This window comes from Pseudundibacterium arcticum, assembly GCF_042646465.1.
In the GTDB taxonomy this organism is placed as follows: domain Bacteria; phylum Pseudomonadota; class Gammaproteobacteria; order Burkholderiales; family Burkholderiaceae_D; genus Undibacterium_A; species Undibacterium_A arcticum.
Window position 1 is genome coordinate 1 of record NZ_JBHRTP010000023.1, and the last position, 114,431, is coordinate 114,431.

At 58.8% G+C, this 114,431-nt stretch carries 96 protein-coding genes, 2 tRNA genes and 2 pseudogenes; 36 read left to right on the forward strand and 64 right to left on the reverse strand.

Annotation, left to right across the window (positions count from 1 at the left end; all coding sequences use genetic code 11):
• Positions 1-201 precede the first annotated feature (201 nt).
• Entirely contained in the window at positions 202-1,389 is a 1,188-nt protein-coding gene (locus ACFOFO_RS08160) for an acyltransferase family protein (protein WP_390323871.1), read from the forward strand.
• 606 nt (positions 1,390-1,995) lie between these two features.
• Here ACFOFO_RS08160 and ACFOFO_RS08165 read toward each other — a convergent pair.
• The 11 genes from ACFOFO_RS08165 to ACFOFO_RS08215 all read right to left on the reverse strand — a co-directional run bounded on the left by ACFOFO_RS08165 (position 1,996) and on the right by ACFOFO_RS08215 (position 14,554).
• Positions 1,996-3,666, reverse strand: coding sequence for a peptide chain release factor 3 (locus ACFOFO_RS08165; RefSeq protein ID WP_390323867.1), 1,671 nt, complete (start codon positions 3,664-3,666; stop codon positions 1,996-1,998).
• A 348-nt stretch (positions 3,667-4,014) separates the two neighbouring features.
• Positions 4,015-5,778 carry an ABC transporter substrate-binding protein gene (locus ACFOFO_RS08170; RefSeq protein ID WP_390323865.1) on the reverse strand — a complete coding sequence of 588 codons (1,764 nt, stop codon included), beginning with the start codon at positions 5,776-5,778 and terminating at the stop codon, positions 4,015-4,017.
• A gap of 510 nt (positions 5,779-6,288) precedes the next feature.
• Positions 6,289-6,672 (reverse strand): MerR family transcriptional regulator, encoded by a 384-nt coding sequence (locus ACFOFO_RS08175; RefSeq protein WP_390323863.1) that lies wholly within the window; start codon positions 6,670-6,672, stop codon positions 6,289-6,291.
• 8 nt (positions 6,673-6,680) lie between these two features.
• Positions 6,681-7,094, reverse strand: coding sequence for an integration host factor subunit alpha (locus ACFOFO_RS08180; protein WP_390323861.1), 414 nt, complete (start codon positions 7,092-7,094; stop codon positions 6,681-6,683).
• Positions 7,095-7,198: 104 nt separating this feature from the next.
• Positions 7,199-9,628, reverse strand: coding sequence for a phenylalanine--tRNA ligase subunit beta (gene pheT, locus ACFOFO_RS08185; protein WP_390323860.1), 2,430 nt, complete (start codon positions 9,626-9,628; stop codon positions 7,199-7,201).
• Positions 9,629-9,769: 141 nt separating this feature from the next.
• Entirely contained in the window at positions 9,770-10,786 is a 1,017-nt protein-coding gene (pheS, locus tag ACFOFO_RS08190) for a phenylalanine--tRNA ligase subunit alpha (protein ID WP_390331325.1), read from the reverse strand.
• Between the two features lie 164 nt (positions 10,787-10,950).
• The gene (gene rplT, locus ACFOFO_RS08195; protein ID WP_390323859.1) at positions 10,951-11,310 is read right to left on the reverse strand and encodes a 50S ribosomal protein L20; all 360 of its coding nucleotides are present in this window, start codon (positions 11,308-11,310) and stop codon (positions 10,951-10,953) included.
• Positions 11,311-11,337: 27 nt separating this feature from the next.
• On the reverse strand, positions 11,338-11,535 hold the full coding sequence (gene rpmI / locus ACFOFO_RS08200; protein ID WP_390323857.1) for a 50S ribosomal protein L35: 198 nt from the start codon (positions 11,533-11,535) through the stop codon (positions 11,338-11,340).
• A 153-nt stretch (positions 11,536-11,688) separates the two neighbouring features.
• Positions 11,689-12,210, reverse strand: a complete 522-nt coding sequence (gene infC / locus ACFOFO_RS08205; RefSeq protein ID WP_390328020.1) for a translation initiation factor IF-3 — start codon at positions 12,208-12,210, stop codon at positions 11,689-11,691.
• 59 nt (positions 12,211-12,269) lie between these two features.
• Positions 12,270-14,177 (reverse strand): threonine--tRNA ligase, encoded by a 1,908-nt coding sequence (gene thrS / locus ACFOFO_RS08210; RefSeq protein WP_390331327.1) that lies wholly within the window; start codon positions 14,175-14,177, stop codon positions 12,270-12,272.
• 300 nt (positions 14,178-14,477) lie between these two features.
• Positions 14,478-14,554, reverse strand: a tRNA-Val gene (locus ACFOFO_RS08215).
• A 132-nt stretch (positions 14,555-14,686) separates the two neighbouring features.
• Here ACFOFO_RS08215 and ACFOFO_RS08220 point away from each other — a divergent pair.
• A complete protein-coding gene (locus ACFOFO_RS08220) occupies positions 14,687-16,105 on the forward strand; it encodes a cation:proton antiporter (RefSeq protein WP_390331329.1) in 1,419 nt (472 codons plus the stop codon).
• 2 nt (positions 16,106-16,107) lie between these two features.
• Here ACFOFO_RS08220 and ACFOFO_RS08225 read toward each other — a convergent pair whose 3' ends face one another.
• The 22 genes from ACFOFO_RS08225 to ACFOFO_RS08330 form a co-directional block, all read right to left on the reverse strand.
• The gene (locus ACFOFO_RS08225; protein ID WP_390323856.1) at positions 16,108-16,815 is read right to left on the reverse strand and encodes a 4'-phosphopantetheinyl transferase family protein; all 708 of its coding nucleotides are present in this window, start codon (positions 16,813-16,815) and stop codon (positions 16,108-16,110) included.
• A 37-nt stretch (positions 16,816-16,852) separates the two neighbouring features.
• On the reverse strand, positions 16,853-18,082 hold the full coding sequence (locus ACFOFO_RS08230) for a beta-ketoacyl-ACP synthase (protein WP_390323855.1): 1,230 nt from the start codon (positions 18,080-18,082) through the stop codon (positions 16,853-16,855).
• Positions 18,079-18,858, reverse strand: a complete 780-nt coding sequence (gene fabG, locus ACFOFO_RS08235) for a 3-oxoacyl-ACP reductase FabG (protein ID WP_390323853.1) — start codon at positions 18,856-18,858, stop codon at positions 18,079-18,081. Before fabG ends, ACFOFO_RS08230 begins: the two co-directional genes overlap by 4 nt.
• Positions 18,855-19,319: a hotdog family protein gene (locus ACFOFO_RS08240; protein WP_390323852.1), complete on the reverse strand. Its 465-nt coding sequence runs from the start codon at positions 19,317-19,319 to the stop codon at positions 18,855-18,857. Before ACFOFO_RS08240 ends, fabG begins: the two co-directional genes overlap by 4 nt.
• A 1-nt stretch (position 19,320) precedes the next feature.
• The gene (locus ACFOFO_RS08245) at positions 19,321-20,511 is read right to left on the reverse strand and encodes a beta-ketoacyl-ACP synthase (RefSeq protein ID WP_390323851.1); all 1,191 of its coding nucleotides are present in this window, start codon (positions 20,509-20,511) and stop codon (positions 19,321-19,323) included.
• 2 nt (positions 20,512-20,513) lie between these two features.
• A complete protein-coding gene (locus ACFOFO_RS08250) occupies positions 20,514-21,098 on the reverse strand; it encodes a DUF3261 domain-containing protein (RefSeq protein ID WP_390323849.1) in 585 nt (194 codons plus the stop codon).
• The gene (locus ACFOFO_RS08255) at positions 21,080-22,327 is read right to left on the reverse strand and encodes an NAD(P)/FAD-dependent oxidoreductase (protein WP_390323848.1); all 1,248 of its coding nucleotides are present in this window, start codon (positions 22,325-22,327) and stop codon (positions 21,080-21,082) included. Before ACFOFO_RS08255 ends, ACFOFO_RS08250 begins: the two co-directional genes overlap by 19 nt.
• A gap of 174 nt (positions 22,328-22,501) precedes the next feature.
• A complete protein-coding gene (locus ACFOFO_RS08260; RefSeq protein WP_390331374.1) occupies positions 22,502-24,820 on the reverse strand; it encodes an MMPL family transporter in 2,319 nt (772 codons plus the stop codon).
• Positions 24,821-24,905: 85 nt separating this feature from the next.
• Positions 24,906-25,523, reverse strand: coding sequence for an outer membrane lipoprotein carrier protein LolA (locus ACFOFO_RS08265; RefSeq protein WP_390323846.1), 618 nt, complete (start codon positions 25,521-25,523; stop codon positions 24,906-24,908).
• An 8-nt stretch (positions 25,524-25,531) separates the two neighbouring features.
• The gene (locus ACFOFO_RS08270; protein WP_390323845.1) at positions 25,532-25,972 is read right to left on the reverse strand and encodes an acyl-CoA thioesterase; all 441 of its coding nucleotides are present in this window, start codon (positions 25,970-25,972) and stop codon (positions 25,532-25,534) included.
• Positions 25,965-27,521, reverse strand: a complete 1,557-nt coding sequence (locus ACFOFO_RS08275) for an HAL/PAL/TAL family ammonia-lyase (protein WP_390323843.1) — start codon at positions 27,519-27,521, stop codon at positions 25,965-25,967. Before ACFOFO_RS08275 ends, ACFOFO_RS08270 begins: the two co-directional genes overlap by 8 nt.
• The gene (locus ACFOFO_RS08280; RefSeq protein WP_390323841.1) at positions 27,508-28,512 is read right to left on the reverse strand and encodes an LpxL/LpxP family acyltransferase; all 1,005 of its coding nucleotides are present in this window, start codon (positions 28,510-28,512) and stop codon (positions 27,508-27,510) included. Before ACFOFO_RS08280 ends, ACFOFO_RS08275 begins: the two co-directional genes overlap by 14 nt.
• The gene (locus tag ACFOFO_RS08285) at positions 28,509-29,279 is read right to left on the reverse strand and encodes a glycosyltransferase family 2 protein (RefSeq protein ID WP_390328015.1); all 771 of its coding nucleotides are present in this window, start codon (positions 29,277-29,279) and stop codon (positions 28,509-28,511) included. Before ACFOFO_RS08285 ends, ACFOFO_RS08280 begins: the two co-directional genes overlap by 4 nt.
• On the reverse strand, positions 29,269-31,125 hold the full coding sequence (locus ACFOFO_RS08290; RefSeq protein ID WP_390323840.1) for an AMP-binding protein: 1,857 nt from the start codon (positions 31,123-31,125) through the stop codon (positions 29,269-29,271). Before ACFOFO_RS08290 ends, ACFOFO_RS08285 begins: the two co-directional genes overlap by 11 nt.
• On the reverse strand, positions 31,118-31,702 hold the full coding sequence (locus ACFOFO_RS08295; protein ID WP_390323839.1) for a COG4648 family protein: 585 nt from the start codon (positions 31,700-31,702) through the stop codon (positions 31,118-31,120). Before ACFOFO_RS08295 ends, ACFOFO_RS08290 begins: the two co-directional genes overlap by 8 nt.
• The gene (locus tag ACFOFO_RS08300) at positions 31,699-31,935 is read right to left on the reverse strand and encodes an acyl carrier protein (protein WP_390323836.1); all 237 of its coding nucleotides are present in this window, start codon (positions 31,933-31,935) and stop codon (positions 31,699-31,701) included. Before ACFOFO_RS08300 ends, ACFOFO_RS08295 begins: the two co-directional genes overlap by 4 nt.
• 30 nt (positions 31,936-31,965) lie before the next feature.
• On the reverse strand, positions 31,966-32,232 hold the full coding sequence (locus ACFOFO_RS08305) for a phosphopantetheine-binding protein (protein WP_390323835.1): 267 nt from the start codon (positions 32,230-32,232) through the stop codon (positions 31,966-31,968).
• The gene (locus ACFOFO_RS08310; protein WP_390323834.1) at positions 32,219-32,998 is read right to left on the reverse strand and encodes a lysophospholipid acyltransferase family protein; all 780 of its coding nucleotides are present in this window, start codon (positions 32,996-32,998) and stop codon (positions 32,219-32,221) included. Before ACFOFO_RS08310 ends, ACFOFO_RS08305 begins: the two co-directional genes overlap by 14 nt.
• The gene (locus ACFOFO_RS08315) at positions 32,991-33,758 is read right to left on the reverse strand and encodes a beta-ketoacyl synthase chain length factor (RefSeq protein ID WP_390323833.1); all 768 of its coding nucleotides are present in this window, start codon (positions 33,756-33,758) and stop codon (positions 32,991-32,993) included. The genes ACFOFO_RS08310 and ACFOFO_RS08315 overlap by 8 nt, the downstream gene beginning before the upstream one ends.
• 668 nt (positions 33,759-34,426) lie before the next feature.
• Positions 34,427-36,211, reverse strand: coding sequence for a chemotaxis protein CheA (locus ACFOFO_RS08320; protein ID WP_390323830.1), 1,785 nt, complete (start codon positions 36,209-36,211; stop codon positions 34,427-34,429).
• A 3-nt stretch (positions 36,212-36,214) separates the two neighbouring features.
• Positions 36,215-36,970 carry a protein phosphatase CheZ gene (locus ACFOFO_RS08325; protein ID WP_390323828.1) on the reverse strand — a complete coding sequence of 252 codons (756 nt, stop codon included), beginning with the start codon at positions 36,968-36,970 and terminating at the stop codon, positions 36,215-36,217.
• A complete protein-coding gene (locus tag ACFOFO_RS08330) occupies positions 36,967-37,212 on the reverse strand; it encodes a hypothetical protein (RefSeq protein ID WP_390323827.1) in 246 nt (81 codons plus the stop codon). Before ACFOFO_RS08330 ends, ACFOFO_RS08325 begins: the two co-directional genes overlap by 4 nt.
• Before the next feature lie 664 nt (positions 37,213-37,876).
• Between ACFOFO_RS08330 and ACFOFO_RS08335 the strand changes: the two genes are divergently transcribed.
• The 4 genes from ACFOFO_RS08335 (at position 37,877) to ACFOFO_RS08350 (ending at position 41,596) form a co-directional block, all read left to right on the forward strand.
• Positions 37,877-38,350 (forward strand): universal stress protein, encoded by a 474-nt coding sequence (locus tag ACFOFO_RS08335; RefSeq protein ID WP_390331331.1) that lies wholly within the window; start codon positions 37,877-37,879, stop codon positions 38,348-38,350.
• A gap of 133 nt (positions 38,351-38,483) precedes the next feature.
• Positions 38,484-39,599: a PAS domain-containing sensor histidine kinase gene (locus ACFOFO_RS08340; RefSeq protein WP_390331333.1), complete on the forward strand. Its 1,116-nt coding sequence runs from the start codon at positions 38,484-38,486 to the stop codon at positions 39,597-39,599.
• Positions 39,600-39,603: 4 nt separating this feature from the next.
• Complete coding sequence (locus ACFOFO_RS08345; protein ID WP_390323821.1) at positions 39,604-40,248, forward strand: response regulator; 645 nt, start codon at positions 39,604-39,606, stop codon at positions 40,246-40,248.
• Positions 40,249-40,774: 526 nt separating this feature from the next.
• Positions 40,775-41,596: a Crp/Fnr family transcriptional regulator gene (locus tag ACFOFO_RS08350; protein ID WP_390323819.1), complete on the forward strand. Its 822-nt coding sequence runs from the start codon at positions 40,775-40,777 to the stop codon at positions 41,594-41,596.
• A 67-nt stretch (positions 41,597-41,663) separates the two neighbouring features.
• On the opposite strand, the gene ACFOFO_RS08355 is transcribed toward ACFOFO_RS08350, so the two are convergent.
• Positions 41,664-42,452: a phasin family protein gene (locus ACFOFO_RS08355; protein WP_390323818.1), complete on the reverse strand. Its 789-nt coding sequence runs from the start codon at positions 42,450-42,452 to the stop codon at positions 41,664-41,666.
• A gap of 77 nt (positions 42,453-42,529) precedes the next feature.
• On the opposite strand from ACFOFO_RS08355, the gene ACFOFO_RS08360 reads away from it, so the two are divergent.
• Complete coding sequence (locus tag ACFOFO_RS08360; protein ID WP_390323817.1) at positions 42,530-42,895, forward strand: TraR/DksA family transcriptional regulator; 366 nt, start codon at positions 42,530-42,532, stop codon at positions 42,893-42,895.
• Between the two features lie 213 nt (positions 42,896-43,108).
• Here the strand turns inward: ACFOFO_RS08360 and ACFOFO_RS08365 are convergent, their stop codons facing one another.
• Entirely contained in the window at positions 43,109-43,621 is a 513-nt protein-coding gene (locus ACFOFO_RS08365) for a DUF1269 domain-containing protein (protein WP_390331335.1), read from the reverse strand.
• 342 nt (positions 43,622-43,963) lie between these two features.
• Here ACFOFO_RS08365 and ACFOFO_RS08370 point away from each other — a divergent pair, with 342 nt between their 5' ends.
• Positions 43,964-45,988: a S9 family peptidase gene (locus ACFOFO_RS08370; protein ID WP_390323813.1), complete on the forward strand. Its 2,025-nt coding sequence runs from the start codon at positions 43,964-43,966 to the stop codon at positions 45,986-45,988.
• Positions 45,989-46,175: 187 nt separating this feature from the next.
• Here the strand turns inward: ACFOFO_RS08370 and ACFOFO_RS08375 are convergent, their stop codons facing one another.
• A complete protein-coding gene (locus ACFOFO_RS08375; protein WP_390331337.1) occupies positions 46,176-48,857 on the reverse strand; it encodes a M1 family metallopeptidase in 2,682 nt (893 codons plus the stop codon).
• A 283-nt stretch (positions 48,858-49,140) separates the two neighbouring features.
• On the opposite strand from ACFOFO_RS08375, the gene ACFOFO_RS08380 reads away from it, so the two are divergent.
• The 6 genes from ACFOFO_RS08380 (at position 49,141) to ACFOFO_RS08405 (ending at position 57,520) form a co-directional block, all read left to right on the forward strand.
• Positions 49,141-50,862, forward strand: coding sequence for a diguanylate cyclase (locus ACFOFO_RS08380; RefSeq protein ID WP_390331339.1), 1,722 nt, complete (start codon positions 49,141-49,143; stop codon positions 50,860-50,862).
• Positions 50,863-51,366: 504 nt separating this feature from the next.
• On the forward strand, positions 51,367-52,800 hold the full coding sequence (locus ACFOFO_RS08385) for a sensor histidine kinase (protein ID WP_390331341.1): 1,434 nt from the start codon (positions 51,367-51,369) through the stop codon (positions 52,798-52,800).
• Positions 52,801-52,964: 164 nt separating this feature from the next.
• Positions 52,965-53,717 carry a LytR/AlgR family response regulator transcription factor gene (locus tag ACFOFO_RS08390; protein WP_390323802.1) on the forward strand — a complete coding sequence of 251 codons (753 nt, stop codon included), beginning with the start codon at positions 52,965-52,967 and terminating at the stop codon, positions 53,715-53,717.
• 209 nt (positions 53,718-53,926) lie between these two features.
• The gene (locus tag ACFOFO_RS08395) at positions 53,927-55,867 is read left to right on the forward strand and encodes an MASE3 domain-containing protein (RefSeq protein WP_390331344.1); all 1,941 of its coding nucleotides are present in this window, start codon (positions 53,927-53,929) and stop codon (positions 55,865-55,867) included.
• A gap of 153 nt (positions 55,868-56,020) precedes the next feature.
• The gene (locus tag ACFOFO_RS08400) at positions 56,021-56,671 is read left to right on the forward strand and encodes a phosphoribosyltransferase (RefSeq protein WP_390323801.1); all 651 of its coding nucleotides are present in this window, start codon (positions 56,021-56,023) and stop codon (positions 56,669-56,671) included.
• 168 nt (positions 56,672-56,839) lie between these two features.
• Complete coding sequence (locus tag ACFOFO_RS08405; protein WP_390323799.1) at positions 56,840-57,520, forward strand: hypothetical protein; 681 nt, start codon at positions 56,840-56,842, stop codon at positions 57,518-57,520.
• Positions 57,521-58,036: 516 nt separating this feature from the next.
• On the opposite strand, the gene ACFOFO_RS08410 is transcribed toward ACFOFO_RS08405, so the two are convergent.
• The 4 genes from ACFOFO_RS08410 to ACFOFO_RS08425 all read right to left on the reverse strand — a co-directional run bounded on the left by ACFOFO_RS08410 (position 58,037) and on the right by ACFOFO_RS08425 (position 61,493).
• On the reverse strand, positions 58,037-59,038 hold the full coding sequence (locus ACFOFO_RS08410; RefSeq protein ID WP_390323798.1) for a S49 family peptidase: 1,002 nt from the start codon (positions 59,036-59,038) through the stop codon (positions 58,037-58,039).
• A gap of 21 nt (positions 59,039-59,059) precedes the next feature.
• Positions 59,060-59,467 (reverse strand): Rieske (2Fe-2S) protein, encoded by a 408-nt coding sequence (locus ACFOFO_RS08415; protein ID WP_390323797.1) that lies wholly within the window; start codon positions 59,465-59,467, stop codon positions 59,060-59,062.
• 27 nt (positions 59,468-59,494) lie between these two features.
• Positions 59,495-60,154 carry an HAD-IIIA family hydrolase gene (locus tag ACFOFO_RS08420; RefSeq protein WP_390323794.1) on the reverse strand — a complete coding sequence of 220 codons (660 nt, stop codon included), beginning with the start codon at positions 60,152-60,154 and terminating at the stop codon, positions 59,495-59,497.
• A gap of 310 nt (positions 60,155-60,464) precedes the next feature.
• Positions 60,465-61,493 carry an RluA family pseudouridine synthase gene (locus ACFOFO_RS08425; protein WP_390323792.1) on the reverse strand — a complete coding sequence of 343 codons (1,029 nt, stop codon included), beginning with the start codon at positions 61,491-61,493 and terminating at the stop codon, positions 60,465-60,467.
• Positions 61,494-62,076: 583 nt separating this feature from the next.
• Here ACFOFO_RS08425 and ACFOFO_RS08430 point away from each other — a divergent pair.
• The 3 genes from ACFOFO_RS08430 to moaA all read left to right on the forward strand — a co-directional run bounded on the left by ACFOFO_RS08430 (position 62,077) and on the right by moaA (position 67,861).
• Positions 62,077-65,070, forward strand: a complete 2,994-nt coding sequence (locus ACFOFO_RS08430; protein WP_390323790.1) for an Rne/Rng family ribonuclease — start codon at positions 62,077-62,079, stop codon at positions 65,068-65,070.
• Between the two features lie 215 nt (positions 65,071-65,285).
• Positions 65,286-66,647 carry a chromate efflux transporter gene (gene chrA, locus ACFOFO_RS08435; RefSeq protein WP_390323788.1) on the forward strand — a complete coding sequence of 454 codons (1,362 nt, stop codon included), beginning with the start codon at positions 65,286-65,288 and terminating at the stop codon, positions 66,645-66,647.
• A gap of 98 nt (positions 66,648-66,745) precedes the next feature.
• Positions 66,746-67,861 carry a GTP 3',8-cyclase MoaA gene (gene moaA / locus ACFOFO_RS08440; protein ID WP_390331376.1) on the forward strand — a complete coding sequence of 372 codons (1,116 nt, stop codon included), beginning with the start codon at positions 66,746-66,748 and terminating at the stop codon, positions 67,859-67,861.
• A 40-nt stretch (positions 67,862-67,901) separates the two neighbouring features.
• On the opposite strand, the gene ACFOFO_RS08445 is transcribed toward moaA, so the two are convergent.
• On the reverse strand, positions 67,902-68,123 hold the full coding sequence (locus ACFOFO_RS08445; RefSeq protein ID WP_390323786.1) for a hypothetical protein: 222 nt from the start codon (positions 68,121-68,123) through the stop codon (positions 67,902-67,904).
• Between the two features lie 402 nt (positions 68,124-68,525).
• Between ACFOFO_RS08445 and mobA the strand changes: the two genes are divergently transcribed.
• The 6 genes from mobA to ACFOFO_RS08475 all read left to right on the forward strand — a co-directional run bounded on the left by mobA (position 68,526) and on the right by ACFOFO_RS08475 (position 72,841).
• Positions 68,526-69,149 (forward strand): molybdenum cofactor guanylyltransferase MobA, encoded by a 624-nt coding sequence (mobA, locus tag ACFOFO_RS08450; protein WP_390331346.1) that lies wholly within the window; start codon positions 68,526-68,528, stop codon positions 69,147-69,149.
• Entirely contained in the window at positions 69,136-69,462 is a 327-nt protein-coding gene (locus ACFOFO_RS08455) for a putative quinol monooxygenase (RefSeq protein ID WP_390331348.1), read from the forward strand. The genes mobA and ACFOFO_RS08455 overlap by 14 nt, the downstream gene beginning before the upstream one ends.
• Before the next feature lie 21 nt (positions 69,463-69,483).
• A complete protein-coding gene (locus ACFOFO_RS08460; protein WP_390331350.1) occupies positions 69,484-69,984 on the forward strand; it encodes an SRPBCC family protein in 501 nt (166 codons plus the stop codon).
• 190 nt (positions 69,985-70,174) lie between these two features.
• Positions 70,175-71,461 (forward strand): molybdopterin molybdotransferase MoeA, encoded by a 1,287-nt coding sequence (moeA, locus tag ACFOFO_RS08465; RefSeq protein ID WP_390323782.1) that lies wholly within the window; start codon positions 70,175-70,177, stop codon positions 71,459-71,461.
• Positions 71,462-71,557: 96 nt separating this feature from the next.
• Positions 71,558-72,334: a transporter gene (locus ACFOFO_RS08470; RefSeq protein WP_390323780.1), complete on the forward strand. Its 777-nt coding sequence runs from the start codon at positions 71,558-71,560 to the stop codon at positions 72,332-72,334.
• 177 nt (positions 72,335-72,511) lie between these two features.
• Positions 72,512-72,841: a hypothetical protein gene (locus ACFOFO_RS08475; RefSeq protein WP_390323778.1), complete on the forward strand. Its 330-nt coding sequence runs from the start codon at positions 72,512-72,514 to the stop codon at positions 72,839-72,841.
• A gap of 123 nt (positions 72,842-72,964) precedes the next feature.
• Here ACFOFO_RS08475 and ACFOFO_RS08480 read toward each other — a convergent pair whose 3' ends face one another.
• From ACFOFO_RS08480 to ACFOFO_RS08495, 4 genes are all read right to left on the reverse strand, one after another.
• Positions 72,965-73,447 carry a hypothetical protein gene (locus ACFOFO_RS08480; protein WP_390323777.1) on the reverse strand — a complete coding sequence of 161 codons (483 nt, stop codon included), beginning with the start codon at positions 73,445-73,447 and terminating at the stop codon, positions 72,965-72,967.
• A gap of 127 nt (positions 73,448-73,574) precedes the next feature.
• Positions 73,575-75,044 (reverse strand): DNA recombination protein RmuC, encoded by a 1,470-nt coding sequence (locus tag ACFOFO_RS08485; protein WP_390331352.1) that lies wholly within the window; start codon positions 75,042-75,044, stop codon positions 73,575-73,577.
• Between the two features lie 78 nt (positions 75,045-75,122).
• The gene (locus ACFOFO_RS08490; RefSeq protein WP_390323773.1) at positions 75,123-75,524 is read right to left on the reverse strand and encodes a group II truncated hemoglobin; all 402 of its coding nucleotides are present in this window, start codon (positions 75,522-75,524) and stop codon (positions 75,123-75,125) included.
• Between the two features lie 213 nt (positions 75,525-75,737).
• Positions 75,738-78,275, reverse strand: a complete 2,538-nt coding sequence (locus tag ACFOFO_RS08495; RefSeq protein WP_390331354.1) for an ABC transporter permease — start codon at positions 78,273-78,275, stop codon at positions 75,738-75,740.
• Between the two features lie 272 nt (positions 78,276-78,547).
• Between ACFOFO_RS08495 and ACFOFO_RS08500 the strand changes: the two are divergent.
• Positions 78,548-79,544: pseudogene (locus ACFOFO_RS08500) on the forward strand (catalase); the annotation flags it as partial.
• 354 nt (positions 79,545-79,898) lie between these two features.
• Here ACFOFO_RS08500 and ACFOFO_RS08505 read toward each other — a convergent pair.
• From ACFOFO_RS08505 to ACFOFO_RS08540, 8 genes are all read right to left on the reverse strand, one after another.
• Positions 79,899-79,988 (reverse strand) — tRNA-Ser (locus tag ACFOFO_RS08505).
• 128 nt (positions 79,989-80,116) lie between these two features.
• On the reverse strand, positions 80,117-82,156 hold the full coding sequence (locus tag ACFOFO_RS08510; protein ID WP_390323772.1) for a putative bifunctional diguanylate cyclase/phosphodiesterase: 2,040 nt from the start codon (positions 82,154-82,156) through the stop codon (positions 80,117-80,119).
• A 2-nt stretch (positions 82,157-82,158) separates the two neighbouring features.
• Positions 82,159-83,280, reverse strand: a complete 1,122-nt coding sequence (locus tag ACFOFO_RS08515; protein WP_390323771.1) for an EAL and HDOD domain-containing protein — start codon at positions 83,278-83,280, stop codon at positions 82,159-82,161.
• A 359-nt stretch (positions 83,281-83,639) separates the two neighbouring features.
• On the reverse strand, positions 83,640-84,917 hold the full coding sequence (gene hemW, locus ACFOFO_RS08520; RefSeq protein ID WP_390323769.1) for a radical SAM family heme chaperone HemW: 1,278 nt from the start codon (positions 84,915-84,917) through the stop codon (positions 83,640-83,642).
• A complete protein-coding gene (gene rdgB / locus ACFOFO_RS08525) occupies positions 84,914-85,498 on the reverse strand; it encodes an RdgB/HAM1 family non-canonical purine NTP pyrophosphatase (RefSeq protein WP_390328006.1) in 585 nt (194 codons plus the stop codon). The genes hemW and rdgB overlap by 4 nt, the downstream gene beginning before the upstream one ends.
• Before the next feature lie 131 nt (positions 85,499-85,629).
• On the reverse strand, positions 85,630-86,367 hold the full coding sequence (gene rph, locus ACFOFO_RS08530; protein ID WP_390323768.1) for a ribonuclease PH: 738 nt from the start codon (positions 86,365-86,367) through the stop codon (positions 85,630-85,632).
• Positions 86,368-86,371: 4 nt separating this feature from the next.
• On the reverse strand, positions 86,372-87,313 hold the full coding sequence (locus ACFOFO_RS08535) for a PP2C family protein-serine/threonine phosphatase (protein ID WP_390323766.1): 942 nt from the start codon (positions 87,311-87,313) through the stop codon (positions 86,372-86,374).
• 46 nt (positions 87,314-87,359) lie between these two features.
• Positions 87,360-88,370, reverse strand: a complete 1,011-nt coding sequence (locus ACFOFO_RS08540; protein WP_390323765.1) for a serine/threonine protein kinase — start codon at positions 88,368-88,370, stop codon at positions 87,360-87,362.
• Positions 88,371-88,457: 87 nt separating this feature from the next.
• Between ACFOFO_RS08540 and ACFOFO_RS08545 the strand changes: the two genes are divergently transcribed.
• The 4 genes from ACFOFO_RS08545 (at position 88,458) to ACFOFO_RS08560 (ending at position 92,789) form a co-directional block, all read left to right on the forward strand.
• Positions 88,458-89,366, forward strand: coding sequence for a YicC/YloC family endoribonuclease (locus ACFOFO_RS08545; RefSeq protein ID WP_390323764.1), 909 nt, complete (start codon positions 88,458-88,460; stop codon positions 89,364-89,366).
• A 218-nt stretch (positions 89,367-89,584) separates the two neighbouring features.
• Complete coding sequence (gene gmk / locus ACFOFO_RS08550) at positions 89,585-90,229, forward strand: guanylate kinase (RefSeq protein WP_390331356.1); 645 nt, start codon at positions 89,585-89,587, stop codon at positions 90,227-90,229.
• A 19-nt stretch (positions 90,230-90,248) separates the two neighbouring features.
• Positions 90,249-90,452 carry a DNA-directed RNA polymerase subunit omega gene (gene rpoZ / locus ACFOFO_RS08555; RefSeq protein WP_390323762.1) on the forward strand — a complete coding sequence of 68 codons (204 nt, stop codon included), beginning with the start codon at positions 90,249-90,251 and terminating at the stop codon, positions 90,450-90,452.
• A 42-nt stretch (positions 90,453-90,494) separates the two neighbouring features.
• Positions 90,495-92,789, forward strand: a complete 2,295-nt coding sequence (locus tag ACFOFO_RS08560; protein WP_390323761.1) for a RelA/SpoT family protein — start codon at positions 90,495-90,497, stop codon at positions 92,787-92,789.
• Positions 92,790-92,793: 4 nt separating this feature from the next.
• Here the strand turns inward: ACFOFO_RS08560 and ACFOFO_RS08565 are convergent, their stop codons facing one another.
• From ACFOFO_RS08565 to ACFOFO_RS08580, 4 genes and pseudogenes are all read right to left on the reverse strand, one after another.
• A complete protein-coding gene (locus ACFOFO_RS08565; RefSeq protein WP_390323759.1) occupies positions 92,794-94,152 on the reverse strand; it encodes a DUF3422 family protein in 1,359 nt (452 codons plus the stop codon).
• Between the two features lie 262 nt (positions 94,153-94,414).
• The gene (gene greB / locus ACFOFO_RS08570) at positions 94,415-94,984 is read right to left on the reverse strand and encodes a transcription elongation factor GreB (RefSeq protein ID WP_390323758.1); all 570 of its coding nucleotides are present in this window, start codon (positions 94,982-94,984) and stop codon (positions 94,415-94,417) included.
• Between the two features lie 91 nt (positions 94,985-95,075).
• A complete protein-coding gene (locus tag ACFOFO_RS08575; RefSeq protein ID WP_390328361.1) occupies positions 95,076-95,831 on the reverse strand; it encodes a hypothetical protein in 756 nt (251 codons plus the stop codon).
• A 111-nt stretch (positions 95,832-95,942) separates the two neighbouring features.
• Positions 95,943-96,119, reverse strand: a pseudogene (locus tag ACFOFO_RS08580) (zinc-ribbon domain-containing protein); the annotation flags it as partial.
• A 541-nt stretch (positions 96,120-96,660) separates the two neighbouring features.
• On the opposite strand from ACFOFO_RS08580, the gene ACFOFO_RS08585 reads away from it, so the two are divergent.
• The 3 genes from ACFOFO_RS08585 (at position 96,661) to ACFOFO_RS08595 (ending at position 100,718) form a co-directional block, all read left to right on the forward strand.
• Positions 96,661-98,106 (forward strand): PAS domain-containing sensor histidine kinase, encoded by a 1,446-nt coding sequence (locus tag ACFOFO_RS08585; RefSeq protein ID WP_390331358.1) that lies wholly within the window; start codon positions 96,661-96,663, stop codon positions 98,104-98,106.
• A gap of 34 nt (positions 98,107-98,140) precedes the next feature.
• Positions 98,141-98,794, forward strand: coding sequence for a response regulator (locus ACFOFO_RS08590; protein ID WP_390323755.1), 654 nt, complete (start codon positions 98,141-98,143; stop codon positions 98,792-98,794).
• A 307-nt stretch (positions 98,795-99,101) separates the two neighbouring features.
• On the forward strand, positions 99,102-100,718 hold the full coding sequence (locus ACFOFO_RS08595) for a GGDEF domain-containing protein (RefSeq protein WP_390331360.1): 1,617 nt from the start codon (positions 99,102-99,104) through the stop codon (positions 100,716-100,718).
• A gap of 232 nt (positions 100,719-100,950) precedes the next feature.
• Here ACFOFO_RS08595 and ACFOFO_RS08600 read toward each other — a convergent pair whose 3' ends face one another.
• Positions 100,951-102,213, reverse strand: a complete 1,263-nt coding sequence (locus ACFOFO_RS08600) for a YihY family inner membrane protein (protein ID WP_390331362.1) — start codon at positions 102,211-102,213, stop codon at positions 100,951-100,953.
• 147 nt (positions 102,214-102,360) lie between these two features.
• Here ACFOFO_RS08600 and wrbA point away from each other — a divergent pair, with 147 nt between their 5' ends.
• The 4 genes from wrbA to ACFOFO_RS08620 are packed head-to-tail and all read left to right on the forward strand — an operon-like array spanning position 102,361 to position 105,222.
• Positions 102,361-102,969 carry an NAD(P)H:quinone oxidoreductase gene (wrbA, locus tag ACFOFO_RS08605; RefSeq protein WP_390323749.1) on the forward strand — a complete coding sequence of 203 codons (609 nt, stop codon included), beginning with the start codon at positions 102,361-102,363 and terminating at the stop codon, positions 102,967-102,969.
• Positions 102,969-103,364, forward strand: coding sequence for a DUF2069 domain-containing protein (locus ACFOFO_RS08610; protein ID WP_390323747.1), 396 nt, complete (start codon positions 102,969-102,971; stop codon positions 103,362-103,364). The genes wrbA and ACFOFO_RS08610 overlap by 1 nt, the downstream gene beginning before the upstream one ends.
• The gene (locus ACFOFO_RS08615) at positions 103,361-104,767 is read left to right on the forward strand and encodes an FAD-binding oxidoreductase (protein WP_390323746.1); all 1,407 of its coding nucleotides are present in this window, start codon (positions 103,361-103,363) and stop codon (positions 104,765-104,767) included. Before ACFOFO_RS08610 ends, ACFOFO_RS08615 begins: the two co-directional genes overlap by 4 nt.
• Before the next feature lie 26 nt (positions 104,768-104,793).
• Positions 104,794-105,222 (forward strand): DUF4124 domain-containing protein, encoded by a 429-nt coding sequence (locus ACFOFO_RS08620; RefSeq protein ID WP_390331363.1) that lies wholly within the window; start codon positions 104,794-104,796, stop codon positions 105,220-105,222.
• A gap of 411 nt (positions 105,223-105,633) precedes the next feature.
• Here ACFOFO_RS08620 and ACFOFO_RS08625 read toward each other — a convergent pair whose 3' ends face one another.
• The gene (locus ACFOFO_RS08625) at positions 105,634-106,614 is read right to left on the reverse strand and encodes a hypothetical protein (protein ID WP_390331364.1); all 981 of its coding nucleotides are present in this window, start codon (positions 106,612-106,614) and stop codon (positions 105,634-105,636) included.
• A 587-nt stretch (positions 106,615-107,201) separates the two neighbouring features.
• Between ACFOFO_RS08625 and ACFOFO_RS08630 the strand changes: the two genes are divergently transcribed.
• A complete protein-coding gene (locus ACFOFO_RS08630; protein WP_390331366.1) occupies positions 107,202-107,768 on the forward strand; it encodes a class I SAM-dependent methyltransferase in 567 nt (188 codons plus the stop codon).
• A gap of 194 nt (positions 107,769-107,962) precedes the next feature.
• Here the strand turns inward: ACFOFO_RS08630 and ACFOFO_RS08635 are convergent, their stop codons facing one another.
• The 5 genes from ACFOFO_RS08635 to ACFOFO_RS08660 form a co-directional block, all read right to left on the reverse strand.
• Positions 107,963-108,766: a uroporphyrinogen-III synthase gene (locus ACFOFO_RS08635; protein WP_390331368.1), complete on the reverse strand. Its 804-nt coding sequence runs from the start codon at positions 108,764-108,766 to the stop codon at positions 107,963-107,965.
• Between the two features lie 341 nt (positions 108,767-109,107).
• Complete coding sequence (locus ACFOFO_RS08640) at positions 109,108-110,493, reverse strand: porin (protein WP_390331370.1); 1,386 nt, start codon at positions 110,491-110,493, stop codon at positions 109,108-109,110.
• An 842-nt stretch (positions 110,494-111,335) separates the two neighbouring features.
• Positions 111,336-113,045, reverse strand: coding sequence for a putative bifunctional diguanylate cyclase/phosphodiesterase (locus ACFOFO_RS08650; RefSeq protein WP_390323736.1), 1,710 nt, complete (start codon positions 113,043-113,045; stop codon positions 111,336-111,338).
• Positions 113,046-113,170: 125 nt separating this feature from the next.
• Positions 113,171-113,380, reverse strand: coding sequence for a DUF6494 family protein (locus ACFOFO_RS08655; protein ID WP_390323734.1), 210 nt, complete (start codon positions 113,378-113,380; stop codon positions 113,171-113,173).
• A 209-nt stretch (positions 113,381-113,589) separates the two neighbouring features.
• A partial coding sequence (locus ACFOFO_RS08660) for an NAD(P)(+) transhydrogenase (Re/Si-specific) subunit beta (RefSeq protein ID WP_390331372.1) occupies positions 113,590-114,431 on the reverse strand: 842 nt, incomplete at its 5' end.

Genomic DNA, 114,431 nt, shown 5'->3' on the forward strand with positions numbered 1-114,431 from the left:
TGTAGCGCATATTCGGCAACTTTCGACTGGCTGGTCAAAAGGCGCGAATGCTACCGCATCTGGCCCTTCAACCGAATAATCAAAGTTGCACTTCGTGTCTGAATCCGCGGGATAATTAGCGCATTTTTTGCACGGCATCATCGCCAACGCTGTACAGGCCGCGCCAGAGCAGCATACCGAACAACAAGAAAGGACCTGGTCTTGCCCGTTTCAGTCCCCATCACGCCTGCGCCGAAGCGCTCCACCATCGCCTTTATCCAGATGCTGCGCGGCATTGCCGCGGTATTGGTGGTGCTGTATCACTACCGGCATGACGTGACCAATCCGTTTGCCGCCTACGGTTTCCATTCGCTGTTTGTGAACGCGCCGGTCGGGGTCGATATCTTCTTCGTGGTCAGCGGCTTCATCATGTGGGTCACTACCAGCAAGTTGACGGGCGGGCTGGCCGATGCGGCATCTTTCGTAAGCAAGCGTTTTGCCAGAATTTGGCCGATGTACGCGCTGTTTTCGCTGGCGTTCGTGTTCGCGGTGCCGCATGAGGCAGGTTATCTCGCCAATCCGGCAACCTACGACAATCTGCTCAGCAGCCTGCTATTTCAGCCGCTGGCGACCAATAACGGCCCCTGGCTCGGCTTTGCCAGCCTGTTCGTCGGCTGGTCGCTCAATTACGAAGCCTGGTTTTACCTGGCGCTGGGCGCATCCTTGTTGTTCAAGCGACTGCGCTGGCCGGCATTTGCCGCGCTCATCGGCTATTTCCTGGTCGTGCTGCCGCTCATGCACGGCAGGCTGTCCTTCGACGGCTACAACGACTATTTCTTCCCCGAGCGTTATTTGAACGTAGTCGCCAATCCGATCATCTGGGATTTCGTGTTTGGCCTGATGATCGGCTGGCTGTATCAGTCGCGCTTTAACCTGCCTGGCCAGCGCAGTGCGCGCGCGCTGCTGGCGCTGGCCGTGACGCTCTTCGTCGCGCAATTTCTGACCGGCTTCCAGGCTGGCCACGGCATCACCCGCTGGGGCCCGTCGGTGATCCTGCTGGTACTGGCGCTGGCGGCTACCGACAAGCTGGCGCCGCTGCGCATCCCGCCGCTGTTTGTGTGGCTGGGCAATATCTCGTATTCACTGTACCTGGTGCACATCATCGCGCGCGACTGGCTCGGCGCAGCATTTCGCGCCATCGGCGAGGAATCATTCACCCATATGCTCAGCTTTGCGACACTGTCCCTGCTGGCGTCGATTGCACTGGCGACGCTCAGTTACCGTTACCTGGAGCAGCCGCTGGCACGCCTGATCAAGCGGGTCGGCGTCTGGATCGATAACAAGCTTAGCGGCGCCGTCGCTGTGAAAACACCGCGCTACCAGCCGGATCTTGTGTATCCGCAGACCTGAAAATTCGGCCGTCATCCTGCCCCACGACATCTCAGGATAAACTGACCTGCGGCCACGGAGGGATCCAGTGGCGTTCTCCGCAATGGCGCGCGACCGTTGACAGAGCCGACACATGGGAAACACCCATGATTGCCCAATCCGATGCTGCTGCCGCCACCGGGCAATCGACGGAAGACACTGGATTCCTGCGTGCGCAGGAATGACAGCTAATCACACATCGGCGGTGCATTGCAAACTCCCGTCGACACTCCTTTACCAGCGGTATGTTTTGTATCCATGAACCAGAAAATAGCACCGTCATCCCTGCGCACGCAGGGATCCAGTGGCGTTCTTTGCAATGGCGCGACCGTTGACAAAGCCGATGCATGGAAAACACCCATGATTGCCCATTCCCATGTTGCTGCTGCCACCGGGCAATCGACATAAGACACTGGATTCCTCCATGGCCGCAGGCCAGTTTATCCTGACCATGTCGAAAAGCAGGGATGACAACTAATCGCAATTCAGCGTGCGTTATGTTGCTTTATTGCCATAAAAAGGCAAAAAAATTGGCGAAGCTGCAATGCAACTTCGCCAATCGATTATTCCAGCCAGCGCTGAAACCGACTACGCCAGCTTCACCGCATGTTCGCGCGTCGCATGGAAGGTCAGCTTCGGCCAGCGCTCCTGCGTCAGCTTCAGATTGACGCCCGACGTTGCCAGGTAAGCCATGTTGCCGGCCGCATCGTAGGCGACGTTGTGGCCGAGCGCCCTTTCAAAATCCGCCAGAACCCGCTTGTCGTCGCCGCTGACCCAGCGTGCGCTGCTGATGCTGGTGCCTTCGAATACCGCGTCGACGCCGTATTCGTTCATCAGGCGACTGGCGACCACTTCAAACTGCAGCACGCCGACCGCACCGAGTACCAGTTCGCCGCCCTGCACCGGCTTGAACACCTGCACCGCGCCCTCTTCGCCCAGCTGCTGCAAGCCCTTGTGTAGCTGCTTGACCTTGAGCGGGTTGCGAATCCGCACCGAGCGGAAAAAGTCCGGCGCGAAGTACGGGATGCCGGTGAACTGCAGCAACTCCCCTTCGGAGAAGCTGTCGCCGATCTGCATGTTGCCGTGATTCGGCAGGCCGATGATGTCGCCGGCATACGCCTCCTCGACTTGTTCACGGCTCGACGCCATGAAGGTCACTACGTTCGATACCTTGATTTCGCGATTCAGGCGCAGATGCTTGATCTTCATGCCGCGCTCGAAGCGGCCGGAGCAGACCCGCAGAAACGCGATACGGTCGCGATGAGCCGGGTCCATATTGGCCTGGATCTTGAACACGAAGCCGGAAAACAGCGCTTCGGTCGGCGCCACCGCGCGCACCGTCGCGTCGCGCTCGCGCGGCGGCTGAGCCCAGTCGAGCAGCGCATTGAGGATCTCGCGCACGCCGAAGTTGTTGATGGCCGAGCCGAAGAATACCGGGGTCTGGGTACCGGCCAAAAACGCCTCCAGATCGAACGGATGCGAGGCGCCATGCACCAGCTCGACTTCCATCTTCAGCTGCTCGATCTCGAGCGGGAACATCTCGGCCAGGCGCGGGTTGTCGATGCCCTTGATCACTTCAAAAGCCTGGTCGGCCTTCTCGCTGCCGGCGGCAAACAGCATGATCTCGTCGCGCAGCAGGTGGTACACGCCGCGGAAAGTCTTGCCCATGCCGATCGGCCAGGTCACCGGCGCGCACCGGATGTCGAGCACCGATTCCAGCTCGTCCAGCAGTTCCAGCGGATCGCGGGTCTCGCGGTCCATCTTGTTCATGAAGGTGATGATCGGCGTGTTGCGCATGCGGCAGACGTTGAGCAGCTTGATCGTTTGCGCTTCCACACCCTTGGCAGCGTCGATCACCATCAATGCCGAGTCGACCGCGGTCAGCACGCGGTAGGTGTCTTCCGAGAAATCCTGGTGACCCGGCGTGTCGAGCAGGTTGACCACGTGGTCGCGGTATTCGAACTGCATCACCGAGCTGGCGACGGAAATTCCGCGCTGCTTCTCGATCTCCATCCAGTCCGAGGTCGCGTGACGGCCGCTCTTGCGCGCCTTGACAGTGCCGGCCAACTGAATCGCGCCCGAGAACAGCAGCAGCTTTTCGGTCAGCGTGGTCTTGCCGGCGTCGGGGTGGGAAATGATGCCGAAGGTACGGCGGCGCTGCACTTCGCGTGCGATTTGCGCGGCCGGCGCATTGCGCGTTGGGGTCGCCTCGGGCGCGGTGCCGGTGTCGATTTCCGGCAGGTCTGAATCGGTGGCCATGTTAGCCCTTGCAAAAAGCCCTCAAGTCTACCGACTCTTGCCGGTTTCGTCTAATGCCTTGATTAAAAAAGAGAATCGATGAATTGCCTTGGCGCGGTTCTGGGTATCGGCAGCTCATTTAAACGCAGATAATGTGAGCCGGGTCCAGCATACTTGCCGGCCTCAGAGTTTTTGCTCAAAGCGAGGTTGACGTTTTGATATATTGTCAATTATCTGCATTACCGCCGCAGGGCAATCGCATCAAAAAGGTAGGATGGGTGTAACCCATCATTACGGACGTGGGTGATGGGTTACACCCATCCTACTGCGCTACGCCCTGATTACAGCCGCCGGCAACCTCGCATTGCGTCATTTTCCCGCCTGGCGCTGCGCCAGATCGATGTCCAAGTAGCGCCAGGTGGTGTTCTCCACCGGATGCCGTTTGTAATTTCGCAACCACGGCTGGCAGACGTCGGCCGACAACGGAATGATGCCGAGCACCCACGGCGTATAGGCCAGGATGGTCTGGGTCATCGCGCTGTACAGACGGCGCCGCTCGGGCGATTCCGGCAATGGGCGCGACTGCAGGTACAGCTTGTCGTAGGCCGCCAGATTGAAGCGTGCGTAGTTGGCGCCACCGACATTGGCGCTGTACAGCAGCTGGAAGTAATTCTCGCCATCGGGAAAATCGGCGACCCAGCCGGTGTCGAACATCTGCACCTTGCCCAGGCGCGAGGCCTTGATGATCTCGGTGTATTTGTCGTTCTTGAACACGATGCGGATGCCGATTGCGTCCAGGCTGCGCCGCCACAATTCGTCACGCAAGCGGCCGGTGGTCGACGCAATGGTGTGCATCACCAAGGTCAGCGGCTTGCCGTCGGGCATCTCGCGATAGCCGTCACCATCGCGGTCGACATAGCCGAAACGCTCGAGCAACTGGCGCGCCAGCGCCGGGTCATAACGGAGGGCGCTACGGAACGCCGGATCATAGCCCAGCACGTCCGGCGGCAACGGCGTAGTCGCCGGCAGCGCCAGCCCTTTTTGCAGGATGCGGATATCCTCGGCGCCGTTGTAACTGAGCGCAATCGCGCGCCGCAGCGCCACTTTCTCCGTGGTATAGCCGCCGAGCACCGGGTCTTCCATGTTCATCCACATGTAATTGGTCTGCAGCAGCGGAAACAGCGTCAGCCTGATGCCGCGTTGCGCCAGTTCGGGCCTGAGCTTGCCATCCTTTAACACCATGTCCGACAGCGGCGCCGGCACCTGATTCAGGTAGTCGAATTCGCGGTTCAGAAAGCCCAGCACCCGCGGCTGCTGTTCTTCGATCACCTTGACCTCGATCCGGCCAATGATCGGCATGCGTTTACCTCGTAAAGCGGCGGCCAGCTTGCGGTCCTCGTCATTGTCTCCCGGCGTGCCGTCGAAGAACATTTCGCGATAGTCGGGATTGGCTTCCAGCAAAATGCGGCTGGCACGCTGCCATTCCTTGATCAAATATGGGCCGGTGCCGACCGGATGCGAGCCGGTGTCGCCGGCATACGCCTCCATCACTTCGCGCGCCACCGCGCCGGTGGCCGGCATGGCCATCTTGAACAGGAAATTGCTATCCCGCTCGGTCAGCTCGATACGCAGCGTGTAACGATCCAGCGCGCGCACGCCCGGCACCCGCGTCTGGGTGTCGAAGCGGCCGTGCTTGCGCATCTGCAGCAGCGACTGATCGCCGGCGATCTTGTTTTCAAACAGAAACATCCATGGCGATTTCAACGCCGGGTCGTAGATGCGCTTGAAGCTGTAGACATAGTCGTCCGCAGTCAATTCGCGCTGCTTGCCCTTGAAGGCCGGATCCGGGGTGAAATAAATCCCGGGCCGGAGGCGGAAGGTATAGACCCGACCGTCGCTGCTAACCTCGGGCATCGCGCTGACGGTGTTGGGCTGCAGCTTCAGCGGCCGCGCCAGATAGTCGTAGTGCAGCAAGGGATCGAAAATGTTTTCGATCAGGCTGCCGGTATTGGCGTCTGACGCGGTGGCCGGGTCGATGCCGGTCTCACCGTTCGGGATCAGCACCCGCAAGGTCTTGGACAGGTCGGCCGCGACCGCCGGACAGGTCGCACCAACCCACGCGAACAGCAGCATGAAGGCAGCTTTTAATATTGGTTGATTACACTTAGCGCCAATTTGCCTGAACATGGGCGAACTTTCTTACCTGCGGTAGATTTCAATGCGGAATGAATGGCCAGAATCGCCCGCATAGGACGGCGCTCGCGCAGACGGTAATGTAACGCACGCCTGCGGCGCCCGGTGTGCGCCGAATAATTTGCCAGGAAGCCGGTGGCGGGCATGCATCTGGTCGGCCATGCGCATGCGACAGGAAACCATCTCCATGCCTTCAGGACGGACTAGGCGCCATCGGTTCCTGGTTTTCGCCTGAAGTAAATACTGGCCCGTGTATTTATAGCAGCGCTTTGTTTTCGTGGCCTTCCGAGCAATTTGGCACGATACTCCCCAAACTCCCACCACCCGGCCCAGCGACGCGCTCGGCAACCTAGTTTAGGACGGGACACGCCCAACAAAAAAGTCGCGAGCAGCGACTTTTTGTTGGACCGCCTGCCCTTCACTCAGGGTTTGGCGCATGACTACGCATGACTACTTTAGCAGTTCAAGGATTTCCAGCAGTTCGTTCCGGATGACGCCGGCGTCCAACCCGGTCGAGGGCATCGCCGTCGCTTGATTGGCATGATCGGCGTCATCGATGCGGCTATCGAGCTTGTTGCGCGCACCGCTGATGGTGAATCCCTGCTCGTACAGCAGTTCGCGTATGCGCCGGATCAGCAGCACTTCATGGTGTTGATAATAACGGCGGTTGCCGCGCCGCTTCACAGGTTTCAGTTGCGTGAATTCCTGCTCCCAGTAACGCAGCACGTGCGGCTTGACGCCGCACAGTTCGCTCACTTCGCCAATGGTGAAGTAGCGTTTGGCGGGAATCGACGGCAAAGCGCCGGCGTCTGGCTTAGGCACGCGGTCGTTCATGCGTCGGCTTAGGCTGCGCGAGCCAGCGGTTTGTTACTGGCATCCTCGACCATCGCCTTCAACTTCTGGCTGGCATGGAAGGTCACGACACGCCGTGCGGTGATCGGGATTTCTTCGCCGGTCTTCGGATTGCGACCGGGACGTTGCGGCTTGTCGCGCAACTGGAAATTGCCGAATCCAGACAGTTTGACCGCTTCGCCGCGTTCCAGGGCATTGCGAATTTCATCGAAAAATGTTTCGACCATGTCCTTGGCTTCGCGCTTGTTCAAACCGACTTGCTCGAACAATAATTCCGCCAGTTCGGCCTTGGTCAGGGTCGGCAGGTCCTTTTCGGCCTGCGACCTTGCCTTGGCCTGGAGCATCGCACGGTCCAGATCAGCGCTCAGCATGGACTGCAGTTCAAGCGAATTCACGTCATTCATGGCTCTGCGTCCGTCCTGGCTGATATCCTCTTGTGGCAGCATTGATTCGTTCATAACGCCTTTACATGACTAACTTGTAACTTGTTTGCGGGCTTGCCAACTGCCTAGCTCCGCAACCGCGCGCCGACCTTTGCAGCCGCTGCAGCGACCAGCGCGGCCATTGCAGCGTCCACCGCATCGTCGTGCAGGGTGCTTTGAGTATCTTGCAAGGTAAAGCGGAAAGCAAGACTTTTTTCGTCACTTTCCAGACCCCTGCCACGATATTCATCAAATAAAACAATGGCTTGCATGATGTTACATACAGGATTTATTTCTTTTTCAGCAACGAAAACATCGATCAATTCCTGCCCGGCGACACCCTGTTTGACCACCAGTGCAAGATCGCGCGTGACCGCCTGGAACTTCGAAATGTCATGATGCACTGGCAACTCACGCTGCTGCAAGGCGTCGCTGTCCACTTCGAATACTACAGGTGCCAGCGGCAGGTCGTATTTCTGCTGCCAACGCGGATGCAGCTCGCCGATGAAGCCAATGATCTTGCCGTCGAGTTCTACCTGCGCCGCACGTCCCGGATGCAGGGCCGGATGCGCGCACTTGACGAAACGCAGCGGCTGCGGTGCAAACAGCGCTTCCAGATCGGCCTTGACATCGAAAAAGTCGACATTACGGCTGTCCTGCCCCCATTGCTCATCCACCAGCGGGCCGTAGGCCAGCGCAGCCAGACGCTTCGGCTGGCGATAACCGGCCACCGACAGAGGACCGTCCTGCACCTGCGCATCGTGCATATAAATCGCACCGATTTCAAATACCCGGATCCGGTTGAGCTTGCGATTGAGGTTATAGCGCACGTTCGCGACCAGACTGCCGACCAGCGACGAACGCATCACGCTCATCTGGCTGGCAATCGGGTTGAGCAATTTGACCGGATTCGCATTGCCTGCGAAATCGGCTTCCCAGGCAGCTTCGACAAAGCTGTAATTGACCACTTCCTGATAATCCAGATCGGCAATCTGATGCCGGATCGAAAACAGCGAGCGGTGGTGTTCCGGCGCGATCAGCATCGCATTCGGCGCCACCGGCGCCAGCGCCGGGATGTTTTCAAAGCCGTAAACGCGCGCGATTTCCTCGATCAGATCCTCCTCGATCTCGATATCGAAGCGATACGATGGCGGCGTCACCACAAACACGCCGTGCTGCTGCGTAAAGCCGAGGCCGAGCCGGGTGAAGATATCGGCAATCTGTTCGTCGTTCAAAGCCACGCCGATCACCTTGACTGCACGCGCGGTGCGCAGCGTTACCGGATGGCGTTGCGGCAGGTTGACGATGTGATCGTCGATCGGCCCGACCGCGATGGTATCCTTCTCGCCGCAGATTTCAACGATCAATGCGGTGATACGCTCGAGATGCTCGACCGTCGTGGCATAGTCAACACCACGTTCGAAGCGATGCGCCGCATCGGTCGAAAAATTGTAGCGACGGGCACGGCCCTGAATCGCATTCGGCCACCAGAACGCGGCTTCCAGATAGATGTCCTGGGTGTCGAGCGTTACCGCGGTGCAATCGCCGCCCATGATGCCGGCCAGCGATTCGATCTGGCTATCGGCCGCGATCACGCCGACCCAGTCATCGACCTCGACCGTATTGCCATTCAGCAATTTTATCGATTCGCCGGCCCGGCCCCAGCGCACGTCCAGCCCGCCACGGATTTTGGCGAGGTCGAATACATGGCTCGGGCGCCCTAATTCCAGCATCACATAGTTGGAAATGTCAACCAGCGCCGACACCGGCCGCTGGCCGCTGCGCTCGAGACGACGCTTCATCCAGTCCGGCGTCTGCGCTTTCGCGTTCAGATTGCGAATGATGCGCCCGGAAAATCGGCCACACAGGTCCGGCGCCGAAATTTTCACCGGCAGCTGGTCCTGTATCGTCACCGGCACCGCTTTGTACTGCGGCATCTTCAACGCCGAACCGGTCAGCGCCGACACTTCGCGCGCCACCCCGAGTACCGACAGACAATCCGCCTTGTTGGGGGTCAGCTTGATCGTGAACTTGAGATCGTTCAGCGCGTAATAGTCGCGAAAATTCTGGCCAACCGGCGCATCCTGCGGCAGATCCATCAGACCGCCGTGATCTTCCGACAGCTTCAACTCGCGTGCCGAGCACAGCATGCCTTGCGATTCGACGCCGCGCAGTTGGCCAACCTTAATCTCGAACGGCTTGCCATCGTCACCCGGCGGCAGTACCGCACCGGCCATCGCACACACCACTTTCATGCCGGCGCGTACATTGGGCGCGCCGCACACGATGTTCAGGATCGTGCCGGTGCCGGCATCGACCTGGCACACGTTGAGCCGATCGGCGTTGGGATGCTTCGCGATCTCAAGTACTTTCGCGACGACAACGTTGGAGAACGGCGGCGCGACTGGCTCCACCTCTTCCACTTCGAGACCGGACATGGTCAGCAAATGCGCCAATTCGTCCGAAGTCATCTTCGGATCGACCATGGTGCGGAGCCAGTTTTCGGAGAATTGCATGGTTAAAGCCTTCTGCCACAAAATGCATATCGGACGCGCCGCTCAGAGTTGCGCGCGCGGGTCGGATACGGCGTGTTTCAATTGAGTTGCTTAGCTGAATTTTTAACTAAGTTGCTTAATTAAGTTGCTTAACTAAGTTGCTTAATTAAATTGTTTCAGGAAGCGCAGGTCACCTTCGTAAAACAGGCGCAAGTCGTTGATGCCATAGCGCAGCATCGTCAGGCGCTCGAGTCCGGAGCCGAAAGCAAAACCGATGTATTGTTCCGGATCCAGACCCATATTGCGCACCACCGACGGGTGCACCTGGCCGGAACCGGAGACCTCCAGCCAGCGTCCTTTCAGCGGGCCGCTGCCGAAGGCGATGTCGATTTCTGCAGACGGCTCGGTGAACGGAAAATAGGACGGACGAAAGCGCACTTGCAGATCATCGGTTTCAAAGAAGGCTTTGACGAAATTCAGGTACACGCCCTTCAGATCGGCGAAGCTGATGTCTTCGGCAATCCACAGGCCTTCGACCTGATGGAACATCGGCGAATGGGTCGCATCGCTGTCAACGCGGTAGGTGCGTCCCGGCGCGATGACCTTGATCGGCGGCTGGTGCATGCGTGCATAGCGCACCTGCATCGGGCTGGTATGGGTGCGCAACAACAGCTGCTTGCCGTCGCTGTCTTTGCCGTCGACGTAGAAAGTGTCCTGCATCGAACGCGCCGGATGATTTTCCGGGCTGTTCAATGCGGTGAAATTGGTCCAGTCGGTTTCGATCTCGGGACCATCGGCCACATCAAAACCAATCGAGCGAAAAATCTCCTCGACGCGCTGCCAGGTGCGCATCACCGGATGGATGCCGCCTTTGCCACGGCCACGGCCCGGCAGGCTGACGTCGATCGCTTCGGCGTTCAGGCGCATCTGCAACTGTGCATCCGCCAGCGCATCGCGGCGCGCGTTGAGGGCTGATTCGATCTGTTCCTTGGCAACATTGATGATGGCGCCCTGCGCCTTGCGCTCATCGGGCGCCAGCTTGCCGAGGCCCTTCATCTGCTCGGTGATCTGACCGGTCTTGCCGAGATAACGGGCTTTGGCGTTTTCCAGCGTGGCGGCATCATCCGCAGCAAGGAAATCGGCCTGTGCCTGGCTTACTAGTTGTTCTAATGAATTCATGCGTTTTTGCGCTTTGTCGCTCTGAGAAGAAAAGCCAAAACAGGAAGGTGAATGCAGGAAGCAGTAAATAAAAACGGGGCACAGGTATCGACCTCTGCCCCGCTCTATTTTTTGCCACGCCACCCGAAAGCAGCGCAGTCAATCACTGCAGTCAATCACAAGCGTCAAGCAGCGATAGTGGCTTTCACGCGATTGACAATCGCTGCAAAAGCAGGCTTGTCCATCACTGCCATATCGGCCAGAACCTTGCGGTCCAGTTCGATCGACGCTTTTTTCAGGCCGTTCATGAACACGCTGTAGGTCATGCCATGTTCACGCGACGCTGCATTGATACGCGTGATCCACAGTGCACGGAATACGCGCTTCTTGTTACGACGATCGCGGTAAGCGTATTGACCAGCGCGCATAACCGCTTGCTTGGCAACACGATAGACCTTGCTGCGACGACCACGATAGCCTTTGGCCTGGTCGAGAACTTTTTTATGACGGGCTCGCGCTGTAACCCCACGTTTTACTCTTGGCATAGTAACTCCTTGATATTGAGTGTGAGATTAAGCGTTCGGCATCATGCGCATGACCGACACCACGTCACTTGCGTGAACGTTGGTGATGCCGCGCAGTTGACGTTTGTTTTTGGTGGTCTTCTTGGTCAGAATGTGGCGCTTGAAAGCGTGGCCGCATTTAACCGTTCCACCTGGACGTACACGAAAGCGCTTCTTTGCAGAGCTCTTTGTCTTCATTTTAGGCATAGCAAATCTGTCCTGTGGACAGCTCCATTTTTAGCATGATTGCAGGTGGCAACTTGTCGTTACGCTTGGATGCCTGCTCTCACTTATTAAGCAGTCGAATCGAGTCGACTGCTGTTGCATGACCCATCCATTGCTGGATGGATCGCGCAAATCTTATTTCTTCTTCTTCGGCGCCAGCACCATGATCATCTGGCGGCCTTCCATCTTCGGAAACTGCTCGACCTGTCCAAACGGTTCCAGATCGGCCTTCAAGCGCTCCAGCATCCGAAAACCGATATCCTGGTGCGCCATCTCACGACCGCGAAAACGCAAGGTGATCTTGGTTTTGTCGCCATCTTCCAGAAACTTGACCAGATTGCGCAACTTGATGTTGTAATCGCCATCATCCGTACCTGGCCGGAATTTAACTTCCTTGACCAGGATGATCTTCTGTTTCAGCTTGGCTTCGTGGGCCTTTTTCTGCTCGGAATACTTGAACTTGCCGTAATCCATCAAACGGCATACCGGCGGTTGTGCGGTCGGCGCAATTTCAACCAGGTCCACGTTGGCTTCTTCCGCCAGGCGGAATGCGTCTGCCAGACTCACGATGCCGAGCGGTTCGTTATCAACCCCGCTCAAACGCATTTCGGGAGCGGTAATTTCGCCATTGATGCGATGCGACTTGTCAGTAGCTATTGCAGTTTCCTTTAAAAATCAAATGATTAGGCCGTGCTTCGACGCTCGGGCTTCCCCGTTCAGGCTCTGGTTGCCAGCTCATTGCTGAGCCGCTCAACCAGTGTGTCGATCGACATCACGCCCAGATCGACATTGCCTCGCGCACGCACGGCCACCGTATTCGCATCCCTTTCCTTATCCCCGACAACGAGGATGTAAGGCAATTTTTGAACGGAATGCTCGCGTATTTTATAGGTTATTTTCTCGTTACGCAAATCGGCGTGGACCCTAAACCCTTGTTTCTTCAGGTTTTGTGCAATATTTTGCGCATAGTCGGCCTGCGCATCCGAGATGTTCAGGACCACAATCTGCACCGGCGCCAGCCACAACGGCAGCGCGCCGGCATGATTTTCCAGCAACATGCCGATGAAGCGTTCGAGCGAACCGAGGATCGCGCGGTGCAGCATGACCGGAATCTTGCGGGTGTTGTCTTCTGCTACATATTCCGCCCCGAGGCGCATCGGCATCGAAAAATCAACCTGCATGGTGCCGCACTGCCACATGCGACCGATCGCATCCTTCAGCGTGTATTCGATCTTCGGACCGTAGAAAGCGCCCTCGCCCGGCGAGATTTCAAACTCGCAGCCGGACCGGTTGAGCGACTCGATCAGCGCAATCTCCGCCTTGTCCCAGGCCTCGTCCGAACCGACGCGTTTATCTGGACGCGTGGCTACCTTGTAAATGACTTCGGTGAAACCAAAATCTGCGTACACTTTTTGCAACAATGCGGTATAGGCAACGCATTCATCCAGAACCTGGTCTTCGGTGCAGAAAATATGGCCGTCGTCCTGGGTGAAGCCGCGCACCCGCATGATGCCGTGCAGCGAACCGGACGGCTCGTTGCGATGGCACTGGCCGAACTCGCCATAGCGCAGCGGCAGTTCGCGGTACGAGTGCATATTGGAGCGGAAAATTTGCACGTGGCCGGGGCAATTCATCGGCTTTAGCGCATACGACCGGTTTTCAGATTCGGTCGTGAACATGTTGTCCTTGTAGTTCTCCCAGTGCCCCGATTTTTCCCACAGGCTGCGGTCAAGGATTTGCGGCCCTTTCACTTCCTGGTAACCGTTGTCCTGATAAACCTGACGCATGTACTGCTCGACCTGCTGCCAAACGATCCAGCCTTTCGGATGCCAGAAAATCAGACCCGGCGCTTCCTCCTGCATATGGAACAGGTCGAGTGAACGTCCCAGCTTGCGATGGTCGCGCTTTTCGGCTTCTTCCAGCATGTGCAGGTAAGCTTCCTGGTCTTCTTTCTTGGCCCAGGCAGTGCCGTAGACCCGCTGCAGCATCTCGTTCTTGGAATCGCCGCGCCAGTAGGCGCCGGCCAGCTTCATCAGCTTGAACACCTTGAGCTTGCCGGTCGATGGCACGTGCGGGCCGCGGCACAGATCGGTGAACTTGCCTTCGGTATAGAGCGACACCGCCTGATCCTGCGGGATCGATTCGATGATCTCGGCCTTGTAGGCCTCGCCGATCGACTTGAAATACGCCACCGCCTCGTCGCGCGGCAATTCTTTGCGCGTCACCGGCTCATCCTTCTTGGCCAGATCCGTCATCTTCTTTTCGATCGCGGTCAAATCTTCCGGCGTAAACGGGCGCTTATACGAGAAATCGTAGTAAAACCCATTGTCGATCACCGGCCCGATCGTGACCTGCGCATCGGGAAACAGCTCCTTGACTGCATATGCCAGCAAGTGTGCCGTCGAATGGCGGATCACTTCCAGGCCATCGGCGTCCTTGTCCGTGACGATCGCCAAATCGACATCCCGGTCAATCAAATAGGAGGTATCAACCACCTTGCCATCGACCTTGCCGGCCAGCGCCGCTTTGGCCAAACCGGTGCCGATACTGGCGGCGACTTGCGCTACGGTGACCGGCGCATCGAATTGGCGTTGGGAACCATCGGGAAGTCGGACTGAAACCATGTTGATCTCCATGTTGGCCGAGTGAAAGAGCCGGATTGTGCTGATCGAAAAATAAAAGGTATGGACGAAAAAAAGCGCGGACTAGCCGCGCTTTTTCCATTTTCTGATGACGAAAAAGATCCCGACTAGCGTCGCTCACACACTGGAGTGTTAGTTCGCGGTGTCATAACCGGGTGCCTTTCTCGCTCTTACAAAACAAATTACTTCAAGTTAGTTCGAATTACTTCGAATTACTTGTTAATTAACAGCTCACCAAATCAGGTATTGCTTTGGAGTGTATGTAGCTGAAAATTGTTAACTTGGTGGGCGGTGAGGAATTCGAATCCCCGACCCCTTGGATGTCGACCAAGTATTCTAACCAGCTGAACTAACCGCCCGAAGCACAGAATTATAAAGAAGTTTTGCGATGCGTACAAGCCTTTTGCCACATTCCCAGGCCGTTTAATGATGTGCCGGTTTATCAGGCGGTATCAGGCTGTTACACTGCGCGCCATTATTCTAATTAATGCATGGACAATATGCCGCGCGCCCGCCTCAATGCTTACTCCCGTACCACTTTGGCCTACCTGCTGTTAATCGGCTTGCCGATGTTGCTGATATTTGCGGTAATTGGTCTTGGCAGACCACCGGTCGCGCCTACCGCGAACGTCCTCAAACAGCTCTTGCCGGCGCCTGCGGCAATGCCGAATCTGGTTCTGTTGCTGGCCCAGGTGGCGATGATCATCACCTGTGCGCGATTGGCCGGGCAACTGTTCCGTCGCATCGGTCAGCCGCAGGTGGTGGGCGAAATGGCGGCCGGCATTGCGCTGGGGCCGACCCTGCTCGGCAGCCTGGCGCCCGGAATGACGACCCTGCTGTTTCCACCGCAGACCCTGGGATTTTTGCAGGCGATCAGTCAGCTCGGGATGATCGTATTCATGTTTGTGATCGGGCTTGAACTGGACCCCGCTGTTCTGCGCGAACGCAAGCGCACCGCCGTGCTGGTTAGCCTGACCAGCATCGCGCTGCCGTTTGCGTTGGGGGTGCTGCTTGCGGTCTGGCTTTATCCGCACTTCGGTCCCGCGCAAGTCGGTTTTACCGGTTTCGCACTGTTCATCGGTATCTCGATGAGCGTTACCGCATTTCCGGTGTTGGCGCATATCCTGAAAGAACAAGGTTTGAGCCGAACCAGTTTGGGCGCCCTAGCGCTGACCTGCGCCGCACTGAACGATGTCGCGGCCTGGCTGATCCTTGCCGCCGTCGTGATTATCGTCAAAGCCGATCATCAGCTCGCATCGTTGCCGCTCACACTGGGTGCCGCGGCACTGTATGTGCTGATCATGCTCAAGTTGGTGCGTCCTGTGCTTGCGCGTTGCTTCCAGCAGAAACAAGACACTGCACTGTCTCGCAATCGGCTGGCGCTGATACTGGTGCTGGTACTATGCTCGGCGCTGGCAACCGAATGGCTTGGCATTCACGCATTGTTCGGCGCATTTCTGGCAGGCGCCATCACGCCGCGCAATATCGGTCTGACGGAAAAGCTGATCGTGCGGCTGGAAGATTTTACGATGGTGATGCTGCTGCCGCTGTTTTTTGTATTTACCGGCTTGCGCACGGATATGCGCCTGCTCGGCCAATCCAATGCGTTAATTGCCTGCGGGTTGGTCATCGCGGCAGCTGTTGCCGGCAAGATCGGCGGTGCGGCGCTGGCGGCGCGTGCCAGTGGCGTCGCATGGCGCGATGCCGGCGCCCTGGGAATCCTGATGAATACGCGCGGCTTGATGGAATTGGTGATCCTGAGTATCGGTCTGGATATCGGTGTGATCACACCGGCGCTATTTACCATCCTGGTGATCATGGCGATCGTCACGACTTGCATGACGGCGCCGTTGCTCAACCGGTTCTACCATCGGCGCAGTGCGACGCAATCGGTCAACCTGCCCACGTAAATTCAATCAAGCCCGGTCAATTCGATCCGTTCTACCCGGCTCAATGCACGATCGCTGCACATCACGATCGACAGATTTGCATGTGGCAGGCTGTGTCGATGCCAAGCGCTGCCCTGTCCGGCCAGCTGACCAGTGGCGTCGATAAACATCGCGCCAATGGTTTGAGGTTGCAGCTCCGATTTTTGTCCCGCGCGCAGTTTGTAGTGCGCCTCTTTCAGGCTCCACAAATGATGAAATGCCGCGCGGCGCTCGGCATCAGGCTGGCGCCCTAGCCACGCGCGCTCGCTGGCATCAAATGCGATCTCGCTCATCGCATCGATATCGCGCGCCGGATCGATCCGTTCGATGTCCAGGCCCAGCGTCGCGTCCAAACTGACGGCACAGGCGATCCAGTTGCCACTATGCGACAGGCTGCAATACGGCGATGGCCCTGCGTAACCGGCAAGATTAAGTTGCGGTGAATTTCCGGGGCGCTCCACGATGCTGATCGCATCAGGCGCCAGGCCGGTCACGCTGCCGACCGCGCGTCTTAACAAGATCCGTCCCAGTAAAAACTGCCATTGACGCTGATGGCGGGTGAAGCGTGCGTAACGCTGGGCTTCGCTGCTGCCAAGCCTGGGCAGGAACATGGCACACTCCTGTGCCCATTGCTGCTCATCGCCATCACCGTGCTCAAGTAGGAAGAGCGTGGCAGCCGCGTGATCGCTCATTGGTTGCGGCATCCTGAGAAACAATGCATGCGCGGGCTTATCGGTAGCGCCTGAAAATCAACGACGTATTGATGCCGCCGAAAGCGAAGTTATTCGACATGACATAGTCGGTTTGCAGCGCACGTCCTTGGCCGGTGATGTAATCGAGTTCGGCGCATTGCGGATCCACATTTTCCAGATTAATGGTCGGCGCGAACCAGCCATCGCGCATCATTTCAATGCTGATCCAGGCTTCCAGCGCACCGCAGGCACCGAGTGTATGCCCCATATAGCTCTTCAGCGAGCTGATCGGCATCACGTCGCCGAATACCTTGGCGGTCGCATGCGACTCTGCGATATCGCCCTGCTGGGTGCCGGTGCCGTGCGCATTGACATAACCGATGGCCGACGGCGGCAGGCCAGCGTCGGCCAGCGCCAGATCCATCGCAATCTTCATCGTGTCCGCGTTGGGCTGGGTCACATGGCAGCCGTCGCTGTTGGTGCCGAAGCCGACGATCTCGGCGTGGATCGTCGCGCCACGGGCAAGGGCGTGCTCCAGGTCTTCCAGAATCAGGCTGCCGGCGCCCTCGCCAATCACCAGACCATCGCGCGACACATCGAACGGACGCGGTGTGGTGTCGCCCTCATCGTTGCGCACGCTGGTCGCGAACAGCGTATCGAACACTGCCGCTTCAGTGGCGCACAATTCCTCAGAACCGCCGGCGATCATCGCACGCTGGCGGCCGCCGCGAATGGCCTCGTACGCGTAACCGATGCCCTGGCTGCCCGAAGTACAGGCGCTGGACGTGGTAATCACGCGCCCGGTCAGGCCAAAGAACACGCCGACATTGACCGGCGCGGTGTGCGCCATCATCTTGATATAGGTGGTGGCGTTGATGCCCTTGGTGGTGCGCTCTTCCATCATCTTGCCGAAGTCGCCGATCGCGCTCGGACTCCCTGCCGACGAACCATAGGCGATGCCCATCCAGCCGCTCTTGAGCAACGGATCGTCGATCAGGCCGGCGTCGATCAGGGCCAACTCGCTGGCGCGCGTCGCCATCAGAGCGACCCGCCCCATGCTGCGCATACTCTTGCGGTGGTAGCGGTCCGACAAGCCGAACTCGGCAGCCGGCGCACCCAGTTGCGTATTCAAGCCTTCATAGTCGGACCACTCATCCATCCGGACCACCGCGTTGCGGTAACTGCCGAGCCGCTGGCGGATACTGGGCCAGTCATTGCCGATCGGGCTGATCCCGGCCATGCCGGTGACGACGACGCGACGGCTCATGCCAGCCCTCCGTTGACGGAAATCACCTGACGCGTGATGTAGGCGGCGTCATCGCTCACCAGGAAGCTGACTGCGGCGGCGACTTCTTCCGGTTTGCCGATGCGGCGCAACGGGATCATTTTTAACGCTTCTTCCATCGGCACCTCGCTGACCATGTCGGTCTCGATCAAACCCGGCGCCACGCAGTTGACGGTGATGGCGCGTTTCGCCAGTTCCAGCGCCAGCGCCTTGGTGGCGCCGATGATGCCGGCCTTGGCCGCGCTGTAATTGACCTGCCCGCGATTGCCGACCAGGCCGGAAACCGACGCCATGGTCACGATGCGGCCCGGTGCCCGGCGCCGCACCAGCGGCATGATCAAGGGGTTGAGCACGTTGTAGAATCCGTCCAGATTAGTCTGCAGCACGATGTCCCAGTCTTCGCCCGACATCGCCGGAAACGCATTGTCACGGGCGACGCCGGCGTTGCAGACCACGCCGTAATAACAGCCGTGCAGTTCGATGTCGGCTTCCAGCGCGGCGGCGGTCGCGGTGCGCTCGGCGATGTCGAACTGCAGCACGCGGGCTTGCCGGCCCAGCGCGACGATCTGCTGCGCGACCGCATCGGCTTCCTCGCGCCTGCTACGGCAATGCAACACAATATCGTAACCATCGCGCGCCAGGCGCAGTGCGATAGCCTTGCCGATGCCGCGACTGGAACCGGTGACCAATACCGATTTCGATGCAGTTGGCCTGGATGCGCCTGGTGTGGATTCGGTTTGTGTAGGTCCGTACGTCATGCCGAAACTCCTTCGAGAAAATGATTGACATTGTCAGGCTGAAAGACGGTGACAGTCGCGGTCGCCAGCGCTGCACTGGGCTCTGCGCCCACGGCACTGATCCGGCACCCGAACGAGCCCAATCCGTTTTCGCCCTGCAATATGCGTTCGATGCGCACGCGCAGAATACTGCCCAGCGCGAAATTCGGACGACTGCATTCATAGCGGCGCGAGCCGAGCAGAAATCCGACCTTGACCGGTGCGCCGCGCAATCTGGCCAAATAACCGGCATGCGCGGCGATCGCCTGCGCCATGTATTCGATGCCGACCCAGGCGCCGACGCCGTCTGCATTGCAGAACAGGCTGTCAGGCCGGATGGCGACTTCCGCACACAGGCTGTCGGCATCGGCCGCGACCACGCGGTCCAGCAAGACCATGGTCCCGGAATGCGGTAGCAGCGTACGAATATCGGGAAAATCCATCTCAGCCTCTCCCGAACAGCAGTGTCGCATTGGCACCGCCGAACGCGAACGAATTGCTGAGCGCCCATTGCAACGGACGCCCCAAGCGGGACCCCGGCGCCGCCACATTCAGTTGCGGCAAGGCAGGATCGGCGGCACCATCCCACAGATGCGGCGGCAGCACGCCGTCGGCATTGTCCTCCTGCATCGCCAGCCAGCAGATGCCGGCCTCGAGCGCGCCGGCCGCACCCAGCGCATGGCCGGTAAACGGCTTGGTGGAACTGACTGCGGTGCTATCACCGAACAGCGCATGCACCACGCGCGATTCCATCGCATCGTTTTGCGCGGTGGCAGTGCCGTGCAGGTTGACATAATCGATCTGGCTGGCGGTGACGCAGGCGCGCTGGAGTGCCTGCTCGATCGCCAGCCGCGCGCCGGCGCCGGACGGATCGGGCGCCGACATGTGATGGCCGTCCGACGATTCGCCCCAACCACGCAAGGCGACCGTAGCGGCACCGTGCTCGGCCTCCCGACTCATCAGAAACAGTGCTGCGCCCTCACCGATATTAATGCCGTTGCGATTGACACTGAGCGGATTGCATGGCGCGGTGCTAACGGATTCGAGCGCGCTGAATCCGGCCACCGTGAAGGCGCACAGCGAATCGACGCCGCCGGTCACGACCGCATCGCAAACGCCCATTTTCAACAAGCGGGCGGCGCTCGCCATCGCTTTTGCGCTCGACGCGCAGGCGCTGGAGTGAACATAGGCCGGTCCGCTAATGCCGAGCGTCGCCGCCAGCATCGCCGCCGGCGACCCCAGCTCCTGCTGGCCGTAATGGAACTGTGCAGGCAAGGCGCCGTGCGCCACATATTCCCGTACCGCGGCTTCACTCTCGGCAATGCCGGAGGTGCTGGTGCCGAGCACGATGCCGATGCGTGCGGCGCCATAACGATCGATCGTGGCATCGACCGCCAGCCTGATCTGCGCCAATGCGGCCAGCGCCAACTGGTTGTTGCGACTGCGGTGCGCCGCCGGCAAGCTAGCCGCACTCGGCAGCACAGCATCCACCAGACCGAGCGCCAGCGTGCGTCCGGCCGAGTAGGCATCGGTCGCTACCAAACCGCTGCGGGCGTCGACCAACAGCCGACGCTTGACCGCATCATGCGTAGAGCCGAGAGCGCAAACCATGCCTAACTGATTCAGATAAAACATATTCAGGAGCCGCTGGAAACCGATTGGATCGTCAGGTGATAGTGATAGCGCAGGTTCGACAACTCTACTGTGCCGCTCCAGCGCGGAGTGCCGCTGTAGTCGATCACGGTGACCGGCGCATCGTCCAGGAACAGCGTGCGGCGCAAGCCGCTTTCTTCGGCGCGCCAACCGGCCGGCAAGGCTTGCCGGATCGACTCCAGCGGCCACAAAGTCAGCTGCAAGTCTTCCAGCACATCTTCGGCCCGTACCTGCGCCGGCAGCATCAGGTGGCGCCAGGATTGCAGATTCTGGCCATCGTAATGCAGGGTCAGCACGCGCTGGCCGAGTGCCAGGCCAACCAGTTCCAGATGCTCCGGATCGACTTCCAGCGCAGCATCGAGCTCGTCGGTGCGGCCGTCGCGTTGCACCGTCAGATGCTGCTGCAGGCTGATCGATGCGCCCAGCGCGGCCGGTGCCAGTTTCAGTCCGATTAGCTGGCGGCCGGTCTGCCTGGGCGGCGTGGCGCAGCCGGCCAGCACGGACAGCATTAATAGCAAAGCCGTGGCGGACGCCAGACGCTGCATACCGATCAGGCCGGCGCGGTGCATAGCTGCTCCAGTGTTGCCAGCCGACGGCCGGTTTCACGCACGTACGGATTGCTCTGGTCCCACGCATAACCGGCCAGAATGGCCGAAATCATGCCGCGGATTTCCGGTTGCTGCCCTTGGTAGAAAATGATTTCCTGAAAGCCGCCGGCATACCATGACTCGACAAAGGCGCGGAAAGTGTCGACACCCTTTTTCAGTGGAATCGCATAGTCGTTTTGCCAGTCGACTGCTTCACCGGTGAACTGACGCTGCAACATGGCCGCTGCCAGGCTGGCCGATTTGACGGCAATCGTCACGCCGGACGAGAACACTGGATCGAGAAACTCGCCGGCATTGCCCAGCAACGCAAAGCCCTTGCCCCACAGCGATTTGACGTTGGCCGAATAACCGACGATCTGGCGCGCAGGTGTGTCCCACTTGGCGTTGGCCAGCAGCTTCGACAGGCCCGGATCTTCGTTGACGATCGCTTGCAGGCGCGCGGTTTCGCTACCCTGATAGCGCTCCAGGAAGCTGTTTTCAGCCACCACGCCGAGCGAGCAGCGACCGCCGGCAAACGGTATGGTCCAGTACCAGACATCGCAATGGTCCGGATGCACCGTGACGCGGATCTTGTTGCGATCGAATCCCTGCGCCGGGATGCCGTCCTCGATATGGGTGAAAATCGCACCGCGCACCGGGAAATTCGATGGCGTTTCGAGTTGCAGCAGGCGCGGCAGCACCCGGCCGAAGCCGCTGGCGTCGAGGATGAAACCGGCTTCGATCTGGTAGTGCTCGCCGGCCGGATTTCTTACCGTAACACGCGGTTTGTCGCCGTCCAGATCGACCGCCAGCACCTGATGCTGGTAGCGGATTTCGGCACCCTGGCGCGCGGCTTCATTGGCCAGAATCTGGTCGAATTGCGCGCGCTGCACCTGATACGTGGTACCCCAACCTTCGGAATGCTTCTGGCGAAAATCGAAATCGGTATAGCTGTCGCCGCGCACGAATGCGGCACCGTTCTTGAACTGGAATCCTGCCTCCACCACCGCGCGCAGCATGCCGGCCTGCTCCAGGTAGGCCATGCTTTGCGGCAGCAGGCTCTCGCCGATACTGAAACGCGGGAACAGCTCGCGCTCGATCACCAGTACCTGCCGTCCCTGCTGGCGCAGCAGCGCCGCGGCCACCGCACCGGCCGGGCCGGCGCCGATGATCAGGATCTCGCAAGTTTCAAATTTTGATTCGCTTGTCATGCATTCTTTCGTATCGGGACTTCAGGCAGACGGCGGAACATAAATATACTCCCAATATAAAACCGCTATGCCGCCAATAAAACAATGGGAATTAGGACATACTCCGATAGCTATCATAAAAAACAATGATTGACGACGGTTGGGAGCGCAATTTTCGCATATCCCCCGCCTCGACTACTGCTGCTCGCGGCCAAAACAGGGCACGATCAGCCACACCAGCGCGGTGCCGATCAGCATGGTCAGGCCGAACGCGTGCAACGGTGGAGTCTTGCTCAGACTCAGCAAACCGAACGACAGCAAGGCGTTGATCGCCGACAGCCCGACCGTCAGCCAGGCAAACCGGTCGCGGCGGTCGATCTGTTCATACAGGAAGATGCCGTAATCGACCCCGAGGCCGAGAATCAGCATCAGGGCCAGCACATGAAACAATTGCAGCGGCTGGCCGGTCCATCCCAGCAAGGCCAGCGTCGCCATGCTGGCCAGCAGCGGCGGTGCCATGATGCGCCAGGCGGCGGCGCGATAGCGGATCGACAGCAGCGCGAAAATCGCCGCATAGGCGCCCAGCAGCACCCACCCCATATACAGCCGGTAGCGCCCCAGTACCGACGAAATCTCGCCGACCTTGTCGACCCACTGCACCCCGTCCATTCCTTGTGCCGCCTGCTTCAGTTGCGGCAGGCCGGCATAATCGTTCAGCCCGCGCAGCGCGACGATACTGGCATAGGGATTGCCGTCGATACCCGTCACCTGCCCCAGCCACAAATGGCGCCACGGCTCGCTGGCCGGCAGTTGCAAGAAATCGGCCGGCGTCAACGGCGCGGCCGATGTCAACAGGCGCTTGCGCATCGTCGCGCTCCAGTCGCTGTCCTCGCCGATCCGCTGCGCCAGCAGGCCCAGCGGTCCGTCGTCGGCCAGCAGATTGTGCCCGACCGCCGCACGATTGGCCGCCTGCGCCTGTTGCGACGGCACCCAGTTCGACAGCGCCTGATAGCCGCTGATCAGGTGTTTCGCGATCAGCGGATCGAGCCGCTGTTTCAGCGCTTCTTCGCGCTGCAACACGATTTCGGCGCTGGCGCCACGCACCAGGTAGAACTGCACCGGGGTCGGTGCATCAAGCAATTTTCCGACCTTGATCTGGTCCGCCAGCAATGCCTTCGGCGGGCTTTGCAGCGAACGGATATCGTCGTTGACGCCCAGGCGCGCCAGGCCGAACCCGGCCAAGGCAACGAACAGCAGCGCCAGCACCAGCGTGGTCCGGTTCCAGTGCAACAAGGGCCAGCGCACCAGGCTGGCGCCGTAACGCTCGGCCGCACGCGTGCCGTGCAGGCTATCCGGCTGCAGCAGAAATGGGAACCAGCAGATGACGGTCAGCCATGCGAACAGCAGCCCCAGCGCGGAGAACAACGCCATCTGACGCAAGCCCGGAAACGGGGTCAGCGCCAGTCCCATATAGCCGATCACCGCCGCCGCCAGGGTCAGTAGCAGTCCCGGCCACAAGCGCCGCAGCAATTGCGCCGAACTGAGCGCACGGTCGGCGCCGAGCCGGCTGCACATGAAATAGATCCCGTAATCCTGCGCCACCCCGATCAGGCTGGCGCCGAACACCAGCGTCAGCAAATGCACCCGCCCAAACACCAGCCAGCACAGCGACCACGCGCCGAGGCAGCCGATGCCGAGCGACAGCGCGATCAACAGGATCGGCTTGACCGAGCGGAACGTCAGCCACACCAGCAACACGATACCCGCCAGCGAACCGAGACCGATGGTCGACATTTCGCCACTGGCCTGGGTGCTGGCAGCGGCCGCATGCAGCACCACGCCGGCGCTCACCAGTTCGACCTGCGGCACCGCCTGGCGCGCAGCCTGCGCCGCGCGTTCCAGCAACGGCAGCACCGAGCGCTGCGCCGTCATCGAAAACGCAGGGACCTTCAGCGTCAGCGGCAACAGTACATATTGGCGACCATTGTTCTCGACAAACAGCCGTTCGTCCCGCGGCCGCACTGGCGTCTCCTGCGCGCGCGCCTGCACCCAGCCGCTGAACAAGCCGAATGGGTCGTCCTGCCAGGCGCCGAGCTTGGGCCCGGCGAACGGGCTGTACAACTGGCCGAGCGCGGTGTCGACCCAGTACTGTTTCGGTTGATGCTGCAGCGCGTCCTGCTGGGCCGGCGTCAGTAGCGCCGGACGATGCTGTTGAAACGGTGCCAGCCAGTCGTTCTGCGCCTGCTCGGTCATCGGTGGCGGCAGTTGCAACAAGTCGCCGCGTTGCGCCAGCACCGCGCTGTAGGCGTCGGCCGCGCGTTTCGCCTGGGTCCAGTCGTCGGCGCCGACCAGCACAATCACGCGCTGCTGGGCCGAATCGACCATGTGGCTAAACGATTGCTGCAATACCGGATCGCGCTCCTCGACCGGCAGCAAGGCCAGGATGTCGGAATCGGGCACGATCTTCTGGCCGAACCACAGATAGGCGTTATGCGCCAGCAGCAACACTGCCACCAGCGCCCACAATATCGGCAACGCGCGGCGGTTTGGCGTGTGCGCGCCCTTGTTCGCGCCCTTATGCGCGCCCGTATTCGCAACCTTACTCAAACAGCTTCCCTTCGTCGGCGCTCATCGCCGCATCGCCGGTCTGGACGTTGCTGAATGTGATGACGGTCTGATCGCCGCTGGCTTCGGTCATGGTCAGATGCTTGACGTAGGCGCCGCCCTCCATCGTGATGCTGCCGATGGCCTTGGCCAGCGCCGGCTGGCGTGCTTTCAGCGCAACATTCCAGTTGTTGCCATGGATTGCGCCCTCCAGTTCGAACAGGTTTTCCAGCTGGCTCAGGTCGCCGGCCAGCAATGAAAACAACACGCTGTTGATCATCTTGACCACCGGTTCCTGCTTGGCGTCGAGCCGCATCGCGACCCGTTCTCCCTGCAGGTGCACGATTTCATCGCGCGTCAGGCGCAAGGTGTTCGGGAACGGCTGCAAGGTGCGCCACAGCACGCCCTTGCCCGCCACCACGCAAAATCGCCCGTTCGACTGCAAGGGCTTTTTCAGGCCGGCCAGCTGTTTGCTCTGATCGAAACGGCCGCACAGCACATTGGGCTTGGCCAGCATGTTCTGGATCTGCACGACCGGGGCGCCAGCCCACGATGGCGTCGCGCACAGCCACAGGCTGGCGATCAGCAAGCATCGATTGATGGAATTTCTCATGGTCCCGATCATGTTGGTTGCACTCCCAGTTTTTCAAATAACACTGGCGGCGACGCGAAGCACATCGCGCGCGTCGCGATCTCGACCGCGACCTGCGTGGTGCTGGCGCGGTGCAGGCGGCGTCCGCTGGCCGCGTCGGTGATCAGGTAATCGATCTTCAGCCGGTTTTCCCATTCGACGATGTCGGCGCGCAACTTCAGCCGCTGGCCGAAGGCCGCCGGCGCCACATAGCGCAGATGCATGTCAATCACCGGCCATGCATAGCCGGACGCCTGCATCTGCCCATAGTTGTAGTCGATCTTGTCGAGCAAGGCGCAGCGCACGATTTCAAGGTATTTCACGTAGTTGCCGTGCCACACAATTTCCATCGGATCGAGATCGAAGAACTGCACCTGCAGCTCGACTTCGGCGAACCAGCGGCTAGCCGGTTTATGCAACCTGTCACTCATACAAGGTCCAGGCTTGGGTGCGAATCCGCTCCAGCAACACGCGCAGGTCCGGTTCCAGCCGGCGGTCCTCTTTGACCACGCCGATGTCGGCATCCAGTTCGGCCAGCATCGCGGTCAGTGACGCCTCCGGCACCAGCGCCGGATTGAGCTTGCTGCGCAGCCAGGCGCCCTGCCGTACGGTAATCAGCAACGCGGCGACGACCTGCTCGGTCAGTTCCAGCACGCGCAGGCAATCGCGCGCGGCGATCGTGCCCATGCTGACCTTGTCCTGATTGTGGCATTCGGTCGAGCGCGAAAACACCGAGGCCGGCATGGTCAGCTTCAGCGCTTCGGCAGTCCAGGCCGACGCGCTGATCTGCAGCGCTTTCAGGCCGTGGTTGATGGCCGCGCGCGGCCCTTCGACGGCCGACAGGTTAGCCGGCAAGCCATTGCTGTAGCGGCTGTCGACCAGCAGCGCCATCTGGCGATCGAGCAGGTCGGCCAGATTGGCCACCGCGTTTTTCATGCTGTCCATCGCGAACGCGATATGGCCGCCGTAGAAATGGCCGCCGTTCAGGACGCGCTCGTTTTCAGCATCGATGATCGGATTGTCGTTCGCGCTGTTCAGTTCATTCTCGATCGATGCGCGCAGCCACGGCAACGCATCGGCCAGCACGCCGATCACATGCGGCGCGCAGCGGATCGAATAGCGGTCCTGTAGCCGTTTTTCATTGCGTGGCGGCTGGTCACACGGCAGATCCTGGCGCAGCCAGGCGGCGACACCCTGCTGGCCGGCGTGCGGCTTGACCGAAAACAGCATTTCGTCGAAATGGTGCGCATTACCGTCCAGCGCAAACGAGGCCAGCGCAGTGATGCGGGTGCTCAGCCGGGTCAGATATTCGGCGCGCGAATAAGCGAGGCAAGCCAGCGCAGTCATCACGGCAGTACCATTCATGATCGCCAGCCCTTCCTTGGGCCGCAGGCGCAACGGCGTGATGCCGGCATCAGCCAATGCCTGCGCCGCCGGCACGATGGCGCCATCGCGCCACACCTCGCGCTCGCCGCACAGCACGGCGGCCAGGTAAGACAGCGGCGTCAGGTCACCGCTGGCGCCGACCGAACCTTCGGACGGAATCAGCGGCAACAGGCCATGCTCAAGCAGGCGCACGATTTGCTCCAGCAGTTCGACGCTGACGCCGGAATAGCCCTTGCACAGCGACGCCAGCCGGGTCGCGATCACCGCCCGCGTCTGCGACGGGCTGAAATGCTGGCCCAGGCCGCAGCCATGATAGGTGTATAGATGATGCGGCAATTCGGCCACCAGTTCGGCGGGAATACGCACCGTGCATGAATCACCGTAGCCGGTCGTGACGCCGTAGATCGCACCGTCTTCCAGCAACAGGCGATCCAGAAAATCGGCCCCGCGCGCAATCGCGGCGCGAAACTCGGGTGCGGTGGACAGCAGCGCGCAGGCGGTGCCATCGGCGATGTCGACGATGTCTTCGATCTGCAGGCGCTCGCGGTCGAATTGGACCGCGCGCAATGTGGTTTTGAGGTCAGCTGGATGCATCGATGGTGTCCATGGTGGAGAGGTGCCAGAAATCGTAAAAATTGAACCATTGCAGCGGCGCGCGCAGGCAGAATTGTTCGAGCCGCGCCGCATATTGCGCCGCCAGTTCTGCCAGCGCCGCATCGTATCCCTGGCGTCCGTCGCGCCCCCTGCGCGGCAGCCGCACCGATTCGCGCAGTAACTCGAAATGAATTTCGGAATGCTGCCCGGTGCGCATCGAAAACAGCATATAAATCGGGCATTGCAGCAGGCTGGCGAGAATATAGGGACCGACCGGAAACGGCGCCGGCTGGCCGAGAAAGCTGGCGATCGCAACGCGCGGCCGCTGCGACACCGGGACGCGGTCGCCGGCAATCACGATGAATTCACCCTGCTCGATTTTTTCGCTCAGCTGCATCGCGGTCGCGGGCGTGATTTCGGTGACCTGCATCAGGTTGAGCTGGCTGTCCGGATCAAGCTGGCCGAGCATGCGGTTGAATGTCTGCGCATGTTTGGTATGCACCAGCACGGTCAGCTTCAGGCCAGCGCGGCGCCGCGACATCACGCGGCACAGTTCCAGATTGCCCAGATGCGAACACACCAGCAAGCCACCGCGCTGCTGTGCGATGCTCTGCGCCACCTGTTCGTGGCCATGCAATACGGTCTGTTCCACCTTAAACAAGCCGCTCCAGACCAGCATCTTGTCGAGAATGCTCTCGCCGAAAGACGCGAAGTGGCGCAGTACACTCAGCATGCCCGGCTTGATCCCCGCTGCGGGCGTGATCCTCGTCGAATTGAAGGCGCAAACCCGGCGCAAATAATCGGCCGAGGCCCGGCGCGCCGCCGGTTTGGCGATCAGGTACCACAGCAACACCGGATACAGCACCAGCCGGAACGGCCAGCGCCCGAAGATGCGGCAGATCCAGAACATCAAGCGCATGCCGGCCACGAAGCCCGCTTCGTTGATCTGCGCCCAGTGGCGATCCTGCACAGTAACGGGTCGCGCCGTCATTGCGCACCCCGTTGCGTCCGCCATTTACGCAGCAGCAAGCGCGGCAGTCGCCGCAGCATGCCGAAAAACAGCGTCGCGTGCATGCGCGAAATCAGCGCGTTATCGCGCCACAGCCGGAAATGCGATACGCCATCGCTCGGATAACCGACCCGGGTCGGGACATTGACGAACTGCAGTCCGTCCCAGCACAGGCGCACCAGCACTTCAGTGTCGAAATCCATCCGTTCGCCCAGTCGCTGTCGCCGTGCCAGCGCAAGCACCGGTGCGACCGGATAGACGCGAAAACCGCACATCGAATCCCTGATTTGCAACGAGAGCGTATTGATCCAGACCCAGACATGGGTCAGGTAGCGGGCATAGAAACGAAGTGCCGGCACCGTCTCGTCGTATTGCGGGCACCCAACGATCAGCGCGTCCGGATTCATCTGCGCCTGCGCCAGAAATCGCGGAATATCGTCGGTCCGGTGCTGGCCGTCGGCATCGATCTGCAACGCATGGGTGTAACCGGCGTGGGCCGCATACTGCATGCCGGTCAGGATCGCCCCACCCTTGCCGCGATTACTCGCGTGCCGCAATAGTTGCACCTGACCCGGCGCAGCGGCGGCGATCCGGTCCAGCACCTGGGCACAGCCCGCCGCACTACCGTCGTCGACCAGCACACACGGCAGGTTCTGCGCCAGTACCGCGTCTACCGTGACGCCGATCACCTGTTCGTGGTTGTAGACCGGGATCAGGACACAAGGCTTGAAGATCGACTCAGACACCAGCGGCTCCGAACAGGATGCGGCCGCTGGCGTGCTGTCCGGCGGCTGAACTGAAACGGAAACTGAGCGACGACTTCTGCTGTTCGTGTCGCAATTCGTGTCGTAATTCGTGCTGCAATTCCAGCTGAAATGCCATCTCGGGCTGAATCACGCGTTGAAACTTGAGCGCATGTACGCCCAAGAATACCGGTGGCAAATCGAAGTGCGCCCGCCCGAACGCAATCGCCCAATCCAGTTGCACCACGCCCGGCAGAATCGGCGCCTGCGAGAAATGACCGTCGAAATACAACAGATCGCTTGGGGCAACCAGCTCGAACACGGCACGCATCGCATCCCGTTCCAGCAGGCGCTGACGCGGCAGTATGGGGCGCGCCTTCTGCGGCGCATCTTCCTGATCCAGCAAAGCCAGCAGTTCCGCATACGTGGTCTTGCCCTGCGCATCGACCGGGAGCGCCTCCAGATAACGCCAGCTGCGCGGCAGCGCGACACGCTCGACCGCATCGGTCAGACTGTCGCGCAGCAGGCGATTGAAAGCCAGCTTGCCGATCTCAGCCAGGATTGCGCGTCCGCTCGCGGAAGGAACGACGAAGGCCGCAACCCGCTGCCGCCGGCCTGCTGCAACATCGGCTGCCCCAGCGGTTGCCACATCGGTTGCCACAGCAACCGTCGCGTCCAGCATCAGCACCCGTACCTCGGCCACCAGCGGCGAGGCCGCCAGGCGTGCCTGAATCGTATCGAGTGACACCCGCTTTTCTTCGATCTTGACGATGCGATCGGCGCGTCCCCGCAACACGAAGCGGCCGCCATCGATCGCCTGCGCGCGATCGGCCAGCCGCAACCAGTTGGTATCAGCCAGATGCGGCGAACGAACTTCCAGCGCGTCGTCGACCGGATCGGCGGCAATGCGCCAATCTACGCCGGGCATCGGGGTCCAGCCATCGCCGCGATCCGATTCGCTCCGCTGCCGCCAGGCGATCCCGCCGGTTTCCGAGCTGCCATAGACTTCGATCGGCGCCAGCCCCAGCAGTTGCGCTGCGGCTTGCGCGACATCCGGTGGCAATGGCCCGCCGGAGGAAAACACTGCGCGCAGCCGCTGCCCAACCTGCGCCCACGCCGGACTGGCGGGCAATCTTTTCAGATGCGCGGGACTGGAAATCAGGATGCAGCCGCGTGCCGCCAACAGCGGCACCAGTTCCTCGGGAAACGCACAACTGCGCGCGTGGATCGGGCGTCCTGCGACCAGCGGCCACAATACCTTGAACAGCAGGCCGTAGATATGCTGGTGCGATACGGTAGCGACGACCTCCGGTGCGGCTGCGTCTGCCCCCGCTCTTGCCTTCACCATGGCGCCGAACAAGCGCTCCAGCGTCGCGACTTCGGACGCCAGCTGCGACATTTTTTTCGGTATCGATTGCGCCGCGCCAGTGCTACCCGAGGTGTACACCACGAGGCCGGCGAACTCGGGCGCCAACGGCTTGAATCCGGCGTGCGGCGCCGTCGCATCGTCAATGCTGGGTATCAATGCCGCGCAGTCGTCCGGAAATTGACCAAGGAAGCCGTCAACCGTCACGCGCAGATTGGTGCAGGTGGCCGGCAGATTGTCGCCAGGCAGATAGACGGTCTTGCCGGCCTGCCATGCGCCAAGCAATGCCGCGCCAAATTCCAAACTATCGTTCAAATACAGCGCAAACCGATCGCCGCGGCAGCGCTCCAGCAGGGCTTGCCACGCGCGCACCCGCGCCACAAAGTCATCGTATGAAATCGGCAGGCCATCGCGCCAGCCGCAGATTGGGCGACGCGCGTCGCCCCGCGTCGCCAGCAGTTGCAATAAATCGTGCGGCTCAGCCATGCTGCCGCCTCTTGATTTGAATCCGCACCAGATATTCGACGCCAAACAGCAACCCCATCAGCAAATACGCGATAACGCCGTTATACAAGGACCAGATCGCCTGGCTTGCCCATAACGCCGTGACCAGCGCCGCCAGACCATTGAATACAAAAAACGCACACCAGACTTGGGTCACTCGGCGCGTATAGGCGACCGCCGCCGGCGGAAACTCTGGCTCGCGCAGGCGTGCCAAACGCTCGACCAACGACTGCGGGGTCAACAGGCTGGCGCCGAACAGGCCCAGCATCGCGACGTTGACCAACACGGGGTACAACTTCAACGGCAGCATCGCATTGCCCCACAACGTGAGGGCGGCCAGCAGCAAAGCGCCGCCCAGCCAGAACCATGCGAGGCGGCTGGCCTTCAGGGCCGGCACACGCGTGAGCGCAGCCAGCAACAGCAAACCGGCCAGCAGGCGCGGCTCAACCTGGCCGTTACCCAGCCACAGCGCGAGCGGATACAACAGCGTGATCAGGACCGTCAACACGCTCAGCAATCGGCCGGTTGCGGCACTGCCGGATTGTCCTCTGGCGTTCACAGCGCCTCTATCGCGTCCATCATGTCTTGCACTGTACGCACCGTCTTGAACACTTCCGGCTGCAGCCGCTTGCCAGTCAGTTGCTTCAATTTCACCGCCAGGTCGACCGCATCAATGCTGTCGATATCGAGATCGGTATACAAGTTCGACTGCGGCGTGATCTTTGCCTTATCCAGCTCGAACATCTCGTGCAGCACGTCGACGATCCACGCGAAGCGCTGGTCCTGGTTCATTGTGCTTACCTGAATCATATCCACGCTTCCTTATTTCACCCTATGGCTGGCGATCATCGCTGCCAGCGCATGTACCGATGCAAAATGACGGCGCGTCTCTTCCGAGTCGGCCGACAAAGAAATCCCATAGCGCTTCTGCAGTGCGACGCCGAGTTCCAACGCGTCGATCGAATCGAGCCCCAGTCCGTCGACGAACAATGGCGCTTCGTTGTCGATCTCGTCCGGACCGATGTCTTCCAGTTCCAGCACGTCGATGATCAGCTGCTTTACTTCTTCCTGCAATTCATGCGGCTGCATAAGCTTTGCCTTCCTTGTTAAAGTAGTCTTCCAGATATTCGGTCAGATGACGCGCCGCCAATATTTCACTGCCGGCCGCGGCAATGAATGGCCGAACATCGATATCTTCCTGCACATGAATATTGAACTGTGCCCGACGAGGCGGCACACGCCACCATTTTCCGCCCTTACCCAAGGTCGGCGGCGTGCAGCGGATCAGTACTGGCGTTACGTTCGTGGCGCCACGGACCGCGATATTGGCAGCGCCGCGCTTCAAGCGCACCTGGCCGTCGGCCAGAGTACGGGTACCTTCCGGAAAGATAATCAGATTATTTCCGCACCCGAGCGACGCAATGCAATCGTCCAGCATGTCGACGCCGGAATCGTTACGGATATAACCGGCCGCGCGCACCGGGCCATGGGTGAACGGATTGTTCCACAGTTCACTCTTGACGATGCAATCGGCACGCTTGACGAAGGCCATCAAGAAAACGGTATCGATCAGCGTCGGATGATTGGCCAGAATCAGCAAACCGCTGCGCTGCAGCCGCTCAAGCCCGGTGATCCGGTAACGCAACACCCCGAGTCCGCACATCAGGCCGACAAAGCCGCGAAACGCAACACGGATCATCGACCGCGCCAAGCGGATGCGCAACTGGCGCTTCCAGATCAGCAAATTCAGTAGCGGAACCAACAACACCCGCATCGCCAGGCCGCCAACGCCGAACGCCGCAAAACTCAGGCCGGTAGCAAAAATCCGCCAGTAACGCCCCGTCCGCTCAAGCATTGCGGGTCCACAGCCAATTGTGTTGCCGATCACGGCGCTGCAATTGACTATCTTCTCGCAGATGGAAGCGCAGCACTTGCAGACTGCCTGGCAATCCCGTTATCGCATTGTCATCCGACTCGGGATCAGCAGCGGTGGACCATGCCAGCGAAACTATGGCACCACGCTTCACACTTGCGTCAATCGTGGCCGGCTCCATCAGCCATGCCCACGCGTGTGCCGGCTGGTTGCCGTCCTGAAACGCAGAAAACATCGCTGGAATCGGACAATCGTAGACCACCAGCAGCACGGCCGGCGCACCGTCGGCCAGTAAGCCGGCAGCCTCGATCACCGCATGCTCGACACCGCTGTCACCGGCGGCCAGTGCAATATTGCTGGCGCGATCGGCGCGCGCTATCGAAAACATGCCGCCTGCGGCATTGTGTACCGACATGCCAAAGGCGGTCGGCGACAGCGGCACCACCTTTGCCAGGTCCGTCAGCATCGCGACCGAGCGCGTTGCCTCGCCATGGCGCGAGCAAAACACGGTCGGCACGTCGGTGCGTTCGCCCAAGCATTGATACGCCACCTCGAGTGCCATCTTGCCCAGCAAACTGCTGCGCCGGCGCAGCATCGGCGACATCGCCTTCAGCGCCGGTTCACTGCTGCCGGCAATGGCGCGGTCGCCCTGCGCCCATTCCAGCCACGCCGCACGGGTTTCCACACCGGGTGCCCATGCCGCATGCGCAGCAATAGAAAAACTGACCCCGTTGAAACTCATCTTCTACGATCCCTGCCTGTGTCGAATAAAGTCGCTGAATAATCTGTATTCAAGTTGGTGCCCTGCCGATGGGCGGCGACATCAAGCCGCTACCCCAATCAGCCAGATTTACGCCGATCGGCATAAATTACCCGCTAAGTACTCACCGCAATGGATGCCCAAAAAAGAGCGGCATTTTACACCCTGCACCAGTTTCGCGATGATCTGACGGCAAAATTCGTAGTGAAAAAAGCAACGTTGCCGCGGATTTTCAGGCGGCAAAACACAAACAGGCGTTGCTTTTTCATGAAATTTTGTTGGAAAGCGAGGATTGCCGGCGCCATCACCCGCCTATTCTTCGCGCCGAATTTGACCCGAGGATTTTGACCAGCAAACCCGGCATTCGGTCCCTGAAAATATACAAGAATGCAAGATGCATGGAGTATGCCCGATATTCCCCATCTAAAATTCGGATTTGACACATAGTCGCCAGGAGTATATTTCGCAGCAGAAATAATTCACCTGCTGCGCATCTCATTTCCCGGTCACAGCAGGTTAGCGCCCCCCCCAAAATGCTTGCAGTGCAGGCTGCAGGCATCGGTAGCCTTCCATTTAGTGATTTCCTGCGAAAAATCATATTAACAGCCCAAACGAGCGCTGCCTGGCGAATCCAATAGCAGGCCGGTGCGTCACGCCACCTGCCGCAACGCACTGCGACAGCCGTCCAACAGGAACGACAGGCCGACCACCAGCACCAGCTCCCCTTCGGCCGAACGCGCGGTGCCGGTGATGCCCGAGACCGACAGCGCGGTCAAAGGCTTGATCACCAGATCGGCCGTGCCATCGACCGCCTGCACCGCGAGGATATACGGCTGTGGCGCGGCGACCACGATACCGACCCGCTCCGTGCCCGGCGCATAACCGAGCACGGCGGCCAGCGAACGCACCGGCAACGGCCGTCCCTGATCTTTCAGCACCGGTGCGCCGCCGACCTCCATGAAGGTTTCCGGCAATTCCACCACCCGTTGCACCACCGCCATCGGCAGGCCCAATGCAGCGCCGGCAGTACTGACCAGCATGGTCGGCACGATCGACAGCTCGATCGGCAGCCGGATCGAAAAGCGGGTACCGGCGCCCAACTGGGAGTCGATGCGAATTGCGCCGCGGTGTTTTTCGACTGCGGTCTTGACCACGTCCATACCGACGCCACGCCCCGATACACTGGACGCGACTTCCTTGGTCGAGAAACCGGGCAGAAATACCAGCTGGAACGCCTCTTCGGCGGTTTGCGCGGCCGATTCGCCGATCAAGCCCTTGGCCAGCGCCTTCTCGCGCAATTTATCCGGATTCATGCCTTTACCGTCGTCGCCCAGTTCGATCATCACGCTATTGGCTTCCTGCCACGCCTTCAGCGAGATGAATGCTTTCAGCGACTTGCCGGCAGCGACGCGTTCGTCCGGACTCTCAATGCCATGGTCGAGCGCGTTGCGCAGCATGTGCACCAGCGGGTCGTACAGGCTATCGACCACAACCCGGTCGACTTCGGTATCGGCGCCTTCGATCACCAGCTCGACATCCTTGCCGAGTTCCTTGGCCAGCTCGCGCACCAGCCTGGGAAATTTTTGAAACAGCCGGCCGACCGGTTGCATGCGGGTCGCCAAGGTCGCCCGTTGCAGTTCGGCCGAATAGCGCGAAGCCCGTCCCAATGTCTCGGCCAGTGCCGCCATCAATTCGGCGGCCGACTCCTCGAACTTGAATTGCTGCAGTTTTTCCAGCAGCACGCTGGCCTGATTGGCGGCCTGCACCGATTCGCCCGCCACCTCCAGCAGCACATCGAGCTTGACCGCATCGACCCGGATGCTGTCTTCCTTCGGCGGCGCCACCTTCGCATCCGCGCCGACGGTTCGTCTTTCCTTGCCGTCCCAGCCGGCTTCGACCGACTTGACTGGCGCCAGCGTGGCGCCAGGCACCGCTGCGCCAGCGACTTGCGGCACCACGGCGCGGTACAGTGCGTCCCAGTCGGGACCGCCGCTCGGGTGCTTCGCATCCGAAACCGCTGCAGCGACTGGTGTCACCTTAAGCTGTTCTGCCTTGCCTTCGATCGCATCGGTCAGAATTTTTTCCAGCGCATCGGGCATCGCCGGCAAACGGTCAGGCTCAGTACCGTTATGCAATTCCGTCAACTGATCGGCGACAAAACCGCTGGCCTGCAGCGCGGCCTCGATCGCCAGCGGCGTGACCGGCGCCTTGCCGGTGCGCAGCGCATCGAACAGGTTTTCGGTCAGATGGCAGGCCGATACCATCGCACCCAGGTTCATGAAACCGGCGCCACCCTTAATAGTGTGGAACGAACGGAACACCGCGTTCAAGGTTTCCATGTCGTCCGGTCGGCGCTCCAGCCCGAGCAGATGCTCTTCCACGTTGGTCGCCAGTTCGAGCGCCTCGACGACGAAATCCTTGAGCATGTCGTCCATTCTTCAGAACCCCAGATCCGCAAGCAGATCGTCAACATCATCCTGCGCCATCGCCGACGCCGGCATTGCGGGGCCTGCCATCAGATCAACCGGCTTGTCCTTCGCCGCCACACTGGTTGGGGCATTATCCCGCAACAGCTGGGCCAATTCCTGCTCCAGTTTCTGCGTAATCGCGACCACTTTCTTGATGATCTGGCCCGTGATGTCCTGAAAATCCTGGGCCATCATGATTTCCATCAGGCGTGCCTTTTCCGATTCCGATGCGTCGGCGACCTTGACCGCGAACTGTCTGGAGTCGCCGGCCAGAGTCTTGAATTCTTCTATACCAAGCTTGCCATCGAACAATTGCGACCAGCGGCTGTCCATGTCCTTGGCCTGTTTCGACAACGATTCCTGGGCTGGCAATCCGGCGTCGATTGCATTGAGCACCTTGTTGGCGGCTTGCTCGGTCAGCGTCGCGATGTATTCAAGCCGGCCCTGAGAATCATTGACCTGCATGGCAATATCGGCCAACGAACGGTCGTATCCAAGTTCGCGCAGCGAATCGTGCAATTGGCGCACGATGCCGCCGAGTCGGTCAAACATCGGTTTGTCGGCGTGGTTCTCGGGTTTTCCATCCAGGGATATTTCGCCCAGCGGCCACGTCGCTTCAGGCGGCACGCTCAGCGCGGCTACTGGGATTGCTATCGCTATGGCTGCGCTGCGTTGAGCGGACACCTCATCAAACAAGGCTTCGAAATCATCTGCGCTGTCGCTCATTTTTGGACCATCTCCACATATATTCTTGAATTGCACTGACGCCGACGCCAGTACGGCGCCTGTACCGCAGCATTAAAACGTTGCCGCAAGGTAATGCATGCAGCGCAAATAGTCTCTAAACCGCCCGGCTTGGTCAAGACAATCTTGCGCAGCGCATCAGATTGCACGGCGTTTGTCGCCGATGCAACAGTACACTCTTTTCTTTGGGACAAAACGTCGAACAGGCGGGGGAATTCCAGCATTGATTCCTTGCCAGAACTCTGTCGGACTTACTGAGTCGACGCGAAAAATGTGCTGAAGGAGGATAGTTTTTGCCGGATTTGCAGCGTCAATAGTGCGCTATCGACCAAAGAGCCGATTAGCTATAGACCGTTCAGGTAATTTTGCCGCCGATTCTCCGGGGGCGCCTAGCTGTAAGCCCAACAGACTCCCAGGGGCGCTATCGTCTGCCGCAGCACAATGTCAGACTATTGACGCAACTCGGCTGCATGCAGGAGTCGGGCGATGCGTTGCTGACATGGGCAACATCGCGCCTACGTCAGGAGCCGGTGTCACGATCCGGTTGGTGCTGCTGTCTATCCAATGCCCCATTTGCCGGAGTATGAAAAGCATATTGCCATGTCCTGCGCAAGCAGTATGGGTTGGATGCTTGATCCCGGTCAAATGGTTGAATTTTGATCTACCCGAAGAGGTTGAACCGATGCAATATCTATTGCCGAACAGAATTGCGGTTTGCGCTGCTGGTGGTGACGATCAGTTAAATAATTTCATAGATCGACATCAAACAGATGCCAATAATGAATGAACATCTGGGGGATACTCCCATAGACTGGTAACTGGTAAAAAAACAGGCAAGCTTGATTCAAGAATCCGGCAACCATCCCGTTCACCTCACCGGCAAAGCTTATGTTCTCAAAAATCCTGATCCCGACCGACGGCTCCGTCATTGCCAACGCTGCCGCCCGAAAAGGTGTCGAATTTGCCAAACAGGTCGGTGCGGAAGTCATCGCTCTCTTTGTCGCGCCAAATTATCAATATCCGGTTTATGTGGAAATCGTCCCGCCAAGCTATCCCAACGAAGAGGAATACAAGGCATCGATCAAGCGAACCGGCGAGACCTTCATCAAGGCGATCGCCGACATGGCAGCGGCCAACGGCGTCAAATTTTCCTCCCACAGCATGTTTTCGGATACCACCGCACTCTGCATCGTGCAGGCGGCTCAGGAGCATGGCTGCGACATGATTTTCATGGGCTCTCATGGTCGCAGCGGCTGGGGCCAATTATTGCTGGGAAGCGTCACCGCAAAGGTACTGTCGGCCTGCCACATACCGGTGCTGGTCTACCGCTTGCAAGCAGAACCAGGCGACAAGGCTGCCTGAATGCATTTTCGCGACACTAGTGCTTCGTTTCTCGTCTCGAATTGCACTCATAGCCCCGGCGTGACCGCAGAGACAGCGAGCGCAAAATCGCCGCGACAAGCGCACGACCGCACGCTTCCCGCGAGGCGGTGACATGGTCGCGCCGTTGCAGCCCCTCCTCACCCAGCCCTCCACCTTCTCGGTCCGGATGGAGCTGCCGTCATCCGATGGCGACGGTGCATCGCTGCTGGCGGAGATGCAATCGATGGCCCACGGTCTGGTCATCCTCGACGCGCAATGTCATATCACGCTACTCAATCCATGCGCCGAAGCAATGTTTGGCTATGGCTCGGAGCAGTTGTATGGGCACGCGTTCGAACTGCTGTTGCCATTGCACGAACAAGTTGCGCAACGTGTTTGTCTGGATCAACTGTGCATGCGCGTCGCGCAGGGACACCGGATGAAAAACAGAATGGCCTTGCAGGGGATACGCGCCAGCGGTGAGGAATTCCCGATGCAGGTGATGGTTTCCCGTGTGACAGTACAGGGCCAAATTTTCTTGGCCTTCATCTTGCACGACCTGGGCGCCCGCAGGAAAGTCGAACGCAGGCGTCGATTCGGCCAGCCGGACCAGCGCAGAATCAGCCTGCTGTCTCAATTGGCACGCGAAGTCGAAAAGAAACGCTTTTCCAGGGAGTTGTATGACGATCTCGCGCAACGGCTCAGCGTACTCAAGCTCGATTTCGACTGGCTGGAAGAGAATCAGACCAATGCGGACGCTGTCGTTCAGGACCGGCTGCAGCAAATGCAGGGATTGCTGGACGATATCATCAGCAGCACCAAGCACATTGCATCAAGCCTGCGCCCACCGCTGCTGGACGACTTCGGGCTGATGCCGGCGGTCGAATGGATGGCAGCAAACTTCCGAAAGAGAACGACCATTGACTGCCAATTGGACAATAGCGGCATGACTATCAAGCCCCGCGAGCCTGTCGCGTCGGCCATGTTCAGAATTATTCAGGAAGGTTTGCTCAATATAGAGCGCCACGCACGGGCGAGACATGTCAAAATCACATTATGGCAAACTGCCAAAAATATCCACATCGACATTCAGGACGACGGTGTGGGGATGACAAACGAATCCGGCTGCAAAGCAGGCTGCTATGGACTGGTAACGATGCAGGAGCGCGTCTATAACGTGGGAGGCTCGCTCAGCATCAAGATCACCGTGCCGCACGGTGTAACGATACACGCAGTGATACCAATCTAAAATTATGATAAGAATTGTCATTGCAGACGACCATACCATCATGCGCGAAGGGCTCAAACGCATTCTCGATGGCGCGGAAGATATTGAAGTCGTCGGGGAAGCGGTCGATGGCTTTGAAGCGCTGGCCCAGGTACGCAAAGGCGGCTTCGACCTGATCCTGCTCGATCTGTCGATGCCGGGACGCAGCGGCGTCGACCTGATCCGCCAGATCAAGCTGGAAGCGCCGAAGTTGCCGATCTTGATCCTCACCATGCACGAGGAAGAGCAGTATGCGGTTCGCGTAATTCGCGCCGGCGCCAACGGTTACCTGACCAAGGAAAGCGCCGGCACGCAGCTGGTCAGCGCGATCCGGCGCGTCGCTTCCGGCCGTCCCTATATCAGTATCGAAGTGGCCGAACAGTTGGCACTGAACATCATGTCGCCCAGCGAGGACCTGCCGCACAAGCATCTATCCGACCGTGAATTTGAGGTATTCAGCATGCTGGTCAGTGGCCGCTCGATCACCGACATTGCGGATATATTGCACCTGAGTGTAAAGACGGTGAGCACGCACAAGACGCATATCTTGCAAAAAATGCGTATGGTTTCGCTGTCTGAATTGGTTCAATATGCGGTCGCACACAAAATTCTGGCGCCGTTCAAGAATTGACAATTGATCAATTTTTTTATGCGTGTACCAAAAATGTAACGGTCCGAAAAATAATTTCGACCTGCTGACGATTGCGTAGTTGCAGCGAATCTCCAAAAACCCGTCGAAATTCAGCCATATTTACGACAATATTAGCTGTTCTCCACGCAACATCGCCGTTTCTTTGCCGACATTAGGATTTTTCCTAATTCACCACCATCATTCCTATCCGTATATTCAGCGCTTACTGATACCAAATTCCGTTGCTGTTGTCATAATGAAAACAAGGAACAAGAACCAGAAGCCCACTAATCGAAGTTACCAAAAGTGGCCATTCAAGTGTCCATACGTCACGTCAACAAGATTAGTGAAGAATTCGTGGTTTGGAAAGTGGTAGCGATCGACCGGACGAACTGACAGCACGTTGCCAGTTTGTCATCGACGTAAATTGCTTGTTGAATATCCGATAAATTGGGAGATGAAAATGGTATCCACGCAATTGTCTGAAAGTCGTTCAGAGAGAGGTTCTACCGCATCGTTGTCATCCATGGAGGCCGGACGGCAGCGCCAAGGCCGGCTCTGGTCAAATTTAAAGGAAGTATGCGATCTGTTGCACATTTACATTCCGACCATGTCGTCGATTGGGGACGAAGAGTTGCTATTCCAGCACGTGCAGTTTAAAAGCGGACAAAGAATCCACACGATCGGCCAGCCGTTTGATACGCTGTATATCGTTAATTCCGGTTTTTTGAAGACTCTTCTGATCGATGAATTTGGCAATGAGCAGGTGCTGAGTTTTCCGATGAAAGGCGACATCCTCGGCGTCGACGGCATCCACAGCAAGCAACATGCATCCGAAGCAGTTGCCTTGTCCGACTGCGACCTGATCCTGCTGCCGTTCAAGAAACTGACCGCTCTGGGCCGCACGCATATCGAAATGGAACATGCGATGTACAGCGTGATGAGTCGCGAACTGGTGCGCGAACAGGCCATGGTGGGGATGCTGGGCGCACTGAGCGCCGAAGCCCGCGTGGCGCGCTTCTTGGTTTCGTTGTCGGACCGCTACTCGCAGATGGGATATTCCAGCAAGCTATTCAATCTGCGCATGACCCGTCACGAGATCGGCAGCTATCTTGGTCTGACTCTGGAGACTGTCAGCCGCACCCTGTCGGCCTTCAATGAAATCGGTATGATCACTGTCGATCAGCGCACCATCTGCATCCGCGAATTGGATGCGCTGAAAACCTTGCGTCGTCTACCGCCGTCAAGATCCCGTGCGAAACAGCTGGCAGCGAACAAGCTCAAATCGGCAGCCAACAAAGCTCCACCACCGAACGGTGAATCCTGGGGACAGTTCGTCACGGCCTGAGTCACGAAGAGTACTCCGGCCGAATTGAGCAAGGCCGGCAAAATCCGGCACACGCGGGCCGGATTTTTTATTGGGCCGGGCCATTGCGCTTGGCGGCACCGGTCCGGCGCTGATCGCTAGGATGGGGATTGCTACCCGGCCGGGCCGCTGGACTCGGCATATTCCCATTTGGCTTGAACGCGTCGCGCATTTGCGCACCGCGTTCTGCACCGCCCGCGATCACCGACTGACATGCGGACTGCCATATAGACTGCCATGCTGACAGCAGGCTCGTGACCGTGCCGAAGTTGGCATCTTGTTGCTGCACATTGGTCAGTTTGCCGGTTTCGCTCCACGTGGTGGCTTGATTGCGAATTTGCTCGCTGATCTGATCGCTGACCTGTTGCGTATATTGCTGCCTGCAAGCATTCAAATCGTTCTGAATTTGCGAGCACATGCGAAAGAGCGCATTCTGATATTTTATCGCGGCATCCGGCGTGCCAGAGAAGAAGGCCCATTGTTGATCGGCCAGGTCTTTCGGATCACGCTCGGCTACGAGTGTGTGCGCATAGTGCAGTTCATCGGATATGAGTCGACGTGCGTTATCGAGAAGGACTTGATCAATTTTCTCGACACCAGAAATCATGGTGTCGGCTAACTGCAGTGACGCCTGGAATTGCGTTTGTGCCACATCAGTAATTGCATTGGAAACGTTGTCGCTTTGCATGGTTGAACTCCTGGAAAGGGGGCGAAGACTGCGCATAAGGACTCGCGCACGATGACCAACGAAGTTTAGAGTCCGGCGCACTCGAAAACTCGCCTCCGTCGTCCGTCTGGTTTGATGCATATCAATTGCTTTTTCAATAAAAAATGACATACGTCAATTCTTGTGAAATCGTTTCTTGTAAGCTTGAATCGACGTTTTTTAATCACCTTCCAGTCTGAAAGCGGAACATGAGCGGACTAGATCCAAGCCAGATGACCAATCTGCAGTTGGTGCTGAAAAAGCGCGAAGCTGAACTACGCAGTCTGCTGGCGACCGATGACGAGCCGGCGCTGGCAACGCCACGAATGCAGGATATCCAGATATCGGCATCGGACAACGCGGTGGAACGTACGCTACACGATCTGGCGACAGAAACCGCCGAGCACGACGCGGCCGAACTGACTGCGGTGCATTTGGCGCTGACCAAATTTCAGGCTGGCACCTACGGCGTGTGTGAACTATGCGGCGAAGAGATCGGCTTTTCGCGGCTCAATGCCTTACCTGAAGCCCGCCTGTGCATCGCCTGCCAGACCCGGATAGAAAAGGCAAAATAAGCGGGCGGACTTGATTGCACGGTTTGGCGCGGGCAAAAAAGGCCGCGAACCAGAAAACTGGTTCGCGGCCTTTTTATCTTGCAGCCTGGATCACGCGGTACGCTCAGTACGGTAGGCGGGATCCATGTCAGGCAGTAATAGGCAGAACTATCATGCGCGGATCATAGTCAGTTCAGGCACCAATCAACCATAACCCTCATGCGCAAGCCGGACCTACGGAAAAGCCGGCGTATGTGGTTCGACGCCAGCGAACGACGCCTCCGGATGACGCTCCTGTATCAATTGCTCGACCTTTTCCACCTTACTATATGGCACGTCGATGATCAGCAACACCTGGCCAGCTTCAATCCCCTTTTGGAAATTTTTCATGCGCGAATTGGGAATGGCCGCCGCCACCATGCCGGACGCCCAGGCGCCGAATATCGCGCCCACCAGCGCAGCGGCCAGGATCACCACGTTCTGCAGATGCAGCCCCTCCAGTGGGAATAGCACCAGCAGGCTGCCGCCGATCAAACCGGCGCAGGCACCAATCAGCAAACCCATTTCGGTCCCATGGACAAGGTCCGTCTTGTGCATGAAATTGGCCTCGGGCATATCGTCGGGCAATTTACCGTCCCGGGACCAGAACCGCATATGTCGTTCTTCGATTCGCGCCAGCAAGAGTTTGTCGAATAGTGCGCGGGCGCTGTCGACGTCGGGCAGCATGTAATAAAGTCTGCGTCGCATAAATCCTCCTATTTGGTGCAAAGCACAATCTCACTATAGGCAATCTGGTTGGAACTGCAACATCAAATGTGGAACGCAAGACAACAATGCGCCCGGCAATGATTTTTCGCAACGTAAATATAAAAATATTGGGGAGTATCATCGAAATTTGAGCCATGTCACCAGCAAATCAATGATGTAAAAAAATACTCACGGCAGTACTTGATGGGATCCGCCATGCCAGCGCTGGATCCAAGGGCTGACGCGGGGCGAAAAACCGTGCATGCGAGGAAGTAATACCGATTCGTTCAGATACAATATTTCTCGGCATTACCAGATCAATAAAATAAAAGGACGACAAGCATGGCCCTTACCCCATTGAAACGTCAATTGCGCCGCAGCATGCTCGCCACCGCGTTGCTGCTGCTGGGTGCTTCCGCGCTGGCACAGATGCCGGCACCGGACACTATTGCGCCGAATGAACATTTGACCGCCGAAGGCATCCCGCCGATTCCGGCAGACCTGGCGGCCAAGGTCGCGCTCTACAACGATTTTCGGTCGCGGGTTATGCTGGACTGGCATCCGACCAAGCGCGAGATGTTGATTTCGACCCGCACCAAGGGCGTCGCGACGCAATTACACCTGCTGCGCAAACCGAAAGGGGAACTGGAACAACTGACTGATTTTCCCGATCCTGTCCGTATAGCGAGTTTCGAGCCGAATCTCGGCCAATACCTGGTATTTGAAAAGGATGAAGGCGGCAGCGAAGCCAGCCAGTTATTCCGGCTCGATCTAGATAGCGGCAAGATCACGCAGCTGACCGATCCGAAGGAAAAGCACGGCATGGGCCCATGGACGCATGCCGGTGGACAGTTGTTGCAGGCGTCAACCCAACTCGACAAAACCGCCAGCGCTGCCTCGCGCGCCGAAGTGACCACCGAGCTGTGGCTGCTGGACCCGCTGAAACCTGATGCCAGGCGCAAAATCACCAGCCTACCCGGCGGCGGCTGGGGTGAATTCAAGTGGTCGCCGGACGACCGTCAGATTCTGGCGTTGAATTACAAGTCCGCCAATGAAAGCAGCGTCTGGCTGATCGATGTTGCCGCCGATGGCGACAACTCGCCGCGACGCCAGCTTCTGCCGACGCCGGGTAGCCATTCGGGCGTCGCGCAAGCATATGCCAGCCTCAATTTCAGCCACGACGGCAAGCATTTGCTGCTAACCACCGATCGCGAAGGCGAATTCCTGCAACTGATGCGGGTCGACCTGGCGACGTTGAAGCTGACACCGCTGTCGCAACACATACCGTGGGACGTGACCGACGTCACGCCGTCCAAGGTCAACGATAGCGTCGCGGCGGTGGTCAACCATGACGGCCTGTCGGAATTGCATCTGTTCGACGCCGCCAGCGGCAAGGAGTTGCCACGCCCTGACCTGCCGGTCGGCGCGGTTTCGCACCTCAAGTGGCGCCAGGACGCAGAAGTCGCATTTGACCTCAATTCGGCGCGCAGCCCGGGCGAGTTGTACACCTTCAATCCGAACACCAAAGCGGTCGAGCAATGGACCACGCCGAACAGCCCGATAGATACCAGCGCATTCAAGGATGCATCCATCATCCGCTGGAACAGTTTCGACCAGCGCAGCATCAGCGGATTGATCGCCAGGCCACCGGCTCTGGAGAAGTTCAAGGGTCCGCGTCCGGTGCTGGTGCTGATTCACGGTGGTCCGGAAGGACAATCCCAGCTCGGCTTCCTGGGCCGTTACAACTATCTGATCAATGAGCTCGGTATCGCGCTGATTCAGCCGAATGTGCGCGGATCGAGCGGCTACGGCAAGACTTTCCTGAAGCTCGATGACGGCTTCCAGCGCGAAGATTCGGTCAAGGATATCGGCGCCCTGTTCGACTGGATCGCGACCCAGCCGGATCTCGATCCGAAACGCGTGGTCGTGATGGGTGGCAGCTATGGCGGCTATATGAGCCTGGCGGTGTCGACCCATTATGCGGACCGGATCGTCGGTTCGATCGACGTCGTCGGCATCTCCAATTTTGTATCGTTCCTGGAACGTACCGAAAGCTATCGTCGCGATCTGCGCCGGGTCGAATACGGCGATGAGCGCGAGCCGAAGATGCGTACATTTCTGCAGCAGATTTCACCGTTGAACAACGCGCAGAAAATCACCAAGCCGCTGTTTGTGGTGCAAGGCAAGAATGATCCACGCGTGCCGCTCAACGAGGCCGAGCAAATCGTTGCCCGCGTGCGCAAGAACCAGGTGCCGGTCTGGTACCTGATGGCGGACAACGAAGGTCACGGTTTTGCACGAAAACCGAACGCCGATTTCTACTTCTTCTCGGTAGTGCGCTTCCTGGAGCAAAACCTTTTGAAATAGGCCGGCGATCGCGGCGGTGTGCGTCCGGCCCCGCCTTGTCGACCGACGGCGACGGCGCACGACAAAAAGGGCTCCGGGTCGATCTGACCCGGAGCCCTTTTTCATCGACAGCCGAGCGGTGTTCAGGCGCTCATCGTTGACCGGCGGAATTCGCCACTTGTGTTGCGACGCTGCGTCTTGCCGTACCTTACTGCGCGGCAGCGGCCATAAAACGCTGCATCCCACCCTTCTGTGTAGTGCGGTTCATCACGCAGATATCGATGCTCTCGAGAGTCTGCGCGAAGTTGCGCTTGCCGCCGGGATATTTTGCGGCACGGGTCTTGTAAAAGCGGTCGAAGTTGTTGCGCTCTTCGGCCGAGCACAAGGCCCGTCCCATGCGCGGCAGAGTCGCCCCGGAATCTTCCGGTAGCTTGTCCAGCAGCGCGACATAGTGTTGCTGCACGAACTGCTGGACTGCCGGCGTGCTGTCGGGATTGCTTGAGGCGGTGTGCAGAATCGACACCGCTTCGCGCGGGTCGAAACCGCCCGACAACATCAGATCCAGCGCCTTCTGGCGCAGCGCCGGATCGGTGAAGGATCCAAGCGCGCTGAGCATCTCATTGCGGTCGCCGTTGTCGCGGGTTTTTGCCGCGGTGGCCACCAGCATCTCGAACAAGGCCTGGTCGCCATTGTAGGCGGCGCTATGCAAGATGTTGCCCAACATCGCGCCCAATTGTGGTGCCGCCCCGGTACCGCTCTTGGCGACCAGCCATTGACGCGCCAGCTGCTGGGCCTGTGCGCGCAGGGTCGGTTCGGCGCCGAGATTGGCAGCCAACGGCAGCAGATCGACGCGTAACTGGTTGGTCGCCTCGCTGTCGCCCTCGCGTTTCCGCCAGCCCAGCTTCAAAGCCTGTGGGCCGAAATGACGGTTGATCCAGGCGGAAAATTTCGCATGGCCGGCGCTGTCGAGCGTCGCGCTATTGACGACATGGACCGCCTCGACTGCGGCCTTGACCACTTCCGGCCGGGCATCGGTAGCGTAGTCAGCGGCCAGCTCAAGCAACTGATCTTGCGGAAATTCGCCGGCCTGTGCCAACATTCTCAGATCGTTGAGCAGCGCAGTAATTTCAGATGTTTTCAACGGCACCGCATGCAGGCGGCTCAGTAGCGAATGATCTATCTTTGAGACAAAATAACCGACGCCGGATGGATTCGGCAGCAGCCAGCCGGGGCAGCTAGCGGCATCCGGCAGCGCGATGCTGGTTTCCTGTTCGTGCATCATGGTGCAGAACGGCTGGTCCGACTTTTGACCTTCATAGCGGACGCACACCGGCGCATTCCACAGTTGCTGGCTGGCTGGCGACGCCTTGCCGCCGGGCTGGTAGCGTTCCTGCTTCAAATGCAGCGCCGGCTTGGCTTGGCAGTCGAGCGCCATCGAGATCAGCGGCACGCCCGGTTGTTCGACAAAACTCGAAAAACCCCTGGACAGCTGCGCATCGGATTCGGAGATCGCGGCAAAAAAATCTTCTGCGGTCGCGTTGCCATGTTCGTGCTGCTTCAGGTAATGGCGTACGCCGTCCCGGAAACGCTGCTCGCCTAGCCAGCTCTCGAACATCGACAGCACCGCGCCGCCCTTGTCGTAGGTGATGCCATCGAAGGCATTGGCCAGATCGTCCGGCTTGGCGATGGTTTGGCGAATCTGCCGGGTCGAAGCCAGACGGTCAGTATGGATTGCGTTGATGCGCTCGTCCTCGCGCTGCGCCTGCGCGTCCCACGCCGGATTGAATTTCTCGGTGACCTTGCGCGACATCCAGGTGGCAAACGACTCGTTCAGCCACAAGTCGTTCCACCACGCCATCGTCACCAGATCGCCAAACCATTGGTGCGCCATTTCGTGCGCGGCAATGCTGACGTAGCGCCGCTGCGCACGTTCATCTTCGCGATCGGCCGGGTGCAACAGGATATTGGACCGGTAGGTGATCAGGCCGGCATTTTCCATGGCACCGAAGTTGACGGTGATCGGGATTGCCATGCTATCGAGCTTGGCATACGGATAAGGGCGGCCGAAATAGTCTTCCAGCAGATGCAGGATTTCCGGCGTGACCTTGGCGGCGTAGGCAGCTTCGGCGGCGCGGCCCTTGGGCGTGATATAACGCAACGCGGTCTTGTTCATGCCGGCGGTGCCGCCATCGACCACGTCAAACGGGCCTACACCCAGGGCAATCAGATAGCTCGGCAACGGTAGCGTCGGTGCGAAGCGGATGCGCTTCATGTCGGTGCCGACATTTTCTTCCGATATCGACGGCATGTTGGTCACTGCGACGTGATCGCGCTTGACGGTCAGCGCCAGGGTCCATGGCGTTTTCCACTGCGGCTCGTCAAAGCAGGGAAAGGCACGGCGCGCGCTGGTCGATTCGAACTGGCTGTAGACATACCAATGGTCGCCGTCCTTTTGCTTGAACAGGCCGCTGGTATTGCTCTTCGAGAATTGCCCGCTATAAGTCAAGCTCAGACGCGCTTTGCCGGCTGGCAGCATGCGGCCAAATTGCAGGCCGACGAAGTCCTTGTCGGTTTTGACGATTTTGGCGTCGAGTTGTTCTTCACCCAGCATCAATCGCGCATTTTTGACGTCGATTTTGTCGGCGTTGAGCCAGAAGAAATTCTGCGCCTTCGTCAGTTCGACATCGATGGTGATCTTGCCATTGAATTGATCGGCGCCCGGTACGATGCTCAACTCGGCATCATAGGCAAGCGGCTTGACCGCATCGCCCAGTCGCATCACTGGCGGCGCGGGTTGGTGCGGGGAAGCGGCAAAAACCTGGGTGCAGATGGCAGTCACACAGATCGCGAAGAAACGGGCAGCGCGGCGGCTGAATAGTCGAGGCATCATGATTCCATAAGTTGGTGTTGATAAACCAAGGGGCTAGCTGACCGAGGTGGCCGGTCAGATGCGCGCCGGGAAGACCTGAAATGGGTGTTGCCAGGCATGCGGCGGCGTCATGCATTTTAGCAACTTTCCATTGCATTGGGACTGAATCTGTCGGTACTATCAGTCGTTCAATTCCGATGCTTTTTGTTGTGCTTGGCAATATCGCAATTATTTTCGCTTGCCGTAAAGACCATAATATAATTGTGGTCAAGTAATTAACGTGCCGGACGTACAGGGGAAGTGGATGCGCAAATTTTCACTGCGGCAACAGTTAATTGTGCCGTTTGTTGTCCTTGTGATCTTCGTATCGACCAGCATCGGCTGGCTGTCGTTCCGCGCCGGTGAAGATGCGGTCAATACGCTGGCGCAGCGGGTCCTGGTCGACATGGTCAACCGGATCAACACGGCCACAGAACATCATCTGACCGGCGCCTTTATCGCGCTGCACTCGGTCGCGCCCGATCCCAAGTCGGTACCTGTCGAGCAACCATTTTCCGACAATCTCGAATCGCTGGAACAACGGTTCTGGGATGCCAGCGGCCTGTTCATGGCCGTTAACAATTATGTCTACTATGGCGGCGAAGATGGCCGCTTCATCGGCGTCTATCGGATCAGCAACGATACGGTCCAACTCTTTTTGCGCAAACCCGGCGCCAGGCAACGTGAAGTCTACGCGGTCCAGAAACCCGGCGATCGCGCCAAGCTAATACGGGCGGAAGATTACGATCCGCGCGTGCGCCCGTGGTACGGCATCGCGGCCAGCCAGGACAAGGCGGTCTGGTCGCCGATCTACAACAACTTCACCAAATACTATCCGACCATCACGCTATCCAAATCGATGCGGCGTTCCGACCATAAACTGGCCGGCGTGATGGCCACCGATATCACGTTGCAGGTGCTGACCGATTTTTTGCGCGGCCTGACCATCAGCAAGAACGGCGTCGCCTTCGTAATCGATGGCAAAGGCAACATGGTGGCAACGTCGTGCAATGAAGTGCCGTTCAAGATGGTGGGCGGCAAGCCGGCGCTGATGATGGCAGGCGATATGCAATCGAAGCTGATCACCGAGTCGTATGCCAAGGTGCTGGAGTGGAAAAACAATAACAAGGATCTGGATACGCCATTGACCGGGGAATATCCTAGCGCCACCGGCTACGGCACGGTAGCCGTCGCGGCGTCCCTGCTGGGCGATAAATATGGGCTCGACTGGATCACCGTGGTGGCAGTACCGCGCTCGGACTTCATGAGCCGGGTCACGAGCAGCCTCTATAACAGCCTGATGATTGCCAGCATCTGTGTGGTACTGGCGCTGCTGGTCGGCCTGACCACCCTAAACCGGATTCTGCGCGACATTCGCAAACTGACCAACGCGGCCAAAAGAATCGGCAACGGCGATCCTGTGTCCCAGCTCAAAATCAACCGCGAAGACGAAATTGGACAGCTCGCCCGGACCTTCAACGAGATGGAACACAACCTGCGGATCGACAAGCTGACGGCGGTATTCAACCGCGAATCGCTGCTGGCCCAGATCCGCTTCCTGAAGCGTCGGGCCAATCAGGACCCGCTGGAAAAGCCCCAGTTTGCGCTGCTGTTCATCGACTTGGACGAGTTCAAGAGCATCAACGACCGTTACGGTCATGACGCCGGCGATCAATTCCTGATCACCGTTGCGGCGCGCCTGAAGACTGCAGTACGCACCACCGACGTGGTGGCCCGTTATGGCGGCGACGAATTCGTGATATTGCTCAAAGATGCCGGCGCGTTCAGCGACGTCACCGCAGCCGAAGAGAAGATTCGCAGCATCGTCGAAGCGCCGATGGCCTTGCAGCAGCACATCGTCAATGTGGGCGTATCGATTGGCTGGGCCATGTTCCCGCAGGATGGCAGGGACGCCGACACATTAATGAAAGTGGCGGACAGCCGGATGTTCGATTCCAAAAAAGGACGCAAGGCGGCGGCGCGCTGACCGGTTGCATCGCGCCGCCCCCGCACGACACAACCGAAAATGCTGCGCGCAAGCATCTGAATTTTACATATTTTAGGGAGTATGACGAAAAATCAGCCTATCACCCATGATTTTATTGCGATGTTATTAATACACCATCCAGTATTAATTTAACTCGACGTCTGATCCAAGGCGCAACAATAGTCTTGCCCAGTCGCGGCCCATCCGAATTGCGCCGAGACTCCGGCGCCACTGGTGCGCCGACGCCGCGGCGGCGTCTGGAGTCAGTGTTTGCTCACGCAGCAAAACCACGTCAGGCCGACTGCGGCCCAGCGTCCCATTCTGAAGCCTATCCCAGCAAACCTGCAGACTGTCGCATTCCGTTGGCACTTCAGTGGCCATTTCCTTACAGTGATTACATGCGACAAACTAATCACGCGCCTGACGCTATCGTATCCCGTAGTCAAAGTCACGCTCAACCCAGCGGCAAACTAGGCTAAGATGCCGCGCAACCGGGTGTTCCACATGATCAATTCGACTTTATTTGCCAAAACGCTCGCCAAAATGCAGCCCACTCTCTCGATCATCATCGCCCAACTGAAACAGGGTTTCGACGTCACGGCGACCTGGGTGACTAACTTGTCATGGAAAAAGTTCATCGTGTTCGCGATTGTGACGATGATCATCGGCGGTATCGTTCAGGAGAGCCTGTTCAAGCCCAACCGGCACCCCGAGATGATCAAGAAAAACAGGCACCACAACGGTCCCGCCTCGGTGGATATCGGCGACGATACCAATGTGCGGATCGATCAAAGCGGCATTCATATCCTGAAGAAAGGATCGAATGCCGGCGACAGCGATGACGGCGTCGACAATAGCGACAACCGCGCCGACCATGCGAAGACGACACCGGGACTGCCCGCGGCGCCTGCCGCGCCAGCACCACCTGCAATATCCGGGCCGACCCGTGCGCCAGCGACTTCCGATGCGACGCCGGCGAGCGCTGCGGCCACCTCCACCCCAGGCTCAGCCATCATCGACCAGAACGGGATCCGCATCACGCTGCCCGCGATCCAACCGGGCTCGCACAACGCCTCAGGTCCGGGCGGGATCCATATCGCACTGCCGCCGGACGTGGCACAGGAAGTGAGCGACGCGATCGATGAAGTCGCGACCGACAAGGCCAACGAGCAAATGGCCAACTATCAGGAACAGTCATCCGAATGGTTCATGAATTTCGTATTGCTGCTGCTGCTGGCCCTGTTCGGCACCAAGGTCCTGATGGGCGGCAAGAAACGCGCCGAAGCCCAGGCCAGAGCCGCCAGCGCCGACGCCGAGCACGCCAACCTGCAGCGTCAGGTATCCGAAGCCAAGATGCAGATGATGCAGGCGCAGGTCGAGCCGCATTTTCTGTTCAACACGCTGGCCTCGGTCGAACATCTGATCGAGACTGATCCACCGCGCGCCTCGGCCATGCAAAAACGCCTGATCCAGTATCTGCGGGCGGTCCTGCCGCAGATGCGGGAGACCGCGCTGGTCACCAATCTGGGACGCGAAGCTGACATCGTGCGGGCCTATCTGGACTTGCTGAAGATGCGAATGGAAGAACGCCTGGTGGTCGATTTCCAGGTTCCCGATGGCTTACGCAGCGCCGCCTTCCCGCCGATGATGCTGCAGTCGCTGGTCGAAAATGCGATCAAGCATGGCCTCGAATGCAAGGCCGAGGGTGGCACCCTGAAAGTCATGGCCGAAGTGGCGCACAACAAGCTGCGGGTGTCCGTCACCGACGATGGCCTCGGCTTTGGCGCCGTGCCGAGCGATAGCACCGGCCTGGGCCTGCAAAGCATCCGCGACCGGCTCAAGCTGCTACATGGCGCACAGGCGCAGCTGATCATCACGCCGAACACGCCATCGGGGGTCTGCGCGACGATCGAAGTGCCTTACCAATTGGCCAATTAAGTAGCCAATTAGGTAGGCAATCAAGTAGCCAATTAATTTGGGTGCGGATTCGCCAGCAAGTCACGGCAAGTAGTAGATAATGGTGCATCCGTTTGGGCTTGTCATTCTGAATGGCAAGCCCTTTTTGCATACAATAAGACACCCCGGAGCCGATGCCTATGCCCATGCCGACCGCCATTATTGCCGACGATGAACGCCTGATGCGCGAGCAGATGCAACTACGCCTTAAGCAGGCGTGGCCTGAACTCGAGATCGTCGGTGAAGCGAAAAACGGCGACGAAGCAATTGAACTGGTACAACGGCACAAACCCGATTTCACCTTCCTCGATATCCGGATGCCGGGCAAGACCGGTCTCGAAGCGGCCAAGGTGATCGGCACACAGAGTCATATCGTCTTCGTCACCGCGTACGACCAGTATGCGGTCGAGGCGTTTGAACAGGGCGCGGTCGATTATGTGCTGAAACCGGCGGAGCCGAATCGCCTGCGGATGACGGTGGAGCGGCTGAAGTCGCGCCTGCATGCGGCGCCGACCGACATGAGCGCCATGCTGTCACGACTGGCGCAGCAGATGGGGATCGCGGCCAAACCGAGCTATCTGCAATGGATACAAGCCAGTATCGGCCAGGAGTTACGCCTGATTCCGGTGGAAGAAATTCTGTTTTTCCAGTCGGATGAAAAATACACCTGCGTCCGGACTGCACGCTACGAGGCGCTGATCCGCAAACCGGTACGCGACTTGGCCGAAGAGCTCGACCCGGCACTGTTCTGGCAGATTCATCGCGCGACGCTGGTCAACGTCAACGCCATCGAGGGCGTCACGCGCGATCTGCGCGGCCGGCATCTGGTGATGGTGAAAGGTCATTCCGAAAAGCTGGAAGTCAGCCGCAGCTTTGTGCACCTGTTCAAGCAAATGTGATAATGGCATTTTTTAGGGAGTATGCGTCAAATATCGTCCCCTCCCCCCCAGTATCATTGCCGATACAAAAATACACCCATCAGTATAAAATTAGTACCATGCTCGCGTGGCAATGATACTGGCAGCTACCGAGCCTGCTTGCGTATCAATTTGCACAGTTGATTACCCGCCTGCAACCCACATCGGCGCAGGTTCGCTATGATGAGGGTATGAAATTGGCCACCCCATACAAGCTTGATCACGCGCGCGCGATTCTTGGCGTTCTCCTGCTGTTTTTTGCGGCCAGCGGGTTGGGCGCAGAATTTACCGACCACCGCCTGAATGGCGGTGTGCCCGTACTGAGCGAACTGCTGGAAACCGGCGCCATCGCCATGTTCGGCGTGGTTTTTGTCCTTGGCTGGAATGCATTGGGCGAGAACCGCAAGCAGGGTATGGTGGTGCTGGCAATTGCCGCCCTATGCATCGCGCTGCTGGACGCCTTGCACATGATGAGCGTACAAGGCCTGTTCGATATCAATACACCGGCCAACCTGTCGCGGGATAGATATTTAAGCCTGTTCGCGCGTGCCGTTGCCGCCAAGTCGCTGCTGATGATCGCCCTGCTTCCCTTCAATAGCCGCGTCCGCCGGCGCGCTGCGACCGCGGCGCTGACACTCGCCGTGGTCACGGTGGGCGTTGTCGCGAGTCTGATTTTTCGTCATGCCGACCTGCTGCCGCCGTTGTTGATTGTTGGTCGGGGACCGACCACGCTGTATCTGAACGTCGAATATGCGATCGCCGCAGTCAATGCGGTCACGGGCGTATTGCTGTACCGGCAGTTGCGCACGACGATGCAGACCAGCGAGCAGGCGACATCGGACCGCACCACGCTGCATTTCAACGCCTTGATCGCTGCGGCCGCGATGGCATTTTCGGCGCTGTATTTCGTCGCCAGCACGACCATCGAGCCGGCGATGAATATGTTCAACGTGCTGGCGCAGCTGTGCATGGCGATCGCTGCGCTGTCGCTGTGCCGCGCGACGCTGACCATCGGTCTGCATACCCCATATGCGGCTCAGACCGCGCTGCTGCAACAGATGGAAGAGACCAGCTCGGGCATCGATCAGAGTCAGATGCGGATGACCGGCATCATTGAGAACGCCAACGACGCAATCATTTCGACCGACGAATCACAAAAAATTGTCCAGGCCAATGCAGCGGCGGCCGCGATGTTCCGCACTACGGTTGAAGAAATGCAAGGCAAGTCGCTGGAAGACTACCTACCACAGCAAGAGCGCACTGCGCCAGATGAGCATCATAGTTATCCGGGAAATAATGAAATTTCGATACGCATGACCGGCCGGCGCGCCACCGACCATGCCGTGATCGGCGTGAAATCCAATGGCGAGGAATTTCCGCTGGAAGGTTCGATTTCCAGCATGATGGTCAACGACGACCGGATCTACACCGTGATTTTGCGCGATATTACCGAGCGCAGGCAGATTCAGGAGCAGATGGCGCAATCGCATAAGGAGCTGAGCCAGTTTGCGATTGCACTCAATGCGGTGCGCGAGGAAGAGCGCAAACACATTGCGCGCGACTTGCACGACGATCTGGGTCAGTTGCTGGCTGCGATGCGGATGGATCTGTCGCTGCTGCAACAGCAACCGGTCCAGACCTCCCGCTCCGAGCAGTTGCTCGGGAGCATGGACAAATTGCTGGTCACCTCGATCACCTCACTCCGACGTATCGCCACCGATTTGCGGCCCCGCGCGCTGGATGAAGGCGGTCTGTATTTCGCACTCGAATCGCTGCGCAAGGAATTCATCGCGCGACACGGCATCGACTGCCGCCTGGTCGCCAATGAAGCAGCGCTGGCGCTCGACGATGCACGCAGTACTGCTATCTTTCGCATTATCCAGGAATCGCTGACCAACATCGTGCGCCATGCGCAGGCGAGTAAAGTGACGCTGAAGCTGGCCCGCCACAAGGGCTTCCTGGTGATCAGTATCCAGGACGACGGGCGCGGCATCGCCCACGCCGAGCTGCACAAGGAACGCTCGTTCGGCCTGGTCGGCATGCGCGAGCGGGTACGCGCAATGCAGGGCGAACTTTCGATCACCGGCGAACTGGGTCATGGCACCCTGATCGAAATCACCATTCCGCTCTAGGCGTGTTGGCCACACGGGCCGCTACCGATTTTTGAGGACCGTCAATTGCTATCGACGGCGACACACTATACTTAATCACTCGCCGTGGCAATCGACCCGATGTCCCCAACGCATGGGGTGCCATCGCGACGATGAATCCTCCAACTGGCCCCCATGAAAGCGACCGCCACTTTCGCCGACCGCGCACAGGCTGCGCAACTGCTGGCGACTGAACTCCTGCAATATCGAGACAGGAACCCCCTGGTGCTCGCCATCCCGCGCGGCGCGGTGCCGATGGCGCAGATCATCGCTGCGCGCCTGGGTGGTGAACTCGACATTGTGCTGGTGCATAAGCTCGGCGCTCCCCTCAACAGCGAATATGCGATCGGCTCGATCGATGAGACCGGCTGGGTGTACCTGTCACCCTTTGCGGAGGCGGCGGAGATCGCCAGTGCACATCTCGAACACGAACAACGGCAACAGCTGGCGGCACTGCAGAAAAAGCGTGCGCTATTTCGACCGTTCAAGCCGCCGGCGGATCCGGCCGGTCGCGTCGTGATCGTGGTCGACGATGGTCTGGCCACCGGCGCCACCATGGTCGCCGCCCTGCATGCAGTACGCGCCCGACAGCCCGCCACGCTGATCTGCGCGGTGCCGGTTGCATCGATCGAAAGCTTGGACATCATCAGGCCACTGGCCGACGACGTAGTTTGCCTGCTGGCATCGGCCAATTTCAACGCGGTTGGGCAGTTCTATCGCGATTTCCCGCAAGTCAGCGACGATGCGGTGATACAAATTCTGGCGGCCGGCAACGGCGCTGGATGATCGGCGGCGTCGGTTGATCCGTCGCGAGAGGGTGCCCATGTGCAACGGCGCGGCCTTCATCACCGGTCGCGTGATGCATACCAGAAGGCGCCAGCCCAATGATCACAAAGCATCTTTTCCATGAACCATCCCGTTGTATAACGATCTATAAAACATGGCGATCAGTTGATGTTGGACGATGAACGTTGGCTGCTGGGAGATGGTCAGTTTCCGGCAACAACGTTTCCCTGTCGCAGCGATGACGCCACCCGGATTGGCGGTGAATTGCTTCGTCTGAACCACCCCGCAACTCGCGAATTGAACGTTATGCAACCCAAGGCGCATCTAGCGTTTTCAACGGCCGGCACCGGCTCGGTCGAGGCGATGTTTTATCTCGCGTCAAATGCCGATATCTTCGGTTGGTATGCGCAGGCCAAGGACCAGCATGTCTGGGCCGCCTACTATATGATCGAGAATTACTACGCCAACAAATCGACGGTCCTGCACCGCAGTGTGGAAGACGATTTGCGCGAGCACTGGATTACCGATTTCCCGAAGAGCAATGTGGAAATCCGGTGCCCGGTGGCGGAGCCGGTACGACACGAACTGGAACAGATGCAATCGCAGTTTTTGCAGGAATGGCTATTTTTTGATAACGAACCTTCGGTTGCAGCCGAGCTCGCCGCCTATCATAGCCAGCAACTACCGGTGCTGGGAATGAATATCAAGTCGAAAAAACTGAATCGCCTGGTTAAACATGGCAAAGTCTGGACCCACAGCACACCGAGTCTGGATTTATATGTGGTCGATTTTCTGCAGAGTCATTTCCGCATCAACGATAAAAAACGCCCGACGCCAGCAACGCCATAGTCGCGAGCAGTGCCCAACTGCTCCAGCACACCTGCTCCAGCACACCAATGGCCAAGCGGCCCAACTTTACGCCGTCATACCATCGGTTGACATCACATGGGGGACGGCACGGCTCATCACAGGCACGGCCGGGGGAATCATCGCGGACCCATAAAATGAAAACGGCAGTGTTGCGCTGCCGTTTTCGGGTTCCTTTACTTCTTCACTAATTTCGAGGAAACCGAATCTCCTCACAGCCGCTTACGCGGGAGCATTGACTGCTTGTATTCATTCAATCCAGTACGAGCTCCGCATCTAAAAACGTTGACCAACTAGATGCAGACCACCACGCTCAATCTGTCTTGCGGGCTTTTCATGATGCCGATATCTGCCCCCTTTCAAACTAGCCGATCACGCATTCAATATAGAACACCGGGGAGAACATGCAAGCGGATATTCGGCATCGGTAACTGGAAGTAACTCATCTTATTTTAATGCGCCCCTGCTGGTAAAAATGTGCCATGCGCGATCATGTCTTCAATGCAAGATCGGTTTGGCACCGTGCCACACCGATTTCACCGCACCGGCGCCAATCGCCGCGCCGAATTTCTTCAGCACGCGATCGGACAGGCCTTCATGCTGGGTGTAATCAACGATGTCTTCAGCCTTGAAGACATCGCGCGCGACACTGTCGACGGTACCGAAATCATCGGCCAAACCCATCTCGATCGCTTTTGCGCCGCTCCAGAACAGGCCAGAAAAGGTTTCCGGCGTCTCGATCAGACGTTTGCCGCGCCCGATACGAACCACTGAGATAAATTGTTGATGAATTTCATCCAGCATCTCCTGCGCGTGCGCTTTCTGTTTCGCGCTTTGCGGGCTGAACGGATCCAGAAAGCCCTTGTTCGCGCCGGCGGTCAGCAAGCGGCGCTCGATGCCGACCTTGTCCATGATGCCGGTGAAACCGAAGCCATCCATCAGCACGCCGATCGAGCCGATGATGCTGGCCTTGTTGACGTAGATTTTTTCTGCCGCCGCCGCGATGTAATAGCCACCGGACGCGCACATTTCATCGACTACGACGTATAACGGCTTATGCGGATAGGCCTTGCGCAGGCGGGTGATTTCATCGTTGATCATGCCGGACTGGACCGGACTGCCGCCCGGACTATTGATCCGCAGCACGACGCCGACCGAACCGCTGTCACCAAAGGCCCGATTCAATGCTGGAATCACGTTTGCGGAGGAACCGCTGCCGCTGTCTTCGATTTCACCGTTAATCTCGACCAGCGCGGTATGCGTGCCGGTGATCTCGATATTGTCATTGTTGTAGTTCAATGCCAGCTTGATGCCGACCACGATGAATGCCAGCAGCACGAATTTGAAAAATATCCCCCATCGGCGGCGTGCGCGCTGCTCCTTGAGCGTGGCAAATACCAGTTTCTCGAGCACCTCGCGTTCCCAGCCGTCTTTTCTGATGCCGGCCGGCAGTCCTGGCGCGGGATTCGATTCATTATTACTAAGATTATTGTCACTCATCTTGTCACTTCTCTTCGTCATTTATCGGTTGGTTAAAGCCTGTATGGCGTCGTCGCTTCCATTGTTGGCTGGCTGAATGTAATTATCCGGTTGCCAACATATCTGGTGATCCGTTTCGACTACCTTGATCACACGCAGCCGTCCACCGCGACAGGGGCCACCGACGCAATGTCCACTCTCCGGCTCGTAGATCGCACCGTGCGTGGCACACATCAGGTACAGCCCGCTGGATTCAAAAAACTCGCCTTCGGTCCAGTCCAGTTCCATCGGCACATGGGCGCAGCGATTCAGGTAGGCATGCGCGACGCCGCCATAGCGCACCACAAACCCGGTGGCGGCCTCGCCGCCTGCGGTGACGGCGAAGCGTACGCCTTTGCCGCCCTCCTGAACACTGTCGGACGCACAGATCGTGATCAATTGCTCGTTCATCACCGTCTGGTTTCCATCAAGGCAGGGTCACGCATTCTGATTGAGCCAGTCGCGCAGTTCGGCCACCGAGGCCGCCGAGTACATCGGCATCAAGGCATCGAGTTCATGCGCGGGATGAGCGCCGTAACGTACCGCAATCCCGGCGGCGCCTGCGTTGGCCGCCATCTGCAGATCGTGCGTGGTGTCGCCGATCATGACGGTTCGCTTCATATCCTGTCCCAGTTCGCGCGTCAGTTCCTGCAACATTGCAGGATGCGGCTTCGAGAAGGTTTCATCGGCGCAGCGCGTCGCATCGAACAACGACAGCAGCTTGGCGATATCGAGCGCACGGTTCAAGCCGACGCGGCTCTTGCCAGTGGCGACGGCAAGAAAATAGCCGTCATGCGACAACTCGGTCAGCATCTCGCGCACCCCGTCAAACAAGGTCAGCTCATGATCCTGCGTCAGATAATGATAACGGTAGCGCTCGACCATGCGCGGATAGTATTTCGGATCCAGTTTGGGCAGTACTGCCTCCATCGCCTCCTGCAGGCCGAGCCCGATCACATACGAGGCGGCGCGGTCCTGCGGTATCGGGAGTCCCAAGTCCCTGGCAGCGGCCTGGATGCACTTGACGATGGTCGCGGTACTGTCCATCAAGGTGCCATCCCAGTCGAAGACGATCAAATCAAATTGCTTTCTTGCCATGTTGCCTGGCAGCGCCGCTGCCAGCTCCTTCTATGTGTTCTGTCGGTAATTAATATATGAATATGACCGATTTTAATTGATTCATTTCAATTTATTAGTCGGCCTTGTCTAAAGCTTGCTTACGATCCCTAAGTTTATACGCGCGCTCCGCGTTAGTCCGATGTTAAACCTCTTCCATTTCGCATATTTGGCAGACTCATGGCAGTATATGAAATATCTTCATTAAATTACTGCCGGATGGATCCGATGGCATTGGAGTATATATTTCAGCTCATCGCCACCCTGTCATTTCTGACAGCCCTGCCCAAGCTCACCTGCTTTGCACCACCGGCTTCCCGAGACTCTTCAGGAAGCGATCGCACTCCGGCGCCAGCGGCGCATTGAGCGTCACCGGCTTGCCGGTTTCGGGATGGGTGAAGGTGATCTGGTGCGCGTGCAAAAACATCCGCTTCAATGCGCCGCGCGTCTCGTTCGCCTTCAGCAACGCCCGGTTCAGCGCAAAGTCGCCGTACTTGTCGTCGCCGGCAATGGCGAAACCGCTGGACGCGAGATGGACCCGGATTTGATGGGTGCGGCCGGTCTTGAGCTCAGCTTCCAGCAATGCGAATTGGTCGAACTTGCGCAGCAAAATGAACACGGTGTGCGACGGCAAGCCATCGGCCTGCACTCTCACCCGCCGCTCGCCGTCCGGCGTGGTGTACTTAAACAGCGGCAATTTGACATGCTGCCGCGTATTTTGCCAATCACCATGCACCAGCACCAGATAGCGCTTGTCGAGCAGGCCGGCGCGAATCTGTTCGTGCAGATTGACGAGGGCAGACCGTTTCTTCGCCAGCAGTAATATTCCCGAGGTTTCGCGATCCAGCCTGTGCACCAGTTCCAGGAATTTCGCATCCGGCCGCGCTGCGCGCAACTGCTCGATCACGCCATAGCTGACGCCCGAGCCGCCGTGGACCGCGACGCCGGCCGGCTTGTCGATAATCAGTAGATGGCTGTCTTCGAACAGGATCTTGAACTCGGCACCCGGTGCCGTTGGCGCTGTCTTTTCAGCAACCCTGATCGGTGGAATGCGCAGCACATCGCCGGCCGCCAAGCGGTAGGTCTGGTCGATCCGGCCCTTGTTGACGCGCACCTCGCCGGAGCGCAGCACGCGATAAATATGACTCTTCGGCACGCCTTTGCAGACGCGCAACAGGTAGTTGTCGATACGCTGTCCGGCCTCTTCATCGGAAATCGTGACGCGCTGGACCTGGGGCTGGACTTGGGAGTGAGCTTGTGATGCGTGGGCGGGCGTCGACTTTTCAGCGACTTTCCCAGAAAATCTCTCTAAGTCCTTCATTTTGAATATATAATTGTTTTCGCGGTGGGGTTAAAACCACTGCTGGTGTAAGAATAAAAAGACCATTCTACACAGGGGCGTCTCCATCGGCCTCGCCAATTTGCAAATTCGATGGAAAAGACGTGTACGCCGCATCCCTGCGCGAATCAAGGTCGCACCGTTGTTGTCATCGGATAACGCGCCAGGATGTTGGACCAGAATGTCTGGATTGTAAGGATAAGTCCGGCGAGAAATACAGTTTGTAAGCTCGCTGGTTGATGTAGTTGATAACGTATGCCGTTTTCGCTGAACCGCAAAATTCTGTTTGGCTCTATTACCCTGCTCACCGCCTGCGAGTTAGCTCTCTGCACCCGACTTATTCGGGGCGCATGACCAGCAAAGCGCAAGTGATGCGTGCACTCGGCATCTCGATCGACTTCATTCGCGCCCCGTTGCGGCATTGGCGCATTTGCGCTGCACCGTCGCACAATAAGGCAATTCCACCCGCCAGATACTCCGCTCCCGCGTACATCCCTGTACCTTTGCCGCAGCCGTCAAACGGTGTGCGGCCCTGAAGATGACGTTCGCGTCACGGAGTAAAAAAATGAAACGCATGTTGTTCAATGCCACGCAGCAGGAAGAATTGCGCGTAGCCATCGTCGACGGGCAAAAGCTCATCGACATCGATATCGAAACCGCCGGACGCGAACAGCGCAAGTCCAACATCTACAAAGGCGTGATCACGCGTATCGAGCCATCGCTCGAAGCCTGTTTCGTCAATTACGGTGAAGAGCGCCACGGTTTCCTGCCATTCAAGGAAGTAGCCCGCACCTATTTCAAGGAAGGCGTCGACGTCCGTAACGCGTCGATCAAAGAAGCGCTGCGCGAAGGCCAGGAAATCATGGTCCAGGTCGAGAAGGAAGAGCGCGGCAACAAGGGCGCCGCCCTGACCTCGTTCGTGTCGCTGGCCGGGCGCTATCTGGTCTTGATGCCGAACAATCCACGCGGCGGCGGCGTATCGCGCCGGGTCGAAGGCGAAGAACGCCAGGAACTGCGCGACACCATGGACAAGCTGGACCTGCCGAATGGCATGTCGGTGATCGCCCGTACCGCCGGCATCGGCCGCAACGTCGATGAACTGCAATGGGACCTGAACTACCTGATGCAACTGTGGCGCGCGATCGAAGGCGCCGGCAAGTCGGCATCGGGCGCGTTCCTGATTTACCAGGAATCGTCGCTGGTGATCCGCGCGATTCGCGATTACTTCCAGCCTGACATCGGCGAGATCCTGATCGACACCGACGAGATCTACGACCAGGCGCATCAATTCATGAGCCACGTGATGCCCGACATGGTGCATCGCGTCAAGCGCTACAGCGACGACGTGCCGCTGTTCTCGCGCTTCCAGATCGAACACCAGATCGAAACCGCCTACTCGCGTACCGTGCCGTTGCCATCGGGCGGCGCGATCGTGATCGATCATACTGAAGCGCTGGTCTCGGTCGACGTCAACTCGGCCCGCGCCACCCGCGGCTCGGACATCGAAACCACCGCCTTCAACACCAACTGCGAAGCTGCCGAAGAAGTGGCACGCCAATTGCGCCTGCGCGATTTGGGCGGCCTGATCGTGATCGACTTCATTGACATGGAGAACGCAAAGAACCAGCGTGAAGTCGAAACCCGCCTGAAGGATGCGTTGCACTTCGATCGTGCCCGCGTCCAGATGGGCAAGATTTCCCGTTTCGGCCTGATGGAATTGTCGCGCCAGCGTCTGCGCCCTTCCCTGTCCGAAGGCAGCCACGTGACCTGCCCGCGCTGCAGCGGCACGGGCCACATCCGCGACACCGAATCGTCCGCATTGCAAGTCCTGCGCATCATCCAGGAAGAAGCGATGAAGGAAAATTCGGCCACCATCCACGTCCAGGTACCGGTCGACGTCGCGGCCTTCCTGCTCAATGAAAAACGTGGCGAAGTGCTGAAGATCGAGACCCGTCATCGCGTCACGATCCTGCTGATCCCGAACAAGCATCTGGAAACGCCGCACTACAAGCTCGAGCGCATCAAACACGACGATCCGCGCCTGGAAGACAGCAGTGCCAGCTACACCATGGCCGAGCATGCCGAAACCGACATCGGTTACAGCAAGCGCCAGAAAGAAGAAATCAAGCCGCGCCAGGAAGCGATGGTCAAGAGCATCACCCCTGATCAGCCGGCTCCGATCGTCGAGCGCAAACCGGAACCGACGGCCCCGGTTGCACCGGCCGCACCCGTCATGGTCGCTGCCGAAGAAGGTTTCTTCAGCCGCCTGTTCGGCCTGTTCCGCAGCAAGCCGGTGGCACCTGTGGCCGCCGCCGAGCCGGTCAAGGAAGCCAAGCCGGCCAATGGCGGCGAACGTGGTGAGCGCGGCGATCGCAACGGCCGCGGTCAACGCGGACGCGGTCGTGGCGGTCGCAACCGGGACGAACGCGAAGCCGGACGTAGCGAACAGCGTCCGGAGTCAGGCAAAGAAACGCTCAAAGACAGCAACAAGCCGGTACCAGCCGACATTGCCGACAACAAGGCAGCGCGCCAGCCGCGTCCACCACGCCCACCGCGGGAACCACGTGAGGCGCGCGAGGGCAGTGAAGGCAACCGCGAACGCGGTGAGCGTCCGCCACGCCCGCGCGAAGAGCGCAAGGAAATGCTGGCAGTTGACACAAAAACCGACGACGCCGCATTGAAAGATGCTGCGCTGCTAGCTGCTGCTGGCGCCGTCGCTGCGACCGCGATCACCACCGCAACCGTCCCAGCATCGGCACCAGCGGAGACAGACGACGCCATGCCGATCACGGCCGGCGGTCCGGATACCGAGTCTGAAGAGCCAGGTGAAGAGCCGCGTCGCCGTCGCCGTCGTGGCGGTCGCAACCGCAATCGCCGCGACCGTGAGGCAGGCGAAGCAGGTGAGACAAGCGAAGCAATGGTTGGCGCAGAACACGGCGACCACGTGGACGCTGGCGCATCGGCACCTGCAGCCAGTTTCGAGCCGGTAGCCGAACAAGCGGCACAGGCACAACAGGCACAACAAGCGGAACAGGTACAACAGCGCTTGATCGAACCGGTTGCCGTGGTACCGGCTCCTGCACCTGCGCCTGCACCTGCACCTGCGCTGGTCGCCACCGCACCGGTCATTGCCGAGCCGGTCGTGACCGCGGCACTGGAAGTCGAACCGGCAACTGCAGCACCGCTGCCGATCGCCGAACCGGTGATCGTGACGCAAGCCGTTGCACCTGAGATGCCAGCACCCGTTGCTCCGGCAATAGTCGTACCGGTCGCACCGGTCGCACCGGTCGCACCGGTCGCACCGATTGCTCCTGTCGCTGCGGCGCCAGTAGCTGCGGCGGCGGCCATCCAGCCGGCGCCGATGCCACTCGACGATCTACGTCAGGTGCTCGACTCCGCCGGCTTGACACTGGCCGGCACCGACCCGGAAAAATTGCGTGCCGCACAGGAGGCCGCCGAGAAAGTGGCTGCCGCACCGCGCGTACCGCGGGAACGCAAGGCCTTGCCGCCATTGCCGGCCGAGCCATTGATCCAGGTGGATACACATCATCATCAATAAGTGAAATTCTTCTCAATACCGAAGAAATTCACAGCGATGTGACGCACTACATCGCACTGCGATGCAATGCAATGCAACGAAAAAGGGAGCCGATGGCTCCCTTTTTCACACACCCGCGCTTTGAACCAATGACAATTAAAAACAATTAAAAATAATTAAAAATAATTAAAAATAATTAAAAAGTCAGCAACTTGCTCACCCTTCCCCCATCCACTATGCCTAGTCCGGACACCGTACGACCTGCCGACGTCAGCCTGAGCGCCGCCTTCTGGTATTGGCTGAAACTCGGCTTCATCAGCTTCGGCGGGCCGGCCGGCCAGATTGCGCTGATGCATGCCGAGCTGGTCGAAAAACGACGCTGGATTTCGGAGCAGCGCTTCCTGCACGCCCTCAATTACTGCATGGTGCTGCCCGGGCCGGAAGCGACCCAACTGGCCGTTTATATCGGCTGGCTGATGCACCGGACACGCGGCGGCCTCATCGCCGGCACATTGTTCGTGCTGCCGTCGCTGGTGATCCTGATCGCGCTGACCTGGATTTACATGGCTTTCGGCAACGTGCCGCTGGTGGCCGGCGTGCTGTATGGCATCAAGCCGGCGGTGGTGGCCATCGTATTAGCGGCGGCGGCGCGCATCGGCGCACGCACGCTGAAAAATGCGTGGCTGATCGCGATTGCGGTCGCGGCCTTGCTGGCGATTGCGGTCGGGCACGTGCCGTTTCCGCTGATTATCCTGGTTGCCGCACTGCTGGGCTGGATCGGCGGCCGGGTCCGGCCCGATCTGTTCGTGATCGGCGGCGGCCACGGCGGCGTCCCCAAGTCGTATGGCGCGGCGATCATCGATGATGCCACGCCGACACCGCTGCACGCGCGCTTCTCGTGGGCCAGGCTGATTGCCGTACTGGCGGTCGGGGTCGGGCTCGGTGTCAGCGCATGGCTGGCAATCGCGGCGCTGTTCGGCATTCATCAACCGTACGCACAGATGGGCTGGTTCTTCAGCAAAGCGGCATTGCTGACCTTTGGCGGCGCTTATGCCGTGCTGCCCTATGTCTATCAGGGCGGTGTCGAAACCTATCACTGGCTGAGCGGCCCGCAGATGATCGACGGCCTGGCGCTGGGCGAAACCACGCCCGGCCCCTTGATCATGATCGTCGCGTTCGTTGGTTTCGTCGGCGGCTGGAGCAAGGCGCTGTTCGGTGCCGATGCGCTGCCGCTGGCGGGCGCGGTGGGGGCCAGCGTCGCCACCTTTTTCACCTTCTTGCCGTCGTTCATCTTCATCCTGGCCGGCGGCCCCATGGTCGAATCGACGCGCGACAATATTCACCTGACCGCGCCGCTGACCGCGATCTCGGCCGCAGTGGTCGGCGTGATCGTCAGCCTCGCGCTATTCTTCGCGCAGCAGGTGTTCCTGCTCACATCACCGCAACCGCATCTCGATTATCTGGCGCTGGCGATCACTGTAGCGGCCTGCATCGCGGTGTTCCACTACAAGATCGGCACCATCAAGCTGATCCTCGCCTGCGCGCTTGCCGGCCTCGTGGTATCGTATTTACCATCGATTGCCGTGGCGATCGGCTAGCCGAAGCAGCGCCAAGTGCCCAAGCGCAGAATATACTCCATTAGATACAATCCATTTCCGCAATGATTCCTTAGGCAATGGCAACATACTCCGACAAAATGCCTGAAAAAGTGATCCCTCTCGCCGACCATCGCACGCTGACTGCGGTGCCGGTGATCCCCGTTCGCCTGGAGCAGCCCAACGGCCTGCTGACCGACACCCTGGCGCGGCCACTGCACGATTTGCGGATTTCGGTCACCGATCGCTGCAATTTTCGTTGCGTGTACTGCATGCCGAAAGATGTGTTCGACAAGGACTACGCCTTCCTGCCGCACACCTCGCTGCTCTCGTTCGAGGAAATCACGCGGCTGGCAGGAATTTTTGTCGCACACGGCGTCGAGAAGATCCGACTGACTGGCGGCGAACCGCTGCTGCGCAAAAATATCGAGAAACTGGTCGCCATGTTGCGCGCATTGAAAACGCCGGACGGTCGCGACCTTGACCTGACGCTGACCACCAATGGCTCGCTGTTGGCGAAAAAGGCACAGGCGCTGAAGGATGCCGGCCTGAACCGCGTCACGGTGTCGCTCGACGCACTCGACGAAGCCACCTTCCAGCGCATGAACGATGTCGACTTTCCGGTCGCCGACGTGCTGCGCGGCATCGATGCCGCCCACCGCGCCGGACTGGGACCGATCAAGATCAACATGGTGGTCAAGCGCGGCTGGAACGAGCAGGAAATCCTGCCGATGGCGAGTCACTTCAAGGGCACGCCATATATCCTGCGCTTCATCGAATACATGGACGTCGGCGCGTCGAACGGCTGGCGCATGGATGAAGTGATTCCCTCGGCCGACGTGGTGCGCCGTATCAGCGCCCTGATGCCGCTGCAAGCAATCGAAGCCAATTGCACCGGCGAGACTGCAGCGCGCTGGCGCTATGTCGACGGAGGCGGCGAGATCGGCGTGATTTCCAGCGTGACCCAGGCCTTCTGCCACGCCTGCAACCGGGCCCGGCTATCCACCGAAGGCAAACTGTACACTTGCCTGTTCGCGACCGGCGGTCACGATCTGCGCGCATTGCTGCGCAGCGGCCGCTCGGATGCGGAAATTTCCAGCGCGGTGGCGCATCTGTGGCGTGCGCGCTCCGATCGCTATTCCGAGCTTCGCAGTGAAAAAACGGCCGAACTGGGGTCGGCCGTCAAGAAGGTGGAGATGTCGTATATCGGCGGCTGACGCTGATCCACCTGCTCGCACCGTCGTGACCGATGGTCGCTCAGTCTGTAAACACGTCGCGGCACAGTGCGCGGGTCTCGTCCGGATGCAGCTTATAGACACTGGCACCGGTGTAGATCGCGCTCGACAGCAGCGACCACACCAGACTGTTCCATAATGCGACATCAACCGCGTGCCCCTTCATCAGCTCGCCGACCATCAGCACCGCGAACACCAGTTTCGTGACCAGGAAAAACCGTTGCAACCAGAATGCCTTGTCCATTTCAAGCTCCTTTAGTGGTCAATAATTTTCTGTACGTTCATGCAGGCTTGCGCCAGGATTTCAGATAACTCTCCTGCACATCGCCAAACATCTTTGCTTGGTCGCGCCGGTGCAATCGATACCACTTCCAGTTTGGCCGGGCCCGTCGTCAATTCTTTGTAGGTGATCCTTGTTAAATTTGGCGACCGTATCGCGCCACACCCAGCTGCCGCTGGCATTTATCCGCAGCTAAATACGTCGAGAATTACACATACTCCATGATGATTTTGTGTGACTCATTTGCGGTACGATTGCGGGATGACCGCAGCAGCGCAATAAAAACGCGGCATCGAAACACTGCCGGATCGAATTCCATAAAAATATTTCCCATCTGACCAAGCCGCCGAACAGGAGCCAGCAACCATGCCTGCACAGAAAAATGCAACGAACGACCTCATCACCGGCCTGATCCTGGCGGGCGGCCGCGGCAGCAGAATGGGCAACGTGGACAAGGGTCTGCAGTCGTTTCGCGGCGCGCCGATGGCGCTGCATGTGATGTTGCGACTGGCGCCGCAAGTGGGTGATCTGATGATCAATGCGAACCAGAATCTGGGCCCGTATGAAGGCTTCGGCGTGCCGGTCTGGCCCGACGAGCTAACTGGTTTTGCCGGTCCGCTGGCGGGCCTGCAAACCGGTTTGGGCCATTGCGAAACGCCCTATCTGGTCACCGCGCCCTGCGATTCCCCCTTCCTGCCGACCGATCTGGTGACACGTCTGTATCAGGCCTTGGTGCATGAGGACGCCGATCTGGCGGTCGCCGTCACGCTGGAAGATGAAGGCGGTGAGCCGCGGCGCCAGTCGCATCCGGTGTTTTGCCTGTTGAAGACATCGCTGCGGCCGCATCTGACCGAATTCCTGCAAGGCGGTGGTCGCAAGGTCGATCAGTGGTATGCGTCGCTGAAGGTGGCCGAGGTGGTGTTTGACGACGCGACGGCGTTTCGCAATATCAATACGCTGGAGGATTTGCGCAGGTTTGAACCAATCTAACCGTGTATCAAGGAGGGGGAAGACGATGATCAAAATTATGGCCCGAATTTCATCGCGCGCCGATTCTGCAAGCGCGCTTGGCAAAATCCTGCGAGATCTGGTTGATCCTACGCGCCGCGAGCCAGGTTGCGTGAGTTATGACCTGTTTCAGAATAACGATGATCCGCTCGAGTTTGTGACCATCGAGCATTGGACAGATCAGGCAGCGGCGGATGCTCACCTGACGGCGCCGCACGTCGTCGCAGCGATCGCCAACGCCGGAGATCTGCTGGCGCAACCACCTGCGATCCATCGCTATACGCGGATCAGCTAAAAAAACCGAGGGAAATCGATGATGATGGTGAACGACGCTGCAAAGCAATGGGAATTATTTTCCCTGACCTGCGTGCGCGTGGACACCGAGATCGACATCGATTGCTCGCCCCAGCAAGTCTTCGATTATGCATCCACACCGGCGCTATGGCACACCTGGCATCCGGCAACGGTTGAGGTGCGCAACGTTCCGGATCGGCCACTGACTGCCGGCGAGACTATGCTTGAACTGATCGCGGTGGCAGGTCGCCGCGATCAGGCGATTTGGACTGTTCTGGCTTGCGTGCCGCCACAACGCTGGGAAATTACCACCGACACCTGCAATGGAATGGCACACATCATCTACACGATCATGCCCACCGATAGTGGTTGCCGCTTCCACCGCACGCTGGAATACCGCTCGAAGCGCCGGCCGTGGCGCCATCTCGATGCGACGCTGACGCGCTGGATACTCAAACGCCAGTCGTCCAGGGCGCTTCAAAATCTGAAAACTGTGCTTGAGCGGCGGCGATCGTCTGATTGAGGCTTGCGGACGCGTCCATATGCGTTGCCGGAAAAGTGCCTGCAATGACATAAATCTGGGGATTCGCACAACGGTTACTGTCCTGAAGCGCGATAGTCCTGCCGTGTTCGAACGCTGCGCGTCCGATTGAGTCCGGATCTGATCCGAATTGATACAATCATTTTTTCTCCTGATATTGGCGCCATCCACCATGCAAAATCCGACACTTGCCGAGATAGTCAGTTGCCTGTCCGATTACGACCCCGACGCACTGCCTGTGGCGCAGGCGCAGCAAATCATCCGTAGCGTCATTGCGCCGCTGGAAACGGTTGAAACGGTCGGGCTGCACGACGCGCTCGGTCGCGTGCTGGCCGCAGACATCATCTCGCCGATCGACGTGCCGGCACATGACAATTCCGCGATGGATGGCTATGCCCTGCGCAGTACCGATCTGGACCCGCAGGCAGCGGTCACGCTACAGATCATTGGCACCAGCTATGCCGGCAACGCCTGCGACGTAGTGCCGACGGCCGGCGAATGCATGCGCATCATGACCGGCGGCGTGATGCCGGACGGTTGCGATACGGTGGTGCCACAGGAATTTACCCAGGATGCATCCGCTACTCAGGTCACCATTCCGCCTGGCGTCGTCAAGAGCGGCGACAACCGCCGCCTGCGCGGCGAGGACCTGCAGGCCGGCACGGCGGCGCTGTGCAAGGGAAAAATCCTGCGTCCGGCCGAGCTCGGTCTGCTGGCGTCGCTCGGCATCGCCGCGGTGCCGCTGCAGCGGCGCTTGCGTGTCGCCTTCTTCTCGACCGGTGACGAGTTGAGCTCGCTGGGCCAGCCTCTCGATCAGGGCTGCGTGTACGACAGCAACCGCTACACGCTGTTCGGCATGCTGACGCGGCTTGGTTGCGAACTGATCGACATGGGCGTGGTCAAGGACGAACCGGCGGCGCTGGAAGCGGCGTTGCGTAGCGCCTGCGAACAAGCCGATGCGGTGATCACGTCGGGCGGCGTGTCGGTCGGCGCGGCCGATTACACCAAGCAGATGATGGCGCAACTGGGCGACGTCTGTTTCTGGAAAATTGGCATGCGGCCGGGGCGACCGATGGCGTTCGGCCAGATCACGTCGAATGGCAAGAGCGCCTACCTGTTCGGGCTGCCGGGCAATCCGGTGGCGGTGATGGTGACCTTCTATTTTTTCGCGCGCGACGCCTTGCTGCACCTGATGGGGGCCGACGCGCCGCCGCTACCGCTGATGCGCGTCACGTCGCAAGCGGCGATCCGCAAGCGGCCGGGTCGCACCGAATATCAACGCGGGATTCTGGCGCGCGCGGCCGATGGCCAGTGGCAGGTGCGCATCACGGGGTCGCAGGGCTCGGGCATCTTGCGTTCGATGTCGGAAGCTAATTGCATGGTGGTGCTGTCGCATGAGCAAGCCAGCGTCGCCGCCGGGGACGACGTCGATGTGCTGCTGTTCGAGGGCCTGATCTGACCCCCAAGAAATCGTACAACCATTGTCGGTCAGACCACCAGCCGATCGACACCACCAAAAACATCACCCGACCGAACATCTGCCGAGAAAAATGAAATGCCACTGATCAGATCACGATTACACCAGATTATCGCTGCGCTAGCCGCCTCATTGAGCGTCTGCGCATTTGCCGCAGATGAACCAGCGATCACGCCCTATCGCCCGTCCGTCTCCAGTCCGGCGCAGCTGCCGGTTCCCGGGCAACTGGAACTGGAACTGGGCATCCTCAGCAGCAAGATGGACGAAAACAAACGCGATAGCCTGCCGTACCAATTCAAGCTGGCATTCAACCCGCAGTGGGGTGTCCTCATCGGCGGCGAATCCTATGTCTCGGCGCGCGACGAATTTGGCAATCGCGCACGTGGCGTTGGCGATACCACGCTGGTACTGAAACGCGCTTTCCTGATCGACGATAAAACCGCGTTGGGTCTGGAATTGGGTGCCAAGTTAGCGACCGCGAAAGACAGCATCGGCAGCGGTAAAACCGATTACAGCCTGAACGGGATTTTCAGCAGAGACATAGACCGGGTGCACATGGACGCCAACCTCAACCTGACCCGGCTAGGCACGTCCGAACCGGAGACATCACGCACCCAGACCGGCTGGTCCACCTCGTTCTCGTTGCCGGTCGCTGACAAGTGGGGCACGACGGCCGAACTGAGCGGCACGCACCGCATGGGGGCACCGAATACCGCACAACTACTGGCCGCGCTGACCTATAGCCCCAGCAACCGACTGGCCATCGACTTCGGTTTTATCAAAGGATTGACCAAGGCGTCGCAAGACTGGTCGTTGTTCACTGGCATCGTATTGCCACTGGCCAAATTATGGTGAAGCAATTCGGGCGCCGATAGGCGCTATCGACAACAGCGATCCGATAATAAATAATTCAGCAGCGCCGGGCGATCTCCGGGCGAATAGCTTGGTTTGGCGCAGAGTCGGCGTAACTTCCGATTGCTTTCCTGTCGCCGGCAGTTAGACTGAATACGCGCTTCAATTGGAGGAAATACCATGAATAGATGTCGCGGTGCAATTGCACTCTGTCTGCTTTCGGTATGCCTTTTTGGTTGTAAAAAAGCCGACACCGCAGCGACCGTAACGCCAGCGGACGCGGCTATGGCCAGCAACCCGAATTCGGTCGCGGCGCCGCCCAGCGCCCTGCCGCCATCCGACGCGACCATCCCGCCGAACACGTCGGCCAGCACCGCCAGCGACGCGAGCCGCGGCCCCGGTCAATCCAGCCCCAGCAACTTGAACAAGGGCCAGGAAGCGACCTCCATGCCGCTGCCCGGCCAAGCCAACGACCATTCCCAAGTCGGGAAGGAGGAAACGAAGAAATAGACGCGACGATTTGGCATTACATCGCGACACCGAATCGTAGCCGTATGTGCCGCACACTATGGCGCTGGCTCAGCCGACAGGCCTGACTATGCGGGGCATCAAGTAGCCAGGAACAGCGTCGACTCAGTCACCCTTGTGCCCGTTGCCGTGGTCCTTGTCGTGGCCTTTGCCATGACCCCTGTCATGACCGCGGTCATGATCACCGTCGTGACCTCGGTCATTATTGCCGTTGTCGTACCCGTCGCGATGCTCACCCCGGCCGCCGCGATGCTCACGGTAGCTCGGAACGTAGACGTTGTTATACCAACTATCCTGGACGAAATAGACCCGTTGACCGCAGGCATTGTATCTATAGCAATTCTTGCTCCAGTGCTTGGCATGGCCCGGCGGCACATGCAGGTAGAGCGGTGGGCCTGCCACAGCCACCGGCTGGACGATGACCGGCTGCGCGTAGATCAGTTGTGGCGGCGGCACATTGCCGATGTCAATGCGGCCATAAAAACCGGGGTCGCCAACACTGACCGAGACACCGACATCGGCAGCGAATGCCGGAACAGCTGCCGCGGCCACTGTTGCGGCTGCTGCTGCGAATAGGAAGCGCTTCATATGGAAAATCCTTTCAGTGGCAATTAGTAAGTAAACGCGCGGGCGGGGCAATTCGATGACACATGGCATGCTCATGACCGCACGCCACCCTGCCTGCCGGCCGACAGGACGGGCGCAAAAACTGCGACTACAGCGGCGCCACCGCGTCTCTCTCGGAGAGTTCGGCCGGTTCACCCGCCAGCAATTGCTGCGCCACCTCGGACGGCAGCGCCTCGACCGTCTTGAGCTTGCGCGTCATCTGGCGGGTACGGGTTTCAGCCTGGTCGATATTCTTGGCGGCGCGCTCCAGCATCACCTTGGTCGCTGCCAGCACCTCGCCAAACTTGCCAAATTCGGTCTTGACTGCGCCCAGCACCTGCCATACTTCCGACGAGCGCTTTTCCAGTGCCAGCGTACGGAAACCCATCTGCAGGCTGTTTAACAAGGCCGACAAGGTGGACGGCCCGGAAATGGTAACGCGATGCAGCCGCTGCAAATCGTCGGCCAGACCGGGGCGCCGCATCACCTCGGCATATAAGCCCTCGGTCGGCAGGAACAGGATCGCGAAATCGGTGGTCAGTGGCGGCGACAGGTATTTTTCGGCGATGGTTTTGGCTTCGCCGCGGACCGCACGTTCCAGCTCGCGCCCGGCTTGCGCGACACCGTCGGCGTCGGCGCGGTCGGCCGCTTCGGCCAGCCGCTCGTATTGTTCTTTGGGGAATTTGGCATCGATCGGCATCCAGACCGGCACGCCGCCATCGTCCTTGCCGGGCAGCCTGATCGCGAACTCGACCCGCTCGCCGCTGCCGGGTACGGTTTCAACATTCTTTGCGTATTGCTCGGGCGTCAGCACCTGCTCCAGCAACATTTCGAGTTGCACTTCGCCCCAGGTGCCGCGGGTCTTGACGTTGGTCAGAACGCGCTTCAGATCGCCAACGCCGATCGCCAGTTGCTGCATCTCGCCCAGCCCCTGATGCACTTTTTCGAGACGGTCGGACACCAGCTTGAACGATTCGCCCAGCCGTTGCTCCAGCGTCGCGTGCAGTTTTTCATCGACGGTCTGGCGCATCTGCTCCAGCCGCGCCGCGTTATCGGTTTGCAGTGCCTTGATTTTTTCTTCCAGTGTCGCCCGCACTTCGGCCATGCGCTGCGCATTCGACTCGGTCAGGCTGTTGAGTGTCTGATTGAGGGTGTCGCCAAATCGGGTCAGCGTGACCGACTGCTCCTCGCGGGCCTGCTGCGATTGCAGCAGCATCGCGTGGCGCATCGCGTCCAGCTGCTGCACATTGGACTCATTGAGTTTGCCGAGCTGTTGCGAAAAAGTGTCGATCTGATTGTTCTGAATCGTCGCGACGCTGGTCAGCTGGGCCGCCAGCGCCTGCTGAAATTGTGCAAAATTCCCCCCCAATTCCTGCCGTGTCGCCTGCGCGGTGATCTGCACCTGGCCGCGTAACTCCCGCTCGGTACGCTCGTTGGCATTTTGCAGATTCTGTTGCAGTTGCGACAGCAAGCCGGCCACATCCGGTCCTTTGCCCCGCACCAGTGTCAGCACGATCAACTGCAGCAGGATGGCGATGGCCGCCGCGGCCAGCAACACGAAAAATTCGATTTGGGTCATGTCTTTTTTTAGTTGTTTGGCGAGCGGTCTATGACCATGCGCACCGATTGGAGCCAGGTGCGAGCGTGATGCGATCGATCAGTCGGGCTTGTTGCGCATCCAGTCGGCGGTCTGATAAAACGACTGCATCAGCCGCTCCTGCAAACCCTGCTCCACGCCGACATCCTGCATCGCCAGCGCCATGCAGCGCAACCATTGGTCGCGCTCGATCGAGCCGATCGCGTACGGCAGGTGCCGCGCCCGCAGGCGCGGATGGCCGAAGCGTTCGATAAACAGGTCAGGCCCGCCCATCCAGCCGGACAGAAACCAGTAAAACTTGTCGCGCGAGCCATCCAGCGATGCCGGATGCAGCGCGCGGATGGTGCCAAATTCGGATTCGAACTCCATCAAATCGTAAAACCGGTCCACTAGTTCACGCAGTTGGGTATCGCCGCCGATCAGTTGATAGACGCTTTGCTGTTGCAGTTCTTCAGTAGTCATGGGGCGAATAATAGCGCATCGACAGGCGCGAAATAGCGACGGCCGGTTTGATCGCGCCGGACGCAATAGATTCAATATACCCGGCAATCTACGCGAACCGACGGCGCCCGCACCAATCAACCAACATATACTGGCAAAGCTAAATCGGCATAGCGCATATAAATAATGGATAACAAGAACATACTGCCATAATCCACCGCATACGCGACAACATCAGGCCTCGCGCAGCGTCTGCAAGGGCGGCTGCTTCAACACGTTGCGCAGCCCGACCCAGCCACCGACGATGGCGCAGCCGGCGCCCAGCACCAGACCCGCGAGCCACACTTCCGGACTGAAGGCCCATTCAAAATTGAATACATATTTTGCCAAGGCCCAGCCAACCGCAGCCGCCCCGCTCGCTGCCAGCAGACCCGCCAGCCCGCCCACCAGCGTGAACTCGATCCACTGCGCCTGCGACAACTGCTTGCGGGTCGCCCCCAGCGCGCGCAGCAGGCCGGCCTCGCGGGTGCGCTCATCCTGCGAACCGACCAATGCCGCGTATAGCACCAGCACCCCCGAGGCCAGCGTAAACAGGAATAGAAACTCGACCGCCGTCACAACCTGATCCAGCACATTCTGAATCTGTTTGAGCACGCTGCCGACATCGATCACGGTCAGATTCGGAAAATCGCGTGCCAGTGCGGTGGCAAACGCGCCTTGGCGCTCTGGCAAATGGAAGGCCGTGATCCAGCTCTGCGGCAAGTCTGCCATCGCCTTCGGATTAATGATCACAAAGAAATTGACCCGCATCGAACCCCAGTCGAGCTTGCGCAAACTGGTGATCGGCGCCGTCACCGTTTGCCCGGCGACGTCGAAAGTGAGCTTGTCACCCAGCTTCAGATGCAGGGTCTTGGCGATGCCCTCCTCGACCGATGCTTCGGGCCGTTGATCGCTATACCAGCGGCCGGCAATCACCTGATTCTGCGGCGGCAGATCGGGCATGTACGACAGATTGAACTCGCGATCGACCAGCCGCTTAGCGCGATCATCGGGGTAGCTGGCATCGGTGAGCGGCGCGCCGTTGACCTCGATCAGGCGGCCGCGGATCATCGGGAACAGCAGCGGACTGGCGATATGGCTCTTGGCCAGCCGCGCCGCGATAGCGTCTTTCTGATCGGGCTGGATGTTGATCACGAAGCGGTTGGGCGCATCCGGCGGCGTCGACTGGCGCCAGGCGCCGATCAGTTCGCCACGGATCACGGTCAGCAGCAGCAAGGCCATCAGACCGAGCGCCAGCGCCACCACTTGCACCACGGTCGCACCCGGACGGCGCTGCAAGGAGGTAATCGCGAAACGCCAGCTGGCGTGATTGATGGCGCCACGCAGGGCTTTCAGCGACTTCAGGCTCAGCCAGCCGATCAGTGCGAAGCCGGCGAAGCCCCCCAGGAAGCCGGCCGCCGTCAACAGCCCCAGCTTGATGTCGCCGGTCTGCCACAGCAGCAACGCGACAAAGGCGGCGATGCCCAACCCGTAAGTGGCCAGCGTCAAGGGCTGTGGCGCGTCCTGTTCGCGCCGGATCACGCGGTTATGCGGCACATTGCGCAACTGCAGGATCGGCGGCAATGCAAAACCGATCAGCAGCAGCATCCCGATGGCCACGCCCTGCAGGCCCGGCAGCAACGACGCCGACGGCAAGTCATTCGATACCAGCTTGCCGAGCCATTCCAGCAAGACAAAGTGCGCGGCAAACCCCACCAGCGCGCCGACCACGCTGCCCACCAGCCCGACGATCAAAAATTGGAACAGATACAGCGCCGTCACCTGGTTCTGCGTCAGGCCCAGACAGCGCAACATCGCGCAGGCATCGAGATGACGCAGCATGAAACGGCGCGCCGCCATCGCCACCGCGACGGCTGCCAGCATCGCCGACAGCAGGCCGACCAGCGCCAGAAACTGCCCGGCGCGATCGAGCGTCGCCTTCATCTCGGGCCGGCCCGATTCCAGCGAATCGATGCGCACCCCTTTGACCTTGTCCTGATCGATGCGAGCCTGGACCCAACGCTGAAATGCCGTAACATCGCCCGTCTTGGCCTGCTGGCTTGCCTTGGCCGCGACCAGCAGCCGATAGGTGACGCGCGAGCCGTCCTGGACCAGGTTAGTCGCGGCCAGATCCGACGCCGCCAGCATCACGCGCGGCGCAAAATTCATGAAGGCGGCGCCGCGATCCGGCTCGGCCGTAATCACCTGCGCAATCTTGAACACCTTGTCGCCCAGCTGCAGCGAGCTGCCGACCGTCACGTTCAGTCCGGATAACAGATTCGGCTCGACCCAGACCGTGCCGGGCAGCGGAATGTGGCGCGTGCTTCTACCGGCGTCAGCGCCATCGGCATCGGTGCCCATCCGCTGCGTCACTTTCAGACTGCCGCGCAAGGGATAACCGGGCGTGACCGCCTTGATCGACGCCAGTTGCGAACTGGCCTGGTCGCCCTCGCCGGCCAACGCCATGCTGGGAAACACGATGGTGTCGGCCAATACCAGCCCGCGCCGCTGCGCCTCGGCCCGCCAGCTCGCGCTGATCGGTTGATCGGCATTGATCACCAGATCGGCGCCCAGCAATTGATTTGCATCGCGATTCAAGCCGGCCCGCATCCGGTCTACAAAAAATCCGACCGACGACAACGCTGCCACCGCCACGATCAGCGCCACCAACAAAAAACGCAGTTCACCGGCGCGCCAGTCGCGCTGGGTCATTCTCAGGGATTGCACAAACATGGGAAGCTCGCGTCGGCTACAAACGGCAGGATGAACGATATACACCGCGGTGTATAAGCAAAAAAAGCGCTGTTTCGCATGAAAAACAATGCGCTCCAAATATACTGCCACAAATTGACGTCACGGGTTGGCGCGTGAGATGAAGGATGACACTGCGCGGCATGCCGTCATCGAGCACAGCGTGGCGTGCATCGCTGTTGCGGTCCGCTTGGCGAATGAAATGGAAGCCGCCGTCCAGCAAATATCAATCTCCAGGCTTTGCCAGATAGTATGACCCGCGCACCAACCTGCGTAGTGCCAAGAACAACTGGGATTTCTGGACCTTGCTGCCGGAAGCGTTGCACCAGGTGACCATCGTGATGAGTGACCGTGGCATTCCCGCTTCGTATCGCCACATGCACTGCTTTGGTAGCCATACCTTCAGCTTGATTAACGCCAAGAACGAACGCCACTGGGTCAAGTTTCACTTCAAAACGCAGCAGGGCATCAAGAATCTGACTGACGAGGAGGCCGCACAAGTCATCGCCCATGATCGCGAGAGCAACCAGCGCGATCTGTACGAGGCGATCGAGAACAAGGACTATCCGCGCTGGACCATGTATGTGCAGATCATGCCGGAACAGGATGCGGCGAAGGTGCCGCATCACCCATTCGACCTCACCAAAATCTGGCCAAAGAAGGATTATCCGCTGATCGAGGTGGGGGTTCTGGAATTGAACCGCCACCCGGAAAATTACGATGCGGAAGTGGAACAGGCGGCCTTCAACCCGGCCAATGTGGTGCCCGGTATCAGCTTTTCACCGGACAAGATGTTGCAGGCGCGGCTGTTCTCCTACGGCGACGCGCAACGCTACCGTCTCGGGGTAAACCATCACCAGATACCGGTCAATGCGCCAAAATGCCCGGCCCACAGCTATCACCGTGATGGTGCCATGCGCGTGGACGGCAATCATGGCGGGACCATTGGCTACGAGCGAGCCGAACAGCTATGGCCAGTGGCAAGAACAACCCAATTTTTCGGAACCGCCACTGTCCGTGAAAGGCGCCGCGGATCACTGGAACCACCGCGTGGACGACGATTACTATTCCCAGCCACGCGCGCTGTTCCAGCTAATGGCTCCGGCGCAGCAACAGGTGCTGTTCGAGAATACCGCACGCTCCTTGGGAGGGGCACCCCGTGAAATCCAGCTGCGTCATATCGACAATTGCACCAAGGCCGACCCAGCTTACGGCGCCGGCGTGGCCAAGGCACTTGGCGTCAATCAATAGGTCCGCGGCGTGACCTGATACGCTCGCATACGGGCTCGTAATTTCTCAAAAAAATGCCGAAAAATCCAGGCTGACAATGAGCCACCCGGCACCTCCCAAAACAAAAAACTCGCGTGCTCAGCAGTGCTAGGGGGTTACTTAATCTGTTGAAAATTGGTGTTTAATTACCCCGAGACCCCTGCGGAGCCTAGCCCCCAGGGTTTTCTTCTTTTTTGAATTTATTTTTTGCGAAAAAAGAGCCGCAAACCCAGGCGGGGCGCGGCTCTCAGAACTTTCTTCAACAGATTAAGTAACCCCCTAGTCAGCAGTGAGGCGCGGGGTTTGGGATGTCACGGAATTTCTTGAGGGTGATTTTGGCGGAAGCGGTGAGATTCGAACTCACGAACGGATCACTCCGTCGCTAGTTTTCAAGACTAGTGCCTTCAACCACTCGGCCACGCTTCCGTATTCATTTACAGCAAATTTCAAGACTGGTGCATTCAACCGCTCTGCCAACCTTGCTGATGTGCGGCATTATACCTAAGTCGCAGCGTCGTTGGCCTATTGCTGCCCGGTTCGCGGCAAAAATTGCCTCACAGCGCGAGTCGGCGCCCTTCGCGCAACATGTTCTCGAACTCGATGGCCATCACCGGTTGTGAAAAAAGGTAACCCTGCATCTCGTCGCAGCCTGCCTTGCGCAGGAATGCCAGCTGTTCGCGATTTTCGACGCCTTCTGCGATCACCTTGTGCTTGAGCTGCCGCGCGATGCTGATGATGGTGCCGGCAATCGCGCAGTCATTGCCATCGTCGGGGATGCCCATGATGAAGGAGCGATCAATCTTCAGCGAATCGATCGGGAAACGCTTCAGATACGACAGGCTGGAATAGCCGGTGCCAAAATCATCCAGCGACAACGCAACACCCATGGCCGATATCTGGTCCATGATGCCGATGATGTTATCGACACCATGCATCAGCATGCTTTCGGTGATTTCCAGTTCGAGCCAGTGGGCAGCCAACCCGTACCGCGCCAACATGTCCCGCACCCGTTCGGGCAGTGCCGATGTGAATTCGCGCGCCGACACATTAATCGATATGCGCAGCGGTGCGATGCCGGCCTGTTGCCATTGCCGGGCTTGGGCGCAGGCCGCTTCCAGCACCCATTCGCCGACCCGCACCACCAGTCCGGTCTCTTCGGCCACCGGAATAAACTCCGCCGGCAGAATCAGCCCCTGAGCGGGATGCTGCCAGCGCAGCAAGGCTTCGGCGCCAACGATGGCGCCGCTCAGCAGATCCAGCTTCGGCTGGTATAACAGCAACAATTCGTCGTGTGCGATGGCACGCCGCAATCCAGTCTCGATCCCCAGTCGGTGCAACGCGCGCTGGTTCATCGCCTGACTATAAAACGCATAACCACCGCCACTGCCATCGCCGCCCTGCTTGGCCCGGACCATCGCGATATCGGCCAGCCGCAGCAACGTCGCGGAGTCGCTGCCGTCCTGCGGATAGACGCTGATGCCGATGCTGGCGCCGACGCGCAACTCATGGCCATCGATCGAAAATGGCGCATCGAGCAGATTCAGCAATTTCTGTGCGACATGGCTGGTTTGCAACGGCTCGCTGCTGTCAAACAGGCCGATCGCGAACTCATCGCTGCCCAGCCTTGCCACCACGTCCTCGTCGCGCAGGGCGCTGCGAAAACGGGCGGCAATTTGCTGCAACAGGCGGTCACCGGCGTCATGGCCTAGGGTATCGTTAATCGGTTTGAACCGGTTCAAGTCGACAAATAGTATGCTGGCTCGCGTCTGGCGGCGCTGTGCGACAGCCAGCCCCTGGTCGACCAGTTTCATCAGCAGGGTGCGGTTCGGCAAACCCGTTAGCGCATCGTAATAAGCCAGATGGTGGATGCGTTGTTCAGCGTCCTTGCGCTGAGTGATGTCATTGAGATAACCGATCAGGCCGACCGGTTGTCCGACACCATCGCACAGTGGCGATAGCGACAGACTGGCCCAAAACACTTCGCCGGATTTTTTCCGGCGGCGCACCTCTATCTCGCGGCTACCTTGCTGCAGAAAGTGGGAATCAAACTGGGCGCTGCCGTCGTCCGGGTCGTCCTGATCCTCGTACAAAAAAAGGATGTTGCGACCGACCGCTTCATCGGCGGCGTAACCGAAAAGTCGTTCGGCACCCTTGTTCCAGCTGGCGATAAAACCGGCCAGATCCATCGTAATCACCGATTCCTGAATCTGATCCAGGATTTGGGCCTGTTGTCGCAGCTGCGCCGCGATCAGGTCGAATTCGCGTGCGCGCCGCTCCGACTCGACCCGCGCGCGCAGCAGGCGTCCGGTCAGGCGTGCCAGCGCGGCCAGCCGCATCCGATCGCCCCAGTTGTAACCGCCACTACGTCCGGAAACCGCATACCCGCCATAGCTCTGGCCGTCGTGCACAACCGACTCGGCCAGCATCGCCGAATCCGGCAGCCTGCCTTGAAAATAACCGCCTTGCGGACTCTCCAGCAGATTGCGCACGATACGCCCCAATGCTTCATCGAGCGCACCCCCCTCAAGATTGCATACCGCATCGTACAACTCGGCGCTACAAGCGAGATCCTCCGGTGCGGTGATGGGCGCCATGGTCACGCTTCCCGACTCACCTGAATCGCCCAGCGGCAAGCCTGCGCCACGCTGTGCCAATAAGTGTTCGGATCAATGTCACTGGCAATTTCACTGGCAATTTCACTGGCAACTTCGCTGGCAACTTCGCCGGCAAGCAGGGCATCTGGCGACGGCAATGCGCAGTCGCCCGCTGCGTGCGCGGTCAGTGTTAGCAGTTGACCCAGCCGACCGCTGCGCTCCAGCAAAGCGGCCAGCACGTCATCGGCCAGGTTAAGCGGTTTGACGATGTCCGCCAGCGGCATTGCGAATAGGACATCGAGCAGGGAAAAGATGCCGGTCATGAAGGCGCGATCCTGCTGCTCCCGGCTGCCGCCGCTGTGACGACAAAACGCTTCCATCAGGCTGGCGCGCAATGCGGCCCGCGACAATAATGGAGAGAACTCGCCATTGTCTTGCTGGCGCGAATACAGCAGCAATTGCAGCCAGCGCTGCAGTTGCCGCCGTCCGAGCAGATTGATGGCCTGGTTGAAACTGGTGATCTCGGCGGAATGCGCAAATGCAGCAGAATTGACCAGCTTGATCAACTGATACGACAGGGCTGGATCCTGTTTCAGCAACGTCTCCAGTTCGCGCGATTCGGCATCGCGCGCGACCAGGCCGAGCAGCTTGAGCAAACGGGTGCGGGAACTGCCGTCATGGCGCGGCATGATGCTGGAACAATGCAACGGGTAACTGCCGGAAAACCAGCCAAATCCGGCCACACGGCACTGATCGAATCCGGTCGGGTCAGCGATCCGCTGTGCCAGATGCGGACCGGCCGACTTATGCAACCAGTCCACGGCGCCGAGTGGTACCCCGGCGTTGCAATCGAGTCCGAACAAGCAGTCGAGGTCGCCGATCTGCTCGCCCCTTTGCGGCAACCAGTCAAGCATGATGCGAAAGCCCCTGGCCTGCAAGTCGTGCAGCTTTTCGCGTGCCATGGTATCGGCGCACATGGCGCGCGTCACGCATAGGATTACCTGGTCGGGTGGCAGCGCTGAAAAGTGCTCGGGGTCGAGCGCCGCCGCATCGGTCAGCGGCATGAGAAACGGGATTGTGCCGACTGCCTCAAACCAGTTAGTGACGGCGAGCATGCGCACCATGGCTCTGGGATTGATTGCTTGCGATGCGTCAATGCGCAAACCAATTGCCGTCCATTCATGGCGGGCATTGGTGACCGGTTGAAGTGCTGTAATGGGAAAGAAGGAGGCGCTTGTCTCGGGCACGGTCATATTGTCTCGTCAGCGCGTAATCTATCGGTAAATTATCTCTGAGATAGTAGGGGAAACATTTACGAAATGCAATATTACGGAGAGCGCCTGTTGCCGCAGCGTATGGCGCGCTGACAACAGGGTCGACAAGAAAACTTGCACAATATTTTTTTATTCCAACATTCGGCAAATATATGACGCAACAGACATGCAAGAACAACAATAAATCGGCTCGCGGCCGGTGAGCCGACTCAATCCATCAGGAACAATTGCTGCAGGTCGTTCAGAAACCGTTGCCCCAGAACCGTCGGCCGGATGATTCGATGGTCGCGGTATAACAGGCCCTTGGCCTCGGCCAGATTGAGTTGCTGTTCTATTGCATTGAGTGTCAGGCCGGTGCGCTCGGCAAACAGATTCGGCGCGAAACCATGGTGCAGACGCAAGGTATTGAGCATGAATTCAAAGCCCAGGTCAGCACGACCGATCTCGGCCTCTTCCTGCACCGGGTTGCCGTTGCGGCTGTGTTCCAGATACGCTTTCGGCTGCTTGTAACGAACCTGGCGCAGGATCCGATGCGGGAATGAGATTTTCGAATGGGCGCCGGCGCCGATCCCGAGATAGTCGCCAAATTCCCAGTAATTGAGGTTGTGGCGCGCCTGCCGTCCCGCCTGCGCATAGGCCGACACCTCGTATTGCGTATAACCGGCAGCGGTCGTCATCTCCGCGATCATGTCCTGCATCTCGGCACTGGCATCGTCGTCCGGTACCACCGGCGGGTATTTGGCGAAATAGGTATTTGGCTCTAATGTCAGGTGATACAGCGACAAATGCGGCGGCGCGAAACCGATCGCGGTGGCGATGTCCTGCCGCGCTTCGGCCAAGGTCTGCGACGGCAACGCGTACATCAGGTCGAGGTTGAAGTTATCGAAACTATTGCGCGCGATGTCGACCGCGCGCCTGGCCTCGTGGTCGTCGTGGATCCGGCCCAAGGCCTGCAAATGGCGCGCATTGAAACTCTGGATCCCGATCGACAGCCGATTGATGCCGCTGGCGCGATAGGACTTGAATTTCTCTGCCTCGAAGGTGCCGGGATTGGCTTCCATCGTGATCTCGGCCGCGCCATCGAGCGGCAATAGCGTGCGCACGTCCGACAGCAAACGATCGAGGCCCGCCGCCGACATCAGGCTTGGCGTTCCGCCGCCGATGAAGATCGTGTAAATCTTGCGGCCCCAGATCAACGGCAATGCGCGTTCCAGATCGGCGCGCAGCGCGTCCAAATATTCCTGCTCCGGAAAACCGCCCCTGACTTCATGCGAGTTGAAATCGCAGTATGGGCATTTCTTTACACACCACGGGAAATGGATGTACAGCGACAGCGGCGGCAAGGCGCTCAGATTGAGCACGCCCGGCTTCAGATAGGCCGCCGCGCTATTGGCGGCGGCCGACAGCGCATCGTCCGTCTTGAGCGCTGGCTTGACGGCGCCGTGCTCGGTGCCATAACCCGGGCCCACCGGTTTGATAGGAATCATTGCAATTTCTCGACCAATGCACGTAGCGCCTGTCCGCGGTGCGACAGGCGGTTTTTTTCGTCAGCGCTGAGTTCGGCCACGGTGCGGTGCAAGTCGGGCAGCCAGAACAACGGGTCGTAGCCGAAACCGCTCTGCCCGCGCGGCGCGGTAATGATTTCGCCATTCCAGCGTCCTTCCGCGATCACCGGCTGCGGGTCGTCCGCATGGCGCACCAGTACCAGTGCACAGTAATAATAGGCCGATTTGTCCGCGTGCGGCGCCAGCTCAGCGATCAGTTTCTGATTGTTGCGCGTGTCCGATTTCGGCTCACCGGCAAAGCGCGCCGACAGCACGCCGGGCGCGCCGCCGAGCGCATTGACGCAGATGCCGGAATCGTCGGCCAGCGCCGCCAGACCGGTCAACCGCGCCGCATGGCGCGCCTTGGCCAGCGCGTTTTCGACGAAGGTCAAGTATGGTTCATCGGCTTCCGGCACATCGAATTCACTTTGCGCATGCAGTTGAAAACCGATGGGTTGCAGTAGTTCGCCGAATTCCTTCAGCTTGCCGGCGTTGTTGGAGGCGAGGATCAATTGTCGGGTCATGAAGTTCAGTGTCATTGCCAGTGCAGCAGCCGGCATTGGCTGTCATTTCTAACGTTTTTGGCAGAGTATATTCAGATTCCGCGCAATAAATAAGCGGAATAGAGAAGCACCATGATGAGTATAAGTCCCTGCTAGCGGGGTTCCAGCCCCAAGGTTGTCTTTTGCAGCGCGATCAGTTGGGCGATGCCGTGCTGCGCCAGATCCAACAGCCGGTCCATCGTGACGCGATCAAACGCTGCGCCTTCAGCCGTACCCTGCACCTCGACGAAATGACCGGCATCGGTCATCACCACGTTCATGTCGGTATCGCAGGCCGAATCTTCAGGATAGTCCAGATCGAGCACCGGCGTGCCTTGATACACGCCGACCGAAATCGCCGCGACAAAATGCTTGACCGGCATCGCGCTGATCAGCCGCCGTTCCAGCAATTGCGCAAATGCATCGTAGGCCGCGACCATCGCGCCGGTGATGGCTGCGGTGCGCGTGCCGCCGTCGGCCTGGATCACGTCGCAATCGAGATGCAGGGTGCGTTCGCCGAAACCATTCAGGTCGAACGCCGCGCGCAGCGAGCGCCCGATCAGGCGCTGGATTTCCTGGGTGCGGCCGGACTGTTTGCCCTTGGCCGCCTCGCGGTCCATCCGGCTGTGGGTCGAGCGCGGCAACATGCCATATTCGGCCGTCATCCAGCCCTGTCCCTTGCCTTTCAGGAAACCGGGCACCTTGTCTTCGATGCTGGCGGTGCAGATCAGCTTGGTATCGCCGAATTCGATCAGGACCGATCCTTCGGCATGCTTGGTGTAATGGCGCGTGATGCGCACCGGGCGCAAGGCGTCGGCAGCGCGTGCGCTGGGGCGTTTTTCAAAAGACATGGGATTAATTCCTGGAAGTAATGCGGGAAGATTTCTGGATCGCGTTGCGGATTTCCTCGATCGCCTTTTCGATTTCGTCGTCGTTGAAGGCGTCGACCTCCGTGGCGACTTCAGCGCTGTCGGCGGTCGGCAATTCCTGGATGGTCGAGGTCACCGCGCCAACTGGCAAGGTGTTGGTGATGATGGTCGAGGTATCGGTCAGGCTATTGCTGCCCTGCCACATCATCGCCAGCGCAGTCGCATTGTCGCTGTGCTTGCCGCCGATGCCGATCGCGTTGGCGAGCAGTTCCGGCACCGCGCGCACGATCGTGCTGTCGTGCAGCCGCTGCGCCAGAATATGGTCCGGCAGCATCGACCACAAGCCGTCGGAACACAGCAGCATCACGTCGCCTGGTTGCAGGTTGCAGCGGCGCGAAATTTCGACGATCGGCAGGTTCGGCGCGCCGAGGCAGTTGAATAACTTGTTGCGGTCCGGATGGGTCTCGCGCTCCGACGGATCGACCTTGCCCTGCGCGATCAGGGTCTCGATGCGCGAATGGTCGCGGGTGCGCGCCAGGATCTGTCCGTTGCGCATCCAGTACAGCCGCGAATCGCCGCAATGGGCCCACATCGCGTGATTATGCTGCACCAGGCAGGCGACGATGGTGGTGCGCGGGGTTTCCGGCAAGTTGTTGCTGTCGCGATAACGCAGGATTTCACGATGCGCGGCGCAGAAGCTGTCTTCCAGAAAGCGCTCGGGCTTCTTGATATACGGCGTCGCATTCTGCTGGAACAGCGTGCCGATGGTCTGCATCGCAATCGCGGCCGCCATTTCGCCGCGCAGGTGACCGCCCATGCCGTCGGCCAGCAGCAGTAATAGCGCGTCGCGGGTGAAGCTGTAACCCATCCGGTCCTGGTTGACCTTGCGGCCGCCGATGTGGCTTTCTTGATAAACGGAAAATTGCATGCGCTGGCTGAATCAGATGGTCAGATGGTCAGATGGAGACGGTGCCCTACTGCGTATTTTCCTGGATCGTGGTGTTGACGGCGACCGCCTTGCGCCTGAGCGCAGTCACCATGTCCCGCAGTTTACGCTGTATTTTCAGGTAGCGCGTCTCTTGTTCCGGCTTGACGAAGATCGGCTCCTTCAAGGCCTTGTGCAATTCGAACAGGCTTTGGGGCCGCGCCATCGGATCGATCATCAGGCACCAGCGCACCACCTGGATCAGTTCCGGCGAATACAGGCCTTCCAGTTTGGCCAGATGCACATCCATCTTGTCGTCCGCATTGCGCTGGTCGGCCGGCTGCGGTGGCGCGCCCACCATGCACGCAAAGATCGACGCGCCGAGGCTGTAGATATCGGTCCACGGCCCCAGATTGGCATTCTTGACATACAGTTCGGGCGGCGCAAAGCCCGGTGTATACATCGGATACAGCTTCGGCAAATCGCTCTTCAAGGTCTGGCGCGCCGCGCCGAAGTCGAGCAGGATCGGGGTACCGTCGACCCGCAGATAGATATTGGCCGGCTTCAGGTCCAGGTGCAGCAGCTTGTTGGTATGCACTTCGCGCAGGCCGTTGATGACCTTGCCAAACATCTTGCGGATGAATTTCTCCGACACGATCGGCTTTTCCCCCTTGTCGCGGCGGCGCAGGATATGGTCCTGCAGCGAGCGGCCCGATTCATAGGCCATCACCATGTATACCGTTTCATTGGCGCGGAAGAAATTGAGCACGCTGACCACGTTCGGGTGGCTGATGCGCGCCAGGACACGCCCTTCCTCGAAGAAACATTTCAGCCCGATGCGAAACACCGGCAAATTGGCCGGCGAAATCTGCGGCGACAATTCGCCCGACTGTCGCAACGCCAGCGAACTGGGCAGATATTCCTTGATCGCGACGGCATTGCCGTCCTCGTCGTAGGCCAGGTAGACAATACTGAACCCGCCGGACGCAATCTTCTTTACAATGCGGTATCCGGCGATTTCGAGTCCGTCCGGCAACGGTGCGTTATTTTGAATAGCCATAGTATCCCTGGAGCAAGTAGCTCCGATTGTGTGGATAAATCACTGATTTGTAAAGAAGAAAGCAGGCGCCGAGTGACTATTTGCAGCATGACAGGGTACGCAGTTGAAACCCGCGAAACCGCCAGCGGTACGCTGACGATCGAGATCAAAAGCGTCAATTCGCGTTTTCTGGACTTGCAATTTCGCGTCAACGACGATTTACGCGCGGTCGAACCGGTGTTGCGCGAAGCCATCATGGGCCGCGTCACGCGCGGCAAGCTGGAATGCCGACTCAGCTTTGGACGCAGAGTCGCTGCCGGCAAGGCGCAGGCGCTGAACGCGAGCTTGCTGGCCGACTTGACACGATTACAGAATGACATCCGCCAGCACTTCAGCGACGCTCAGCCGCTGTCGGTCAACGACTTGCTGCGCTGGCCCGGCGTGATCGAGGAAGCCGAACTGGGTCAGGATAACCTGGCGGCCGAAGTGGCAGCGACCATGGCCAAGGCGATGGAAGCCTTCGTGAGCAGTCGCGCCCGTGAAGGCGACGCGCTGGCATCGATGCTGATCGCCCGGATCGATGCGATGGACGCGATCGTGCAACGTATCACGCCGCTAATTCCACAAGTCATTGCACAATTCCAGCAAAAAGCGGTCGAACGCTTGCAGGAAGCGCTCGGACTGGTCCACACCAACGGCGCCAACGGTAACAACGGCAGTCAAACCTTGTCGCGCGAAGAAGCGCTGGAGCGTATTCGCCAGGAAGTGACGATCTATGGCATCCGCATCGACGTGTCGGAAGAACTGTCGCGCATGACCGCCCACCTGAGCGAAACGCGCCACATCCTGAAAAAAGGCGGCCAGGTCGGCAAACGTCTCGATTTCATGATGCAGGAACTGAACCGCGAAGCCAATACGCTCGGCTCGAAAGCCGCGGTCAAGGAACTGGCCGATGCGTCGATGGCACTGAAACTATTGATCGAACAGATGCGCGAGCAGGTGCAGAATCTCGAATAAGGCATCGCGTCAGTGCCGCTGGATAGCTAGACAGACGATCCGACGCGTCATTTATACTGCACGGTGTATTTTTATAGCCACAATGAAATAGAGCTCGAGAACCATTGTTTTTGCATATACTCCCATTAAGATAGATTTTTAAGCGGCGCAAGGCAAATTCGGCGCGGTTCACCACCGATCGATTGGCCGCTACACTACCAAGCAAATTGAGGACTTAGATGCCCCCACCCCACGCTCCTTCCGGCAGCCTGTTCATGGTCGTCGCGCCGTCCGGCGCCGGCAAGTCGACACTGGTCAATGCGCTATTGGCGCAGGAACCGGCGATCAAGCTGTCGATTTCATTCACTACCCGCGCGCCGCGCCCGGCCGAACAGCATGGCCGCGAATATTATTTCACCAGCGCCGACGACTTCCAGGAGCGCAACAGTCGCGGCGAATTCCTCGAATCGGCCGAAGTGCACGGTAATTACTACGGCACCTCGCGTCTCTTGATCACCGAGCAGATGCAGGCCGGCACCGATGTGCTGCTGGAAATTGACTGGCAAGGCGCGCAGCAGGTGAAAAAACAGTTCCCGCACGCGGTCGGCATTTTCATCCTGCCGCCGTCGATCGCGGCACTCGAAGAACGCCTGAAAAAGCGCGGCCAGGACGAACCGCAGGTGATCACACGACGCATTCTGGCCGCCGGCGGCGAGATCGCGCACGCGCCCGAGTTTGAATATGTTATTATTAATCAAGAGTTTGCGGTCGCTTTGTCAGAACTGACCGCTATCGTCAATGCGACCCGTTGCCGGTTTGCGCAACAGGCGGCACGCAATGCATCCCTATTTGCCCAACTGGGCATTCATGCAAATTTAAGCTAAAGTAAAGTAAGGAACCGTCATGGCCCGTATCACTATTGAAGATTGCCTGAAACATATTCCCAATCGCTTCCAGCTCACCTTGGCGGCAACCTACCGCGCGCGCCAGCTGCTGCAAGGCCACACCCCGAAGGTAGATGCGAAAGACAAACCAACCGTGATCGCACTGCGCGAAATCGCAGTCGGCAAGGTCGGTCTGGAAATGTTGAAAAAAGTCCCAAGCTAATTCGTCCCTAACCACGCGCCATGCGGCTGATACCACTCCAGTATGAACCTGACTCCAGCAGATTCGACTCGATCAGCAGCACCAGTTAGCCTAACCCCGGCACGGTCTCCGTCCGGGCGTTCCGCTAAAAAGACCGCGCCCGTCCATACTGCGGTACCCACCGGCTCCCTTGGGGGCCCGGCTGCCGGCGTCGCCTCGGTCAGCAATCTCACCATCAAGCTTACCGAATACCTGACTGCTTCCGAACTGAAGAAAGTCAAGGAAGCCTATCGCTTCTCGGACGAGATGCATCTGGGCCAAGTGCGCAAATCGGGCGAACCATATATTTCCCATCCGATCGCCGTGGCCGAAATCTGCGCCGACTGGAAGCTCGATGCGCAGGCGATCATGGCCGCGCTGCTGCATGACGTGATGGAAGATCAGGACGTCAAGAAGGAAGAACTGATCGAGCGTTTCGGCGCGCCAGTGGCGTCACTGGTCGATGGCTTGTCAAAGCTGGAAAAAATCGAATTCCAGAGCCAGATCGAGGTGCAGGCCGAAAACTTCCGCAAAATGTTGCTGGCCATGGCGCGCGACGTGCGCGTGATCCTGATCAAACTGGCGGACCGGCTGCACAATATGCGTACGCTGGACGCGATGGTGCCCGAGAAGAAGCGCCGCATCGCGCGCGAGACCATGGAAGTGTATGTGCCGATCGCGCACCGGCTTGGACTCAATGCCATTTATCGCGAACTACAGGACCTGTCGTTCTCGCACCTGTACCCGCTGCGCTACCGGACCTTGGCCAAGGCAGTCAGGTCGGCACGCGGTAACCGGCGCGAGGTGGTCAGCAAGGTACTGGAGGCGGTCAAGGGCACACTGGACGCGGCCGGCATTCCGTTTGACGTCTACGGCCGCGAGAAGACCCTGCACGGCATCTACGGCAAGATGCGCCTCAAGCAGCTGTCATTTTCGCAGGTGCTGGACGTCTACGGTTTCCGCGTGGTGGTCGACAGCTTTGCCAACTGCTATGTCGCGCTCGGCACGCTGCACGCGCTGTACAAGCCGATGCCGGGCAAGTTCAAGGATTACATCGCCATTCCGAAGGTGAATGGCTACCAGTCGCTGCACACGACGCTAATCGGACCATACGGCACGCCGGTGGAATTTCAGATCCGCACCCAGGAAATGCATCGTATCGCCGAATCCGGCGTCGCCGCGCACTGGCTTTACAAGGACGAGGAAGCCGGGCTGACGGAATTGCAGCAACGCACCCACGCATGGCTGCAGTCCTTGCTCGACATCCAGAAGCAGACCGGTGACTCGGCCGAGTTCCTGGAGCACGTCAAGGTCGACCTGTTCCCCGATTCAGTGTATGTGTTCACGCCGAAATCGAAGATCATCGCGCTGCCACGCGGTGCCACTGCGCTCGATTTCGCCTACAACATTCATACCGATATCGGCGACCACAGTGTGGCAGTCAAGATCAACCACGAACAATCGCCGCTGCGCACCGAATTACGCAATGGCGACATCGTCGAAATCATCACCTCGCCTGAGGGACGGCCGAGCCCGACTTGGCTCGCGTTCGTGCGTACCGGCAAGGCACGGTCGGCGATCCGCCATCATCTGCGCACCATCAATCTGGGCGAATCGATCGAACTGGGCAAGCGCCTGCTGACCCAGGCGCTGACCATGCTCAATCTCAGTGCCGACCTGCCGCAGTCGCTGATCGAGCGGCTGCTGCACGAATCCGGCGCCAAGTCGCTGGATGACATCCACGCCGATATCGGCATCGGCAAACGCATGGCGGCACTGGTGGCGCGCCATATCCTGGGTCTGTTCGAGAACGAGTCGCTGACGATTCCTCTTTTCAACGAGAGCGGCGAAATCATTCCAAGCAAGCCGGAACCGGTCGTGATCTATGGCAGTGAAGGCATCGCGATTCAGCTGGCGCCGTGTTGCCTGCCGATCCCGGGCGACGGCATCATCGGCCTGCTCAAGCGCGATCAGGGCCTGATGGTACACACCGCGGACTGCGAACAGGCCAAGCGCCAGCGCGCCAAGGAGCCCGACCGCTGGATCGATGTGGTTTGGGGCGAGGACCTGAACCGCCGCTTCGATTGCCATATTCAGCTGCTGATCCATAACCAGCGCGGCATACTGGCCCGCGTCGCCGCCGAAATCGGTGAGGCCGATGCCAACATCACCTACGTCGGCATGGGCGAAGACAACGACAGCGTAACGACCCATCTGCGCTTTACGGTGCAGATCGAGGATCGCATCCACCTGGCGCGACTGATGCGCAATCTGCGCCGCATCCCTGGCGTGATTCGCCTGCTGCGCGAGCGCGGCTAGAACGTCATCTGCCGCTGTGCTCTTTCAGGCGTAGATGCATCCGGCTCAACCCCCACCAGACGCCGGCCACGATCACCGGGATCATGATGCCGGTCGCCATGTCCGGATTGACCGGCCAGCCGGCTGCCTTGGCTGCCTTCCCGACATAATTGACCAGCCCCGCCAAATAGTACGAAATCGCCACCACCGACAGTCCCTCGACTGCCTGTTGCAGCAATAACTGCTGCGCTGCACGCTTGTTCAGCGACTCCAGAATCTTGCGGTTCTGCTGCTCCTGCACGATCCCGACCCGGGTGCGCAGCAGATCATTGGTGTGCGCGATCCGCTCCGCCAGGGCTTCCTGCCGGCGCGCGATCGAGGCGCAGGTATCCATCGCGGGCGCCAGCCGGCGCTCCATGAATTCGCCGATGGTCGGTATGCCCTCGACGCGCAGCTCGCGCAATTCGTCGATGCGGGCCTTGACCAGCCGGAAGTAGGCTTGCGATGCGGAAAAGCGGTAGCTGTTCTCCAGCGACAGCTTTTCAATGCGTGCCGCCAAACCGATGATGTCGTTCAGCAAGGCCTGTTCGCCGTCCTCGTCCGGTGTCGTGTTTGCCGTGCTGTGCTGGTTATCCGTCATGGCAGCAGTCAGTTTCGCCAACTCGCCTTCGATCGCATTCAGGATCGGCGCCGCGCGCTGTGCATGCGGCAGGCCCAGCAGCGCCATCATGCGGTAGGTTTCGATCTCCAGCATGCGTTGCACCAACCGTCCGGCCTGCTGCTCCTGCAGGCCGACATCGCGCATCAGGAACCGGCTGAAGCCATCGGCCTGGATCACAAAATCGGTCCGGATTTCACCGCCTTGCAAGACATGGCTGCCGGCCTGCATATTGTTTTCAAACAACTGTCCCATGGTCGGCAACGATGATGCCAGAAAACTATCGCCCTGCTCCAGCGCCACATGCGCCGCCACCATCAGTTTGCCGCGCAGGCTCTGCAACCACAGCTGTGGAATGTGCTGCAGAGGCACCTGATCGAATGCGGCGCCGATGGCCAAGCCGGCCGGCTGGCTCTGGGCGAAGGTATAGGTCGCAAATTCGGTATGGCATTCCCATTTCAAGCGGAACCGGCCAAAATCATGGAAAAAATATTTGGCCTCGGTACCCGGGCCGGCCACGCCGAAATGCCCGCACAAGGCCAGCAGAATTGCATGTTGCGTACCGGAAATATCATCGTCGACGGCGCTGGACAGCCCTTGGGACGCATACACCGCCAGATGGGTCAGGCTCTCCGGCGCGGCCAGCCGCAAGAACGGGCGCGAATGCACTTCTGCCGCAAGCGGGACACGCAATGGATGGTTAAGGCTGGAATATACGAGTGACATGGCATTATTTTCGAATGAATATTATTAACACTGCCGCAGTCTCACGCCACCGCTGCACAGTAGCGTTGAAGGTAGGGGCATATTGGTGCACATTGCGCCGACGTTGAGTCGACGTTGAGCCGACTCAGTGCCCAATTCAGGACCACACCAAAAGGCGACCTGAACCGGCGCAATTCAACGCGCAATCAATCATCCGCCACGTCCGCCAAGTTCGCGGAATACGCAACCGAGTGGGATAGCAGAGAGTGGGGGCGAAACAGATTCAGGCAGAAGGTGCCGGATACTGCACATCGATAATATGCAGTTCCTCGATCCCGCCCGGGGTTTTGAGCGTGATCGATTCACCTATGTGGGCCTTCGTGACGGTACGCGCGAAGGGTGAAATCCAGCTAATCATACCGTGTAACGGGTCGATTTCGTCAATTCCGACGATGGTTACGGTATTTTCCTCACCGCACTGGTTTTCGTACCTCACGGTGGCGCCAAAAAAAATCTGGTCGCGCCCATGATGCACGCTAGGATCGACCACTTCCGCCAGATCGAGCCGCTTGGTCAGGAAACGGATGCGTCGGTCGATTTCGCGCAGTCGTCGCTTGCCGTAGATATAGTCGCCGTTTTCGGAGCGGTCGCCATTCGATGCCGCCCACGACACGATGCGCACCACTTCGGGCCGGTCAACGTCGATCAGCCGCAACAACTCATCCTTCAGACGTTGGTGGCCGGCGGGCGTGATGTAATTTTTCGCGCCGGCCGGAATCGGGGGCCCGCCGACGGCTAGCTCGTCGCCCTCGTCATCTTCGTTGTCGGACTCTTTTACAAATGCCTTGTTCATGTGCCTATTGTAACGATGTCGGCGCCGCCATGGCGTTCCGATTCGATCGCGTTGGCGCTCATCTGCGCCGCATCAATCTCAACGATCGAGCTCAATGATCGGTGCTACGCGGCTTCAGTCTTTCCTTCATGTCAACGCAGTATTGCAGCCCGGCCCATTGCGGTTTTGCACATTCGCGCCCTTCGCAGAGTCCGCGACTGATAAAGTTGGAGCTGCCGGCGCAAGCCTGCTGCGGTGATACAGCTGCCGGCGCGGCAGCGACCGGCTGCTGGCTGCGGCGCTGCTGCGCCTCCTCTCGTTTGATGCGTTCTTCCTGATCCCGTTTGCGCTGCGCTTCGCTGGCAGCTGCCTGGCGCTGGGCCAGTTCGTCGCTGCGGCGTTTGGCCTCCACCGCGCGCTTGCCTTCTGCCGCCCGTTTGGCGCGCGTTTCCTGTTCGATTCTGGCCTGGTTCAGCTTGTTCTTTTCGTCGACCGTGGCGGCCTCGGTTTCGGCCAGCTGGTCGGTTACCTCCAACGCTTGCGCCTGTGCAGAATCGGCGGAAGACGATGCCGCGACCATCGACTGGTTCGGCATGGTCAGCGCCACCGGCTGCTCGACCTGCGGCACGGCAGGCGCATGACCGATCGCCTCGTCCAGATGCTGGAACGACATGTCCTGATCAATCCGGCTCGACCACCAGATGGCTGCGACTACCAACACCAGAAAACCGACGCCGAGCGCCCGAAATCTGGAGCCGCGGTATAAGTGGCGGCGCGGCCGCGCGTCGGACAACGCGGCGGCGGGATGCTCGACACCGCGCGCTGGTTGGCGTTCGATGCGCTCGATCGTGGCCGTGGTGGTAGACACTGTCGCACCGGACACATTCAACCCCGCCCCTGAAGTCATGTTCAGCGCGACCGCCTTTGGCGATGATGATGAAGGCGATCGCGTTTTTTTTACCGGTTCGCGAAAACTCATCCCGCACTTGCCACAGAATTTGGCCGTCGCCGGATTCGACGTCCGGCATTCCGGGCAAATTTTATGATCGGCGGATAGCGGCACCGGTTGATCGGCCGCGGGGAAGTTGTACGTACCGTATAACTTACAGGTTGCTGCATGCTGGCCATTTTCGACGCCGCATTGATCACATTTCAAAATCGACTCCCAGGATTGGTATGCTTGCGCTGCATTATGGCGTGTTTAGTTATTGTCTCAATGTAACGTCATTGCGCCGAATTGTCACTATGCGCAGGCTCCGCATGCACTGGTTGGTAAAGATGACCAATGTCGGTGCCAGGCTGGCCAATTTTACTGCGCTCTTTGATCCGACATACCCCGCGAATTTTTTATCCCACGGCCATGACTGTGTTTGATAATTATCAAACATTTATAGGAGTATCCATCAATTTCCATGTACTTTATTGCGCATTGTTAGCGCATCACCATGAGTATTTTGTTTTTGATGGGCTCGAATAGATATCTGTTGGCCGGGCCGACCCGATACGCTGATTGGCCCCCCACGTGGTGCTTGTATTTGTCGGCGCCGAATGGCGCAAAAAATGTATCCGCGATCCGGCATAAATACGATGACAAACGTGGTTATAATTTTGAGCGGCAAAACGCCCCCGCTCCTGCTCCGCGTGAGCCAACTTTTCGCCGGTCCGACGCCATTGTGCATCAACAGCAAATCGACAACATGATGCAACTGCAATGCCTGGCCGCGATCATGCGCGGCGCGTTCAACGAAATCTATATTTTTGACGCGGACACGCTGGGTTTTATCGAAACCAACCAAGCCGCGCGCGATAATCTGCAATACAGCGAGGCCGAGTTGGCCGCCATGACGCCCGTACAGATTGCCAGCGGCTTGGATCTCGACGCGCTGGCGGCGTTGTTGCAGCCCCTGCGCACCGGCGATACGGCACAGGCGACGCTCGATACCATCCATGTCCGCAAGGACGGCAGCAGCTATCCGTTGCAATGCCGCTTGTTTCATTGCGCCGCGCCAGAGACCGGGGGCGCAGCAACCTTCGTCCTGATCGGTAACGACGTCAGCACCCAGCATGCGTCGGCCGAAGCACTTGGCATCAGCGAATCACGTTTCCACGCGATCGTGTCTAACACACCGGGTCTGGTGTATCAGTTCGTTTGGCGGCCGGATGGTCAGACTTCCTTCCCTTATCTGGGCGACGGTTGCCGGGCGCTGCTCGGCATCACGTCGGAACATCTGCGTAGCGTCCCGTCGCAATTTGTGGAGCTGATCTTGCCGATAGACCGGCCATCGTATCTGGAATCGATGGCGGCTTCCGCGGCTGAACTGAAGAGCTGGAACTGGGAGGGCCGGATCTGGATCGATGCGTGGCGGGATGTGAAATGGATCAATCTACGCTCCACCCCGCGCATCGCGAAGAACGGTGGCGTGCAATGGGAGGGCATCATGTCCAATATCACCCAGAGCAAACTGGAAGAATCGGAGATCAAGCAGTCGCGCGCCCGACTGGCTGAACTGTCAGCCCATGTCGACCGCGTCAAAGAGCAGGAGCGGACCCGCATCGCACGGGAAATTCACGACGATATCGGCGGCAACCTGACCGCGATCAAGATGGCCCTGTCGCTGCTGACCAATCGATTGCCGGCCAACAATCCCGTGCTACGGGACAAGACCGCCTATGTCGAATTGCTAGTTGATCGCACCATCGATTCAGCCCATATGATCGCGCGCGATCTGCGACCGAGCATCCTCGATTTTGGCGTAGTGGCCGCACTCGACTGGCAGACCAGGGAATCGGAAAAGCAGCTCGGGTTCCCCTGTCAGTTTTCGGCCAATGTGAGCGAGATCGAGCTGCACCCAGACCAGGCGACGGCGATCTTCCGCATTTTCCAAGAGGCCATGACCAATATTGCAAAACACGCACAGGCGAGCCGCGTCGGTGTGAACCTGATCCGACACGATGCCGGCGTGACCCTGAAAATCGCCGACAATGGCGTGGGTATCGCCGCTGCAGACTGCTTAAAATCCCAATCCTTCGGCATCCGCGGCATGGTGGAGCGGGCTCAGGCGATGGGTGGTGAACTGACGGTCGGTCCGGTGGCCGGCGGCGGCAGCGTGGTCACCGTCGAATTGCCGCTTTCGGCAGACTGAACGGCGCGACGAACGAATTATTTCAAATGATCTCATGACAGAAAATACCAACATCCGGGTCCTCATCGCCGACGATCACGCCATCGTGCGCGAGGGGCTGAAGCAGATTCTGGCTGACACGCCCGATATCGTGGTGGCAGGCGAAGCCGACAATGGACTCGATGCGATCAAACTGGTGCGCAGCAACGACTGCCACGTCCTGCTGCTCGATATTTCGATGCCGGACCGCAGCGGCATCGAGGTGCTCAAGCAGATCAAGAAGGAAATGCCGCAAGTGGCCGTGCTGATGCTGTCGATGCATCGCGAAGAGCAATATGCGATCCGCTCGCTGAGAGCCGGCGCCGCGGGTTACCTGAACAAACAAAGTGCACCGAACGAACTGGTCAATGCGATCCGGCAGGTGGCAAAGGGCCTAAAATATATCAGTCCGACGCTGGCGCAGACGCTGGCACAGCAGATCGGCGAAGATCACGAAATCCTGTTGCACGATACGCTGTCGGACCGTGAATATCAGACCCTGGTGATGATCGCGTCCGGCAAAACCATCAGCGCGATCGCGCAGGAGTTGTCGCTGTCGGTCAAGACAGTCAGCGAATACCGCTCGCGCTTACTGGTAAAAATGAAACTGCAGAACAGCGCTGAGCTCACCCATTATGCGATCAAGAATCAGCTGATTGATCTATCCTGACACGCGCATTGCCGCCGCAAATCCAACTTTAAAATATACTCCATGGCAAGACATAGGATTGCGCATATAAACAGAAGGAATTGACTATATACTCCGCCAATATTGCATGTGACTATTACACTATTGCGCCCGAATACTCGATCCGGGTTTTTCTCCCACCCGACTTCCGTCTGAATTCGTCACATAAATATTCCGACCAAACGCTAAAGTAAGTATATTTCCTGCCGTTAATCTCCGTCTTGACATAAAGATATCTCCGATACCATGGGGCATGATACGAGCCAAGTCGGTTCCGGATGGTCAGGCCATGCACAATAAACCAGAAAATTCATTCTCCCCGCCGCCGCAGAATCCCGCCGACATCGCGCGCGAAGCATTTCGACGGTTGGCAACACGGCGCATAGCACCGACGCCCGACGCCTATCGCGAAATCTTCAATGAAGTCGCCGGCATTACCACTCCCGGCAACAGCATCGCAGGATCGACCGCAGCTGCGGAAGTCGTCATCCGCCCAGCCGACGACGGCGCACTCACAGTGCTGACCAATTTCGCAGCCAATCTGCGCCACGGCCAGGGCGAGATCGCCGAACTTGGCCAGCGTTTTCATCGGGCAGCCGATACCCGCAATTGGCAGGATTACGGCAAGGGCCTGAGCGAAGTCATCGATAAGTATTTGAGGAAAACCACGGTCATCGAGATAGTCAGTGCGCTGCCGGTCGACGGCCATCAAACGCGCATGTTGCGCGAATTGCTGGCACGCGCGCTGACGTTCGCGATTGCGTCGTTGCTGCAAGACGCGCCGGAGCTGGCGACCGAATCGGAATCGCTCGGTTCAGCCGTCAAGACCGCGCAGAGTGACGAGGCGCTGAACGAGATTGCGTCGCGCCTGAAACGGCTGTGTTATCAGATCGAGTTAAAAACCGGCGATTCGGGCGAGCAGCAGGAAATGCTGTTCCGCTTGTTCAAGCTATTGCTGGACAATGTCAGCGAACTACTGGAAGACGACAGCTGGTTGCATGGCCAGATCGCGGTGGTGCAAAAGCTGATTTCCGGTCCGCTCGATCATCGCGCGCTGGAAGATGCGACCCGCAGTCTGAAGGAAGTGATCTACAAGCAGGGATTGCTGAAACACAGCCTGTCGGAAGCCAAAGTCACGGTCAAACACATGATGATGACCTTCATCGACCGACTGAATAGTGTCGCGGAGAGTACCGGCGACTATCATCAAAAAATCGACAATTACACACAAAAGATGAGCCAGGCTGACAACGTCACCGATCTCAACCATATCCTGCACGAAGTGCTGCGCGAGACCCGCATTGTGCAAACTGAAGCGCTGCGGTCGCGCGACAAGATGATCTCCGCACGACAGGAGGTGCAGGACGCAGAAAACCGGATCCATGAGCTGGAAGCCAAGCTCAGACATCTGAGTGAACTGGTGCGCGAAGACCAGCTGACCGGCAGCCTGAACCGGCGCGGCCTCGACGAAGTCTACGCACGCGAGGCGGCACGCGCCGATCGTCGCGGCAGTACCTTATGTGTGGCCCTGCTCGACCTGGATAATTTCAAGCGTCTGAATGACACGATGGGTCATCTGGTCGGCGATGAAGCGCTGGTGCATCTGGTGCGGGTAGTCAAGGATACGCTGCGCTCGATGGATGTGATCGCGCGTTTCGGTGGGGAAGAATTCCTGATCCTGCTGCCCGAAACCGGCCTGGAAGATGCCACCCAGACTCTGATCCGCGTGCAACGGGCGCTAACCAGGCATTTTTTCATGCATCAGAACGAACGCGTGCTGATCACCTTCAGTGCCGGCGTCGCCTTGCGCGCGCCGAACGAGGACCAGGCATCGGTGGTCAGCCGTGCCGACCAGGCACTGTACCAGGCCAAAAAGGCCGGCAAGAACCGGGTTATTGCAGGCTAGGAGCCTGTCGGACTCAGGGCTCGGCGCCCCCGGAAAATCGGCTAGCAACACCCGAGCGATTCACTGTCACCGCTTGTTTGGTCAATTGTTCGCTATTGAAGCTATTGAAGCCATTGACGCTATTGACGCTGCAAAAGCGGAAAAATCTGCCCTCGCTCGGCCACAACTCGCTTCGATTTCCTAAGCCCGACAGGCCCCCAGTGGAGTGCTGATCTGTATTGGCGGCGCCATGTCACTCGACATTGAAGTGCGCGGCCAGTGTTTCGTTCAATCCCCGTTCGACGGCCGTTTCGACCCGTCTCGCCAGCGCATTTTTACCCGATGTCTTGAATACGAACAGCCGGTACACATCGGCCAGTTTCAATTGCTCGGGATTGGCCAGCAGGGTCCAGCGATCCACTTCGTCGGATCGACGTTTGCGAAACTTGATGCGGCGCGGCGCCTCGGCCTTGATCCGTCCCACCCAACCGGCGTCCAGCATGTTTTGCAGCAAGCTTTCAATCTCGTCGAAACCGAGCCGGGTCCGACTCCGTATCATTGCAGCGTCAACCGCCGCGGTGGCGTCGAACGTACGTGCCTGATACAACACGCGGATAATCGACATCGCATCGACAAACACGCTGCCGGGCGCCGGCACATGCCACCAGCGCTCATATTTGACGATCGGCAAGGCCGCCGCCAGCACCGCGCCGACCAGCGTGATCAGCCAAGACAAATATATCCACACCAGAAAAATCGGCATCGCAGCCAACGCCCCGTAAATCATCGTATAGGTCGGGAAGCGCGCAATAAAGATGGCAAACAGCCGTTTCGCCACTTCAAAGGCGAGTGCCGCCAGCAGCCCGCCCCACGCCGCATCCCGCCAATCGACCAGCCGGTTTGGCACCGTCACGTACAGCAAGGTAAAGGCGCCGGTGGTCAACAGAATCGAGATCGCAGTGTAAAACATCGCCCCGATCAAGGGCACGCTGCTGACGACGCCGCTGGTCGCGGCAAACAGGTAGGAGGTCAGGCTGATCGAGACGCCGATCAGCAGCGGCCCCAGGGTGATGATGGCCCAATACACCAGCATCCGCTGCGCGAACGGGCGCGCCGTTCGGACGCGCCAGATCTGATTGAAGGCGCGCTCGATCATCGCCATCATCGCAATCGCGGTCACGATCAGCGCGATCGCGCCGACCGCAGACAAGCGCGTCGCCTTGGTCGCGAACAGCGTCAAATAACCGAGTACCGTGTTGGCAACTGCCTTCGGCATCAGGCTCTGGGTGAAATACGCTTCGAGCGAGGTGCGGAAGGTATTGAACAGCGGAAAAGTGGTGAAGATCGCCAGCGCAATGGTCAGGATCGGCACCAGTGCCAGCACCGCCGTGAACGTCAGGCTGCCCGCAACCTGCGGCAGGCGCTCCTCCTCCAGCCGACGCAAGGCGAACCGAAACAGATTGCGCACATCAGGCCACGACAGGCCACGCAACAGTGCTAAATGGGAAGAGGACATGGAAGAGGACTATACGGCAGCGGAAGAATCAGCGGTCACGGTAATCATGTACGGGCAGCAGGAAAACGATCAAAGCGGCCGCGACAGGTGCAAGTTTGTCCGCGCCTTCTATTTTCCATGCCAAAAAAGCACCCTATAATACCAAGCATGAACCGATCCAATCTGACTATTCTCGTTTTGTTTTACTCGCGCCATGGCGCAACCCGCAAACTGGCCGAATTGATCGCCCAAGGAATCGAAAGCGTCGCCGGCTGCGATGCCAGACTCCGTACCGTTCCCGCCGTCTCCAACGTGGCAGAACAGACCGAATCGGATATCCCGCCGCAAGGCGCGCCTTATGTCGAACTGCAAGACTTAAAGGAATGCGCCGGACTCGCGCTGGGGTCGCCGACCCGCTTCGGCAACATGGCATCGGCAATGAAATATTTCTGGGATGGCACCGCGACGGACTGGCTGTCCGGTACTCTGGCCGGCAAACCGGCCTGCGTGTTTACCTCTACCGGCAGCCTGCACGGCGGCCAAGAGACCACGCTGCTGTCGATGATGATCCCGCTGCTGCATCACGGCATGTTGCTGCTCGGTTTGCCATACACCCTGCCGCAACTGATGACCACCGCGACCGGTGGTAGTCCCTACGGCGCCAGCCATTGGGCCGGACTCGACGGCAACAAGCCGCTGTCGGAAGACGAAAAGCAGCTGGCGCTGGCGCTGGGACGGCGACTGGCCGAGTCGGCCCGCAAACTGCAAGGTAAATGATGCAATCCTCAACGCAAAAATTTTTTCATGTCGGCGCAATCGTCAGCCTGCTGACGCTAATCACGCTGTGCATTGCATGGGAAACGTTCTTAGCGCCGCTGCGGCCTGGCGGCTCGTGGATGGTGCTGAAGGTCCTGCCCCTGCTGGTACCGCTGCGCGGCGTCATCAAGCGCGATGTCTACACCATGCAGTGGTCGTCGATGCTGATCCTGATTTACTTCACCGAAGGCATCGTGCGTGGCACTAGCGATCGCGATCATCTGTCTGCGATACTCGGCTGGGTCGAAGTGGCGCTAGTCTGCATCTATTTTTTCTGCACGATTTATTATCTGCGGCCTTATAAACAAGCGGCCAAAAAACTGGCCAAAAAAGTGATAGAAAAAGCCTCAAAATGACCACATTTCTCGACCTCTGCCGTAGCGCGATCGGCGCCGACTATGTAGTGACCGACGACGCCGATATGGCGTCCTATCTGATCGACTGGCGCCGCCGCTTCAGCGGCAACGCACTGGCGGTTGTCAAGCCGGCCAACACCGAAGAAGTGGCCGCCATCGTCCGGCTGTGCAACCAGTTCAGGGTGCCAGTCGTGCCACAAGGCGGCAATACCGGCCTGGTGCTGGGCAGCGTGCCGGATGACAGCGGAACTGCGATAGTGATGTCGCTGGTACGCTTGAACCGGATTCGCGCGATCGATACCGTCAACAATACGATGACCGCGGAAGCGGGCTGCATCCTGGAAAATATCCAGAACGCAGCAGCCGAAGCGGCGCGACTGTTCCCGCTGTCACTGGCAGCGGAGGGCAGCTGCACTATCGGCGGCAATCTTGCCACCAATGCCGGCGGTACCGGCGTACTGCGCTACGGCAACGCACGCGAACTATGCCTGGGACTTGAAGTCGTCACACCGCAAGGCGAGATCTGGAGCAGCCTGCGCGGACTGCGCAAGGACAATACCGGCTACGATTTGCGCGACCTTTTCATCGGTGCGGAAGGTACGCTCGGCATCATTACCGCCGCCGTGCTGAAACTGTTTCCGCAGCCGAAGGCGCAACTGACCGCGCTGGCGGCGATGCAGACCCCGGAAGATGCACTGCGATTGCTGACCATGACGCAAAACCACTGCGGCGCCGGCTTGACCGGTTTCGAGCTGATGTCTGATTTCTGCCTGCAACTGGTTTCGAAGCACTATCCGCAGATGCGGCCGCCGTTCGCACAGGATCATGCGCAATATGTGCTGCTCGAACTGTCGGATAATGAATCGGAAGAGCATGCGGTAGCGTTACTGGAAGCGTTCATCGGCGATGCGCTGGAAGCCGGAATCATTCAGGATGCAATTGTCGCCGCCTCGATTGCGCAATCGAAGGCATTATGGAATCTGCGTGAGCACATTCCGCTGGCGCAGGCCGAAGAGGGCAAGAATATCAAGCACGATATTTCGGTGCCGATTTCCAGCATCGGACAATTCATTCAATCCACCGACGTGCAGTTGCAGCAGCAATTCCCCGGCTGCCGCATGGTCACTTTCGGCCATCTCGGCGACGGCAATCTGCATTACAACGTGTCGCCGCCGGCCGGCGATTCGGCCGACGCGTTCATCGCGCAGCAAGCCGCCGTCAACCGGGTGGTACATGACAGCGCGAACCGTTACGGCGGTTCGATCTCGGCCGAGCACGGGGTCGGCGCGCTGAAACGCAAGGAAATTCGCGACTACAAATCGGCAGTCGAGATGGCGCTGATGCAAAGCATCAAACAGGCGATCGATCCCTTGAATTTAATGAATCCGGGCAAAGTCGTCTAATACCGCTCCCCCCATATCGGAAATCCATGCGCTACCTCCTGCTGCTATCCCTGCTCGCCGCGTTCGCCATTCCTGCGTCGGCCGCCTACAAATGCGAAGCGAACGGCAAGATCACATACAGCGATCTGCCCTGCCCCAACGCCAGGGTCGTGAAACTCGACGACCCGGTGGCGCCGGAGGAAGCCAGCAGCGCGGAGCGGCGCGCGGCGCGGGACAAGACAGAATTGCAAGGTCTTGCTTACGAAAGGCACAAACAGGAGGCAATCGCAGACAAGGAGCAACGGCGGCTCGCGCGCCTTTCCGGCACGAGACAAAAAAGGTGCGCATCACTGACGCAAAGAAAAAAATGGGCGGATGAAGATCTGGTCACCGCGAGCGGTAGAGCAATGGCGAAATCGAAGCGGAAGGCACATCGTGCAGCCGAAAAACTGGCGCTGGAATGCGGCAATATCTGAACAACGCCGAGCCGATCTCCATGCGCAATTTCGAATGCGCGAAATGTCCAGATCATTTGGTTTGAGAATGCGTGTAACAGAAGCGCATCATTGCTTGCGTTGCATCCGGACCTTTCGGGTCCGTGTCGGTCCCGCTCCGGCTGCAACAGGTCGAGAGCATGCACTTCGACCATCACTGCAATCCAGCCCGCTCGCTTCAGTCCGCTTTGCGTTCCGGCCCGATCGCCCACGTCGGAGCACCGTGCGGTGCGTATGCTCATGCGTCGTCGAAGACGAGCCACGGTTCGCACTGAAGGCTAAATGTTTGGCTAGCCGATCGACACGATGCGATCAGTTCTCGCTCATGAATATTGGCGCCCGCAAGTGCGGCAGCGCCCACTTTGCAAAGCAAGGATGCATGGCTGGCCCGCATTAATTATTGCGTTCCTGACCGCGTTCCTCACCTTTCTCGCGGTCTTTCTCCCGCCCTTGCCCCCGCTTGGGCTCCTGCGACGCTCCCTTACCATCCCGAATATTTTCCTGGCTTGACCTTGGCGTCTGCTGCTCACGCTGGGCTGCCCCTTGCTGTGGCTGCTGCCTCTGATCTTGGACTACCGCGCCCCGTTGTCGAGGCGGGGCTTGGGTTGGGGCTGACCTCTGAATGTCTTCGCCTTCGTTTTGCGGCCGCTGTGCGCGTAGGACGGCTGGACCGCCCTGCTGGAGCGGCGGCGGGTTAGAGCGCTGGATATCCTGCTGCCTGGGACTTCTCTCCTGAGGCGGCGCTCCCTGCGGTCCCCGCTGAGACGGTGCGGGCGCTCTTTGCACTGCCTGCTCCTGATAGTGTTGCCGCACTCTGGCGTCCCGCGGCTGGTAACGGTAATTCTGGCTGCGCAGCGCCTGCTGCTGCTCGACTCGGGGATACCGTTCCCCTGAATACTGTCGCTGATAGACGGGCAGCGGGGCCGGCGCTGGAGCGGAACTGCGGTTCCACCTGTCCCATCCGCTTCGACGCTGCCCCCATTCATTGCCCCAGTGCTCGCCCCAGTGTGGCGGCGCATCCGGCCGCCACCCGCGAAAGTACGCAGGAGGACTCCGGTAGTAGCGCACAGGGATTCGCAGCACGAAAAGTGGCACAATTTCCGGGGCCACGAGCTGCCAAGGTCCGTTGTACCAGGAACTCGCGTACCAGTTATCCCTCTGGTATACCCAGTACATGCCGTCGTAGAAGAAAAAGTTCGAAGGCAGTTGCGGAGCGTAGTAGACCGGGTAGCCCGGCACTTGGACGAGTTCCGGGAACACCGGCAGGTTGATCCCGATGCTCACGCCGGGAACCCCGATACCGATGCTCACCTGAGCAGTGGCCGACGTCACCGAACCAAACAGCATCCACAGCACAATGAGTCCGTAGCGCATTTTCTGTTCTCCAGTTCGATCACCGGGGTCGGAGTGTTGTCACCGGAGTAACACACGCCCCAATTCCTCATAAAATTGCTCTTGTGCCAGATTAGCCGAATCCGTCCGGCACATTCTGTCCGATATCATAGGTAAGGCGGATATCCGTATCTGCCGAGCGCCACCGTCGACACGACCGATGCCGGCAGCTACTTGCTCAACAAAGACCGCACCGGCTGGAGCCGCCGCCCTAATCTGGCCCTGTCGCATTAACTATCGAGCATCTCGATTCACGTCGTTTTTTGAAATGGAAAAAGACCGCCGCATCGTTAGCGGGATATATCCAAGAAGTACGCGCGCGTGAGGGTGGATGCTGATGGATGTTTAGCGTTGCGGGCGCGTGCGCAAGAATGAAGCAGTTGACAGCGGCAGTGCGCAGTACACACGCGTGTGATGGCGGAACTGCTAAGCTAAGTCTTTTCAAAGTAGCTGGCCTCGCTTGTGCGGCATCAATCGATGGTCCATACATAGCCCCAATTTCGATGCTGGCGTTACACTAGCTCGGAGATGCTTGGTGCGCCCCTCACGAACGCCACGAAAGACTGACTGTGAGCACAAAATTTTTCCTAAATTACCTGAAAGCCCCCGGCTTGGTAGGGGCTATTGCGCCATCGTCCATATTCCTGGCCAAGGCACTGTGTCAGCAGGCGCGAGGCGCGCAGCATCTCATTGAGCTAGGCGCGGGAACAGGGGCCATTACCCAGTGCTTGCGTGAGGAGTTTCCAGAGGCAACGTTGGTGGTAGTAGAGCGGGATGAACCGATGGCTGCGGCGCTGCAATGGCGCTTCGGGACGTGCATAGTGGTGGCCGATGCCATTCAGGCCAGAAAAGACCTCTTTAATGAAATTCCTGACGCATCGGTGGCAGTTTCGTCCTTGCCGTTTCGTAGCTTCCCCGATACCGTTGCGGTACAAGTTATTACATTATTAAGAGACTTTTTGCTGACGAGCCCGAAAAGGCGACTCGTTCAGTACACTTATGGCCAGCGGGTTCCGTTCGACTCGCCACACAAGACTCTCATTTGGAAGCGTCAGGAGCTCATTCTGCGTAACGTTCCACCCGCCTGGGTCTGGACGCTCCAGCAGTCAGGGTCGGGCATCAAGCCTATACCCTGACTATCCAAGATGTCTAGCCAAGACAAGCGCCTGATACTCGATGTAACAGGCGTCGCAAAAACGCAAACCTCAATAAGACGGCTCTTAGCCCTGATTCAATAGTCAAAGCGGTCTGGCGCGTAAGGCTCCACTCGTTTTCAGTGCGATAAGTGACGATACGCAAAGCCAGCACCGGGAACGAGTGCCTCCTTCAATTACGATTCGGACAACATGCCATTGATCGCTGTAATAAATGGTCCAAGCTTGGGCGGATGCGGCTCGATATTGACCCTAATGCCTAGCTTGTTTAGCGCCGCAGTGCAAACCGGGCCGATCGACGCGATCACCGTCCGATTTAGGCTGTTTTTCAGCGTTTCCTGCCTCCCCGCCTGCTGTGCAACGCTGAACAGATTGTTTGCTTGCGATGCACTGGTGAAGGCGACCGCGTCGATTTCATTGCGATCGAGCGCATCCATCAGCTTGATCAGCGGCTCGATGTTTTCAGGCAGGCTCCAGCGGTAGGTTGCGATCTCGACCACCTGCGCGCCTTTGCCTTCGAGGGCCGTCTGCAGTTCCCAGTTGGTTTCGCCATAACGCTGCACCACCACGCGCTTTCCATGCAGCATCACTGAATCGAGCTCAAACAGCACCTCGTCGGTGGTGTAAGGCTCCTTGGCGCTGAAGTCGATGCGCACGTTGCGCGAGCGTAATACGGCGGTGGGCTTAGGACCGCGCACCACGACCTGTGCGGCCTCGAGCCGACCCAGCAACTGGTCCGTGAGATTCAGTGAATCGGTCGCTGCGAACAATGCCTTAACCCCGACACCGGTCTGGAAAATGAAAATATCCGGCGGCTTCAAGTCCCATTCTTTCAACAGTTCAGTGATATGCGCGGGATCGATGTCGGGGATCTCTGCCAAGGCAGGCGCGGAGAACGGCGTTCCGCCGTATTTTTTGACGAGGTCGGCCATCTGATCCCCGAGACGGTTTTCCAGAAGGGCGATGGTTTTGTCTAGCATGGTCAACTCCAGAGATGGGTGTTGAAATGATTTTTGGTATCCGGAATCGATGATGAATCCGGGTGTTGGCGCCAATCCAACGTTGACCCATGTGCCGGATTTCGTTAACCGAAGCATCAAGTGTGGGCGCCAATGCGATCTTGCGCCAGATGCCGAAATTCCGCTGACTCAGCCACAAGCTTAGTAAAATGCGTGCCGCATCAGAATTTTGGCCACCGCTTGGGCTTGTTTGTTCACCTTCTCGGCGCTGCGCCATCATAGATCTGCCGCATAAAAAAGCCCGCACACCATCAAGGTTGCGGGCGACATCCTGACTTCTGGAGAAGTTTGAGAAAAACGCTTTAGAAGACGTATTGCATGCCGGCTGACAACGCTTTAATGGTTTGGCCAGGAATGTTGTCGCCCGCATCATTGCGAGGCGACGCAATCGCAGTGCCATGCCCCCCTGTGCCGAGCGCATAGTGGGCGCCAGCACCTTGCTTAAGCACCGCTCCTACAAGGTAGAGGGCAAGTTGTTTATCGTAATGGTATTTCAAGCCAAGCGCATACATGTTGGCCTTGTCATTCACCGTTCCAAAGTCAGGACCGCCTGGCGTAGTAGATGCATGCGCCCATGCACCCATCAGATCCATCCCATGCCCAAGTTCTTGCACGTCGCTCAGATAATAACCAGTTCTGGCCCGTTCGTTGACGGTCGGGTCGATGCCGCCGTTACGATAAAATTTCTCGTAGATGCCAGAGAGACGGTTGCTGCCGAAGTTGTAAGAGACGCCGACTTTCGCCGCACTTTCATCGGCCGTATTGCCGCCATTGTCAGAGGTGCGGTCCACCAACTGATGTCGCTCGTAACTGACGGTGCCCAACAGGGGGCCAGACTCGTAATTGAGCGCAAGACTGTAGGCGTTTTTAAACGCGCCGTCATTGCACAATGTTGATCCCGGATCCGGCAACGAACCTGAGCTGCCGGGCGTGGCGCCAGCGCAGATTTTTTCACCTTGAGCAAAAGCATATTTGTCGGAGTTTGCCAGGTTATCGAATTTCTGGCCCGGCGAAAAAAGCGCATTGACAGAAAAGCCGCGCAGCTTTGGTGAGTCGTAAAAGATCGCATGCGGCAAGCGGGCATCGAACTCCGCTCGAAGGTCACCGCCCGTATTCCCCATGATGGTGTTGTAGTCGCCCACACTTGAGGCAAAAGGATCCATCATAGCCGTCGCCCGCTTGTATGGGGTGTCGGTTTTACCGAGCATCAGCTTGCCGAAGCCACCTTCCAAGCCAACAAACGAATTGCGTGAGGCGAGCGCACCCGTTTCGGTTGGGGTTCCGGATATATTGGCCAGCGTTTCAACCTGGAATATTGCCTTCATCCCGGTCGACCCCAGATCTTTGCTACCTCGAACCCCTACATAAGACAAATTGCTCGATACTTGTTTCACGCCTTGCTTGCCGTCGTTGCCGACATCGGCGGACAGATCGACAAAACCGTACAGTGACACGTTGGCCCCACCGATCTGCGTGGTCAGGGGGAAATCGGATGCGGCTGTTTTCTGCGGCGGTTGCGGCGTTGCAGCCATTGCTTCCAGCCTGTTTTGCATCGCAGCCATTTGCTTTTGCATCGCTTCCATCTGCTGCTTGAGCGTTTGAACTTCCGGTGAGTCCGCTGCCAAAGCCGGTTCCGACGCACCAAAAATTATGGCAAAAGCAACAGCCACGGGGGTCATTTTCATCATGATGTCTCTCTATTTGTGGGGTGGGCTGACAGCGCGAATGGCCGCCTTTGCGCAGAAAGGGAATCTCTGCGAAGCTGATCTTACGTAGGCGTTGTTGCTCCAGAACTTGACCTCGGTCAAGTTTTAAAAAAAGGAGATTTCCATTTTTAATTTCTTGACCGAGGTCAAGTTTCTGAATCATTCTCACCGCACTTTTATTCCTCTCTTACAACTTCTATTTCGACGAAGTGCCGTTAATCGGCAAGTGCCAAGAGCGGCCCTTTGTCAGACGGAATAAAAAAGGTGATAGATATGAGGCGTTGGCGCACGGATAGGCATTTGCCGTGAAACTGGCTAATTTTCCTGACCGAGTCGGTTATTCGCGCGATGCCCAATAAACACAACGCAGATTGTCGTCACCGCATTCCGAAGGTGAGATTCAAGGTAACAAATTGGTCACCCTATGAAGCGGGCCTTCACAGACGCGGCAGCCGGAGGTTGTGGATCACGCAAGACGAGATAAAAGCATGGAATGCGGCGTTTCGCTCGATGCCAGGCGGTCAACCGGTATATTCGGATCGCGCGATTGAGGCGAGCTTGATGCTGCGAGTCGCTATGCCATCGTCGATCTCAAGGATCCGACTCTCGACGAACTGTTGGCGGAATGGCAGACTTGGGACCGGCCCCATAGTTCACTGGGGGGGAAAGCGCCAATTGAGCGTCTTACCGAACTCGCTGATAGAGTCCTGCTTTGGGAGGAAATTGCGGCGAAGTTTGACCAGTCAAAAGAGCGTCTTCAACAACAAAATTATCGTGCTGAATTGGCGCTGAGAAAATTGCAATGATGCCTGTGAATCGCACATTCAATGGGCCCAGGATGATTGATCGAGCCACGCAGAAAATTCCATTGCAGGCATCGGCATGCTGACGTACTCTCCCTGCGCTTCATCACAACCCAGGCGCGCGAGGGATTCCCAAATGTCTCTGGTCGCAGTGCCTTCCGCGACCACTTTCATTTTCATGTTGTGGGCCATCTCGATGGTCGACTTCACGATCGCTGCCGCTCCCGGATCCTCGATCATATTCATGGTGAACGAATGGTCGATCTTGATCACATCGACAGGCAGTCTCAGCAAGTAACTCAAGCTAGAATAACCAGTCCCAAAATCGTCGATAAAAAGCTTGAGTCCCATCTGATGGAGCTGCTTGAGAACGCGTATCGAGGCCGCGGGATCCGCCATGATGCTGCTTTCCGTGATTTCCAGTCCCATCCAGCACGAGTCGACGCCCCAAGTTTTCAGCAGATCGTCGATGGACTCGGGCAGATTGGCATTGAGCAGATTGCGTGCCGACAGGTTGACTGCCAGCGGAATCATCCGCCCTTCCCGGCTCCATTCGTAACACTGCCGAACGGCCGCCTCAAGCATGCAATAGGTCAAGGGCTGAATCAACTCGGTGGGTTCGATGAGCGGAATGAACTGGTCAGGCAGAATCATGCCACGATCCGGATGCATCCAGCGCACAAGCGCTTCCGCGCTCGTGATCGTGCCTGTCTGAATATCGGCCTTTGGCTGGCAGTATAGCTGGAGCTGCCCTTGCTTGATCGCCTTGCGGAATTCGCCAAGCAAGGTCAAGCGCTGCGGCTTGTAAGGGTCATGCGCGGCATCATAAATCGTGTAACTGCGCCCGGATTGTCTGGCCCGATACAGTGCGATATCAGCATGCCGGATCAATGCGTCCGCATCGCTGCCGTGGCCTGGAAAGAATGCAATGCCTCCGTGCACGCCCAATTCAAAACTGATTTCTCCGACTGCGAGAGGATCTGCCAATGCATCCAGCAGTCTGCCAGTCAGATCGATCGCGGTTCCGGTACTAAGGTCTGACAGGACTACGCCGAATTGAACGTTACTGATCCGGGCAGACAACGCTCGCTCTCCTGCGACTTCACGGATGCGCGAACCGACCTGCTTCAACAATTCATCCCCGATCAGATGGCCCAGCGTGTAGTTGATTTCCCGAAACCGGGTCAGCTCCACGATCAGCAGAGCCAGGGACTTTCCTCCTTCTTTCGCTTGCGTGATTGCATCCTGCAAATCGCTTCGCAGTTTGGCGCGGTTTGGCAATCCGGTCAGCTCGTCGAAAAAAGCCAGATGCTCAATTTGCCGTTGCGCCCGGACGCGTTCGGTAACATCATTCACCAGCACGCAGATGGCCGCCCTGCCATTGAATACAAGCAATTGCTTGGCGGTTTCCACATGGATGATCGAGCCGTCTTTCAGACGATGCTGCCGCACATGGCTCTTCTGAAATCCTGCCCGGCGCTCCCTTTTGAGTTCCTGAATTTCTGTTAGCAGAGCGGGAATGTCGGCCGGGGGCCGGATTTCCTTGGTTGTCAGCAAGAGGAACTCATCCCGGCTGAAGCCATAGTGATGACTGGCCGCTTCATTAACCGCGAGAAATCCCAATGTCTCTGCATCGTATATGTACATCGGCTGGGGGCTGCATTCGAATAATGCCTGATACCAGGGATCTGTTCCGGTATTTAGTTGATCGACCTGGATGTTGTCGTCCATTATCGTGCGCGCTCCTCTACATCCTCTTCACGGCAATCTACATTCTTTTGCTCCACATCCTTCTTATCAATGCCTCCGCTTTATTTTTAGTCCGATGCCATGGACGGGATACCTAACGCAACAGCCTAGTCTGATAAAATTATTTCCCCTTCGAATTTTACATTCAACTTGAGTCCCGCAATTTCCAGCGTCATCCGGGCCGGAAGGGATTCATCGCCTTTAATCATCCCGTCTGCAATGGCCTTCGCCACCGCTTTCTCTATCTCGTTCTGCGAACTCACGCCAACCATCTTCAAAAACTTGCGCATGCTCAGATTAAAGGATTCTTCATTCATCACACTCTCCATTCGTTTCAGGGAATGACGTTTGACCGGATTTCACAGGGGACACGATGCGTCGTTGATTGCCTGCATCGCATGCCTGCATCACACTTCACGCGGTTAGACTGCCTCGGCCAGGATTAGTGCGGTGAAATGAAGGGAATCGGAGATGAAAACAGGACTGGGCCTTGCAACGCAGTGTTCGTTTTCAATGTGAATTGACATTAATCGACCGCCTTGACCATATCCTCAATCACCTTCTTCGCATCGCCGAACACCATCATGGTCTTGTCCATGTAGAACAGTTCGTTGTCCAGTCCGGCGTAGCCGGCGGCCATCGAGCGCTTGTTCACGATCACGGTCTTGGCTTTGTAGGCTTCCAGGATCGGCATGCCGGCAATCGGCGATGTCGGATCTTTCGCCGCCGGATTGACGACGTCGTTGGCGCCCAGCACCAGCACCACGTCGGCCTGGCCGAACTCGTTGTTGATATCATCCATCTCGAACACCTGGTCGTACGGCACTTCGGCTTCCGCCAGCAACACGTTCATGTGGCCCGGCATGCGGCCGGCGACCGGATGGATCGCGAACTTGACGCTCACGCCCTTGTGGGTCAGCTTCTCGGCCAGTTCCATCAACGCGTGCTGGGCGCGCGCCACCGCCAGACCGTAGCCCGGCACGATGATGACCGTTTCCGCATTGCCCATCAGGAACGCGGCGTCGTCGGACGAGCCCGATTTCACCGGGCGTTGCTGTTGCGCGCCAGCCGATGCGGCGGCACTGGTCCCGCCGCCAAAGCCGCCCAGCAGCACATTGAAGAACGAACGGTTCATCGCCTTGCACATGATGTAGGACAGGATCGCACCGCTTGATCCGACCAGCGAACCGGCGATGATCAGCATCGAATTGTTCAGCGAGAAGCCGATACCCGCAGCCGCCCAGCCGGAATAGCTGTTGAGCATCGACACCACCACCGGCATGTCGGCGCCGCCGATCGGGATGATGATCAACACGCCAAGCGCGAAGGCGATCGCGGCCATCAGCAGATAGGCGATCCACGCCGGTT

What these genes read in the sequence shown, in the direction of transcription:
- ACFOFO_RS08165 (WP_390323867.1), bottom strand. Translation starts at nt 3,666, where the DNA reads ATGGCCACCGATTCAGACCTGCCGGAAATCGACACCGGCACCGCGCCC.
- ACFOFO_RS08170 (WP_390323865.1), bottom strand. Translation starts at nt 5,778, where the DNA reads ATGCTGCTGTTCGCGTGGGTTGGTGCGACCTGTCCGGCGGTCGCGGCC.
- ACFOFO_RS08175 (WP_390323863.1), bottom strand. Translation starts at nt 6,672, where the DNA reads ATGAACGACCGCGTGCCTAAGCCAGACGCCGGCGCTTTGCCGTCGATT.
- ACFOFO_RS08180 (WP_390323861.1), bottom strand. Translation starts at nt 7,094, where the DNA reads ATGAATGACGTGAATTCGCTTGAACTGCAGTCCATGCTGAGCGCTGAT.
- pheT (WP_390323860.1), bottom strand. Translation starts at nt 9,628, where the DNA reads ATGCAATTCTCCGAAAACTGGCTCCGCACCATGGTCGATCCGAAGATG.
- pheS (WP_390331325.1), bottom strand. Translation starts at nt 10,786, where the DNA reads ATGAATTCATTAGAACAACTAGTAAGCCAGGCACAGGCCGATTTCCTT.
- rplT (WP_390323859.1), bottom strand. Translation starts at nt 11,310, where the DNA reads ATGCCAAGAGTAAAACGTGGGGTTACAGCGCGAGCCCGTCATAAAAAA.
- rpmI (WP_390323857.1), bottom strand. Translation starts at nt 11,535, where the DNA reads ATGCCTAAAATGAAGACAAAGAGCTCTGCAAAGAAGCGCTTTCGTGTA.
- thrS (WP_390331327.1), bottom strand. Translation starts at nt 14,177, where the DNA reads ATGGTTTCAGTCCGACTTCCCGATGGTTCCCAACGCCAATTCGATGCG.
- ACFOFO_RS08220 (WP_390331329.1), top strand. Translation starts at nt 14,687, where the DNA reads ATGGACAATATGCCGCGCGCCCGCCTCAATGCTTACTCCCGTACCACT.
- ACFOFO_RS08225 (WP_390323856.1), bottom strand. Translation starts at nt 16,815, where the DNA reads ATGAGCGATCACGCGGCTGCCACGCTCTTCCTACTTGAGCACGGTGAT.
- ACFOFO_RS08230 (WP_390323855.1), bottom strand. Translation starts at nt 18,082, where the DNA reads ATGAGCCGTCGCGTCGTCGTCACCGGCATGGCCGGGATCAGCCCGATC.
- fabG (WP_390323853.1), bottom strand. Translation starts at nt 18,858, where the DNA reads ATGACGTACGGACCTACACAAACCGAATCCACACCAGGCGCATCCAGG.
- ACFOFO_RS08240 (WP_390323852.1), bottom strand. Translation starts at nt 19,319, where the DNA reads ATGGATTTTCCCGATATTCGTACGCTGCTACCGCATTCCGGGACCATG.
- ACFOFO_RS08245 (WP_390323851.1), bottom strand. Translation starts at nt 20,511, where the DNA reads ATGTTTTATCTGAATCAGTTAGGCATGGTTTGCGCTCTCGGCTCTACG.
- ACFOFO_RS08250 (WP_390323849.1), bottom strand. Translation starts at nt 21,098, where the DNA reads ATGCACCGCGCCGGCCTGATCGGTATGCAGCGTCTGGCGTCCGCCACG.
- ACFOFO_RS08255 (WP_390323848.1), bottom strand. Translation starts at nt 22,327, where the DNA reads ATGACAAGCGAATCAAAATTTGAAACTTGCGAGATCCTGATCATCGGC.
- ACFOFO_RS08265 (WP_390323846.1), bottom strand. Translation starts at nt 25,523, where the DNA reads ATGAGAAATTCCATCAATCGATGCTTGCTGATCGCCAGCCTGTGGCTG.
- ACFOFO_RS08270 (WP_390323845.1), bottom strand. Translation starts at nt 25,972, where the DNA reads ATGAGTGACAGGTTGCATAAACCGGCTAGCCGCTGGTTCGCCGAAGTC.
- ACFOFO_RS08275 (WP_390323843.1), bottom strand. Translation starts at nt 27,521, where the DNA reads ATGCATCCAGCTGACCTCAAAACCACATTGCGCGCGGTCCAATTCGAC.
- ACFOFO_RS08280 (WP_390323841.1), bottom strand. Translation starts at nt 28,512, where the DNA reads ATGACGGCGCGACCCGTTACTGTGCAGGATCGCCACTGGGCGCAGATC.
- ACFOFO_RS08290 (WP_390323840.1), bottom strand. Translation starts at nt 31,125, where the DNA reads ATGGCTGAGCCGCACGATTTATTGCAACTGCTGGCGACGCGGGGCGAC.
- ACFOFO_RS08300 (WP_390323836.1), bottom strand. Translation starts at nt 31,935, where the DNA reads ATGAACCAGGACCAGCGCTTCGCGTGGATCGTCGACGTGCTGCACGAG.
- ACFOFO_RS08305 (WP_390323835.1), bottom strand. Translation starts at nt 32,232, where the DNA reads ATGCAGCCGCATGAATTGCAGGAAGAAGTAAAGCAGCTGATCATCGAC.
- ACFOFO_RS08310 (WP_390323834.1), bottom strand. Translation starts at nt 32,998, where the DNA reads ATGCTTGAGCGGACGGGGCGTTACTGGCGGATTTTTGCTACCGGCCTG.
- ACFOFO_RS08315 (WP_390323833.1), bottom strand. Translation starts at nt 33,758, where the DNA reads ATGAGTTTCAACGGGGTCAGTTTTTCTATTGCTGCGCATGCGGCATGG.
- ACFOFO_RS08320 (WP_390323830.1), bottom strand. Translation starts at nt 36,211, where the DNA reads ATGGACGACATGCTCAAGGATTTCGTCGTCGAGGCGCTCGAACTGGCG.
- ACFOFO_RS08325 (WP_390323828.1), bottom strand. Translation starts at nt 36,970, where the DNA reads ATGAGCGACAGCGCAGATGATTTCGAAGCCTTGTTTGATGAGGTGTCC.
- ACFOFO_RS08330 (WP_390323827.1), bottom strand. Translation starts at nt 37,212, where the DNA reads ATGCTGGAATTCCCCCGCCTGTTCGACGTTTTGTCCCAAAGAAAAGAG.
- ACFOFO_RS08335 (WP_390331331.1), top strand. Translation starts at nt 37,877, where the DNA reads ATGTTCTCAAAAATCCTGATCCCGACCGACGGCTCCGTCATTGCCAAC.
- ACFOFO_RS08340 (WP_390331333.1), top strand. Translation starts at nt 38,484, where the DNA reads ATGGTCGCGCCGTTGCAGCCCCTCCTCACCCAGCCCTCCACCTTCTCG.
- ACFOFO_RS08345 (WP_390323821.1), top strand. Translation starts at nt 39,604, where the DNA reads ATGATAAGAATTGTCATTGCAGACGACCATACCATCATGCGCGAAGGG.
- ACFOFO_RS08350 (WP_390323819.1), top strand. Translation starts at nt 40,775, where the DNA reads ATGGAGGCCGGACGGCAGCGCCAAGGCCGGCTCTGGTCAAATTTAAAG.
- ACFOFO_RS08355 (WP_390323818.1), bottom strand. Translation starts at nt 42,452, where the DNA reads ATGTCATTTTTTATTGAAAAAGCAATTGATATGCATCAAACCAGACGG.
- ACFOFO_RS08360 (WP_390323817.1), top strand. Translation starts at nt 42,530, where the DNA reads ATGAGCGGACTAGATCCAAGCCAGATGACCAATCTGCAGTTGGTGCTG.
- ACFOFO_RS08365 (WP_390331335.1), bottom strand. Translation starts at nt 43,621, where the DNA reads ATGCGACGCAGACTTTATTACATGCTGCCCGACGTCGACAGCGCCCGC.
- ACFOFO_RS08370 (WP_390323813.1), top strand. Translation starts at nt 43,964, where the DNA reads ATGGCCCTTACCCCATTGAAACGTCAATTGCGCCGCAGCATGCTCGCC.
- ACFOFO_RS08375 (WP_390331337.1), bottom strand. Translation starts at nt 48,857, where the DNA reads ATGATGCCTCGACTATTCAGCCGCCGCGCTGCCCGTTTCTTCGCGATC.
- ACFOFO_RS08380 (WP_390331339.1), top strand. Translation starts at nt 49,141, where the DNA reads ATGCGCAAATTTTCACTGCGGCAACAGTTAATTGTGCCGTTTGTTGTC.
- ACFOFO_RS08385 (WP_390331341.1), top strand. Translation starts at nt 51,367, where the DNA reads ATGATCAATTCGACTTTATTTGCCAAAACGCTCGCCAAAATGCAGCCC.
- ACFOFO_RS08390 (WP_390323802.1), top strand. Translation starts at nt 52,965, where the DNA reads ATGCCGACCGCCATTATTGCCGACGATGAACGCCTGATGCGCGAGCAG.
- ACFOFO_RS08395 (WP_390331344.1), top strand. Translation starts at nt 53,927, where the DNA reads ATGAAATTGGCCACCCCATACAAGCTTGATCACGCGCGCGCGATTCTT.
- ACFOFO_RS08400 (WP_390323801.1), top strand. Translation starts at nt 56,021, where the DNA reads ATGAAAGCGACCGCCACTTTCGCCGACCGCGCACAGGCTGCGCAACTG.
- ACFOFO_RS08405 (WP_390323799.1), top strand. Translation starts at nt 56,840, where the DNA reads ATGTTGGACGATGAACGTTGGCTGCTGGGAGATGGTCAGTTTCCGGCA.
- ACFOFO_RS08410 (WP_390323798.1), bottom strand. Translation starts at nt 59,038, where the DNA reads ATGAGTGACAATAATCTTAGTAATAATGAATCGAATCCCGCGCCAGGA.
- ACFOFO_RS08415 (WP_390323797.1), bottom strand. Translation starts at nt 59,467, where the DNA reads ATGAACGAGCAATTGATCACGATCTGTGCGTCCGACAGTGTTCAGGAG.
- ACFOFO_RS08420 (WP_390323794.1), bottom strand. Translation starts at nt 60,154, where the DNA reads ATGGCAAGAAAGCAATTTGATTTGATCGTCTTCGACTGGGATGGCACC.
- ACFOFO_RS08425 (WP_390323792.1), bottom strand. Translation starts at nt 61,493, where the DNA reads ATGAAGGACTTAGAGAGATTTTCTGGGAAAGTCGCTGAAAAGTCGACG.
- ACFOFO_RS08430 (WP_390323790.1), top strand. Translation starts at nt 62,077, where the DNA reads ATGAAACGCATGTTGTTCAATGCCACGCAGCAGGAAGAATTGCGCGTA.
- chrA (WP_390323788.1), top strand. Translation starts at nt 65,286, where the DNA reads ATGCCTAGTCCGGACACCGTACGACCTGCCGACGTCAGCCTGAGCGCC.
- moaA (WP_390331376.1), top strand. Translation starts at nt 66,746, where the DNA reads ATGCCTGAAAAAGTGATCCCTCTCGCCGACCATCGCACGCTGACTGCG.
- ACFOFO_RS08445 (WP_390323786.1), bottom strand. Translation starts at nt 68,123, where the DNA reads ATGGACAAGGCATTCTGGTTGCAACGGTTTTTCCTGGTCACGAAACTG.
- mobA (WP_390331346.1), top strand. Translation starts at nt 68,526, where the DNA reads ATGCCTGCACAGAAAAATGCAACGAACGACCTCATCACCGGCCTGATC.
- ACFOFO_RS08460 (WP_390331350.1), top strand. Translation starts at nt 69,484, where the DNA reads ATGATGGTGAACGACGCTGCAAAGCAATGGGAATTATTTTCCCTGACC.
- moeA (WP_390323782.1), top strand. Translation starts at nt 70,175, where the DNA reads ATGCAAAATCCGACACTTGCCGAGATAGTCAGTTGCCTGTCCGATTAC.
- ACFOFO_RS08470 (WP_390323780.1), top strand. Translation starts at nt 71,558, where the DNA reads ATGCCACTGATCAGATCACGATTACACCAGATTATCGCTGCGCTAGCC.
- ACFOFO_RS08475 (WP_390323778.1), top strand. Translation starts at nt 72,512, where the DNA reads ATGAATAGATGTCGCGGTGCAATTGCACTCTGTCTGCTTTCGGTATGC.
- ACFOFO_RS08480 (WP_390323777.1), bottom strand. Translation starts at nt 73,447, where the DNA reads ATGAAGCGCTTCCTATTCGCAGCAGCAGCCGCAACAGTGGCCGCGGCA.
- ACFOFO_RS08485 (WP_390331352.1), bottom strand. Translation starts at nt 75,044, where the DNA reads ATGACCCAAATCGAATTTTTCGTGTTGCTGGCCGCGGCGGCCATCGCC.
- ACFOFO_RS08490 (WP_390323773.1), bottom strand. Translation starts at nt 75,524, where the DNA reads ATGACTACTGAAGAACTGCAACAGCAAAGCGTCTATCAACTGATCGGC.
- ACFOFO_RS08495 (WP_390331354.1), bottom strand. Translation starts at nt 78,275, where the DNA reads ATGTTTGTGCAATCCCTGAGAATGACCCAGCGCGACTGGCGCGCCGGT.
- ACFOFO_RS08510 (WP_390323772.1), bottom strand. Translation starts at nt 82,156, where the DNA reads ATGGCGCCCATCACCGCACCGGAGGATCTCGCTTGTAGCGCCGAGTTG.
- ACFOFO_RS08515 (WP_390323771.1), bottom strand. Translation starts at nt 83,280, where the DNA reads ATGGTGCGCATGCTCGCCGTCACTAACTGGTTTGAGGCAGTCGGCACA.
- hemW (WP_390323769.1), bottom strand. Translation starts at nt 84,917, where the DNA reads ATGATTCCTATCAAACCGGTGGGCCCGGGTTATGGCACCGAGCACGGC.
- rdgB (WP_390328006.1), bottom strand. Translation starts at nt 85,498, where the DNA reads ATGACCCGACAATTGATCCTCGCCTCCAACAACGCCGGCAAGCTGAAG.
- rph (WP_390323768.1), bottom strand. Translation starts at nt 86,367, where the DNA reads ATGTCTTTTGAAAAACGCCCCAGCGCACGCGCTGCCGACGCCTTGCGC.
- ACFOFO_RS08535 (WP_390323766.1), bottom strand. Translation starts at nt 87,313, where the DNA reads ATGCAATTTTCCGTTTATCAAGAAAGCCACATCGGCGGCCGCAAGGTC.
- ACFOFO_RS08540 (WP_390323765.1), bottom strand. Translation starts at nt 88,370, where the DNA reads ATGGCTATTCAAAATAACGCACCGTTGCCGGACGGACTCGAAATCGCC.
- ACFOFO_RS08545 (WP_390323764.1), top strand. Translation starts at nt 88,458, where the DNA reads ATGACAGGGTACGCAGTTGAAACCCGCGAAACCGCCAGCGGTACGCTG.
- gmk (WP_390331356.1), top strand. Translation starts at nt 89,585, where the DNA reads ATGCCCCCACCCCACGCTCCTTCCGGCAGCCTGTTCATGGTCGTCGCG.
- rpoZ (WP_390323762.1), top strand. Translation starts at nt 90,249, where the DNA reads ATGGCCCGTATCACTATTGAAGATTGCCTGAAACATATTCCCAATCGC.
- ACFOFO_RS08560 (WP_390323761.1), top strand. Translation starts at nt 90,495, where the DNA reads ATGAACCTGACTCCAGCAGATTCGACTCGATCAGCAGCACCAGTTAGC.
- ACFOFO_RS08565 (WP_390323759.1), bottom strand. Translation starts at nt 94,152, where the DNA reads ATGTCACTCGTATATTCCAGCCTTAACCATCCATTGCGTGTCCCGCTT.
- greB (WP_390323758.1), bottom strand. Translation starts at nt 94,984, where the DNA reads ATGAACAAGGCATTTGTAAAAGAGTCCGACAACGAAGATGACGAGGGC.
- ACFOFO_RS08585 (WP_390331358.1), top strand. Translation starts at nt 96,661, where the DNA reads ATGATGCAACTGCAATGCCTGGCCGCGATCATGCGCGGCGCGTTCAAC.
- ACFOFO_RS08590 (WP_390323755.1), top strand. Translation starts at nt 98,141, where the DNA reads ATGACAGAAAATACCAACATCCGGGTCCTCATCGCCGACGATCACGCC.
- ACFOFO_RS08595 (WP_390331360.1), top strand. Translation starts at nt 99,102, where the DNA reads ATGCACAATAAACCAGAAAATTCATTCTCCCCGCCGCCGCAGAATCCC.
- ACFOFO_RS08600 (WP_390331362.1), bottom strand. Translation starts at nt 102,213, where the DNA reads ATGTCCTCTTCCCATTTAGCACTGTTGCGTGGCCTGTCGTGGCCTGAT.
- wrbA (WP_390323749.1), top strand. Translation starts at nt 102,361, where the DNA reads ATGAACCGATCCAATCTGACTATTCTCGTTTTGTTTTACTCGCGCCAT.
- ACFOFO_RS08610 (WP_390323747.1), top strand. Translation starts at nt 102,969, where the DNA reads ATGCAATCCTCAACGCAAAAATTTTTTCATGTCGGCGCAATCGTCAGC.
- ACFOFO_RS08615 (WP_390323746.1), top strand. Translation starts at nt 103,361, where the DNA reads ATGACCACATTTCTCGACCTCTGCCGTAGCGCGATCGGCGCCGACTAT.
- ACFOFO_RS08620 (WP_390331363.1), top strand. Translation starts at nt 104,794, where the DNA reads ATGCGCTACCTCCTGCTGCTATCCCTGCTCGCCGCGTTCGCCATTCCT.
- ACFOFO_RS08625 (WP_390331364.1), bottom strand. Translation starts at nt 106,614, where the DNA reads ATGCGCTACGGACTCATTGTGCTGTGGATGCTGTTTGGTTCGGTGACG.
- ACFOFO_RS08635 (WP_390331368.1), bottom strand. Translation starts at nt 108,766, where the DNA reads ATGCTAGACAAAACCATCGCCCTTCTGGAAAACCGTCTCGGGGATCAG.
- ACFOFO_RS08640 (WP_390331370.1), bottom strand. Translation starts at nt 110,493, where the DNA reads ATGATGAAAATGACCCCCGTGGCTGTTGCTTTTGCCATAATTTTTGGT.
- ACFOFO_RS08650 (WP_390323736.1), bottom strand. Translation starts at nt 113,045, where the DNA reads ATGGACGACAACATCCAGGTCGATCAACTAAATACCGGAACAGATCCC.
- ACFOFO_RS08655 (WP_390323734.1), bottom strand. Translation starts at nt 113,380, where the DNA reads ATGAATGAAGAATCCTTTAATCTGAGCATGCGCAAGTTTTTGAAGATG.